This is a genomic window from Sorangium sp. So ce128 (assembly GCF_051525245.1).
Lineage (GTDB): Bacteria > Myxococcota_A > Polyangia > Polyangiales > Polyangiaceae > Sorangium > Sorangium cellulosum_B.
The window spans coordinates 5,797,672-5,913,014 of sequence record NZ_CP150313.1; the positions used below are offsets into that span (position 1 = coordinate 5,797,672).

Consider the following 115,343-nt stretch of genomic DNA (forward strand, 5'->3'; position numbering starts at 1 on the left):
TGAAGAAGGTCTCGACGGGCTTGTCGGCGTAGAGACGCGTGCCGGACAGCGGGGTGTCGTTGAACTTGACCCTGGCAGCGTAGGTGCCGGAGCGGAACTTCTGGGCATTGGTGATCACCTCGGCCTGCGAGGTGGTCGCCCCGGTGCCGCTCGTGCTCGCCTCGAGACGCATCAGCTTGTTCGTGGAGCTCTGCGGGTCAGCGACCAGCGAAACGTTGGACTCCAGCCACGCCGCGCCGCTCACCCCGGGCGCCCCCGACCAGCTCCGCAGCGACCACCAGCTCGTGAAGTCGGCGTCGCTGGTCCCGTTGTAGCTGAAATCGTCGAAGAACTCGGCCGTGACCGCGCTGCCGGCCCGGGTCGTCGCGCTCGCCTGATTGGAGGCGGCAGACGCGCCGCCCGCATTCAGGGCCGTGACTTTGTAATAGTAAGTGGTCGACGCAGCCAGGCCGGTGCTGTCATAGCTGGTAGAGGTCACGCCGCTGGCGATGTGGCTTCCCGTGCCAGGCGTGAAACCCGACGTTGTCGATCGGTAGACGTCATAGCTTGTCGCACCGCTGCTCGCCGCCCAGCTCAGGGAGATCGCGCTTGCGCTCGACGCCGTAGCCGTCAGGGAGATCGGCGCCGGAGGCGGCGACACACGGCCGCTCGGCGGCGTACCGCTGCGCAGGCCGCCCGTGGGCGCGGAGCCGGCGTCGTGCACGGTGATACGGCTAGAGTCGGAGAAGGTTGTCTGGTTTCCATACGAGTAATCGTCGGTCTCGACGACGTTCGTATTGAACTCGATCCCGAGGTCGATCGGCTGGGTCGTCGCCCCCGCAGCCAAGCTCCCGGCGGCGCTGATGAAGCCGATCTGCACGTAACGATCGGCGCCCGTAGAGGACACTGTCCCGGTTGTCAGCGTGATTCGGCTGCAGCCCGAGCGCCACCACCAGCACGCCGGGGCCACCGTCGTCGCGGCGTTCTTCGTGAACCAGTAGCGTATGACGATGCTGCTCAGCGGTATCGGGGCAGCCGTGTTGTTGCGAATTTTTATCCCGGCCTCGACGATGGTGTCGTTCGGCGCGGCGGCGTCATAGTTGCTGTACTGGACGGTAAAGTCGGTCGTCCCGGCGAAACTACCGCTCGAGTGACCGCAAGTCGAGAGCGCGACGAAGATGCTCAGGCACGCAAGGCGGAGGGCACGAGCCCGCAGGAGCTCGGCCATCCTTTCGAGGAGCGTCACACGTGTGCGCCGGCCAGTCCATCTCACCCGCTCGACAGCATGTAGATAGTTCGAGTTCATGATTGTCAATCGTGCTCCCTTCACGCCCACACCGCGCGACATCGCCGAGCCGCCTTCGAGCACGGCGCGTGCCAGCGCTGAGCAGCGCCGAATTGGGCTTCGAAGCGACAGGCTCAACGGATCATTGCCGGGAGTGCGTACGAGGGCGATCCCGGCGATCCTTTGGGTGCGATCGGCCTCACGTGACGTCGGCGCGGAGGCCTGCTGAGATGGCAGGCATGCCTCCGTTGAGCGACGATGATGCCGCCTCCACCGAACTCCTGCCCGGGCCGGTGCGCCCCGCTGCGGCCGCGGCCGAGAGCTTCGCCCTCTCCGTCATGGCGGGCCCGGACGAGGGCCGCCGGTTCACGGTGGCGCCGGGGCTGCCCTCGCGCGTGCTCGCCGGCACGAGCCCCGCCTGCGATATCCCCCTCACGGACCGGCTCGTTTCGCGCCGCCACGCCGCCTTCGAGCTCGCCGGCGCCCGGCTCCGCGTCACCGACCTCGGATCGACGAACGGCACCTTCGTCCAGGGGATCCGCGTCGGCGACGCGTACCTCCAGGGCAGCGAGCTCGTCCGGATCGGCGAGACAGTGCTCCGCGTCGAGGCGCTCGGCGTCACGCAGGCGGCCGAGCTGTCGCCCGCCGTGCAGTTCGGCGGACTCCTCGGCGCCAGCGAGGAGATGCGGCGGCTCTATCCGCTGTGCGAGCGCCTCGCGGCCTCGAGCGTCCCCGTCGTCATCGAGGGCGAGACGGGGACCGGCAAGGAGGTGCTCGCGGAGGCGCTCCACGAGCAGGGGCCGCGGGCGGCCGGGCCGTTCGTGGTCTTCGACTGCACCGCGGTGCCGCCGACGCTCGTGGAGTCGGCGCTCTTCGGGCACGAGCGCGGCGCCTTCACCGGCGCGAGCGAGGCACGCCGCGGCGTCTTCGAGGAGGCGCACGGCGGCACGCTGCTGCTCGACGAGATCGGCGATCTCGACCTCAGCCTGCAGGCCAAGCTGCTGCGCGCGATCCAGCGTTCGGAGGTGCAGCGCGTCGGCTCGAACCGCTGGATCCGCGTGGACATCCGGGTGCTCGCGGCGACGCGGCGCGATCTCGAGCGTGAGATCCAGGCTGGTCGGTTCCGGGACGATCTGTTTTTCCGGCTCGCGGTGGCCCGGATCGAGCTGCCGCCGCTGCGCAAGCGGCGGGGCGACGTCACGGTGCTCGCGCACCACTTCTTTCGGCAGCTCGCGGGCCGCGGCGCGCTCTTCCCACAGGGGTTCGGCGAGCGGCTGGAAGACTACGACTGGCCGGGCAACGTGCGCGAGCTCTACAACGCCGTGGCGCGGCGCGTGGCGCTCGGAGAGGCCGCGCCGATCGAGACCACCCGGGCCGGACTGGCCTCCCCGGGCGCGCCGGCCCCGGCCTCCACACCTGCAGGCGCGAGCGGAGGCACAGAGCCCGGGACGTCCGGCGACGTCATCGAGGAGATCCTCGCGCTCAACCTGCCCCTCCCGCGCGCGCGGGAGCGGATCGTCGAGCACTTCGAGCGGCGCTACGTGCAGCGCGTCCTCGCCCAGCACGGGGGCAATGTCCGGAGCGCGGCGGCCGCGTCGGGCATCGCGCGGCGGTACTTCCAGATCCTGCGCGCCCGGCGATCCACCTGACGTCCTGCGGCGCCGGCGTCCAGCTGGCGACAGGCACGCGGCAGGTCGCGGATGAGCTCCGGGCGGCCCGAGAGCTCCGGATCGCCGGGGGCGATCCGAGAATTCCCTTGCATGCGATCGCGGCGATCGCGCCGCGATCGCTCCGATCACCCCCCGCGCGCCCGGATCGCCGGGCGCGATCACGGCGCGTCGACCCTGGGTTCGCTCCAGGAAGAGCTCAGGATGGGCTGCCGCGGCTCCGTGCGCCGATCGTCGGGGCCATCGCCACGACTGGTACGTCGTTTGCTCTTCCGGCCTGCAGCAGCGAGCTACGACGACCTGGCCTCGCTCGGAACCACGATGGGCCTCATCCACGGAGGGTGATCGCGGTCGAGCCCCAGCGGTGAGTCACGGCCCCGCGGCGCCGGAGTGCAGCATGGCGAATGCTGCATCGGGCGAGGCAACCGTCGGCGATCGTTCGTCTCTAGTCAAAGGAAGGTTACCATGTCTCTTCATCTTACTTCCATTGCTCCTGAGCTGTCGCTTCTCCTCGTCGCCATCACCATGAGCGGGCTCGGATGCCTTGCTTCCGTATCGCCGGAGGGCGAGATCGACGCGGCTCAGAACGAATCTTCCGTGTGCGCAGACATTCCGGAGTGGCAGGAGGGTCAGTGGTATGACGCGGGGGCCATCGTGAATTACCAGGGGTCGGCCTACATCGCCGAGTACGACAATCCCGGCTACATCCCGACGGTCAGCACGTACTACTGGGAGCCGTATTCCGACTGCAGCGGCAGCACCGAGCCCACCGAGCCCACCGAGCCCACCGAGCCCACCGAGCCCACCGAGGGCTCGTGCGGCTATCCGCAATGGCAGGAGGGTGAGTGGTATGACGCGGGGGCCATCGTGAATTACCAGGGGTCGGCCTACATCGCCGAGTACGGCAATCCCGGCTACATCCCGACGGTCAGCACGTACTACTGGGAGCCGTACTCCGGCTGCAGCGGCAGCCCCGGCGATGGCGCCAGCCCCGGCGACGGCGCCAGCCCCGGCGATGGCGCCAGCCCCGGCGACGGCGGCAGCCCCGGCGATGGCGCCAGCCCCGGCGACGGCGCCAGCCCCGGCGATGGCGCCAGCCCCGGCGACGGCGCCAGCCCCGGCGACGGCGCCAGCCCCGACGACGGCGCCAGCCCCGGCGACGGCGGTGGGCTCCCCGCAAAGGTCGTCGCTGGCTACTACCCCAACTGGACGCCAGCGCCCGTCCGCATCCGGGACATCAACAGCAATTACAACGTGATCTATCTCTTCGCCGCGCAGCCCGAGGGAGGATCGCCCGGCACGACGGGCGCCGTCTACTGGACGCCGCCGGGTGATGGCAGGGGAGCGGCGACGAACCTGAACGCCGACATCCAGTACGCTCGGACGAACCAAGGTCGCAAGATCATCCTCTCCGTCGGCGGCGCCAACAATGGCATGAGCTTCCCGACGCGCGCGAAGTCGCAGACGTTCGTCGAGAGCGTGGTCGGGATCTACGACAGCCTGGGTGGGTTCGACGGCATCGACTGGAACACCTTCGAGGCCGATCAGGCCCCCGACACCTCCGAGATGATCTGGATCAGCAAGGAGCTGAAGCAGCGCTTCCCCGGCTTCATCATCACCGCGCCTCCGGCCCCCTGGAACGACCGCGACAAGACGTTTTGCAAAGAGATGGTGGACGCCGGCGCCATGGACTACGCGGCCCCGCAGTACTACGATGGCCGCGACTTGGACCAGCAGTCGTACATCGTGAACAGCGTGAACGAGTGGGTCTCGCTGCTCGGTCCGACGCACGTCGTCGTGGGGTTCGGGATCTGGGACCAGCCACACTACATGTCGATCGACGAGGCGATCCCCACGTGGAATGAAGTCGAGAGCAACCACCCGACGCTCCGCGGGGTGTTCGACTGGCAGATCCACATCGACGAGAGCCTCGGGTGGCAGTTCGCCGACGGCGTGGGACCTCTCGTCACGGACTGAAGCGGGATCGGGCGGAGCGCGCGGCGACTCCGCCCGCCGATCGCGGACAGCGGGCGCTCCCCTCGATCGAAGGAGGTCTGCGCCTATCGGTAGAAGGCGACGTCGTCGATCCAGATATCGAACGCCTGCTCCTTGTCGAAGAAGAACTCGATGGCCCAGAGCCGCTCCAGGGCGGGCGCCAACAGCTGGTTACCGTAGGGCTCCTGCTTGAGGCACTCCACCGGAATCTTGAAGTGCTTCCAGTCGCTCTCCAGCACGACGGGCTTGTGGAAGTGATTGTTGCATCCCCCCTCGGCCTCGTTGCAGATGCCCCCCAGGTGATAGGTCTGCTGATCGATGAACATCACTTTCATTCTCCTGGTGGAGCCCTCCTCGGCGCGGGCCCAGAACGTGAGGCCACGGTACTCGGACGCGTCGTAGTAGGCCTCGTCGTCCAGATGGAAGCCGACGCCGGCTCCCCAGAGGAGGAAGCCGTCATCGGCGCTCGTGTGCACGGCCTTGATGCTGACGCCGCGCGGAGGGTCAAGGGTGCTCACGAGGTCCGCGGGGTTCGCAGGATCCTGCCTTCCTTCCGGTGACTCGTCGTTGTCCTCGAACCAGAACCCTGCCCAGGGGTTCGCCCCGTTCCCTCCGGAGATCCGGGTATCTCCGTCTTCCATGTCGTCGATCATCGACAGGGCGAGGGTCTCCCCGGGCAGCACCGCGAGGATCTCGCATGGATCCCCCGCACCGCCGCCACCGCTCTCGGCCGCTGAGCCCGCTGCGCCACCGCCTCCGGAGCTCTGGTCCTCGGGCTCGTAGACCTTGTCGAAGCCGAAGAGCTGCGCACATCCGAGCCCGAGCAGCGCCATTGCACATCCGCCGGCGCACCGAACGAAAGCCAGCATCGTCTTCATTTTCATGTGAAATTTCAAGAGGTTTTGGCCGCGGAGGATATCAGGTTGGCCGCCGAAACGGAATGATGCCCCCATCAAGTCATACGGCTGTCACCGATCAGTCAGCGCGCGACCACCGGCCATTCCGCCGTGCGATGGCGCAGACCGACGGAGCGCGCCCTAGATCTTTACTGGAACACTGTAAACCGCGCTTCGATCCGTCAGTTCCTGAGTGCAGGCGTCGCGTACGCTGGTGTATAAGTTCGCCTGCTGGTGGAACCCATGTCGCTGAGTCTGGACGACGGGATGCTGTTTGCTGGCAGGTACCGCGTGGTGCGCGGAATCGCCAGCGGCGCGATGGGCGCGGTCTACGAGGTTCTGCACATCGAGACGGAGCGCCGGCGGGCGCTCAAAGTGATGCACTCGCACCTCGCCGGCAACCCCGATTTCCAGGCCCGGTTCAAGCTGGAGGCGCGGGTCGCCGCGCGCATCGAGAGCGACCACATCGTGGAGGTGTTCGACGCCGGGATCGACGCCGAGACCGGCAAGCCGTTCCTCGTGATGGAGCTGCTCCGCGGCACGCTGCTCGACGAGCGCCTCCGCCACGCCGGGCGCCTGCCGCCGGAAGAGGCCGTCGCCTTCCTGCGCCAGACCGCGATCGCCCTCGACAAGACACACGCCGCCGGGGTCGTCCACCGCGACCTCAAGCCCGCCAACCTCTTCCTGGCCGAGACCGACGACGGCGCGCCCCGGATCAAGGTGCTCGACTTCGGCATTGCCAAGCTCGTCGTCGAGACGGCGACGGACTCGGCGGCGACCGCGATCCTCGGCACGCCGCTCTACATGGCGCCCGAGCAATTCAGCGGCGAGTCGGTCTCGCGGGCTGCCGATATCTTCGCCCTCGGCATGATCGCGTACACGCTCCTCGTCGGCAAGGCGTACTGGCTGAACGACAGGCGGAAGTACGACAGTGCGCTCGCTTTCGCGGCGCTCGCCGTGAACGGCCCGCAGGAGCCCGCGTCCGCGCGCGCGGACGCCGAGGGGGTGAAGCTGCCTCCGGGCTTCGACGCGTGGTTCGCCAAGGTGACGGCCCGCGCCCCCGAGGCGCGCTTCGCCGCCGCTTCGGCCGCGGTCGAGGCGCTCGCCGAGGTCTTCGACCTGCCCGCCGCGCCGGTTCGATCGTCGCGCCTGCTCACCGCGGAGACGCCGAGTGGGCATGGCCCCCTGAGCTCCCGCTCCTTGTCGCTGCAGAGCGATGTCCAGCTCCCGACCGCGGCCGTGGTGACCGCGCTGCCCCCCACGAAGCAACGGAGCCGAGCCGCGATCACCGTCGCGGTGCTCGTCCTCCTCGGCGGCGGCGTCGGCGCCTTCGCCTCACTGAGCCGCGGCGCGCTCCCCGCCGGCGGGAGCGCGGAGACCGCGCAGACCGCGGAGCCCGCGCAGACCGCGGGGGACGCGCGCTCGCCCGCCTCCGCGCCCCCTGAAGTCCATCCGACGCCGCCTCTCCCCGACGCCTCGGCGGCAGCCACAGCGCCGGGCGTCGCGACGCCCGCTCCCGCGGCCTCCGTGCCGCTGGGCAAGGGCAGCCGCGCGCTCGCCCCCGCGACGGGGGCGGCGAGCGCGTCGCCGCCGCCAGCGCTCGGCTCACGGCGCAGGCTCGCGCCAGCCCCGTCGGCCGCAGAGCCGAGCCCTGAGTTGCTGTACAAGCCGGACTGAGCACGATGGCAGGGCGGACACCTCTTTGCCAGGAGCGAGCGGGAACGATGGTATTTGGCGGCTCACGCATGCGCTTCTCCTGGTTCCGGTCCATCTGCCTTGGCGTGCTGGGCGTCGCCGTCGCGGCGCCGGCCAGCGCGCAGGCGCTCGCCGTCGCGGAATCGCACTTCGACCGCGGGCTCGCCGACATGCTGGCAGGCCGGTACGAGACCGGCTGCCCTGCCCTCGCCGAAAGCCAGCGCCTCGATCCTCGCCCGGGGCGGCTATTCACGCTCGCCGAGTGCGAGGCAAAATGGGGGCGTATCGCGACCGCGGTCGCGCGCTACAACGACTATCTCGCGATGGTCGAGCGCATGAGTGAGGCCGAGCGGGTCAAGCAGTCGGTGCGACACAAGATCGCGCTCGGGCAGCGCAGCGCGCTCGCGCCGCTCGTGCCGCAGCTCACGCTGTCGCTGCCGCCGGGCGCGCCGGCGGGGACGCGCGTGCAGTGCGACGGCATCGCGCTGGAGCAACCCTCTCTCGGCGTCGCGCTCCCCGTCGATCCCGGAGAGCACGTCGTGACGACGCAGGCGCCGGGAGGGGCCGTGACCGAGACGCGATTCACGATCGACCGGTCGGAGTCGAGGGCGATCGTGCTCGAGGTGAAGCCCCCGGCGGGCGCCAAGCCGCCGCGCGCCGAACCGCCGGCGCCAGCACCGCCGCCGGCGCCGGATCATGGGCCCAGCGGTCTGCGGGTGGTCACCTATGTGGCGGGCGGGCTCGGCGTGGCCGGGCTGATCGTCGGATCGGTGACCGGGTGGATGGCGCTCGACGCGAGCGGCGTCGCGGCCGAGAACTGCAGGGACGTGAGCCCCGACCGGGCGCGATGCAAGCCCGACGGGCTCGACGCTGGCAACCGCGCGAAGCAGCTTGGGCTCGTGAGCACGGTCGGCTTCGGCGCCGGCGTGGCGCTCGCCGGCGCGTCGGCGCTGGTCTTCCTGCTGGAGCCCTCCCCGCGCCGCCAGGCGGCGTCCGAGGTGAGCTGGGAGCTGACGGCGGGCCAGGCCGGTGGCGGCGTCGTTGTGCGTAGCCGCTGGTGACGCGGCTCGCGCGCGCCGCCGCGAGCCCATGAGCCGCCCAGCACGCCACGGCCGGGATACTGGGTGATCGCTGCGTGGAGCTGTGTGCAAGGCTCGTTTGCGATTGTCATAAGTCCGGGTGCACCGTCGAGCCGCGCGGCGCGGTCAACTTCGATTTTGCCGTCGACCAGCTGAAGGCGGACGGCGACATGGCGCTCGAGGGCGCTACCCCGCACGGACAAGCACGAGGGCGTCGGACAGGATCCAGAGCCCGAGGCCGATCAAGACGAACGGCAGCGCCGCACGGCCGGAACGCCGGATGCGCGTGCCCAGGATCGGGTGGTTGACAAGGCGGTGCCCGAGCGCGCACCAGGCGCCGGTCATGACCGCGAACACGGCCGCATGAAGCGGGATGTGCGCAGGGGAGCTGGAGAACAGCGGTATATAAACGCCGAGGTTGTCCCCGCCGTTCGCGAGGGTCACGCTCGCCACGGCGATCACCTTGAAGCGCGACGCGCTGCCATGGGGCTCGCGCGCGCTGTCTGCTAGGTCCGCGCTGTCCGCCACGCCTGCTTCCCTGGCCCTGGAGCCCCGCCAGAGCGCCCAGAGGCCTCTCAGGCCGAGCGCGAGGGGAGCCAGGCCGAGCAGGCCGATCCATCCGTCCGGCACGCGGACCGCGAGCAGCGCACACGCCACGCTCGCGGTCACGAGCGCCGCGTTGCCGAGGAACTGGCCGGCCACCACCTGAGCGGGAGTAAAGCCTGGATCCGCGAAGAAGGCCGAGAGAAGGAGGATGTCATCGATGTTCGTGGACACGAACACGACCACGCTCACCCCGAGAATCGGAAGGATCTGCTCCATGGCGCGCCCGCGGACGTACCACCTCCCGCGGCTCGCGTCCGCTCGGCGGGGCGCAGGCGCCGCGGGCGCCGCTCCGAACCGGCCGACGCCGGAGCTCACCCGGGCCTGCCGGGGTAGACCGTAATCACCGGAGCGACGGCGCGTCTGCGCAGGCGACAGGAGACGAGCCACGAGCTCGTGTAAGGAGAAGCCATGGTGACGATTCCCCAGCCCGTGCAGCCGACCAGCGCGAAGGCCGCGCCCGCCGCGCAGGGCGCCCGGACGGAGCTTCCGGTGCAGGGCATGACCTGCGCGGCGTGCGTGCGCCGCGTCGAGAAGGCGCTGCGCGCCGCGCCCGGCGTCCAGGATGCGGCCGTGAACCTGGTGACCCGGCGCGCGACGATCACCTACGACGCGCAGGCGACAACGCCGGCCGCGCTCGCCAGCGCCATCGTGGAGGCGGGGTACGAGGTGCCCGAGGTCCCCCCGGCGGCCAGCGTCCCCGAAGCCGCGCCGATCACGGGCCTTCCCGCAGCCCCGCAGGCCGACGGCGTCCTCGCAAGCCCGACGAGCGCCGGCGTCCACGCGGCCTCCACGGCGCCCGAGCGCCCGGCGGCGACGGCGGACGCCCCGCCGCAGCGCCCGCAGTCGAGCGCGGCCGAGCGCGCCAGCGCCATGGACGCGGCCGAACAGAAGGAGCAGCGGACGCTCCGGCGCGACGTCGCGGTCGCCGCGCTGCTCACCGCGCCGCTGCTCGCCGTGGCCATGTCCCACGGCGCGATCCCGGCGCTCGAAGGCGCCTCCGCGCGCTGGCTCTCGCTCGCGCTCGCGACGATCGTGGTCTTCGGGCCGGGGCGCCGGTTCTTTCGCCTTGCCTGGAGCGCGCTCCGGCACCGCGCCGCGGACATGAACACCCTCGTGAGCCTCGGGACCGGCGCCGCCTGGCTCTACTCGACCGCCGCGGTCGCGGCCCCCGGCCTCTTCCCGCACGCCGAGCACGGCCACGCGCCGCCCGTCTACTTCGAGGCCGCGGCCGCGATCGTCACCTTCGTGCTGCTCGGCAAGCTCCTCGAGACGCGCGCACGGAAGCGGCTCGCCGACGCGGTGCGCGGGCTCGTGGCGCTCCAGCCGAAGACCGCGCGGCGCGTCCGCGGCGACGCCGAGGACGAGGTGCCCGCCTCGTCGCTCGCCCCGGGCGACCTCGTGCGGGTGCGGCCCGGCGAGCGCATCGCGACCGACGGCGAGGTGGTCGACGGCGCGTCCGCGGTCGACGAGGCGATGCTCACCGGCGAGAGCATGCCCGTCGACAAGACGGCGGGCTCGGCCGTGCTCGGCGGGACGCTCAACCAGAGCGGCGCCCTCGTCTTCCGCGTCACGAAGACCGGCGCGGACACCGCGCTCGCGCGCATCGTCGAGGCCGTCGAGCAGGCGCAGGGGTCGCGCGCGCCGATCGCGCGCCTCGCCGACGTGGTGAGCGGCGTCTTCGTGCCCGTCGTCCTCGGCGTCGCGTCGCTCGCCTTCGCCGCGTGGCTCGCGATCGACCCGACCGCCGCGGGGCTCGCCACGGCGGTCGAGCGGTTCGTCGCCGTGCTCGTGATCGCCTGCCCGTGCGCGCTCGGGCTGGCCACGCCGGCCGCCGTGGCCGTCGGGACAGGGCGCGGCGCGGAGCTCGGCGTCCTCGTCAAGGGCGGCGCGGCGCTCGAGGCCGCGAGCCGCGTCGACACGGTGCTGCTCGACAAGACCGGGACCCTGACCTCGGGTCGGCCCGAGCTCACGGACGTCGTGGACCTCGCGGGCCACGGCGAGGCGACGCTCCTCGGCCTCGTGGCGGCCGCCGAGCGCGAGAGCGAGCACCCGGTCGCGCGGGCGATCGTCGAGGGCGCCCGCGGCCGCGGGGTCGGCATGGCGCCGGCCTCGGCGTTCCGCGCGGAGATCGGCCACGGCATCGAGGCGCGCGTCTCGGGGCGCCTCGTCCGCATCGGGACCGCGGCGTGGCTCCAGCGGGCGGGCGTCGACACGGTCGCGCTGGAGGCCGATGCCGATCGCCTGGCCGCGCTGGGCCGCACGCCGTCGTTCGTGGCCGTCGACGGGCGGCTCGCAGGGCTCGTGGCGGTCGCCGACCGGCCCACCGAGGAGGCGCGCCGCGCCGTCGCGGCCATGGCCGAGCTCGGCGTCGCGGTGGCGATGGTGACCGGCGATCGGGCGGGCGCCGCGCGCGCCGTCGCCGAGGAGCTCGGCATCCGCGCCGTGTTTGCGGAGGTGAGACCCGAGGACAAGGCGAGGATCGTCCGCGAGCAGCGGGCCGCCGGCCGCAGGGTGGCCATGGTCGGCGACGGCATCAACGACGCGCCCGCGCTCGCCGGCGCGGACGTGGGCATCGCCCTCGGCAGCGGCACGGACATCGCCGTCGCGTCCGCGGACGTGGCGCTGATCCGCGGCGGGATCGCGAGCCTGCCCGTGGCGCTCGGGCTCGCCCGCGCCACCCTCCGGACGATCCGGCAGAACCTGTTCTGGGCGTTCATCTACAACGTGATCGGCATTCCGATCGCGGCGGGCCTCCTCTACCCGCTCACCGGATGGCTCCTGTCGCCCGTCCTCGCGAGCGCGGCGATGTCGCTGTCGAGCGTGTCGGTGCTCGCCAACTCCCTCCGGCTACGCGCGTTCGGCCGGACGTAGACCGGCACGCGCGGGCGCTGGCGGGCACAGCAGGAGCGGCGCGTCTCTGTCACCTTTGCGGCCCAGCGCGGTAAGCAAGAAGCCGACGAGCAGCGCGCTCATCGCGCTGATATCCCGAGCAGCCGGCTCTTCGCGCCAGCGAGGCGCTCGGCCCGGGTGCATCGCTCCACGCCACGGCCGCTCGCAGGGCGGCTACCCGGCGCCCGGCGAGTGAATGATCGGAGCCACGGATGCACCGAAGCATTCAAAATTACGGAGGATCCATGCGAGCTTACCGCCATCACATTGGCACAGCCATTGCCTTTGCCCTGTCCCTCTCGGCCCACGCGGCCGATGCCGCGGTCACCGTCGGGCTCATCGAGCCGACCAATGCGATCATCGAGGGCAGCATGATCTCGGTGCACGCAACGGCGTCGTCCCCCGAGGACATCTACTATGTCGAGGCGGAGCTCGAAGGGCTCACCATCGAGCTCACGCCGACGGAAGGGGGTCATTTCCAGGGAGCGTTCGACCTCGGCGAGCTCGCGGGCGAGCTCGCTTATGGGCCCCACGTCGTGACGGTCCACGCGTACAACACGTTTGGCGAGGTGGCGAGCGCGCAGGGCACCGTGCACCGGTACGCGCCTCTGACGCTCGGATGGAACGCGCTCGCGCACGACACCCTCACAGAGGGCTGGCGCTTCGCCGCGAAGTGCGTCCCGACGCCGCCGTACGCGTGCCAGAGCCTCCGGGCGACGTTCCGCAGCGCCGAAGGACAACAGGTCACCCTTTCGGCGGGCAACCCGCAGCCCGTACCGGGGCACCTCTACCTCAAGGAAGAGCAGGCCTGGTATGGCTACCAGATCCCGTCGGGCAGAGCGTACACGCTGACCCTCGAGGCCAGCGACGGCGTGGGCCCCACCGTCACGAAGACGATCGGCCCCATCTACGTCGAGCGGAACCCGAGGCTCACCGCCGTCCAGCGCGCGCCAGGCACCATCCTCGATTTCGACGCCGCGCGGATCCTCTTCCGGGACCCGTACCAGCGCCTCGGGATCTTCGACCGCGCCACGCAGCAGGTGACGTGGGTCGCGACCATCCCGCAAGGAGATCTGCCGATCAGCGAGGTCTACGGGGCGCTCACGCCGTCCGGGTCCGTGCACCAGTCGACGACGGGCCACATCCTCGCCTGGGTCAACGGCGCCCGGCGCACCATCACGAGCGCGGCGCGCCTCGACGCGGTGAACGGCGACAACATCGTGTGGACGACGAACAGCGACGACTGGGCCGTCGCTACCTCGCTGTCGGCGGGGACGAACAGGACCCTCTGGCGCGTCGACGGGAGCAGGTCGCCGTTCCAGGCCGACATCACGCCTTCCGGCGGCGTCTATTTCGGCACCTACGAGGATGCCGCCATCGTCGGGCCGAGCAGGGTGCGCCTCGGCGATCATGCGGGCAACCTGCAGCGGCCGATCACCGACGGGACGAACGTCGCCGGCCGGTGGTGGGACGGCATGACGAGCTCGAGCTACCTGTACACGGCGGAGGGAGAGGAGGTGTTCCTGGGCGACTCGATCACCGGCACCTCGGCCGGGCTGCTGGTTCACGCGGGCCACGCCGCCTTCCTGAAGAACGACGGCGCCGTCAACCAGGTCTGGCTGCGGACCCCCGACGGCGAGCAGCATCAGATCAGCGATTTCACGACGTCGAGCCAGTTCGATCAGGTGAAGCTCCGGGTCGGCCACGACGGCATCAGCGACACGGGCGAGGTCCTCTTCCTGAACGGCGGCAAGCGCTACCTCGGCCGGGCGGGGGGCGCGCCCGAGAGCATCGGCTCGTCCCTCGGGCACGGTCGCTGGCTCGACGGGAGCTGGTATGTGACCATCGGGAACACGATCCTCCAGGTCTCGAGCGCACAAGGCGCCGTCGCGCGCCTCGCCGCGCCGGGGAACGCGGAGTTCGCGCCGGAAGAGGGCCTGGGCGGCGAGCGCGAGGTGCTGTCCACCTCGTTCGCCGTGGACGAGGTGCTCGATGAGCCCATGTGGGCTCGCGATCTGCACGAGCCGGACGCGCTGCCGGCGTCGGCCGACGCGGACACGGACGGCAACATCGCGCCGGCCGCGGCCGGGTGCAGCGCCTCTGGCCCGGCGGGCTCCGCGGGCAGCGCCGCCGCGCTCGCGGCGGCGGTCGCGGGCCTCGTGCTCGGGCGACGGCGGCGCGCGCGGTCGTAGCGGCGCCGCGCTCCTCCACCCGGCCCGGTCGACCTCGATCGGGCCGGGGCGCCGCGCTCCTCTCGGGCCGGCCTCGCCGCGGCCCTGCCCTCGCGGCCGCCCCTCCCGTCATCCACCCATCACTCGGCGACGACGATCTGCCATCGCTGCTCCTCGCCGCCGCTGCCCCGCTGCTCGATCGCGGCGGCGTCCGCGGTGGAGCCCTGGTAGACCCCGATCAGCTTGCCGCTCTTCTTGTTCCTGATCTGGAAATCACCGCCGCCCAGATCGATGAACAGCCACGCCTGGTTGTCGCCGTCATGGTTCTCCCATTGCACCAGCGCGACCCCGTCGCTCGTCGACTCGTCAGGGACATCGAGCACCTTGCCGCTCTTGACGTTGGTCAGCCGGAAGTAGCCCGATCCATTGTAGTTGAAGCTCCACTTCTGGCTGTCTCCGCCCCTGTCCGCGTTCTGGACGACGTCCGCCCCGTCCTCGCCCGACGCGCCGACGACATCCATCACCTTGCCGCTCTTCTTGTTGACGAGCTTGAAATTGTTCGTCGCTCCGGCGACGGCGCCGGCCGACGTATCGATGGTCAGCGTGTTGTTCCAGCGCATGCTCATGGTGGTGTCCGACGGGAAGGAGATCGGCTGCCAGACGTACGTCGAGTTGTTGACCGGTCCGCTCCAGGCCCCTGCCCACCGGTCTCCCATGTACAGGTAGGCCGTCCCGGAGCTGCCCTGGACCGGCAGCACGTAGGTCGACTGGGAGTGGTAGGTCGTGCCGTCACCGACGTTGGTCATCGCCGACCAGCCCCTGTCGAGAGAGCGGGACGTCGCGTATTTCGCCTGGTTGGGCGACCAGCCCGTGGCGCCTGAGGTCAGCAGGAAATAGGTGCCGTTCCGCTTGAACAGCGCCGGCGCCTCCCGGTGCCCGCCGGGGAAGAGCGTGGCGGAGAGGCGGGCGATGGACAGGTAGTCGGGGGCCAGCTCGTAGAGGTTGAGATCGTAGTTCTCGTTCGTGGCGGAGATGAAATAGGCCTTGGCGTCGTCATCGACGAAGAGCCCGCAGTCGCGTGACATGTACCCGGGCTTGCCGTGATCGGTCACCCCGCTGCCGGCGAGCGGCCGGAAGCTGCCGTGATACGTGTAGTCGCCGTCCACGGTGCTCGAGCTCGCGACCGCGGCGCGGGCCTCGCCGTAGTTCACCCCGTTCTCCCAGTGCATCCACATCACGAATCTGTCCGTGGACGCGTTGTAGACCACCTTCGGGCGCTCGATGTTGGCCGGATCGAGGTCCTTGTCCGAGTCCATCGTCAAGACATGGTTCCTGAACTCCCAGCGCCGCAGATCGGTCGAGCGATAGCAGGAGACGGCATAGAACGTCCCGTCCGGGTTCCGGTTCTCTCCGAACCAGTAATAATGGTCGCCCACCCGGATCACCCCTCCCCCGTGCGCCTGGATGGGTTTGCCCGAGGTGTCGGCCCACTGGATCCCATTGACCAGGGGGCCGACCGCCGGCGGCAGCTCCGGTCCCCCACCCTCGCCAGGCGCCCCGCCGCCGCCGGACGCCGAGCCGACAGACACGCCGGAGGTGCCCGGCGCCCCGCCCCCCGAAGGGCTGGAGGTGCCGGGCGCCCCTCCGCCGCCGGACGACGAACCCACGGACGTGCCGGGCGCGCCGCCGCCGCCGGACGACGAGCCCACCGACGCGCCGACCCCGGAAGCGCCGCCGCCGCCCTCCGATGAGCCCCCAGGGAGCTCTTCCGAGCCGGAAGCGCAAGACGCGATGCCGAGCCCCACGACCAGCAGGCCCATCACCGGAGACAAGGAACCGAGACGCATGACGCCCTCCAGAAAGAGCCAGATCTCGGTGCCTTCAACCGGACGAGTCAAGTCCTTCTCGCGCGCAGCGGCCTGGGTGATTTGATCCGCTCCCGTGCGATCTGCCAGCCTGCGCGCCGGGGAGATCTCGGCCGCGCGCTCGTGGCCCGATCAGGCCCGCGCCGCGGGGATCGCCGCCGCTCCGCGAGGCGCGGCGATCTTGTACCTGTCGCGGGCCCAGGCGGCGATCTCGGCGACCTGCCGCTCGACGGGGGTCGCCGACCAGCCGAAGGCCTCGCGGAAGCGCGCGTCGTCGATGACATAGGGCACGTCCCACTGGTACGCCATCTCGGCTACCTCCCGCATGAAGGGCGAGAACAGGCCCACCGCGCGCAGCAGGACGCGCGGGAGTCGCGCCACCTCGACCTCGACGCCAAGGGCGCGCCCGAGGCGCCGCGCGAGCGCCCGCGTGCTCTCGGCAGGCGCCGTCGGCAGGTGCCAGACATGGCCCATGGCCGCCTCCCGCTCGCCCAGCGTCACGAGGCCCCGCGCCACGTCCTCCACGTAGGTATACGAGTGACGCATCTCGGGATCACCCATGCACTCCACGGCTTTTCCGGCGAGCGCGCGCGCGTAGAAACGGTCGCCCCAGGCAGACAGCGGCACGTCGGCGCCGAAGAAGTCGCTGGCGCGCCCGATGGCCACGCGCACGTCGCCGCGGCGCTGAGCCGCGAGGCGCAGCTCCTCGAGCTCGACGCGCAGCGCGCCCTTCTTGCTGCAGGGGCGGCGCGGCGAGTCCTCCCGCATGGCCCCGTCGGGCACGCCGTACATGTACAGGCAGTCGAGGGCCACGAGCTTCGCGCCCGCCTTGCTCGCGCCGTGCACCGCGCCGCGCGCGATGGGCAGGAGCTGCGTGGCCCAGAGGTGGTAGGGCGGGTTCATGCAATCGTAGACCACGCTCGCGCCGCGCGTGGCCTCCTCGGCAAAGGCGAGATCGGTGATGTCGCCGCACACCGACGTGAGCCCCGGCCGCTCCGGGGCCCGGCGGGTGCGCTGCACCAGGCGCACGCGATGGCCCTGCGCCAGCAAGAGAGCCGCGACCCGCGGGCCGATCTGGCCGGCGCCGAGCACGACGTGGAGGCGAGACGAGGGGCTGGGGGCGAGCGATGGGTTGTTCATGGGGGCCAAGATGGCCCTTGCAATCACGCAAGACAACGCCCAGAAACGCAACACTTCACGGCAAAAATGCAAGACCTACCCGGGACGCGGGCCGCGCGTTGTGCGCGACCCGGGGCTCCCTGGAGGAGGGTCCTCAGGGAGCCCGTGTGTGCCGAGCCGAGCTGGCTACGTCAGGCTGGGAAGCGCGCCGGTGCTGTACTGCGGGTCGCCGAAGGTCTTGTCGTCGGTCCCCATCGCGTTCGCGATCGTGACGAGAAGATCGTTGTGCTGGCGGGCAGAGCCGCCGTTCGCCAGATAGTCCACGAAGCGGCCGGTGCGGAAGACCCCGCCCGCGCTGCCGGCGAGCAAGAACGGGATGTTCGTGAGCGCGTGCTGCCTCGACTCGCCGATCTCGGTGACCCACAGGACGACGGTGTTGTCGAGGAGCGTGCGATCCCCTTCCGCGTACGAGTCGAGCTTACCGAGCAGGTAGGCGAGCTGCTCCGCGAACCACGTGTGGATCTTCATGTACTTCTCGTCGCCCGCCGCGTTCCACTCGTGGGAGATGGCATGGTGATTCTGCGTGAGACCGAGGAACGGGTAGAGGTGCTCGCTCTCGGCGTACGACCACTGGATCGTGGCGACCCGCGTGAGGTCGCACGCGAGCGCCGCGGCCATCATATCCATCTGGAGCTTGCCGATGGCGGGCATGTTGTCGTCCTTCGAGAGGTCGATGCGGTCGCCGAGCGCCGGGGCCTGGCAGCTCGTCGTCGGGGTGCCGCCGCCGCCGTTCGAGGAGCCGCCGCCGGCCAGGCGCGCCTCGATGTCCCGGATCGACTGCAGGTGCGAGTCGAGCTTGAGGCGATCTTCCTTGCCGATGCGAGGCCGCACGTCGGCGATGTCCTCGCGGAGGATATCGAACACGGTCCGCCGCTGCGCGCGGAGCCGATCCAGCGCGGTGGACCCGCCAGGGTCCTGGCCCTGGCCAGGCACCGTGGCCCCGAAGAGCTGCTGGAACGTGTCGTAAGGGTCCTCGCGGGGGGGGATGGGCTGGTCCGGCCCGGCGTAGCTGAGCCGACCGCGCACCTCCGCGTCACGGACCTGGACGCCGAGCTCCAGGGTCCGGAACAGCGTGCTCGGCTGCAGCTTGTTCGCGATGTGCTGATCGAGCGAGATCCCCGACGACCAGCCTGCGTTGGTGGACATGAAGCTCTTGAAGTTGCCCTTGAGCAGCGCCCGCCCCGTCAGCAGCCCCCCGATGCCCCGAGCGTGCTCGGAGCCGATGTTGGAGTTGACCACGACGTTCATGTTGACCCCGCGCAGCGGGATAATCTTCGACTTGAACGGCGAGAGCGGCTGGAGCAGCGGGCTCAGCGTGAAGTTGGTCTCGGTGCCCGTGGGCATCCATTTCGACTCCATGGTGCCGTTCGGCGTATAGAACACCACGAAGCGCTTGGGCGCGGTGGCCTCTTGCCCGCGGGCCAGCTCGGAGTTCAGCAGCGGAATCGTCGCCGTCGCCGCCAGCGCGCCCTGGAGCATCCGCCGTCGAGAGATCATTCGCGGTCTCATGTCACTCCTCCTCTGCGATCGCGCTGCGGTACTGGAACGCGTCGGTCTGCGTCGTCGCCACGATGAGCTCCACGAGGTCGCCCTCCGAACCGTGGAACCCTGCGCGCAGCCCGTCGAGCGAGCACTCGTCGTCGATGTTCTCGAAGCGGCCCGCCGTGTAGCGGAACCATTGCGTCGCGAGGCACTCGCGGACCTGCACGCTCCCGGCGAGCTTCTCCGCCAGCTGGCGAACGCCGACGAACGGGCCGTCCATGTCATCGGACAGGACCATCTCCCCGGAGACGTCGATGACCTGCCCGCCCTCCTCGGTGCGGTACGCGCCCACGGCGTCGAAGTTCTCGAACGCGAAGCCGATCGGATCCATCAGCTGATGGCAGCCGGCGCACCTGGCATTGGAGGCGTGCTGGTTGAACCGTTCACGCGCCGTGACGCCCTCCTCGCCGGTGGGCGGCGTGAGGTCGACGTCGTCAGGAGGAGGCGGCGGATCCTGGCACATGAACTTCGCGCGGATGGCCTTGCCGCGCAGCACCGGAGAGGTCTGATCGGGGTGCGCGTGGACGGCCAGGAACGCGGGCTGCGTGAGCACCCCCGCGCGCTGGTCCGGCGGGAGCTCCACGAGCTGGGGTGTGGTCGAGCCGGGCGGGACCGTCACGCCGTAGAGCTCGGCGACGGACTCGGTGGCAAAGCCGACGGGCAGCGTGAGCAGGCTCGAGAGCTTGTGGTCCCCGGACCACAGCACGTGCTCGACGAACGCGGGAGTCTCGGCGCGAATCCCCGCGACGAGCTCGTCGTCGTACCCGGGGAACAGGCTCTCCTCCTTGACGATGGTCTCGAGCTTCCCGAGGTTGAGCCATTGCTTGTAGAACTCCGTGATGGCCCGGCGCGCCCGCGGGTGCTCCAGCATCTGGCGGGTTCGCTCGGCGAGCTGCTCGCGGGTATCGAGCAGGCCCGCCTCGGCGGCATCGAGCAGCTCGTCGTCGGGGCCGGACGCCCAGACGAGGTACGACAGGCGCGACGCCATCTCGTACGGGTCGAGGCGCACCCGCGACGAGGAGGCATCGAGATCGTGACGCAGCTCCAGGCGGAACAGGAATTTCGGCGATTGCAGCGCGGCCCGGATGACGACCTCGATGCCCTCACGGAACGACCCGTCCGTGCGTCCCGCGGCGTAGGCGCGCATCAGCCGGTCGACGTCCGACGTCTCGAGCGGCCGACGGTACGCGCGACGGCCAAAGTCCTGGACGAATTGCCGCGCGCACGCCTCCTCCTGGGTGACTTGCCCCTCGACCGCGGCCGGATCACACGGCACGAGCTTCGACAGATCGCCCGCGACGGCCTCGGTCGCGAGCGCCTCGGCAGCCAGGAGGTACTTCTCCGCGTGCAGCGAAGACACGGTCAGCACCGTCGCGTTGTTGTTGAAACCGCCGGCGATCTCATCCGGGGGGAATTGATCGGCAGGCGTGAGGGACGTTCCGAGGAGATCTCGGACCGTGTTGTTGTATTCGAATCGCGTCAAACGCCGCTGCGGAGCGAGGATCCGCTCGGCGCCGCACACCGGGGGATCTCCTTGTCCGGACGTCGAGCCGTCCTCCCCGGAGCTGGAGCCGGAGCCAGAGCCGGAGCCCGCCGCTCCGATCTGCCCGTTACCGCACCCGGCTACGGCCGTCAGCGCGAGCGTCGCTATGAGCGCGTGACCGGCTCGCCAGCGACGATATCCTAAGTCAGCCATACCGTGACCTCCTACCGTCGGTCACAACCTACGGTGAAGTCTCGGCAGACGTCAAGCGCTGCTCCCACCAATTCACAGCGCAAGACGCCCACGTTCAATGGCCGGACAGCGGTCAACAACGGACCATCGGCTGGCGAAGTCTGATAGTGCCCGAAGACTCCACTCCCGTCATATTATGGATCGACTGGCCGTCACTTGACGCGACACGCGCCGCGTCAGCCCAGCAGAACCGGGCGCACTACGGCCTGGGCAGCGAGGCGAGAGCGCGACTCCGTCGCACCTCTCCAGGCCACCCACGCCGCGCACACGAGTAGTCATTGGAAGAATTCCCGCTCCGGCGCGTATTGATCACGAAGCGCCGAAAGCTCTCCAATTTCGACCAGCGACGTCACGCGCGCCGCGCCCAGAGGCGTCACGGCGCGGGGGAGAGTTCGCAGATCACCTGGGGCGCCTCGTGCCCGTAGACGACGCGCAGGCTCGGGTGGGCGCGGACGAGCTCGCGCAGGCGCTCCAGGCTCCGCTGTCCCACGGCCTCGTCGCTCGCCGAGGGGCCGCGCGGGCCGATGCCGCGCTCGAACGCCCAGGCGTAATGCGACGCATCGCCGATGAGCAGCACCGGGCCGGACTCGGCGTTGACCACGAACGAGACGTGACCGCGCGAGTGGCCAGGCGTCGGGAGCGCCCAGAGCGCGCCGTCGCCCCACACGTCGATGGCCCGGTCGAACGGCGGCATGGGGACGCCGCGCGCGAACGAGAGCTCCGAGAGCGTCGCTCCCTCGGCGAAGTGCCCGTAGCCCAGGTGCCCCGCGAGATCGTCGGCCTCGCCCTCGCCGGTCACGATCTCGACGTCGCGGGGGAGCTCGCCGAGGCCAGCGGTGTGATCGCCATGAACGTGGGTCAGGTAGACCTGGCGCGGGCGCGAGCCGAAGCGCGCGAGCTGAGCACCGAGCGAGCGCCCCGCAGGGAGCGTGAACCGCGTGCCCATCGCCCGGTGCAGCCAGCTCACCGGCGCGCGGATGTCGCCGAACGGCTCGCGCTCGAACGGGGCGGAGAGGCCGGCGTCGATCAGCACGTCGCCGCGCGCGGGATGGCGGACGAGGTGCGCGTAGATCGGCAGCGGTTCGTGCTCGCGGGCGCGATCGAACGCGACGTGGTCGCTGCGGAGCAACATCGAGCGCGCGCCGCCGACCTCGCCCGTCTCCAGGGTACACAGGCGCACGCGCTGGCCGCGCGCGAACACGTCCTCCCAGGCGGAGGCGCGCTGCGGGGGCACGGCGAGCTCCACGCGTGGGAGCTTCGATGGGCTGCCAAGGCCGGCCCAGATCACGAGCGCCGCTCCGAGCGCGACGACGGCGCCGAGCCCGGCGCCGATCCGGCGAAGCCACGGGCGGATGGACGCGGAGGGCCGGCGAGGCACGATCGGCGGCTCGGGCGGCGTCAGAGAAGGAGCTTCATCGAGCGGGACATCACGCATGCCTCGTTTGTACGGCGCGCGGTCGCACACGGGTCATGCTTCGGCGTGATGCCTGGTATGTCGTTCAGGATATGATCCGGCGATGCGGATCGAGGACGTCGACTTCAACGGGCTGCGCGCGCTCCACCACCTGCTCGAGACGCGGAGCGTGACCCAGGCGGCGCGGCGCCTCGGCACGACGCAGCCCAACATGAGCCGCTCGCTCGCGCGGCTCCGGGAGGTCTTCGGCGATCCCTTGTTCGTGTCCACCGGCCGCGCCCTCGAGCCGACGCCCATGGCGCTCGCGCTCCAGCCCGACGTGGAGCGCGCCCTGTCGGCGCTGCGCACGGTCTTCGATCCCATGGTCCGCCAGAAGCGCGAGGACGAGCCGTTTCCGCTGCGCGTGGCGACGTCGGACTACGGCACCCTGGTCGTGCTGAGGCCGTGGCTCGCGCAGCAAGCCAGGGCGCGGCGGATGACGACGCTGCGCGTCGTCCAGCCCTCGCTGGAGACGATCGGCGCTCTCGAGCGCGGGGAGGTCGACCTGGCGCTCGTCCCGCGGGTGGACATCGACGGGCTGGAGCAGTTCGTGTTCCGCCCCATCGTCGACGACGAACACGTGATCGTGACGCGGCGTGGGCACCCGCTCACCCGCGGGCGCGCGACGTTCGAGCGGTACCTCGCGTGCGGGCACGTCGTCGTGGGCACCTCGCTGCCGGGGCTCTCGCCGGTGCAGCGGGCGATCGCGCGGCTCGAACGATCGCGGGACGTGCAGGCGCGCGTGCCGTCGCTGCTGCTCGCGCTCTCGCTGGCAGCGGAGACCGATCTCGTCGCTACCCTGCCCGCGCGCATCGTCCGCGCCTCGGGGCTGCCGCTCACGACCCGACCGGTCCCCTTCGAGGTCGAGCCCTTCACGCTCCACATCGTGTTTCATCCACGCTGGACGACCGACCCGCGCCATCGCAGCATCCGGGAGAGCCTGATCTCCAGCTCCACCGCGAGAGGGCGCTCCAGGGCGTCCCCATGAGCCTCCAACGTTCGTGTGGATCGCGTTGCGGGTGCGATTCGACCGGAGCACGCGATAGCGCCGCTCAGGCACTCCACGGCCTCCGTGCAGGTTCGACTCCGATACTGCTATGCTGGCGCATGGGTCAACGCGTGGTCGCGGTGTTCGGCTGGCTTCTCGCCCTCCTGGTCGTTCCGTCCGGCTGCCATCCCCCGCCAACACAGGCTCCGGCCGCGCTGCCCGCGCGCGCGACTCCGAGCCATCACGCGACTCCGACCCCGCGCGATCCGTCGGCCGTGATTGACCCGGACGATGATGCCGGTATCGCCGCGGCGCTCGCCGGCCACGGGCTCGATGGATGGATGCACGGCGCGGCGCCTGCGTCCGGTCTCTTCGTATTCACCTACCGGCTCCCGCACGATTTCTTCCGTTACGCTGACTTTCCGATGATCCCGGGGTCGCCGGAGGTCGCGCGGGAGCTCGCCGGGCTCCAGCGGCATGACCGGCTGCGCGTGTTCGGCAGCCTCGAGAAGAAGGGCCCTCAGCGCCATGTCCGCGTGCGCCGCATCGAGGTGATCACGCGGTTCTCCTCCGGCGTGGACGCGCCGCCGTATGCACACGACACGACCACGCACGCAGCGCTGCTCGGGGGGCGCGAGCTCGTGGGTCGTGTGCACGGCGTCGACGCCGAGGGCAAGATCCTCGTGGTCGAGCTCGCAGACAAGGTGGTGCCGGTCTTCGTGACCCGCCCGGAGCACGTCCGAGACCTGTGGCGCAATGACAAGATCCGGTTGCATTACGTGATCGCCGAGCGCCCCGATCGACCGATCCACCTGCGGCTCGATCCGGCCGTCTCAAGGCCAATCGAGGTCCTGGAGCGCATGCAGGCCGGTCATGGCCGGCCGGTCGACTTGGAGGGCGATCTCGTGCTCTTCCCGAGGAGCCCGCAGATAAAATTCGACATCTGGGCGCTGCGCGTCGTCGACAGGGATCGGGTGGAGCGCGAGTATACGCTCGTCAATTTCAGCGATCCGGAGCTCTTCGAGGCGATCCGCGACAAACTCGCGCGGGGCTGGGAGGCGCACCCCGGCGCCCCGGTGGACGCGCGCAACAAGTTCATCAAACCAGGCCTGCGCGTGCGCGCGAGGGGCGTGCTCAACGTGATCTCGCCGGCGCAGGCCAATCCGCAGATCTTGCTGTCGTCGGAGGGGGCGGTCGAGGTGCTCGGAGCCCCGGGAGGGGGATCGCCGCCTCCTGTCGACCGATGAGGCGTCCCCGGGTCCCGCCGGTCCGTCCTGTGCATCATCCTGCGCATCATCCTGTGCATCAGCCTGGCCCGACCGCCTGACGGGCTCGACCACGGCGGTCGAAGGCAATCGCGCCTCCATTTTCTGCTTGCCCACGGTTTCCTAGGACCACACTATCTGCCGGGGGTGAGGCACCCGCACGCGCCGCCCCTCGGAGCGTCATCCTTTTGTATCTCGAGCGAGCGCCCCCTCCGGCTCGGGCCGCTCGCGGCGTTCGTCCGTCAGAGCCCAGGACGCTCCACGCGCCCGCTTCACTGCCCCGTGTCCCGACGGCCCTGCTCTCGATCGGAGGTGCGCCCTTGAAACCAGCGATCGTCCTACCGCTCGTCATCGTATCGTCGTGCCTCGCCTCCGCCGCTGCCGCCGCCGAGCAGGCGTGCGGGTACTCCAGCGCCGGCTGGAACGCGCCGAACGGCGCGGCCGTGTTCAGCGCCGGCTCGGGGCCGATCGGAGACGTCCTTAACGCCGTCGGCGAGTTCCGGACGCACTCGATGCTGTCGCATGGCCCCGGACGGTGGGTGACGCATGCCACCATGAAGCAGCCGCGCGAGAACTCCTGGCCCGAGGTGTGCAGCACGCCCATCGTATCGAACGATCTGCTCGATGGTTATCCCGGGCTCGCGCAGGTCAACCAGGGTGGGATCTACCGCTTCCTCTACGGGAGCGGCGGGATCGGCCCGGCCGCGCTGACGTATCAGGTCGGCGATCCCAAGCGGGCCGCGTCGATCGGCGAAACCATCTGGTGGGAGGTGCCCTACTACGCCGAGCGCTCGATCATCGACGGAGGGGTCGAGATCCCTCGGCTGAGCGTCCGCGGCGACCGGGTGCACTACTCGTTCTTCCAGTACCGCAACACCGAGGGCACGCCCACCGGCGGGCCGGCGTGGAACAACGGTATGGTCTGCTCGTCATTCCTGGCCTACGCGCACCATCTCGACGGCCAGGGCGCCATCCCCCCGTACACGTACAGCCACGCCAAGCTCGCCAGCGCGGCCAACGCCCTTCACGGCGGGGTGATGGACAGCTGCGAGAACAGCCTGGGGTTCTGGGGCTCGATCGGCACATCGATCGTCTGCCTCTCGGACGTCTGCGACAAGGCCGCCAATCAGGTCGCGAACTGCATGGCCTCGCACGCCTGCGACACCAGCAGCAGCAGCTTGTGGAGAGGAGTCCGAGACGACCCGAAGACCGTCGCCGTGTCCATCAGCCCCGACCGCATCGGCGGCTGGAGCGGGCACCCCTGGGGGACCCAGGCCGGCGCGACCGTCTGGTCCGCCGATACGAACCACAACGTCCAGTGGAACTCCGGAGGCAATGTGTACGGGTGCTGGTACTGACGATCGCTCGAGCACGCGGACATGAGGAGCTCAGGCCATGAGGACCAGGATCGGTGCGCGTCGGTCGAAGGCGCAGTGGGTCGGCGTGGCGGCGCTCGCCGCCGCGCTCTGGCTCTGGGTCTGGTCGGTCCGCCCTCCCGAGGCGCCCGAGCCCGCCCGGGCAGCGCCGAAGGCGAGCGCGCCGGAGGCCCCGCCGAGCGCGAGACGCGCGGCGAGCGTCGCCGCGGCGAGCGCCGCCGCGGCGAGCGCGCCCGCGGAAGACCCGGCGCCCCGCATCGACGAGATCGAGGTCGAGAAGCCGGAGGTGTGCGCCGGCGAGGAGAACCTCATCACCGTGCGCGCCCATACCTCGAACGGTACGGATGAATACCTCCACAGCGTCATTGGCACGCGAACCGGATCGCGGGTGCCGCTCCGCATCTGGCCCGACACGGACGGTTCGTACGAGATGCCGACCATCGCCGTGTTCGGGCAGAACAACGTGGTGAGTCAGAGCGAGGTCCCGAGATACAAGGTCAAGGCCTGCAAGCCGGAGCGGATCGTCGTCATCACCCACAGGCTCCTGCCGAGCACCCCCGGTGACTACGAGCTCACGGCGCGGATCGTCGACGTCGGGGTCAAGGACAACCCCGACGCGAGGCCGTTCAAGCCCGCGAGTTATGCCTGGGTGTTCGACGACGGCGGCTCGGAGAAGACGAAGGCGCCGTTCGTGACCCACAGCTACGAGCGCCGGCCGCAAACCGCGCTCGTCTCCGAGTTTTTGATCCGGGTGGAGGTCCAGAGCGAAGCGGGCGAGAAGCTCGCCGGCCGTACCCTGCTCCAGATCCCGAACATGATGTTTCAGGACCTCGCCGAGCGAGGCATCGTGACCATCGCGGCGACGCCGACGCCCCGATTTCCCAAGCAGGACGGCGACGGCGTGGTCCGGCAGGCCTTCCGCTTGTGGCATCACGGCGACGCGCCGGTCCGGATCGATACCGTCACGGCGGTGCGGTACTACGCGGGAGCCTCGGACGCCTCACCGCGCGAGAAGGCGTCGCTCGGCCTGGCCGAGATCCCACCGGGGCAAGGGGTCGATGTGGAGGTGAGGCTCGACACGGTGCGTGAACCGGATGTCTTCACCATCACGTACTTCATCGAGGGGGAGACGGCCGAAGGGAACGCTGCGCGCGGGACGTTCTCGCTGATGAAGCCGCCGCCCGCGCCGACCAAGGAGTCGAGCACACCGGTCATGGAGCCCGTCCTCCTCGCGAAGATCAAGCGGGCGCGAGAGCTCCTCGCGCAGGAGTTCGTCACCGACGAGGACATCTGGCGGCTGGAGCGAGAGGGAAAGATGGCGGATCTCGACGTCTCGCCGCCGCGGACGAAGGCGCCATAGCCCGATCCGAGCGCGACGCCATGCCCGCGTCGACCCCTCCGCTTCGGGGCTCGTGACCGGTCAGGCGCCGATATCGATCGTGCCCTCGAAGCTCCGATCAACGTGGCTCGGCCCGCCGCGCGCCGTCGGCCGCGGCGGCGTCGGCGCGGTTCATCCGCTGGATGCAGAGCTTGAGGCCGGCGCGGAGGTTGCCCATCGTGATGATCCCCGAGAGATCGACCCCGAGCGCGATCATCGTCTGCGCCACGTTCGAGCGGATACCCGTGATCACGCCCTCCGCGCCTAGGAGCCGGATCGCGCGGACCATCTCGATGAGGTAGCTCGCCGTCTTCGTGTCGACGGCGTCGACCCCGGTCAGATCGAGTATCGCGAAGCGCGCCCCCTTGGTCGAGATCGCGTCGAGGAGGCTGTCCATCACCTCGGAGGTCCTCACGCTGTCGACGACGCCGACCATCGGGAGCGTCAGCACGCGATCCCATACCTCGATGATGGGCGTCGACAGCGCGCGAATCACCTGCTGCTGGGCCTGGATCATGTCGAGCCTCGCCTGGAGCTCGACCTCCTTGCGCTTCATGTCCGTGATGTCGAACGTCACGGACACCGCGCCGTTCTGCGCGCCGCGCTCGTCGAAGATGGGGAGCAGCCAGGACCGCCAGGTGACGCCGTGGGCCTCGACCTGATTGTCCACGACCTCTCCCGCAAACACGCGCCGCATCCCGTCCACGGCATCCTGGTTGGCCCCGTAGAGGTCGAAGACGTTCTTGCCGATGAGCGCCCCGGGCTTCACGCCCGAGTTCTCGAGCCCCTTGCCGTCATGATGGGTGAACACCCCATCACGATCGTACTTGCACGCGGCGATCGGGACGTGATCGAGGATGGCGCGCAGGATGATCGAGTCGTCCCGCGACGCGTCCGCCAGGCGGCCGCGGTCGGTCACGTCCTGCCCGAGGAAGAGCCTGCGCACCACCTGGCCGTCGGCGCCGCGCATCGGCTCGTGCACCCACGCACACGCGACGACGCGCCCGTCCTTCCGCCGGTGCTCGGCGGAGAGCGGCGCGCCGCCCTCCCCGTCGCAGAGGCGTCGCCAGAGGTCGACGTCGGCGCTGCCCAGCGCCGTGTCCGCGAGGCGGCGGCCAATCACCTCTTCCCCGGTATAACCCAGCAGCCGCTCCGCCCCGGCGCTCCACGCGGCGATCTCGAGAGACCCGACGTCGCCCGTGCACTCCACGGCGATGAACGGTCCGGTGAGGACCGCGTTCATGTAGCTCGTCGCGATCTCGATCTCGTCCGGGCCGGCCACCTGGTCCATGCGCCGCACTGTACCGGGCACGTCCTCGGCATGTCGAGAAAAACGGCCGCGCCCGACGGTCAGCTCCCTCGCTTCATCGTGGCATCGATGAGCCCGTGCGGCTCGTCGACCGGCACGAAGATCTCGTTGTCGTTGGTGAGCCCGAAGGGTGCGAGATCGACGAGCAGGCAGTGCTTGTTGGGGAGCGAGAGGCTCACCTCGTCGATGGCAGGACAGGCGGCGAGCACCGCCTCCCCCAGGTCATGAATGGTGTGCTGCACCGAGAGGCTGTGTCGCTCTGCGAACGTCTCGATCAGGGCGCGGCGGGCGCGCTCCCACGTCGCCGTCGGCGCCGGGTCGCGGCCGGCCGTGCGCCAGCGAGCTACCATGAGCGTCGAGAGGATGCGGTCCCCGGTCTCCTTGAGCGTCGTGAACCCGTCGCGCGGGAAGCCCGAGAACGCCGAGCCGGTGGTCTTGAGGACGAGGAGGTCCGCGACGCCGGACGTGATCTCGACCGCGCCGGGAGCCGCGGAGATCTCCGCGGTCCGCCGCTCCCCAGCCGCGCGGAGGAAGGCGTGAGGGTGCGGCGCGCCGCCCGCGTCGACGCGAGACCAGACGTTCTCCGCGATAGCGACCCTCGCCCGCCGGGTGTGCGGCTTGCCGAGGAAGTGCTCGGCGAGCAGGACGCCGAAGTCCTCGATCGGATCGACCGGATGGCCCTTGGCGAGCGCGTACACGGTGTTCTTCATCGTGTCCGTGGGCAGCACCTTGCTGTTGTCACCCTTCGTGTAAGCGTCGTCGAACTCGCCCTCCAGCTGGACATCGACCTGGACGTCGGTGAGCTCGTGCCGCGCGCCCGCGCGGCGGACCTTCACGAGCCGCACCCTCGATTTGCCGTAGGCGTTCCGCACCAACGAGATTGACATCGTTCTTCAGCTCCCGCGCCGGGCGACGACGCTCTTTTGAGACGCGGGAGAGACGGTAGCTTGAAGCGCGACGCCGGCTCAAGCCTGGCGGGTCCCCTCGCCCTCGACCCGTGGCGCGCGACGACGCTCCGGCGGCGGCCGCCCGCCGGAACGTCGTCGGGCGGGCCCGTGCGATATCGCGCGTGCGGCGACGAGGGCGGGTCACCACATGCGCGGGCATGGTGACCACAGAGCATGACAGGGCGGCCGATGAGCTCGTCGCTCGCCGTGAATCGTTGAGGGACGCCGCGCTCGCCCGCCTCGAGGCCGCGTCCGTCGCGCCGCGCGCGTTCGGAGCGCGCGGCGAGCGCGAGGCGCTCTCGCGCTGCCACGTGGACCTCGCGGCGCACATCGACGCCCTCGCGGCGGCGCTCCGCGCGGCGGACGCCCGGCAGCTCTGCGAGTACTGCGCGTTCACGGCGGTGTTCCTCGAGGCGCTCGGGGTGCCCCGGCGCGCGCTCGGCGCCGCGCTCGACGCGCTGAGCGAGAGCATCGGCGAGCAGCTCGATCCGGCGCTCTCTTCGCTGGCGCAGGACGCGCTGGCGGCGGGCCGGGAGCGCCTCTGCGCCTCGCCCCTCGTGACGCCGGCCGCGCTGGCGGCCATCCCCGAGGCCCCGTTCGCCGCCAGCGAGGCCGGCTCGGCGGCGGAGGCCATCGAGCGCTCGGCGGCGCGCATCGCGCCGATGAGCGTCGCGCTCAGCTTCATGCGGCGCCCGGCGGACGCGCTCGCCGCCGGCGCGAAGCGCGCCCTCTGCCTCGACGACGCCAGGCGCCACGTCGCGCAGCTCGCCGCGGCGGTCGACCACGGGTCGCCGGAGCTGTTCAGCGCCTATGCGGAGTGGGCACAGACGCTGCTGGTGCAGCACGGCCTCGACCCCGCCGAGCTCGTGGGCTACCTCCGCGCGCTCGGCGACGTCCTCGCGCTCACGCTGCCGGAGCGCCTCGCCGAGGCGCCGCGGCGGTACCTGGCGGCGGCGCTCGAGCGGCTCACCTCGACGCACGCCGAGAATCCCACCTTCGTCCGCCCGGAGGCTCCGCTCGGCGCCGTCGCGTGCAGCTACCTCGACGCGCTGATCGCGCGGGACCGGAGGCGAGCGGTGCGGGCCATCCGGGAGGCGCTCGACGCTGGCGCGCCGATCAAGGACATCTATGCTCACGTGCTGGAGCCGTGCCAGTACGAGGTGGGCCGGCGCTGGCAGCTCCGTCAGCTCAGCATCGCCGGCGAGCACTACTGCACGGCGGTCACCCAGATGATCCTGAGCCAGCTCTATCCGCACGTCGTCAGCGCCGATCGCGCCGGCCGTCGCCTCGTGGCCACCGCCGTGGACGGGAACCTCCACGAGATCGGCGCGCGCTTCGTCGCCGATTACTTCGAGATGGCGGGGTGGGACACCTTCTATCTCGGGGCCAGCACGCCGGCCGAGCACGTCATCCAGGAGGTCGTCGACCGGAAGGCCGACGTCCTCGCGATCTCGGCCGCGCTCAGCGATCAGCTCTCGAGCGTCCGCCAGGTGATCACCGCGGTGCGCGGCGACGATCGGTGCAGGGGCGTCGTCGTCCTGGTCGGCGGCCAGCCGTTCCGCGTCGTCGACGACCTCTGGAGGCAGCTCGGGGCCGACGGCTCGGCGCCGAGCGCAGAGCGTGCCGTCCGCACGGCGGAGCAGCTCCTCGCGGCGCGGAGCGCATGACCCCGCTCCGCGCCTTCAAACGCCGGCCCCGCGGGGTGCGTTTCGCATAGCGAGCTCCGCGCCGGCCTGCCAAAGACAGATCGCCTCCGCCGCGAGCGAGGGAGAGGCTCGGATTCCGATGATTCCGATGGAACCGCGCAGGACGCAAAGCGCAGGAGAAAACGAGGGAGCGCCGCTCGTGGCCCCGCCGCCGGGACACGAGCTCGGCGGTCCGGTCGCAGAGCTCGCCGCCGCTTTCCTCATGGCCTCGACCGCGCTCGCGATTGGCGTGTTCGCGCCGGACGGCGCGCCGAGGCTCACCAACCACGGCATGCGCCGGCTGCTCGGGGGGGCGGGCGAGCCGGGTCGCGCCGAGGCTCGCCTCGTCAGCCCGAGCTTCGCGGAGCTCGCCGCGGCCGGGCGCGGCGGCGAGGAGCCGATCTACCGCGGTATGCTGCACTTCGGGGATCTCCGGTCGATCGCGCACAGCCTCCGGGGAGAGGTCTGGCGGCTCGGCCACGACCTGCTGCTCCTCGCCGAGTTCGACGTCATCGAGCTCGAGCGCGTCGTCGCCGAGGTGTCCGCGCTCAACTCGCGGATCACGAGCCTCCAGCGCCGGCTCGTGTCCGAGCAGAAGGAGCTCGAGCGGTCGCTCGAGCAGCTGCGCGCCACGCAATCGATGCTCGTCCACTCGGAGAAGATGAACGCGCTCGGCAAGCTCGCCGCCGGCGTGGCCCACGAGATCAACAACCCGCTCGCCTTCGTCCGCAGCAACGTGCACACCCTGAGAGAGTCGCTCGATCGGCTGTTCGCCGCCTACGAGGCGCTCGATCGGGCCGCCGTCGGCGCAGGCTCGGACGATGTGAAGGGCCTCGCCGAGGCGCTCCGCGCGGAGGTCGAGCCCGACTTTCTGCGCGAGGATACGGGGGATCTCGTGAAAGGCACGCTGGGCGGCCTCGCGCGCGTGCAGAAGATCGTCGAGGATCTCAGGACCTTCACGCGGATCGACCGGGCGGAGGAGGAGCGCTGCGACCTGAGGGAGTGCCTGGAGAGCACCCTCGCGATCGCGGGCCCGACGCTGAAGAACGGCGGCGTCCAGGTGACTGTCGAGTGGGCCGAGCTGCCAATGCTGCGCTGCAAGCCGGCGGAGCTCAGCCAGGTGTTCCTGAACCTCCTCATCAACGCGGCCCAAGCGGTCGAGTGCCGGGGCCGGGGGAACGGTCGCATCGTGATCCGCGGGCGCGACGAAGCGCGCCGGGTCGTCCTGCAGTTCGAGGACAACGGCGCCGGGATACCCCCTGACGTCCTCGGCCGGATCTTCGATCCGTTCTTCACGACCAAGCCTGTCGGGCAGGGCACGGGGCTCGGCCTCACCATCTCGCACAAGATCATCGTCGATCAGCACGGCGGCACGATCACCGTCGGATCGACCCCCGGGGTGGGCAGCACCTTCACGATCACGCTGCCGAAGGAGCCCGACCGATGACGCGCGCCTCCGGCGAGCGGCCCGTGCTGCTCATCGTCGACGACGAGCGCGAGACCTTGAAGGCGCTCCGCCGCGAGCTCCGGCGCGACTACGATGTCCTCATCGCGGAGAGCGCCGAGCAGGGCCACGCGATCTTGCGCGAGCGGCCCATCCCTGTCGTCCTCAGCGACCAGCGGATGCCAGGCACGACGGGCACGGAGTTCTACGCGAGGGTCAAGGCCGAATTCCCGGAGACCGTCCGCCTCCTCATGACCGCCTACGCGGACACGAGCGCCGCCATCCAGGCCATCAACGAGGGCGGCGTGTACCGGTTCATCTCCAAGCCATGGGATCCGCCGGAGCTCGCCGGCGTCGTGAGCGACGCGTTCGCGCAGCACGCGCGCATCAGCCGCTGCCAGCGGCTCCTGTCGAGCCTCAAGACGAGCGCCGACGCGCTCCACCTCGAGAACCGGCAGCTCGCCGAGGCGACTCAAAGGACCCATGAGCTCATGGGCATCGCCGCGCACGATCTGCGCAATCCGATCGCGGCGATCCAGTGGTTCTCGAAGATGCAGCTGGCCGGCGTCGGCGTGGGGCTCGAGGACACGCGGCGCTACGCCCTGAAGATCCAGGACAACGCCGAGTTCGCGCTGCAGCTGCTCGAGGACCTGCTCGACATCACGACGCTGGAGCACGGGAATGCCGCGCTTCGCCTGCAGGAGGCCGACCTGCGAGGCATCGTCGCGGCGGCGGTCTCCCTGAACGAGCACGGCGCCGGCCGGAAGGGGATCGCGGTGCACGTCGACGTGCCCGCGGATCTCCCGCTCGTCTGCTGCGACGTCGCGCGGATCGAGCAGGTCCTGAGCAACCTGCTCAGCAACGCGTTCAAGTTCTCTCATCCGGGTACGACGGTGACGGTGCGCGCGCGGAGGCTCGGTGAAGCGGTCGAGGTGATGATCGAGGATCAGGGCCTGGGAATTCGCCCGGACGAGATCAGCGGCCTGTTCCGCAAGTTCCGGAGGACGAGCACCCGGTCGACCGGCGGCGAGAAGAGCACGGGGCTCGGCCTGTCGATCTGCAAGAACCTCGTCGAGCGCCACGGCGGCGCGATCCGCGTGGAGAGCGAGCTCGGCCGGGGAACGCGGGTGTTCTTCACGCTCCCGATGAAGGCCGGGCGCGCCTGCGAGCCCGAGCGCCCCGCGGCGTAGGCTCGCCCGCGCGCCGCGCTTAGCTGACCACTCACCAGCTCACGGTGTCGTTGAGCGTGAGCGTCCCGCCGGACGCGGGCGTGCTCATCGCGCGATTGCCGCCGCCCGGGAGGTTCTCCCAGGTCACGGTGCCGTCGGCGTTCTTGCGATAGTACTTGTACTGGAGCGCGCTGCTGGCCGGCAGGTTGACGCGGTTCGTCCACACGGGGTAACTGCGCGGATCGACCGGGACGCCGAGATCGGTGTTCCAGCTGCCGAGCGCCGCGGTGTTGCCAGTGACGTACATGTGCTGGCCAACCACGGTGGTCGCGGTGACGTTGACCGTGACGCCTGCCTCGCCGGAGGCGGGCGGCACCACACACGCGTTGTAGCGGCCGCAGACCACCGAGGGGACATCGACGACCCTGCCCGCCCGGATCGACGCCACCAGGCTGATGTACTCTCCCATCGCCCAGTTCAAGGGGCTCATCGACCGCGTCGGGGTGCCCGCCGCGACGTTCGCCGGCTTCTGGACGGACCAGCCGGTGACGTCCGTCGTCTCGCTCCATACCTGCTCTGGGATGAAGCCCTGGGGCGTCGAGAACGCCTTCACCGCGGTCAGGTAAGGGTTGCCGTCGGCGCCGACCCCCGTGCTGGCGATCTTGAACATGCCGCGCTCGGCCGTGAAGATGGGCCACAGCCGGCCCCGGCCGCCGTTTCCGTCGAAGTTGCCGCCGTCGTTCTTCTCACCGTATCCATCGTAGTTGTAGCGGAACCACGCGTCCCCCTTGCCGGCGATGGTCCGCTTCAGGATGGCGTCGTACTCGGGCAGCGTCGCGACGATCGAGGGATCGTCGGCCCGCTTCACCCCCATCCGCACGAGCTCGAGGAACCCGCCGTCGACGATGTACCGCTGGTCGTGCGTGCCGCCGCCGTTGCCGATCGTGAAGCTGACCGCCGCGTCCGGCCCGGACACCGGGTTGTACACCTGCGGCCCGCTGCCCGTGTTGCCCCGCGCAGAGGGGTTGATGCGGAGGTAATACCGGCCGTCGCCGTGGTACCCCGTGGTCGTGAACGTCCAGCGGTCGACGCCCTGCTGCCAGGCGTCGGCGGCGGCCATGTAGCGCGCCGCGCTGGTGGTGTCGCCGTTCGCGCGGGCGATCGTCGCGGCGCAGACGAGGCCCGCGATCTCCGCCGCGATGGTCGACGGCGAGTACCCGGCGTTCTCCTCCCAGCGCTCCTGCTGGGTCCATGGGCCGGTGTTGACGATGTAGTCGGCGGTCCTCTTGATCTTCTTCCACAGCGGGTTGTAGACGGAAGGGCCGAGCCGCCACGCGAGGATGATCGGCATCGCCTGCTCATCCATCTGCGTGCCTTGCCAGTACTGCCAGCCGCTGACCCAGGCGTTCTGCGGGAAGCGGCCGACGCGGCTGTAGCCCTGCGGGCAGCCCGGCGCGTCGTACTCGGCGGCGCCGCAGTCGCTCGACTGCTGCAGGGTGTTGAACAGGTAGTTGACAACCGAGGTCCCGGTCGCGGTGTCGCCGGCCGTCACCAGCGCGCTGGCGAACTTGAACAGATCGCGCGCCCAGACCAGGTGGTAGCCGCCGTTGTTGCCGTCGCCGTTGGTCTCGCCCCAGGGCGTGCCCATCCCCGCGATCATGGCGCCGTTCGACTTGTCCTGGATCGCCTTGAGCGACATCGCCGCGAGGTAATACTGGTCGTCGGCGGTGGCGCTCTGGCTGCTGAGCCCGGCCGCGTAGGTCTTCCACCCGTTGTCGTAGGTGGTTTGCAGCGTGCTCAGGCTGCTGCCGAGCGTCGCGTTCGCGGTGGAGGCCGCCTCGGTCTCGGTCGCGCCGAAGCCGAGCACGACGTCGAACGAGACGCTGGTGACGGCGCTCGCGCCGAGGTCGATCCAGCCCATCTGCGCCACATTGCCGCCGCTCGCCAGATCGTTTCGCCAGGTCATCGTCCTGTCGACGTTCCCGCCGAGGAGGTCGGTCCAGCCGTCCGACTCGCCGACGAAGCCGCTCGACACCATCGGCGCGCCGCTCACCACCTTCCATGGGCGCGACGCGGCGAGCGCCGATGCGCGGCTGTTCTCCGAGGCGACGAGCAGCGTGCGCCCCCCTGCATCGACGGTCCTCGACGTGTCGCCGGCCCCGGAGTTGTCCATCGCCGGGTTGTGGAGCACGTAGAGGTTGAACTGGGTGACGTTCCTGCCGCCCAGGGCGTCGAACCGGACGCGCTGGATCAACGCGTGGCGCCCCGGATCGGTGAAGACGGTCTTGGTGATCCGCCAGTTGTGGGCGCTGTTCGTCGTCGTCGCCTGCCAGCGCATGGACCGCTTGTCCGGCTGGGTCACGGTGAAGCTCTGCTGCTTCTCCTCGTCGACGAAGGTCTTCGCCGTGTCCCCCACCAGGAACTGCAGATCGACGGTGTTCACGGTGTCGAGCACCGGATAGAACACCTCGGACACGACGCCGCGATGACCGGTGAAGTAGACCCTCGAGGCCGCGGTCGTCGAGGTGCCGAGGAAGGACTTCTCAGCAGGTCCCCACACAGAGGGTACCCCGACCCCCTTGGCGGCAATGGCGGCGCCGAGCGCCTTCAGGGCCTCTGCCTTCGACGGGGCCCTGCCGGCGGCGCCGAACGGGAACGGGACAGCGGACTCCCCGGCCATCGGCTCCTCTGCGTCCGTGTCGAGCGCGCAGCCCGCGAGCCCGAGTGCCAGGCAAACAATTGCAGTGTCACAAGAAATGCGCTTCAGCATCACGCCATTCCCCTTCCATCGGGTGGCCGTCGCGTGAAGACCGCTCCACGGCTACCGTAAGCCAGCGAGTTGGTTGATGTTTTTACGTGGAACTGGCGGATCGCGGCCCGGGCCCCCTGCGCTCACTTCGCTCCGGCTCCGCGTGGGACGCCAGCAATGCTGTAGCGTAGCACGCGATCTTCGCACGCTTGCGCGCACCTGCGCGCCGCCATGCCGAGCTCCTGGCAAGGACACAGCGACGCAGCGCTCTATGCGCCGTGTCGACGCGGATCCACCAGCACCGAAACCATCACGCGGTAGGGTGATCGACGCAAACAGCGCAGCTCGCGTCGCGGGCTCGACGGCGCGCGGCGTCGACCTCGCCGCCGCGAGCTCATCAGCTCACGCGCCAACCACCTTGCGCCTCGCCGCCGCGTAGCGCCTGACCACCTCGTCCGCGATGACGCCGATCAGGATGACGGCGCCGATGACCGCGAACTCGATCTGGGTCGGGACGCCCAGCATGTTGATGGCGTTGCGCAGCACCTGCATGAGGGCGGTGCCCAGGATGACGCCCAGCACCGCGCCCTCGCCGCCGCGCAAGCTGAAGCCGCCCAGCACGGCCGCGGCGATCGCATACAGCTCGTAGAAATTGCCGAAATCGACAGGCTGGGCCGAGTTGACCTCGAGCGCGAACAGCATGCCCCCGAAGCAGGCGAGCACCGAGCAGAGGACATACGCGAGGATCGTCATCCTGTCGGTATCGACCCCGCTGTAGCGGGCCGCCTGCTCGTTGCGGCCCAGCGCCATCAGATAGCGGCCGTAGACGGTGCGGTTCAGGAAGATCGACGCCGCCACCGCGATCGCGAGGAACAAGAGGAACGGCATCGGGATGTCGATCCACGTGATTGGCGCGAGCCGCGTCTTCACGCCGGTGAACGGGTGCACCGCGTAAGGGCTGAAGCGCCCCTCGGAGATCCACGAGAGGAACGGCACGGGGACCGAGAGCGGGCTGCCGACCGACAGGTAGCGCAGCGACTCGAACCCGACGCCGAACCCCTGCGTCTGATCGCCGGAGATCCCGCGCGCGGTGCCCCGGTAGAGCAGGAGCCCGCAGAGCGTCACCACGAACGGCTGGAGCCGGAGCTTCGTGATGAGCAGCCCGTGCGCGAGCCCGATGCAGAGGGAGATGCCGAGCAGCACGGGCACCGCCAGCGAGGCCGGCCAGTGCTGCACCGAGAGGAGCCACGGCAGCATGCAGCCGGCGAGCGCCACGACCGAGCCGATCGACAGGTCGATGCCGCCCGTGATGATCACGAAGCCCGCCCCGATGCTGAGGATGCCGAACAGCGCCGTCCTCCGGATCAGGTTCTCGAGGTTCTCCGCGAGGAGGAACCTCCCGTTCAGGAGCGCGGTGCCGAGCGACACCGCGAGGAGGAGCCAGAAGACGCCGAGCACCTTCCGCCGCGTGGTGGGCACGAGCAGCGCAGCCGGCGCGGCGCCGCGCGCCCCGAGGTCATGTGTCGTCGTCACAGACATGCTCTCTGGCCTCGATGGCTCCTGTCACGCCGCAGCGTCGCTGCCGGTCGCGAGCTGCATGATCGCCTCCTCGCTCAGCTCGGCGCGGCCGAGCTCGCCGGCGATGCGCCCCTCGTGCATCACCAGCGCACGGTCGGACATGCCTATCACCTCTTCCATGTCGCTGGAGACGAACAGGGTGGCCATGCCGCTCGCTGCCAATCGCTCCATCAGCTGGTATATCTCGTGCTTGGCGCCAACGTCAATGCCGCGGGTCGGCTCGTCCAGGAGCAGCACGCGCGGCGACATCGAGAGCCACTTTCCGATGACGACCTTCTGCTGGTTGCCGCCGGACAGGTGCTGCACCGGCTGCACGTCGCTCGGCGTCCGCACGCCGAGCTCCCGGATCGTCTGCGCCGACATCCGGCGCTCGCCCGCGCGGTCGAGGACGCCGTAGCGCTGCGCCGCGCGGAGGCTCGGGAGGCTCACGTTCGCCCGGATCGCCATCTCCAGGATGATGCCCTGTTGCTGGCGGTCCTCCGGGACCAGGCCTATCCCGGCGGCGATGGCGTCTCGCGGGGCGCGCGGCGTGATCGCCCGCCCGGCCACGCGGACGGCGCCTCCGGCCGCCGGCGTGACGCCGAACAGCGTCCGGAGCAGCGACGTGCGCCCCGCGCCGAGGAGCCCGGCCACGCCGACGATCTCCCCGCCGCGCACCGTGAAGGAGAGCGCTCGCTCGGGGTGCCTCGGCGTCCGGAGGCCGGAGACCTCGAGCACCGGCTCGCCGGGCGGGTTCGGGACGTGCGGATAGAACTGCGAGAGATCGCGGCCCACCATCAGCCTCACGATGCGCTCGTGGCTCATTTCCTCCCCGCGCGCGAGCTCGCCCGCGTTCTCGCCGTCGCGCAGCACGAGCACGCGATCGCAGAGCGCCCTCACCTCGCCGAGGCGGTGAGAGATGTACACGACGCTGATCCCGCCCGCGCGGAGCTCCCTCACCACCTGGAAGAGCGCCTCGGCCTCGTGCGGGCACAGGCACGACGTGGGCTCATCCATGATGAGCACCCGCGCGTTCGCGGAGAGCGCCTTCGCAATCTCGACCAGGTGCCGCTGCCCGAGCGACAGGCCGCCGACGAGCGCGCGCGGCGAGCACGCGAGGCCGACCCGCGCCATGATCGCCCGCGCCTCCCGCTCCATCCTGCCCTCGTCGATGAAGCCGCCCCGCCGCGGCTCCCGGCCGAGATAGATGTTGGCCGCGACATCGAGGTTGTCCGCCAGGTTGAGCTCCTGGTGGATGAGCGCGATGCCGCGGGAGAGCGCCTCCCTGACGGAGCCGAGCGCGACAGGCCGCCCGTCGAAGAGCATCTCGCCGGCGTCGGGCGCCTCGACGCCGGCGAGGATCTTCATGAGGGTGCTCTTGCCAGCGCCGTTCTCGCCGACGATGCCGAGCACCTCGCCTCGGCCGAGCGCGAGGCGCACGCCGCTGAGCGCGAGCACGCCGGGGAAGCGCTTGGTCAGGCCGCGCGCCTCGAGCAGCGGCGTCGCGTCCGGTTCAGGCGAGGAGGCTGTCATTCGCGTCAGCGCGTCGAGCGTCGCCGGCCCGGGGCGCGCGCCGCGCGGGCGCCGCGCTGCCCGACGCCGGGCTCACTGTTGTTTGCCCGCCTTCTGCTTCAGATCGGCCCAGAACTCGTCCAGGTTGCCCTTGCGGATCTGCCGGGCCGGCAGGGAGATGAACTTGTCCTGAGGCACGACGGAGTTATCCCCCCGCACGAGCGCCGCGAGCACGCGCACCGACTCCTTGCCGTACATGTACGGATTCTGCACCACCGTGCCGACCACCTCGCCGTCCTGGATCGCGCGCAGCGTCGCGTCCTGCTCGTCGAAGCCGACGACCTGGATCGAGCTCATCTTCCCCGCCTGCTTCACCGCCTCGAGCAGGGCGGGCGTGTGGTACGCGTTCAGGCCGATCAGGCCCACGAGGTCCGGGTGCGCCGACATCATGTCTTCGGCGTTGCTCTTCGCCTTGGCGGCGTCGATCTGGTCGGTCAGGGTCGCGACGATGGTGTATTTCGCCCCCTTCAGCTCCTGGTTGAGCGGGTCGTTCCCAGCGCTATTGTCCTGGCGATCGAGCAGCTCGTCGAGCACGCCTTGACGGCGCTTGCGGGCGTTGTCGCCCTCGAGCCGCCCGACCAGGATGGCCACCTTGCCGCCGCCGGGGATCGCCTCCTTCACGAGCTGCCCCGCCATCCGGCCAGCGACGTAGTTGTCGATGCCGATGTACACGATGCGATCGCTCTTCGGAGCGTCCGAGTCCTGCGTGATGAGCTTCGTCTTCGCGGCCGCCTTGTTGAGCAGCGGGACCTGGTTCTCCGCGTCGATCGGGCTGATCGCGATGCCGTCGACGCCGCGGATCAGGAGATCCTCGACCCGGTGCAGCTGGTCGTTCACGTCGCTCGGCATCACGACGCTCACCTCGACGTTGTGCTCCTTCGCGCCGTCGATGACGCCCTTCTCGGCGATGGTCCAGAACGGGGCGACGCCGTTCGTGATGTAGGCGAGCTTCGGCTTGCCCCCCGCCGCCGGCGCGCCGCCGTTGTCGCAGCCCAGGGTCGCGAGCCCCGCCGCCACGCACACCCCGACGATGAACCGACCGATGCTCTTCAACATGCGCTCTCCCCTCCACCCGTCCACCCGACACGAGCCGCCTCGCGCGACGGGCCCATACGCCTCGTGCCGCCGCACGGGCCACGACACAGCTGGAACCCCCGCTCAACTGGCCAGCTCATGATGCGCGATCCGCTCCAGACGTGTCTACACGATTCGACGCGCGGATCGCCACGCGCCTCTCGCCCCCCTAGCGCCGCGTGCCCAGCGCGCTCATGCCGCCCGATCGGCCGACGGCGTAGGCGATCCCGCCCTGCAACGTCCCGCGGATCACGATGCGGGACATGTCGATGTCGAGCCGGAGGAGCGCCTGCGCGACCTCGCCGCGGATGCCCGTCAGCACCGCCTGGACCCCGAGCAGCCGGAGGGCGTTCGCCGCCTTGAGCAGGGCGTTCGCCACGCGCTGATCGACCCCCTTGATCCCCGTGACATCGATGATGACGGTGCGGGTGCCGCTCCTCGTCGCGCCGTCGAGCAGGGTCTCGAGCACGTCGTGCGCGCGCTCCTCGTCCAGCGTGCCGATGAGCGGCATGACCATCACGTCGCTCGTGATGGGCACGAGCGGGGTCGACAGCTCGGAGATCTTCGCCCGCTGGAACCGGATCACCTCCTCTTGCAGCTCGGCCCGGGCCGCCTCGGCGCGCTCGCGCTCGCCGAGCTCGTGCAACAGGCGCACGTTGGCGTCCCGGAGCTCGGCGCTCTGGGCGGAGAGGCGCACGTTGGCCAGCGAGAGCTCCTCCGTCCGCTCCTTCACCTCCTGCTCCAGCCGCTCGTTGGCCTCACGGAGCTCGGCGCTCACGGCCGTGAGGTCCGCGTAGAGCAGCGCGTTCTCGACCGCCACCGCCGCCTGCGAGGACAGGAGCCGCAAGAGCTCGATGCGATCGGCGGTGAACGCGTGCTCCGCGAGGTGGTTCTCCAGGTACAGCACCCCGCTCAGCCGGCCCTGGTGCAGGAGCGGCAAGCCCAGGATCGATTTCGGCCGGCGCGCGATCACGTGCGGATCGCCGGCGAGGCGCGGGTCGTCGTCCGCGCGCCCGATCACGAGCGCCTCGCGCGAGCGCGCCACGTAATGCACGACCGAGCGGGCCAGATCGAGGCGCGCCTCCAGGGGCATCGAGAGGCCCAGGCTCACCGTGTCGGGGCCGACCGCGATCATCGCCTCGATCGTCAGCACCTCGCCGCGCGCGAGGATGAGGAACCCCCGGCTCGCCCCGGCGCTCTTGATCACGCTGCGCAAGACCTGCTCGATCACCTTGTCGAGCACGATCGCGCTCGAGATGGCCTGGGCGGTGCTGAGGACCGTGGCGAGATCGAAGCTCTCCCCCGCGACGAGGCCCTGGACCGCGGTGCCGGTCGGCGAGAGCGGAAGAGGCTGGCCCAGGGCCGAGGGGTCGGCCGGCGCGAGCTCCTCGCGCAGCGCCTTGGCCTTCTCGGTCGCCCCCCAGCGCTCGTACAGGTAAACCGCCCTGCGCAGGAAGATGTGCGCGAACTCGACCCTGCCCTGGGCGAGCCAGAACCTGCCGTAAAGCTCGTTGCCGAGCGCCTGGTTGTTGATGTAGTCGGCCTGCCGCGCGGCCTCGATGCCCCGCTCGTACAGGTCCATCGCCTCGGCCCTGCGCCCCTCGACGCGGGCCTGCTCGGCGAGCAGGAGCAGGTGCTTGTGAAGCACGTTGTCCGGCCCGGCGTCGGCCCAGCGCTTCATCCGCCCGAGGAGCCGCAGCAGGTGCTCCTCGTGCTCCCGCCGCCCCGCGCCCTCGGCGCTCTCCCACGCGGCGATCCGCATGAGGCCCGCGTAGAACGTCGCCTCGGGCACCTTGGCGTGCGTCGGCAAGGCGCCCTCGATCACGGCGAGCTTCGGCATCAGATCGGCAAAGCTCGCCCTGTCGCCGAACAGGTAGGCATTCCGGATCTTGGCGTAATACAGCCACCCCATGTGGTAGGGCGAGCCGCCGTGCTTCGCCACGTAGGACGCCTCGTCGAACCCGTCGTCGTCGAAGCTGAGCCGGCCCCTCGTCAGCCCTTGCAGGCACCTGAGGGGCTGGATCACGCCCGCGAGGAGGATATCGATGATGTCATGGCTGCGGGCGCGCTGCAGGAACGCGAGGTGCGTCTCGGTGAGCTGCGAGAGCTCCGCGAGGTTCATCCCGTAGGTGAGCCGGTCCGAGCCGCTCTGGCTGATCATGTACCCCATGGCCGTCCAGTCGCCGGCCTGGAGCCCGAGGTCGTAGACCCGGTCGTAATAGGGATCTGCCTTCCGCAGGGGCTGCGTCCAGCTGTGCACGTCCGCGGAGAAGATGTGGTAGGTCTTGGCCCGGAGCACGAGGTTGTCGAGCTGGTCTGCGAGGTCGACAGCCATCTTGCCGAACCGATACGCCGTCTCGTACTCGCCGAGCAACGGCCCGACCACCATGCCGTACGCGACGTATCCGAACGCGGACATATCGCTGTTTCCGTGCTGCAGCGAGAGCGTCACCATCTTCACGATGGCGAGGTTCGCGAGCGTCTGGTCGCTCGAGTTGTAGGCCCCGAAGAACAGGTTCACGAGCAGCTCCAGCGTCACGGGGTGCTCGGGGCTCGTCGTCCTCGGGGCGCGGGCGAGCTCCTCGATGCTGCGCGCGCCGAGGAGGACGGGCACCGCCTGGAGCTCCTGCTCGAGCAGCGCGGCGACCTCCTCCCGGGCCTCGGGGATCGGACAGCCGAGGAGCCGGAGGCCGGCCTTCTGGACCAGGGTCGCCTCGTGGTTGCGCCACTGGAGCAGGTACTGGTTCGCCTGGACGAGGAGGACAGCGACCTTGTCCATGGCCGTCCGGGCGCGCGCGAGCGCCGCGGTACAGAGCCGCTCGGCCTCCTCGAAGGCGCCGCACAGCGACTCGACCTCGGCGCGCTCCCTGTGGAGCGCGAGGGCGAGCTCGTAGTGGTCGTCGAAGCCGCCGTGGGGCAGAAACCCGAGCCCCGCGCGCAAATAGCCGGCCGCCGCCTCGTAGGCGGTGGCGGCCTTGGCCCTCCTGCCGGCGGCGAGGTTCAGCTCCGCGGCCGTGGCCTGCTCCGCGGGCGAGGTCACGATGGACGCCGCGATGTTGACGTGGTTGACGATGTCGAAGAGCGCCTCGTCCCGCGCGGCGCCCTCGCAGCTGGCGAGCATGAGCCGCGCGATCCTGAGGTGGATCTCGCGCTTGCGATCCTCGCTCATGAGCGAGTACGCCGCCTGCTGGACGCGGTCGTGCAGGAAGCGGTAGGTGACGCGCCAGTCGACGCCGGTCTGCACCTCGTCGTCGGTCGCGTGCGCGAGGCGGTAGTCGGCGTCCACGGGCGCGATCAGGCCCTCTTGCAGGATCTTCCACAGCGCGGACACGGTCTCGTGCGCCGGCCGCTCGCTGATGACAGCGAGGGTGCGCAGGTCGAACTCGTGCCCGATGCAGGCCGCGAGGCGGAGGACGCGGACGAGCTCGGGCTCGAGCTCCTCGATCTTGCGCGCCATGAAGTCGACGACGTTGTCGGTGACCGTGCGCCGCCGGATGCCGTCGAGATCCCACGTCCAGGCGCCCTTCTCGAAGCGGAGCAGGCCCTCCGCGTGGAGCGAGCCCAGGAACTGCCGAACGAAGAACGGGTTGCTCTGGGTCCGGTCGAACACCACGCGGGCGAGCGGCTCGACGTCTGCGCGGGCGGCGGAGAGCGCGTCCGAGAGCAGCGCGATCACGTCGGCGAGGGCGAGCGGCCTCAGCTTGAGCTCGCGGAGCGGCGCGCCCGCCTTCTCGATCTCGTCGAGCGCGACGCGGAGCGGGTGGGCCGCGTACACCTCGTTGTCGCGGAAGGCGCCGAGGAGGAGCAGGTGGCCGCGCTCTGGATCGGCGGCCAGGACCTGGAGCAGCTTGAGCGAGGCCGGGTCGGCCCACTGCAGGTCGTCCAGGAAGAGGACGAGGGGGTGCTCGGCGGTCGCGAAGACGCGGACGAACGCCTTGAAGATCGCGTGAAAGCGGCCCTGCGCCTCCGCCGGCGGCAGCTGCTGGACCGGGGGCTGCTGGCCGATGATCCACTCGAGCTCCGGGATGAGGTCGACGAGGAGCTGGCCGGTGCTCCCGACCGCGCGGCCGAGCGCCGCGCTCCAGCGCGCGAGCTGCTCCGGTCGCTCGGTGAGGATGTGCCGGAGGAGCTCCCGGAAGGCGCGCGCGAGCGAGGCGTACGGCGCACCGCGGTTCAGCTGCTCGAACTTGCCCGCGGTGAAGTAGCCGCCTCGCTGGGCGATGGCCCTGTGCATCTCGTTCACCAGGGCCGACTTGCCCATGCCCGAGTACCCCGACACGAGCAGGAGCTCGCCCTCCCCGCCGGCGGCGCGCTCGAAGGCGGCGAGCAGCGCGCGCTCCTCCTCGGCGCGGCCGTAGAGCTTCTGCGGGATGCGCAGCGTATCGGGGATGTCGCGCAGGCCGAGCGCGAAGGGCGCCACGGCGCCGGAGGTCGAGAGCTGGCGGAGGCACGCGTCGAGATCGGCGAAGAGCCCGAAGGCGCTCTGGTACCGGTCCTCCGCGTTCTTCTCGAGGAGCTTCATCACGATCCGGGACACCGCGTCGGGCACGCCCGGGACTCGCTCGGGCGGCGGCACCGGCGTCCGCGCGATGTGGCCATGGATGAGATCGAGCGGGTCGCTGCCGGTGAACGGCAGGACGCCGGTGAGCATCTGATAGAGGGTCACGCCGAACGAGTAGAGGTCGGTGCGGCGGTCGATCACGCGGTTCATCCGGCCGGTCTGCTCCGGCGACATGTACGCGAGCGTCCCCTCGAGCGCCTCGGGGCTTATCGCCTGCTGCGTCTCCTGCGGGAGGAGCGTCGCGATGCCGAAGCCGACGAAATGGACCTCGAGCGTGTCCGGGTCGACGAGGAGGTTGTGCGGCTTGATGTCCTTGTGAATCACCTTGCGGCGGTGGAACTCGTCGAGGACCCGGGCCGCCGAGCGGGCGATCGTCAACGCCGCCTTGAGCTCCAGCCGGCCGGCGCGCAGGATGTCGTGCAGCGTCGTCCTGCTCGGCCGCTCGAGCACGAGCGCGAGGCCGTTCCTGTGCTTCTCGAGCCCGTAGGCCTTGACGACGCCCTCGACGTCGAGCGCGCAGAGCACGTTGTACTCGTGCCGGAGCGCCGCGAGCTCACGCGCGCTCGGGAACTCGCTCTTCAGGACCTTGAAGACAGCAGGCTTGCGCTCGTCACCCCAGGTTCCTTCGAACACCTCGATGCTCGAGTCGACGTAGATCGGCTGGCTCACGGAACAGGTCGCGGAGAGCATCTCACCTCGCCGGGGCGCTGGGCTGGCCCGCCGCCGCTGCTGCTCGCGTCGAGCAGGCAGGACGGACGGTGTTCTCGCACAAGCGCACCATGGGCGGATTATGTCTAGATCGCTGCCCCCGAGTCACCACCGAAATCGGAAGATCGATTCGTCCAGGGTGATATTTTTCAGTGATTGTGTGCCAGACATCCAACTTGGACGGAGTCTGGCGTTCGCGCTCGTCACCGAGCGCGGCAGTGCGGCGCGCTAGCGCGGCGCTTCATGCGATGTGGGCTGGCTCTCGGAGGGCTGGAGGAGGTCGATCACGCGGCGCGCCGGGAGGGCGCGTCACAGGCGCAGGTCATTGCGGCACCTCGACGGTGGGACAACCGAACTCGACCCGGACGCTCTCCGCCCCCATGGACTTCACGTGCTCACACGTGGCGCCCTTGATCACGATGGTGGGCGGGGTCGTCGAATCGTCGTAGTCCCAGCCGTCCTCGCCCGGCTTCGGCAGCACCTCATCGTCGATGAAGACGTTCACCTTCGCGCGGTCCGGCGGCTCGGTCTCCAGTGAGAGCTCGCAGGTCCTCACGAGATCCCTCGTGATGCTGGTCAACGTATCGCCGAGGCTCGCCGCGTCCACCACCTCGAAATAACGGGGCGAGGTCTCCGACGTGGCCGTGTCGCCCTCGACGGCGAGCTGGTCCAGCACGTTGGCATAGGCCGTCGCGCCGGGGATGCCGACGACGAAGGTCTTGATACCGGCCGCGCGCAGGTCCTTCACCCGCTGCACCGTGCGCACGTCGTCCAGGCACGCGTCCGTCAAGCCGGCGACGCAGCAGTTCGGCACGCCTGAAGGGCAGTCCCCATCCATGTTCGTGGTGCAGGTCGCGGCCTCGCAGGTCGTGGCCGGATCCTGGTTGCAGTTGGGACCGCCGTCGGTCGCCAGGAGGACGTACCTGTCGCCTTCGAGGGCGCCGCCGGCTCCCACGGTGAGGTACCCGAGGGCGCGCGCGAGGGCGTCCGCGGTCGGCGTCGCGCCGCCGGGGTCAGTGCCCTCCAGGAGGGTCTTGATGGCGGGCACGGAGGTCGCGCCCGGCGCCACGGCCACGCTCAGGTCCTCCCCCGCCGGCATGCCGCAGTGCTCGTCGGAGGGAAAGAGCTGAAGCCCGACGGACATCCTGTCCTGGACCACGTCGAGCGCGGTGCCGAGGGCGCCCTTCATCATCGTCCAGCGGTCGCTCCCTTCCCAGTCCTTGGTCATGCTGTCGGAGCGATCGAGCACGATCACGAGGTGAACCTGCCGCGGCTGAGCTTCGACCTGCTGGCCGCCGCAGTCACCGCCGCCCTCCCCCCCGCCCGAGCTGGCGCCCGGCCCGGACGCGATGAAACCGCCACCGAGGGAGGGCTCCCCGCCCGTTCCACCGGAGTCCGTTCCACCGGCGCCGCCGTTTCCGGAGCCGCCGCTGCCCGCGCCCGTTCCGCCATCCGATACCGAACATCCCGCCGCGAGCGCCCAGCCCAGGCACCAGAGCGATGTCAGGAACAAGGAGCGGGCGTAGTTCCCGCGGTTCTTGCCGATCATAGCCATTCTCCTCGACACGAGTGAATCGACACGAGTCAACGCGCCAGCGCGCGGCGTCAGCCCGGAGGAATGCGGCAGATGCCGTTGTAACACTGCACGGTTCCGGCGTTGCAGCAGTCGGACGTCGCGCCGCAGAGCTGCCCGTACTCGGCGCATCGCGGCGGGGTGCCGCCCGCCCCGTCCGAGCCACCGCCGCCGCCTGCGCCGCCTGCGCCGCCCGTTCCGCCGGTCGCGCTCGAGCTCCCGGTCGCGCTCGAGCTCCCGGTCGCGCCTGTCGGGGAGTCCGGCGTCGTGCACGTGCCCGAAACGGAGCCCGGCTCGTACTCGCACGTCGTTCCGACGCAGCAGTCGCCGTTGTTCGTGCAGGGTCCGCCCGCCGTGACACACTGGGGCGTCGTCCCTCCGGGCGTGTCGTAACACTGGAGCTTCCCCGTTTCGCTATTCCGTACGCAGGGAGCGCCGTCGCAGCAGTCGTCGGCGGAGGCGCAGTCCTCGCCTGCCTGGCGGCAGGCCGTGAGCGCATTGCACCGAGGCACGCCGAGGGCGTCGAGGCGGCAGTTGCTGGCGTTCCCCAGGTAGCTGCAGCAGTTGTTGGGGGCGCTGGTGGACGTATCCGCGCAATAGCTGTCCTTGAAGTGACAGACGCCGCCCTGGGGCGTGCAGCCGTTCGGGTTGCGGCAGCGGCCGATCTCCCCGTCCGGATCCCCCGACTTGTCGCAGACGACGTTGCCCGCGCCCGGCAGAGCGGCGGTGGGATCGCCGCCGCAGCAGTCCTCGTTGCGCTGGCACAGGGCGCCGTTCACGCGGCAGCCGCTCGGCGGCTGGCAGACGGCGATCCCGGTGGGGCCGTAAGGCGCGCAGACGCGGCTGCAGCAGAAGCCGCAGCTGTCGCAGACAGCGCCGTCGATGCCGCCGCTGTTGCAGCGGCTCGACGTCGACGGCTCCGCGCCGCAGTAGCCCGCGGGGTCGGATGTGTTCCGCTTCACGCACACGCCGGTACAGCAGTCGCTGTCGCCCGTGCAGACGTCGTTGCGCTGAACACAGAACGAGGAGTAGAGGACGCAGCGGTTGTCTCGCCCGCAGAGCTGGGAGCAACACTGGCTGTCCTCGGTGCACGGGTTGCCGCCCGTCTGGCATGCGGTGGCGCCGTTGACGTCGCTGCACGTCCCGCCGGCGCACATGCCGCTGCAGCACGCGGCGCCGCCTGCCGTGCAGTCGGATCCGTCGGGGAGGCAGGCGGTCGCGCTGCACCTGCCCGAAGCGCAGTTGAGGCTACAGCACTCCGAGGATCCCTCGCAAGCGGCGCCTGTCCCGAGGCAGACGCTGAGCGGCGACGCGCAGGTGCTCGTCGCGCTGTCGCAGATGCCGGAACAGCAATCTCCGGAGCGCGCGCACGTGGACCCGTAAGGCGCGCAGGTCGGCACCTCGACCCCCGTGTCAGGGCCGCCCGCGCCGCCGACGCCGTCCGTACCGCCGGCGCCCGTACCGCTGGCGAGCGCGCCGCCCGCGCCGCCCGCACCCGCGCCACCAACACCTGTGCCCGCGCCCGCCCCGCCTTCTCCAGAGCTGGCCGTCGCGCTTGCGCCGCCCGTTCCGGTCGTCTCGCCACCGGCCGTTCCAGTCGTCCCGCCGCCGCCAGCGTTGGCCCCTCCGGAGCCACCGGCGGAGGAGCTGCCCCCGGCCGCGCCGCTGGAGGGCCCTGACGTGGTGGCGACGCCACCTTCGCCTCCCGAGCCGGTGCCCTCGGACGAGCCGCAGGCACCAGAGAGCCATACGATGCCGACAGCCGCGAAGATTCGAGATACGCGCATGTACTTTCCTCGCTTGATCGCTTGCCGCAACCGACGCAGTCGGAGAAAGGATACATTCGCGCAACTCCAGCTTGTCCGTATGGCTTTTGTTTCAGGGCATGCCCCTCTCCCTCCATTTTTGTCGGAGGTGGTGAGCCTCGTAAGCGCTGCGCGCACCTGTGCGCGCAGCGCAGAGCTCGCGTTCGCCTGGCCGTGATGAGCTCTGCCCAGAACGGTCAGCGAGACCGCAATACGCGCTTTGGTGAGGTTCGTCGCAAAGAGCCCTCGACGGAGGAAGCGACGCTGTACGCTGTACGGTCCTCGAGAGCAGAGGACATGCAGGCTGTTTGGAGAGGCACGTTCATGGGGGCAGCCCGGCGACGGCCGTCCGCTCCCTGCTCCCCCGCTCTACGCCGATGTCCTCGTCCCCTTCCAGAGCGCGCTCCAGAACCGCCCCGTCTTCACGGCGCCTTCCGGGACGGACTCTCGGGCGCTCTCCTCGGCGGGCTTCTCCTTGTGGGCCTGGCCCTCGAGGAAGGTGATCAGCCGCTCTCGGAGAGGATAGTACATCGGGTCCTCCAGCACCTCCTGACGGTCCCGCGGGTGCGGGAACGGGACGTCCAGGATCTCGCCGACCCGCGCCCCCGGGCCGTTCGTCATCATCGCGATGCGGTCCGACAGGAACAGGGCCTCGTCGACGTCGTGCGTGACCATCAGCGCCGTCTTCTGGTCCTCTGCCCAGAGGTTCATGAGCACCTCCTGGAGCTCGAACCGGGTGAGCGAGTCGAGCATGCCGAAGGGCTCGTCCAGGAGGAGCATCTTGGGCGACAGGGCGAAGGCGCGCGCCAGCCCGACCCGCTGCTGCATCCCCGACGACAGCTCGCGCGGCTTCTTGTGCATGGACTCCTCGAGCCCCACGAGCTCGAGGTAGTGCGTCGCGATCTCGATGCAGTCCTTCCTGCTCTTCTGCCGGTGGACCTGCTCGACCCCGAGCAGGACGTTCTCGAGCGCCGTCATCCAGTGCAGGAGGCACGGTGACTGGAACACGACCCCGCGGTCCGGGCCAGGACCGTGGATCTGCCTGCCCGCGAGGACGATACCGCCGCTCGTGATCTCGGAGAGACCCGCGACCATCGACAGCACGGTGGACTTCCCGCACCCGGAGTGGCCGATGAGGGACAGGAACTCTCCCTTCCTCAGGTTCAGATCGAAGTTCCGGACGACGACCGAGGGGCCCTTCGGCGTGGGAAAGGTCTTCGTGACATTCCAGATCTCGAGGTACTTCTTCATGCGACCGCCTCCGCGCTCCGCGCTGCATCGGGCGCGCTCTCGCCCGCCTTGGGCCCGGCGCCCGGGCCGAGCAGGTAGCTGATCACCGCGCCGCGGATCTCCTTGAAGCGCGGGTCGTGGTTGAGGGCCTTGCGATCCCGAGGGCGCTCGAGATCGACGGTGATCCCTGGCCCCAGCGTGGCCCGAGGGCCCTTGCTGAGCGGGAGGATCCGGTCGGCGAGGAGGATGCCCTCGTCGACGTCGTTCGTGATGAGGAGCACGGTCTTCCGGGTGGCGCGCCAGATCCGCGCGAGCTCGTCCTGGAGCGTCGCGCGCGTGAGCGCGTCCAGCGCGCCGAACGGCTCGTCCATCAAGAGGACCTCTGGATCCATGGCGAGCGCCCGCGCCACCGAGACCCGCTGGCGCATGCCGCCGGAGAGCTGCGCCGGCTTCTTCTCGCGGGCCTCGGTGAGCTTCACCATGGCGATGTAGCGCTCGGTGTGCTCCCGCTTCTTCTCCGTGGACCAGGAGCCGAAGATCTGGTCCACGGCCAGGTAGACGTTCTCGTAGACCGTGAGCCAGGGCAGGAGAGAATAGTTCTGGAAGATGACGCCGCGGTCGGGGCCCGGCCCCTGGACGACCTTCCCGTTCAGCTTCACCTCCCCGGTGTCCGGCCTGAGGAGCCCGGCGATGAGGGACATGAGCGTCGTCTTGCCGGCGCCAGAATAGCCGACGACGGCGACGAACTCGCCCTTCTCGATCTCCAGGTGGATGTCCCTGAGCACCTCGGTGCGGGTGGCCCCGCCACCATAGCTCTTCCCGACGTTGCAGAGCTCGACCAGCGGCATGGACGTCACGCTCCCGCCAGCTTGAGCCGGCGCTCGACGAGGCTCATCAGGGCGTCCAGGAGGAAGCCGACGACGCCGATGGTGATGATGCACAGGATGATGTGCTCGTAGATGAGGCTGTTGTACTCCTGCCAGAGGAAGCCGCCGACCCCGGGCGAGCCGGTCAGCATCTCCACGGCGACGATGACCAGCCAGGCGATGCCCAGGCTGAGCCGGAAGCCCGTGAACATGTACGGGAGCGCCGCGGGGAGCTGCACCTTGAACAGCGTCTTCATGCGCGACAGCCGGAGCACCCGGGCGACGTTCATGTAGTCCTGCGGGATCGATCGCACCCCGAGCGCGGTGTTCAGGACCGTCGGCCACATCGAGCACATCGCGATGGTGAAGACGCCGGCGGGGTCGGGCTTCTGGAAGAGCACGAGGCCGAGCGGGAGCCACGCGAGCGGCGAGACCGGGCGGAGGATCTGGATGATGGGATCGAAGCTCGACCTGAACAGCCTCGACGCGCCCAGGAAGAAGCCGATAGGTGTCCCGAGGAGGATCGCCAGCGTGTAGCCCTTGGCGACCCGCTGGAGCGAGTACCAGGTGAAGCGGAGGATGCCCTGGTCGAGCTCTCCCCGCTTCTCGAACGGCTCGAAGATGTAAGGCCTGCTCACCTCCCATGTCTTGAGCGGAGAGGGCAGCGCCTGGGTCCACAGGCTGCTCGCGGCGGCCCACAGCCCGATCACGCACGCCACCCCGAAGAAGGGGAGGATCATGTGGTCGACTCGAATCCTCGGAGAGATCGCCTTCGCCTCGCTCATGCAGCACTCCTCTTCTACTTCCGCTTCCGCTTCCGCCGCCGCGCCTCCCGCCGGCGCGGCGATGGCAATGTGGGTTCATCCCTTCAGGGCGTGGACCGGGAACGACGTCGCGTACTTCTCCGGGTCCTTCGGATCGAACGTCACGCCGTCGAACAGCGTCTCGGGCGCGTCGCTCCGGCCGCCGTGCGCGACCCCGAGCTCCTTCATCGCCTCCTCGTAGAGATCGGGACGCATGACCTGCTTGACGACGCCCTCGTAGTCCGGCTTCCCCTCCACCATGCCCCACCGGCGGAACTGGCTGAGCCACCAGAGCGCGTACTTGGGCTGCGGGTAGTTGCAGCCCCGCTCGCTGAAGATCATGTAGTCCTTGTCCTCTTTCGTGCGCCCGTCGCCGTAGTCGTAGCGCCCCTGCAGCCGGCCGAGGATGAGCTCCGGCGGACAGTTGATGTACGTGGGCCTCGACACGACGTCCGCCTGCTCGGGGCGGTTGTCGAGCTTGTCCAGCCAGACGCTCGCCTCGTGGAGCGCCTTGATCACCGCCTTCACCGCCTTCGGGTTCTTGTCGGCGAACTCCGCGGTGAACGCGCACACCTTCTCGGGGTGGTCCCTCCAGAGCTCCTGCGTGGTGACGGCCGTGTAGCCGATCTGGTCGGCGATCGCCCTGGCGTTCCACGGCTCGCCGACGCAGAAGCCGTCCATCTTGCCCACCTTCATGTTGGCGACCATCTGGGCGGGCGGGATGGTCACGAGCGCGACGTCCTTGTCCGGGTGGACGCCGCCCGCGCCCAGGTAATAACGGGTCCACATGGCGTGCGTTCCAGGCGGGAACGTCATCGCGAAGGTCATGGGCGCCCCCTTCTCCTTCGCCTCCTCGACGAACGGCTTGAGCGCCTTGGGATCTCCGGCCACCTTGCCCCGGAGGTCGCTCTTCATCGTGATCGCCTGGCCGTTGCGGTTGAGCAGCCACGGGATGACCATGGGCATCTTCGGCGATCCGAGGAGCCCCATCGTCGAGGCGAGGGGCATGCCGAAGAGCATGTGCGTCGCCTGGAGATCCCCGTTCGTGAGCGAGTCGCGGATCGCGGCCCAGCTCGCGCCCTTCACGATGGTCGCGTTGATGCCGTACTTCTTGAAGAACCCCTTCTCGTGGGCGATCACGAGAGGAGAGCAGTCGGTCAGCGCGATGATGCCGAAGCGCAGATCGGACACCTCGGGCCTGGCGGCGTCCGGGATGAGGGGCGCGGCGTTCGCCGCGGGCTTCGCCGACGCTTCGGACCGCGATTCGCAAGCGGGGAGGAGCGCGGCTCCCCCGAGCGCGAGCGCACCGCCGAGGAAACGCCGGCGGTGGAGGGGCGTGGCGCTCGGGGCCTCACTCGCAGGTTCTCGTCTCTTCATTCCAAAGATCCTTTGCTGGGATGACCGTGGAGCCTCGGGCGCATGGAGATGGACACGCCCGCCGGTCGGGGCAGACTGGACGGGCTGCGCTCCGGGGCGCCGTCCGTGAAATCGCCTGTTCGTTCGAGGATGAGCTAGGCCAGCTCCGCGGCGAGATTGGCAGGGTGAGCTCGCTCTCGCCGCGGGTGTGCGCCCTGGATGGCCTCAGCCATACACGGGCCCAGGATTTGCCAAGGACGATGCATGGGCGCCTGTTTCTATGAAGTTTCTGTAGGATATTTTTTCTTCATTCACTTCACGTTCGTTGCGTTCGTCATGTTCGTTGCGTTCGCCACGTCCGTCATGTCGGTCATGTCGGTCATGTTCGTTGCGTTCGCCACGCCGCCTTCGTCTTCCGTTTCAATGACTGCGGGGCAGCGGCGCGCCCGAGCGAGCGGTCGGGGAGCGTCGCGAACGGACCGGTTGCTTGCCAGGCCTGGGGTGAGGCTGTAGCGTCCGCGCGGCGCAGGAGGAGCGCCACGCCGATCCGGCGGGTGTGATGCGGCAGGCAGCAGGTCATGGGAGCGACGATGACGAGCGGGTCCGCGACGTGGGTGGGGGCGGCGGCGTGCCTTCTGGCGTGCCGGTGTACGTCCCTCGCCGGGCTCGATGGGCCCTATCACCTGGAGGCGGGCGGGGGCGCCGGCGGCCAAGACTGCGCCGAGGAGGCGAGCGAAGGGTGCGTCTATGACCGGTGCGGCGCCATCCCCGAGAGCGCCCCGAGCGGCGTCTACGCGCTCGATCCCGACGGGCCCGGCCCAGAGGAGCAGGCCGAGGTCTACTGCGGTGAGCCTGTGGACGGCGATCGCTGGGCGCTCGTCTACAACAGCGTCGGGTCAGCGGACGGCGCGACGCTCCCGTTCTGGAAGATCCTGTATGCCGATCGGCTCGCCACCAAGGGGACGCCGTCGCTCGGCGACAACCTTTACCAGCCGTCGCTGTACATCGCCGGCCGGGAATACCGCGACGAGATCGAGGACATCGCAGGGACCGTCGCCGAGGTGATGCGGGCGACCGCCGAGGGCATCGACACCGGGGACATGCACCTCCTCACGCCGATACGGGTCGGCGGCGATGAGCACCTCTTTTCGTGGCAATTCGCCACGGGGTGGTCGTCGCCGGATTTCGACGCAGACACCAAGGACGACGGCAATTGCGCGGGCGCCTATGCGGGCGTCACACAGCACTACGGGCACTGCTTCGTCTACAACCTCGGCGCGGACGACGATGAGCCGATCGAGGACGAGGGCTGGGGCCCGCACATGAGCACTCCGGACGCGACGTCGTACGGGCTCTCCGACGACGGGAGCGGTTATACGCGCTTGCAGCGGATCTCCCGCTGGACCCGCTGGTGATCGCGCCCCGCCCGGGCCGGATCGCTCGCCGCTGGGCCGGGCCGGGGCGTCGCCAACCCCCGCCGCTCGGCGCCCCCGAGGGCCATCGCGCGGCTGACACCCGGGCTGCCGCGGTGGCAGACTTCGACGGCGCATGAGCGACCGTTCGACCCCCGTTGACGTGCCGCCTCGCTTTCGCGTGATCACCGATCCGCGGGGCGAGGAGGTCGACGACCGCACCATCGTCCTCGGCCCGAGCCACGCGTTCGGCGACGGCCGGCACGAGAGCACGCGGATGTGCCTCCAGGCGCTCGCGTCGTTCGCGCCACGCAGCGGCTTTCGCCTCTTCGACGTGGGGAGCGGGACGGGGATCCTCTCGATCGGCGCCGCGAAGCTCGGCGGCGAGGCGATCGGCGTCGACATCGACGCCGCCGCGAACGCGATCGCGGCGGACAACGCGCGGCGGAGCGCGGTGGAAGCGCGCGTGAGCTTCTCGTCGACGTGGCCGGACGGGACGTTCGACATCGTCGTGGCCAACATCCTTCGGGACGTCCTCACGGCGCTCGCCCCTCGGATCGTGGCGCGCCTGGCTCCCCGCGGGACGTTGATCCTCTCGGGGCTCGTGTCCACCGACGTTCCGGAGATCGTGGCGCGTTATGCGCCGCTCCTGGCCGACCGTCGACCGGAGATCTTCGAGCGGGGCGCGTGGCGCGCGCTCGTGTGGCGCGACGCCGAGCCGCGCGCCGATGCCCGAGCCGCGACATGATCTCGGCGCGGCGGGCTCACCCGGACGACCGCATGACCGCATGACTCCATGACCGGAACCGGAGGAGGGGCATGAGGGAGCAGCGCCGTCGCGCCCTCCCGCAGCGCGGCCGTTGACCCGGGGCGCGAGGGCGCGCGAACATCCGGCGACCCCTTGCCGACCCTCCCCGCGACACGCCACCTCGCCGCGCTCCTCGCGCTCGCCGCGAGCGCCTGCTCCCGCGGCCCCACGGCCGGCGCGGACGCGGGGCCTGGCCCGGCCGGCAGCGCGAGCTCCTCGGCCAGCGGCGCGGGCGCTCCGGCCGCTCCCCTGCCTCCGTCCACGGCCACGCCGCTGCGCGCGCCGGTCCGGGAGGGCGGCGCCCTGTCCCGCGCCGCGCGCGGGGACGCGCTCTATGTGGCCGACGAGGACCACGGCGTCGTGCGCGTCGTGCCGCTGCCGCTCGACCCCGCCCGGCCCGGCGCAGGCGTCCCCGCGCCAGGCAGGCCCGCGCAGGTGCTCGCGCTCGGCGGGCGCGGCGAGCACGACGCACGCGTGCTCGCCACCGTCCGCGACCCGGGGCTGCTGCTGATCTTCCGGCCGGATCCTGCGGCCGGCCTCGTCGAGGTGGGCCGCGTGCCGCTGCCCGCCGACGCGTGGGGCATCGCGGTCACGCCCGACGAGAAGACCGCGATCGTGACCTCGGCGTGGACCCACAAGGTCTCGGCCGTCGACCTCGAGGCCAGGCAGACGCGGTGGACCGTCGACGTGGCGCGCGAGCCGCGGGGCGTGGCGGTGCTGCCCGACGGCAGCGCCGCGTACGTGAGCCACCTCGTCGGCGCCGATCTCACGAGGATCGACGATCTCGGCGGGGCGCCGAAGGTCCGGCGCGTCGCCCTGCCCGCCTCGCCGCTGCGCGCGCCGTCGGGCGAGCGGCTCGCCGCGTCGCTGGGTTATGCGCTCTCGCTCTCCGAGGACGGGCGGCGCCTGTTCGCGGCGCGGCACGCGCTCGGCGCCATGGGCCACGCCGCGTGGTTCGGCGCCGCGACGGTGGACGTGCTGATCACCGGCCGGGACGAGCCGCTCGCCCCGCCGCACCACGGCAACCTGCCGGTGCTCCGGTCGGCGTTCGCGGAGCAGGTGATCACCCCGGAGAGCGTGATCACCCTGCCCGGCGCGGGCGTCACGCCCGTCACCCAGCCGCGCGCCATGGCGTACCGCAAGCGCGCGCGCACGCTGCTCGTCGCGGGCGAGGGCGACGATCTCGTGCTCGAGGTGGACGCGACCGCGGTGGATCCGACGCTCGCGATCGTAAGGAGCTACCCGGTCGGCGGCCGCTACGATCCGCACATCCGCGTGGCCGGCACGTGCGGCGCGCCGACCGGCCTCGCGCTCTCCGCGGACGAGGCGACGGCGTGGGTCTTCTGCCGATCGACCAGCGACGTGGCGGCGCTCCGGCTGCACGATGCGGCGCCGGGCTCGACCGTCGCGCCCGCGGGAGCGGCGGGCCCGGCGGGCTCGGCCAGCCCCGCGCCGGCGTCAGCCGCCGCGGGCGCGGCGGAAGGGCCATCGGCGCTCGTGCACCTCGCCGATGATCCGCTCGGGCCGGAGGTCGCGAAGGGCCGCCGGCTCTTCTACAACGCGCTCGACGCCACGGTGAGCGGCAACCTCGGCTGCGCGGGATGCCACCCCGACGGGCGCGACGACGGGTACGTCTGGCGCGAGGCCACCTTCAGCACGGCCGACGGCGAGCACGCGAACTTCGTCGGGCGGCCGGAGAACATCCCCGAGGTCGCCAAGAAGCGAGGGGTTCCGCGGCGCACCCCGATGCTCGCCGGCAACGTGGGCGCCGCCGGGCCGTACGGCTGGCACGGCGAGAGCGAGGACCTCGTCAGCAGGCTCCGGACGGGCATGGGGCTGCACCGCTGGGGAGGGCTGCCGATCGACCATACGCCGACCAGCCTCGCGGCGCGGGCGACCTATCTCGCGATGTTCCTCCGCCGGGGCCTCGTCGCGCCGCCAAGCGCCGAAAGGGCGCCGGACGAGCGCGTGAAGCGCGGCCGGGAGATCTTCCACAGCGACGAGGCGAAGTGCTCCCGCTGCCACGTCCCCACGAGCGATTACACCGATCGCACGGCGTACCCGATGCCGAAGCGACCGCCGCCGCCGGGCTACGACGAGGATCCGCGCCCCGAGTACAAGACGCCGTCGCTGCGCTTTGTCGGAGGCCGGCCGCCCTATCTTCACGACGGGCGCGCCGGCACGCTGGCAGAGCTCATCGAGCAGAACGCCGACTGGATGGGCAAGACCAGCCACCTGTCGCCCGAGGACAGGGCGGCGCTCGTGGCGTTCCTGGAGACGTTATGAGGCCGCGCTCCGTGCTGCTCGCCTTGATGGGCGCTGGCGTGGCCTCCGTCCTGGCCGCGGCGTCGGGGGCGCCCGGCGCGCAGCCCGGCGGCGCGCCCAAGGCCGCGTCCAGCGCCACGGCCGGCGCCAACGCCGCGAAGGCCGCGGCCAGCGCCACGGCCGACGCCGGCGCCGCCAAGGCCGCGGCCAGCGCCACGGCCGACGCCGGCGCGAGGAACGCCACCGCGACCGATGCCGGCGCGACCGATGCCGGCGACGAGCTGCCCCTCGACGCCGCGCCCTTCCCGCCCGAGCCGTCCAAGCAGCCCACGGCCGCCGAGTGGAAGGCGGCGCCCCGCGTCCGCCTCTCCCGCGCCGGCCCCGCGGCCGCGGGCTGCCGCGCGTACAGGGCGAGGGAGTGGCTGCGCATCCGCTGCCCGGAGCTCACCGTCTCGGCCATCTCGCTGCTCGGCGGGAAATCCGAGGGCGTGGCCTTCTGGATCGATCCGCCCCGCGGCGGCAGCGAGCTCCCGCGCGGGGGCGAGGTGATGTTCCCGATCCGCCGCGGCGATCGGCGGGTGATCCAGATCCTGACCTTCGGCCCGGGCTACGACGGGCCGTTCACCTTGTTGCCGGCGATCGTCATCCAGGAGCAATGGCTGGAAGACGAGCCGGCGCCGACCGTGACCGCCTCCTGAGACACCATGCGATCCCACACCACCCTCCGCGCCATCTCCTCGCTGTTCCTGCTTGCCGCTGCGAGCGGCGTCCTCGTCGCCGCGTGCGGCGCCGCCCCCGCGGCCCCCGGCGGCCTGCCCGCCGATCAGGCGCCCCCTGCGCAGCCCACGGCCACGAGCCCCGCCCCGACCGGGGCGGCGCTCGCCCCGGCGTCGCCCCAGCCCGACCCGGCGGTGGCCTCGGCGCCGGCGAGCGCCGGGCAGGCCGGCGCCGAGCCGGCCACCGCCCCCGCCGACGCGGCGAAGCCCTCGGACGGCTGCCCCGACGGCATGGCCCGGGTGCCGGGCGGCAGCTTCGTGATGGGCCCGCTCAAGGTGAAGGCCACCGTGGGTGACCTCTGCGTCGATGTGACCGAGGTCACCGCCGAGGCCTTCGCGGCGTGTGTCAAGGCTGGCAAGTGCACGGATACATTGGCTAATTGCGCCAAAGAGGCGTCGACCTACGGCGTGGCCGGCAAGGAGAAGCAGCCGATGGTCTGCGTCGACTTCTCGCAGGCCCAGGCCTACTGCGCGGCGCAGGGCAAGCGGTTGCCGCGCGACGACGAGTGGGAGTGGGCGGCCCGCGGCGGCGAGGAGGCGCGGCCGTATCCGTGGGGCGAGGAGGCCCCGAAGGATCAGCTCTGCTGGTCCGGCGGCGGCACCGTCCGCAAGACCGCGTGCGACGTGGGCAGCTTCCCCGCTGGCGCGAGCCCGCAGGGCATCCAGGACCTGGCGGGCAACGTCTTCGAGTGGACCACCAACGCCAACGACGACAAGGGCAAGATGCGCATCGCCCGCGGCGGCAGCTGGCGCGACGGCATCGCGCCGCTCGTCAGGACCGCGCGGCCGGGCGGCTTCGAGGCGACGTACCGCTGCGGATTCCTCGGCATCCGCTGCGTCGTCGAGCCGGCGGCCCAGGCGACCAAGTAAGCCGCGCCGCGCCGGCCAGCGCCAGACGGGAACCGGCGGGAAATGCCATCCCTGACATCGGACGCGTCACTCAGGGGTTGCAGAGATCGCGCTCCGTCTTGCCAGTTCCTGGCACGGCGCGGCGGCGGTGTCACAGGCGTCCAGCGCGTCTTCGGCGTCGACGGTGATGACGTGATGGTCCGCTGCGCTGCACTCGCACTGCCACCCCAATGCCGGATCTTCCTGCTTGCAGCTGATGTTCAACGGCGTGTGCAACACGACATCCAGCCCTCCCAAGCTGGACGGCCGCTGGCAATCGAGCTCGGAGTAGCAGACGCCACGGCTCGCCGTTCGGTGAACCTGGCTGCAGGTGGCATCGCGAAAGACCGTCTCGGGATGAAGTGACTTGCATGGCTCTGCGAGGCTCGCGCAGATCCCCGAACCGGACGCATTGTTAAGAATCTCGAAATGCACGTTGTTCCAGTTGTCCCAGCACCCGCATCCCCAGGCGCTGCCTCCGGCATCTTTACCGCAGTTGATGATATAACCAGCTGCCGCGGTTTGCGTGACACCGTCCCCGAGGTCTGCCGAGTAAATGCACGACGTATCCATGAGGCAGGAATCCTCGGCTCGCGCCTGGTCGCTCGGCGCACAGCTCGGAGATTCGGTGAAGGGCGACGCGTCGTCTGCGGCGGCGCATACCGCGAGGGCTTGCTCGCAGCCCGCTTCCAGGTCGTTCTCCGCGAGGTGGTACGATGTGTAACCGATCGCGGTGGTACAGGTGCAGTCCATCCCACCATCGCTGCTGGCGGTGCAGTGAGATTGCTGATCGTCGTAGGTGAAAGCGTCGATCGCTCCCACCATCAGCGGGACCTCACACCTGCGGTCGGTCTGGCAATAGCCGTCAAAGACCTGCGTGTTCGGCTCGGCGCAAGCGGGCTCGCCGTGGACGATATTCCCCACCTTGAACGCCTCGAGGATCGAGCCACATACCCCGGGAGACAAGCTCGGAAGCGAGACGTCATACCCGCCAAAGCTGTCTTGACAGACACACCTGACAACCCCACCGATAGTCCTGCAGTTCGCCGTGATCGTGTTACCGGTGCACACCTGGCGCGCCGAACAAAAATCGTCACCCTCCTGCACCGTGGCGGGTGAACACGTCCCCGGGTCGTGCACTACCGTCGACGGGTCGGGTTGCAACGGCGCTATCGGGCCACCCTCCGTCTCTGTCGGACCATCCTCCATAGGACCGTCCTCCTCACTCTCCGTCTCCATCGGACCGCCCGCCTGACCCTCCGTATCTACCGGAGGCGAGTCAGCCTCATCCTTCGACTCGCTCGTATCTGTCTCATCCTTCTGTGGAGGGGTGGGAGCCGTCTCTCCCTCTGGAGCCCCATCTACGTCGGACTCGTAATGCCCGCCCACGAGGTCGGCGGCCTCGGTCCCAGGATGCCCACGTTCGATGAAACAGCCGGCGCAAAGGCTGGACGCGAGGATCCCGAGGCAGCGAAAAGGTAGGCGCATGTCGGGATCTAGAGAATCCAAGAGCGATCCGAGAGTCAAGCTCGTCGTAGCGGCCGTCCACCGTACAGACACGCTGCACACATTGGTTGATATAGAAATCCCTTACACGCTCGACCTTTCTCCTGAAAAATGGCGCCGTACCGCCATGGAGCGCAGGACGCGCTCGGAGGCTTCGGCGTGCTCGAGCAGCAGCGCCGCAAAACCGCGCTGAAGCTCGATCTTGCGGCGCATCCACGCCTCGAAGGCGCCGCGGTCGAAGCGCGCGAGGTCGTGGGGCGCGGCGGGCAAATCGCCCGCAGCCCGCATCGTCTCCGCGGCGCGGCCCGCCGCCTCGCCGATCTCGCGGTAGCCGGCGGCCACCCGGCGCATCGCGTCGTGTTCGAGGCGGGCCTCGGGCGTTGCGCTGCCCACCCAGCGCGCGTGGGCTTCCAGGTTGTCGGCCACGTGTCGGAACAGCTCCGCCAGCCGCTCGGGAACCACCGCGTCGTTCGCCAGATCGCGTCCACAGGGCTCGTCGTCCATCGGTACCTCCTGTCCATTCGCCCCAACGCGCGAGGCGTCAGGTCGTGACCGCAGGCCGCAGTCCAGGAGCGGGCGGCCGGGCGTGTGTTATCCATGGCGGCAGCAGTGTCGTCGTCCCCCGCGCCCGCCACGATGGGGGATTGCCGGCCCCGGAGCCCTGCCGATGACCGACGTCCACCACGCCGAAGCCGCCGCCTTCTTCGACGACTTCGTCGCCGCGTTCGCGCACTTCGACGGGCCGCTGATCGCCCGCCGCTACCACGTGCCGTACCTCGCGATGCACGCCGCCGACCTGCACGACCTGCTGACGAGCACGGAGGCCGTCGGGGCCTACTTCCAGCGCATCGTCGACCGGTACCGCGGCGGCGGCTGCACGGCCTGCCGCCACCGCGAGCTCCAGGTGGTCACGATGGGGGGCGAGGCGCTGCTCGCCACCGTGTCGTGGGACCTGCTGGACGCGTCAGGCGGCGTGCTGTCGACCTGGCGCGAGAGCTACAACCTGCTGCGCACGCCGCAGGGGCTGCGCATCTTCGCGTCGACGGACCACTGAAGGCGGCGCGCTCAGAACATGGCGCGGGGGTTCGGCGCGTCGGCCGGGATGTCCTGCAGCACGTCCCAGTGCTCGCAGAAGCGCCCGTCGGCGACGCGGAAGATGTCGACCACGGCGACTCCGCGCGGCCGCCGCGGGTTCACGAGCTTGTAGTGCACCACGGCGTACTCGGCGTCGGCGATCATGCGCTGGATCTCGACCTGCGCGCCGTGAAGCGGCGTCTCGCCGTCGCGGAAATAGGCGATGAAGGCCTCGCAGCCGTTCGTCCCTGGCGCGGCGCGCGCGTCGGGGTTGTGGTCGACGAAGTCGGCGGTCAACAGCGCGCGGACGGCGTCCCAGTGCCTGCCGACCACGGCGTCGTACAGCTCGAGCAGCATCTGCTTGTTGCGTTCGGGGTTCATACGTAAGGGGCGTGCCTTTCTGCACCGGGGGGCATGGTCGCTCGCCGGTGCATGCTCACCCTCGCAGCGGGGCGCGCGGCGGGCTTGAATCTGCGCGCCAATCGTCGGCCGCAGCGCGCGCGCACCGCGCCGTGGGCGCGTGCTAGCGCGTGCGCGCGACCGCGCGGTACGCGCTCGGCGGCATGCCCGACGCGGCGCGGAACTCGCGCGCCAGGTGGGCCGCGTCGCTGAACCCGTACGCGTGCGCGATCTCGGTGAGCGGCCGAAGCGAGCCGGCGATCGCGACGGTGGCGTCGCGCATGCGCACGCGGCGCGCGAGCGCCGAAGCAGTGGTGCCGTGTGCCGCGAGCCGGCGTTGCAGCGTGCGGACCGACTGGCGCGTGGCGTGCGCGAGGCCCTGCGGCGTCCACGGCGCGTGCGGCTCGCGCGCGATCGCCGCGAGCGTGGCGGCGACCGGGTCGTCCGCGGCGCTCGGTGGGTGCAACGTCTGGCGCGCGGACGGCGCCGGCGCGGTCCGGCGCGACCACGCGAGGCGGAGCGCGACCGGCGGCTCGGCAAGCGACGCGGGCCCGAGCCAATGGGCGTCGCAGGCGAGCTCGCGCCACGGTCCGCGCGCGGCGCGCGCCGCGACGACGAGCTCGCCGTGGCCCATCCGGCGCAGCAACGCGGCGAGCACCCCGGTGATCATCACGGTCTGGCTCGCGGGGGCAAGCGCGCCGGCGTACGGCTGCGCCGCGAGCTCTAGGGCGCCGGCGCCGTCGAGCGCGAACCACGTCTGGTGGCGCACGCCCCACGCGCGCTCGAGCGCGCTCCAGCGATGCGCGAGCTGCGCCACGCTCGCGGCGCTCTCGAGCAGGTAGAGCGTCGGCGAGAAGGTCAGCGCGTCGAGCCCGTCGCCCAGCGCGAAGACGGCGCCGAGCCCACCGACGCGTGCGCGCTCCGCGACGAGCGCCCGCAGCGGCGCCGCGGGGCTGAGGGCCTGCAGGGCGGGGTCGGGCGCGCGCGCGACGTGCGCGTCGCGCGCGCGGACGCGCTGCGCGAGGTGGAGCAGCTGCAGGCTGACATTCTGCGACACGGCGTGTGGGCACAGCGACAGGCGTGTGGCCGGCCGCGCGCGAGTGTGGCACCTGCGCGCGCGGGCCGCCACGGTCGCGCGCCCGCGAGGGCGAAGGGCGCGCGCGCTAACCTCTCCCTCCTGGGCGATCTCTCGCCGCCCGAGCGCGATATCGCCTTCGGCGCGCCCGCAGGCTGTGGAGTGAAGAATGGGGATCTGCACGTCCTCGCGGCGCTCAGCGGCACGGTGGACTTCGGAGGCGCCCTCGCCGCGAGCTCTGGTATCGCTGTCGCGAAGCTCGACTCCGGCGGACAGCACGTCTGGAGCAGGCAATTCGGCGACGGCATGAGCGTGGTCCATCACCAGATCGCGGTGGACGTTCAGGGCAACGCCGTGCTGACGGGCAGCTTCGACGGCACGCTCGACTTCGGCAACGGGCCTATCGGCAGCAGCGACGGCGCCGTGGAAGAGGCGTTCGTCGCCAAGCTCGACCCCACGGGGACGCGCTCTGGAGCCGATACTTCAGCGGCGCCGGAGCGCAGTTCGGATGGGATATCGACACAGATCCCGGGGGCAACGTCTTCGTTCTCGGCGGATTCGAGGGCACGGTCGATTTCGGAGACGGCCCGATCTCCGCCCAGATGCGCGATGTCTTCCTTCTGAAGCTCTCGCCCTGATCTGTGCCTTCACAAATAGGACACCCAAACAGGTACGCAGGAGGGTCGCGGGGGCTGCGCAGGAGCCACGCAATCGTACGATAGGACACCAAAGCACGTGCGCAGGAGGGTCGCGGGGGCTGCGCAGGAGGACGCCGAGGCCGCCCAGGAGGGCCGCCCGGGCCGCGCAGCAGCATCGCCGGGGCTGCCCAGGAGGGCGCCGAGGCCGCCCAGGTGTACGAGCGGAGCCCTGGTGACACTTCTGACCTGGAGCTGCGGTGACACTTCCTTGAGCCACGGGGCCCCTGCTCCGGGAGGACTGGAAACAGGGACCGGATCCTCGTCGACGCGACACGCTCGCCGCACTTTCTCGGACCGCCTGGATCTATAACACGAACCGCTCCCCGAGGTCGCGGTACACACGAGCCTCTCCTCATGCTCCGGCGTGAGTTCGCGCAGGTCACCGCGCTCTGGCCAGCTTCAGCTCCTTGTTCTCGAGGGTGACCTGCGCGAGCAGGATCGGGCCGTAGTACAGCTCCCAGACGTCATCGGCGATCGGAGTCAGCCCCACGGGCTCGCCGGCGAGCAGTGTGGAGACGTTGGTCTGCGCGCCCCCGAACAACATCCGTCCTTGCTCGTCCAGGCGTCGAACGGCCATCGTGTCCGGGTACTCCGGCGACGAGGGCTTGCTCGGCATCGAGCGGCGCGAGGGCGTGTAGCGCGAAGCCGGCGTCCTTTGGCCGAGCGCCTCGTGCGGACGCTGATCATTGTACTCGTGCCGAAACCGGTCGAAGACGCGCTGCTGCGCTGCCAAGTTGGCTTCTGGCGGCGATGTCGCCTCCGCCTTCAACGTCTTGTGCATTCGCTCGTGGCGGCCGTTCTGCTGCGGCTTACCGGGCTCGATCCGCTCGGGATGAATGCCGAGCTTGATCCAGCTGACCGAGAGCGCCGAGAGCCTACCGATGCCCATCGTGGCGAACGGCGGGCCGTTGTCCGAGCGGATGCGATGCGGCAGCCCGAACTCGCGGAAGCCCCCTGTCGCCACGTCACCCGTCGGCACGTGAGCCCGTCGCTCAGCTCCCGCGCCGTTACGGCCTTGGTTAGGTCCTCGCTGTCACGACCGACCGGCAGCACGCGCAGCGTCTCGCTGACACCCACGGCGTAGTCGAGCGCCCACGCCCGAAGCGTGGCGCAAATTTTGACCAAGAAATCAACGCAATGGTAGGAGCCCTCTCGGAGATATGGTAGCGTCGGGCGATGCTTAGGGTGCGTCGCTCGAGCGACGCGTACGATGTTGCGCCTCGAGGGGGGTATGCGCATGGGTTCATCAGCCGTTCAGCTCCAAGGAGGCGCCTTCCTGGCCGCCCCCAACAACGCCGCCTATGATTTCGGCACCGGCGATTTTACGCTCGAGGCCTGGATCAACACCCACGCCTCCGGGACCATCCTCTCGCGCAAGGGCTCTCAGGGCGGCGGCAGCAACCTCGGCGGATACCTGCTCGTATTGCAGCAGTCCGGTGCGCTCAAGTTCGCCACCGACAACGGCTTCGGATACTACGAGATCATCACCGGCGCCGCGGGCGTGCAAGACGACCAATGGCATCACGTCGCCGCCGTCCGCGCCGGCGCGACCCTGCAGATCTACGTCGACAGCCGGCTGGTGCCGGCAACGTCCGGCGGGAACGCGACGCCCCCGCTCAATGTCAACAACGACCAGCGGCAGGTCATCGGCGCCACCGACCAGCAGCAGGAGCCGTTCAATCGCTTCACCGGCCTCGTCGCGGAGGCCCGGGTCTGGAACGTCGCGCGGAGCCAGGGGGACCTGCTGCGAAACCTCTACGGTCCGCTCCGCGGCGACGAGCCCGGCCTCGTCGGTTATTGGCGGCTCGACGGCGACGGCGCCGACAGCTCCCCGACCCACAACCCCGCGACCGCGCAGGGCACGGTCCAGTACTCGAGCCCCGGCTCGCCGACCTCGACGTCCGCGCCGACATCGCTCTCGCTGGCCAGCCAGGGCTTCGCCGCCGTCCCTGCCAATGGCGCCTACAGCGTCGGCACCGGCGACTTCACCGTGCAGGCCTGGTTCAGGACCACCGGCACGGGCACCCTGATCTCGCGCAAGAGCACCGGCGGGGGCGGTAACGAGGGTGGCTTCCTGCTCGTGCTCAAGCCCCGCGGGGTGTTCAAGCTCGCCACCGACAACGGCTTCGGATACTTCGAGATCAACACCCCCGCCACGAGCGCGGCCGACGGCGCGTGGCACTTCGTTTCGGCGACCCGGCAGGGGGGCGGCTTTCAGGTCTACCTCGACGGCCAGCTCCTCGGCGGCACCACCGGCGGCAACGCCACCCCGCCGCTCAACATCAATAACGGCGAGCGCCTCCTGATCGGCGCGACCGACCAGGCCCAGGAGCCCTACCGCTACTTCACCGGCGAGCTCGGCCAGGTCCGCTTCTTCAACGCCGCGCGCAGCCAGACCCAGGTCATCGGCGACATGTACACCGCCCTCAACGCCCGCGAGCCCGGGCTGGTGGGCGCCTGGCCTTTCGCACAGGGCGACGCCGCCGACACCTCGTCGACGCGCAACCCCGCCAGCCTGAGCGGCGCGGCGACATTCGACAGCGTCGGCCCGGCGCTCCTGCTGCCGGCGTGGCCCGTCGCGCTGCTGACCCCCGGCAACGCTGCGGCCTCCAGCCGCGCCGTCCCCGTGAGCACAACGACGCTGTGGTCGGGCTCCGCCGGTGAGGTGCGCGGCGGGCCCGTCATCGACGCCAGGGGCAACATCTACGTCGGCGACGGGAACAGCAAGTTGTATTGCTTCACCCCGACCGGGGTGCTGCGCTGGACCTACGACGGCAGCTACCCCTTCTATCCGACGCAGTGCATCGGCCCCGACGGGACCATCTACGCCACTTCGGACCGCATCGAGGCGCTCACGCCGAACAAGTCCCTGCTGTGGACCTACCACCGCAACGACATCGGCATGATCATCGCCCAGCCGGCGAAGCTCAGCCGCAACGCCGACGCCCTGTACTTCCTCGCCAATAGCTCCACCGGCCAGGGCGACCGACTGATCGCCCTGCGCACCTCGGACGGCGGCTTCTTGTGGGAGAAGACCTTCACCAGCGGCCGCAGCGCGGCGACCCCCGGCGTCGGACTCGACGGCACCGTCTACATCGGCTCCGGGGAGTCGGTGCTCTACGCGCTCAACCCCAATGACGGCAGCGTCAAATGGCAGTACCAGGCCGTCGCCACGGGCGATCACAGCGGGATCAGCGGACCGACCGCCGTCGACGGCAGCGGTAACGTCTACTTCTGCCGCTACGGCAACCCGCCGGGCGACAACAAGGTCTTCTCCCTCACCTCCGCCGGCGCGCTCCGCTGGTCCTTCGGCACCGGACACTACCTGGCCAACCCGTGCTCCGTGACGGTCGGCCCGAACGGCGTGATCTACGCCGGCTTCTACGGGATGGTCGCCATCAATGCGCAGGGCCAGAAGCTGTGGGAGAGCGACACGTCCGGCAATGTCGGCATCTACCCTGGCCCTGCAGCCATCGACGCCAGCGGGGCCGTCGTCTTCGGCACCTCGAGCGGGCTCTACGCATACACGTCTCTGGGGACGAAGATCTGGCAGGTGACTCCCGCCGCCTCCAGCGCGGCGCCGACGCTGACCGCCGACGGCTACATTGTATATACGGGGGGGAGCGCCGCGCTCGTCGCCCTGCGCGGGCCGACGGGCATCACCCTGGCCCCGGTCCTCGGCCAGGTCACGTACGACGGCACCAACGTCCGCGCGTCCTGGTCGGCGGTGAGCCAGCCCGGCGTCACCGGATACCGCCTCGACGTCCTCGAGAACGGCGCCTCGATCGCCCACGCCGATACTTCCACCACCTCCGGCGAGATCGCCGTCTCCCTCGATCCCGCCAGGATCTACACCGTCGTCGTCCGCGCCACCGGCACCAACACCCAGGGACCTGCCAGCGCGCCCGTCCGCGTCATCGTCGCCGCCCCGGTCGGCCTCCGCCTGGTGTGGAACGGGACCGCCTTCGTCGCCACCTGGAGCGCCGTGGCCGAACCTCCGGTGAATGGATACACCGCAGAGCTCAGCAAGAACGGCGCGCCGCTGGAGACCCGACAGACCGCCTCGCTGTCCACGTCCTTCGCCGCGCCGCTCGCGTTCGGGGCGACGTACACGGTCGTCGTGCGCGCGCGAGGCGACGCCACCGTCGGCCCCTGGAGCGCGCCGGCGTCCGGGCCCGCGACGCGCTCGGTTGTCTACACCCACGACGACCTCGGCCGCCTCGAGACCGCGAGCGACACCAACACGACGACCTACACCTACGATGATTTGGGCAACATCACCGGTCGCACCACGAGCGCCGGCACCTGAGCGCCACGCCCCATCGACGATTGCCCGCCCTCTCGCCAGGAGCCTCCATGTCCACTCCGCCGGTCCCCACATTCACTCTGGCCTACCAGAGCACCCAGCTCCCGCCGACCCAGGTCTTCGCGTTCGACGGCGCCGCCTCCGTGACCCAGTCGGACATGACCAACTTCCCGACCGACGGCCTCACTCTCTCGTTTTGGGTGAACACGACCCAGAGCGACGCCAAGGCGGTGCTCTTCACGTATGACCAGGGGACCGACAACAGCCGGCGGCTCTACCTGCGCAATCCGACCTCGCTCGAGATCGGCTTCGGCGCCTCGTCGACCGGACCGACCGGCCTGGCGATCCACGACGGGCGATGGCACCAGGTCGCCATCACTGTCTCCCCCGCCGACCGCACGCACTACCGGGTGCGCGTCTACGTCGATGGCTTCCTCGGCTACCAGAGCCTGGGCGCCGTGTCGTTCGCCGCGGGTCAAGGGTTGGAGACCGGCGGCGCGCTGGTGCTGGGCCGAGGCGACGGCAGCAGCAACGAGGTGAACTTCGACGGCGCGATGAGCGAGCTGCGCCTATGGTCGGGGATCCGCAGCGCGGACCAGATCGTCACGCAGATGGAGGAGCGGCTCACGGGGAGCGAGCCCGGCCTGCTCCTCCACTGGGCCCTCGAGGACGCGCAGACGTCCGGCACGATCGTGGGCGGCGGCTTCGTGGCCTCCACCCTTCAATTCCGCCAGAACGCCCTGTTCGTCACCGTCACCGACTTCACCGCCGACGGCACTTACACCGCGCGCATTGAGCAGCTCGACGGCGAGCGCTCGGTCAGCACCACCAGTTTCTCCGAATCGCCGCACGCCATCGCGTCCCCGACCATCCACCGCGCGCTCTCCATTCGCCTCAAGGTCTCGGTGGCGGGCGAAGAGAGCGCCTACAGCCCCGCCCAGCAGCTCGTCGCGCTGAACCTGGGCCCCGCGTCGCCCCGCCCGTTCACCTATACGCAGTCGCCGGAGTCGCTGACCGCCGCATGGAGCGCGGTCGACCAGGCGCCGCAGTATCAGCTCACCCTGGTCCAGGACGGCACACCGCAGACACCGACGCAGCAGAGCGGGACGACCCTCGACATGACCGCCCAGCTCACCAGCAACAGCGTCTGGGGGCTCATCGTCCAGGGCCTCAGCGACGTCAACTTCGGCCCCGCGAACACCCCCGCGCCCCTGACCGCACCGGCGCTCGAGTTCGAGTTCGTCGGCGACGGCGGATCGAGCGGCACCCTCGACGCGTCCTGGGCCGCCGTCACCGGCGCCGAGGCCTACTACCTCGAGGTCTACAAGCGGACCGCCACCCAGCCCGAGACCTGGTCGAAGGTATATTCGACGTGGGTCACCTCGACCTCCGTCTCGATCACCGCGGCCGAGGTCCCCACCGCCGAGGGCGAGGTGTTCAAGGCCCGGGTCCGCCCGCTGGGCGGCGCCAGCGTCGGCGCGTGGAGCCCCGAGCAGCAGGTCACCATCGTCCAGCTCGCGCGACCGATCCTCGGCTGGCAATGGGACGGCGTCGCGCACACCCTTGCCGTCACCTGGGACGAGGTGTCGCCGGGAGCGACGTATCGCCTGCGCATCTTCCAGGACGGGGGCACCACCCCGATCGTCGATCAGTCCGGCCTGACCACGCGCAGCCGCGACGTCACCAGCTACCTGTCCCAGGCGCACGTCTACACCATCAAGGTCAACGCGACGAAGGACGGCTCCCAGGGGCCGGCCAACACTGTGGAGACGCCCCCGGCCCTGGCCCCCACCTTCATCTACGACAACGTCACGGGCCAGCTCGCCGCGCGCTGGACCTCGGCCCCGAACGTCTACCTCTCGGTGACGCAAGGGGCCGGGGCCGCCGACCAGCAATTCTTCGACGCCGCCACCACCACCTATTCGGTCCCCCCGCCCAATGGCGGCTTCGTCGAGGGCACGCAATACGACCTCGCGATCCGCGGCCTCGCCCAGGGCACCATCGCCGATCCGACCCAGACCTCGACCACCATCCACAACCTCGCCGCGCCCGTCGTCACCTTCGGCTACACCGAAAGCCCCGAAGCGCTCACCGCGTCGTGGGACGACATCCGCACCCAGGCCCAAAAAGACGCCGGCCTCGAGGTCACTTACCGCGTCGTCATCACCATCGGCGGCGCCGCGCAGGCGCCGGTCGAGCAATCGACGCGCACCTTCGACATGACGACCTGGCTGGCCATGAGCCAGAGCGCCGTCGTCACCATTCAGGTCACCGGCCTCGCCCAGGGCTCGTCGGGCCGGCCCAGCACGATCGTCCAGCCCGGCGACATCCCGCTCGCGCTGACCTATGACGACGACACCGGCGCCCTCACGGCCTCGTGGACAGCCGGCGTCCCCGTGTACCTGCAAGTCCACAAGCAGGGCGCCGAGACCCAGGTGGTGAAGCACTACGCCCCGGCTCGCGACACCAGCTACGTGGTCTCACCGCCGGGCGGCATCCAGGTCGGCGACGTGTGGATCTGCAAAGCGAAGTCCTTGCCCGAGGGCAGCATCAGCGCGCCCCAGCAGGCCCAGGCCACCGTGCTCGATCTCGCCGCGCCCACGCTCGCCTTCGACGACGCCGCCGGCCTCGCCGTCACGTGGGGCGACATTCGCACCCAGGCCCAGAAGGACGCCGGCCTCGCGGTCACGTACACCGCATTTCTCTATCGTGGCACCACGCTCATCGACACCACCCCCGACATCCCGAACACCGACGCGGGCCGCCGCTACGCCGTGAACGTCGATTGGAGCGCGAGCGAGACCTACACCGCGAAGGTGCGGGGCGTGGCCCAGGGCACGCTGGGGCGGACGAGCACGCCGCCTGCCGTCGGCGCGGCCACCGTCAGCGCGCCCACCTTCGCCGTCAGCACGAGCCAGGTCCACGCCAGTTGGTCGGCGGCAACCGGCGCCACCCTCTATCACCTCCGCCTCGTCAAGGTCAGCGGCAGCGCGGTGGTGCACGAGGAGACGCTGAGCGGCACCGACTCGACCTTCACCATCAGCGCCACCACCGGCGAGGAGCTCGCGGCGCAGGTGCGCTCGTTGGGCGGCGGCTTCATCACGACCCCCGCCGCCGGCGCCGCGACCTTGACCACGTACCCCAACATGGTCGCGCCGGTGCCCAACACCCCCGTCATCGACGTCGCCGGCGGCAGCGTGTCGATGAGCTGGAGCTTCGACGATTCGCTGTACCCGGCCGACAGCGTCACCTACCACGCGACGCTCTCCGGCGCCGCCACGGCGAGCCAGGACGTCTCCGCCAAGTCGGTCGCCTTCACCGGGCTCGACGTCACCGCTGGCGACGCCTTCACCGTCACCGTCCAGGCCCGCGCTCGCGGCTCCCAGGGCCCCACCGCCTCGGCCCAGGCCACCGCCAGCGCCCCGCCCAAGGTCACCGGCGTCAGCGCCTCGTCGGACACCTCCTCGGTGATCGACGTGCGCTGGAACTCGGTCGGCGTCGGCGGCGCGACCTACACCGTCCGGATCACCGGCCCGAGCAGCTACGACCGCAGCTTCTCCGGCGGCACCGGCACCTCGGTGTCCCTCTCCCAGAGCACGACCCGCGTCGAGGGCGGCAAGACCTACTCCGTCACCGTCGCGGCCACAGCGAACAACCTCACGGGCCCCGCCAGCGACGCCTCTTCGGTGACCGTCGGCCAGACCCAGCCCGTCGGCCCCGGCGGCCAGACCAACAACCCCTCGAGCGGCGACCCCATCAACCTCGCCACCGGCACCTTCTCCTACGACGACGTGGGCCTCGCCTTCGCCAGATCGAGCGCCCTGATCTTCCGCGTCTACTACAACACCTATACGCCCATCCACGCCGAGAACCCCTTCTACGACGGCAAGCCCATGGGCAACCGGTGGAACCACAGCCTCAACACCCGGCTGTCCATCGACACGACCAACAAGAAGCTCTACTTGCTGTGGGGGCACGGCCGGGTCGACGTCTTCACGATCCCCTCGAGCGTCACCGGCCCCTACACCATGGACGGCGTCTACAACGGCACCACCCTGTCGCTGGGCGCCGATCTCGTCTACACTGTCACCGAGCGCGACGGCACCCGCCACCTTTTCGACACCAGCGGGCAGCGCACGCGGACGATCTCGCTGATCGGCAACACGGTCTCGTACACGTACGCTGGCGGCCGCCTGCACCGGGCCACCGACGACGCCTCTGGCCGCTGGTTCGAGCTCTCCTACGACGGCGACGGGCGCGTGCAGGGCGTCACCGACAGCGCCGGCCGCAGCATCTCCTACCATTACACGAACGGCGACCTGACCAGCTCTGTCGACGCGCGGGGCTCGACCCGGCTCTACACCTACTGGACCGACCGGGGCCTCGGCGGGCTCTCGCTGCTGAAGACCGCGACCGACCAGAACAATCACGTCTTCCTCTACAACGAATACACCGCCTCCACGAGCGGCGACAAAACGATCTACCGGGTGACCTTCCAGCAGGACGCGAACGCCTGGGCGGCGGCGCCGGCCGGCTCGCCGGGCGCCTACGGCATCTCCATCGATTACCAGGAGCTCCGCGCGGACGGCCAGGATCTCGTTCAGGCCACCGTCGTCGACGGCATGGGCTTCCAGTCCGTCTACCGCAGCGTCAAGGCCAACGGCAACATGCTCACTGAGCTCACGACGCTGACCGGCGGCGCGATCCGCAAGGTCACCCACACCTACGACGCGTTCAACAGCCGCCTCACCGACACCGCGTACGAGGGCCCGGCCGACCTCGAGCCCACGCGCGTTGGCAATACCGTCACCAACACCTACGACAGCGACCTCAACCTGCTGACCGTCTCCTATCCCGCGCCGATCGGCCAGGTGCGGGCCTGCACGTACAACGACGCGAACCAGCTGCTCACGGACACCGATCACCTGGGCAACACCACCATCTACGCCTATTACGGCGACGGCACGCTGCACACGATCACCGATCCGCTCGGCCGGATCACCCGATTCACCTACTACCCTGGGCCCATCAAGGGGCTGGTGGAGACCGTCACCGGGCCCCTCGGCGAGGTGACCACGTACACGTATCAGGGTGATCTGGTGCACACCGTCACGGGCCCCGACAACAGCAAGATCACCTACGGGCACAACGACCTGACCCAGACGACCTCCGAGGAGCTCCGCGACGCCCAAGGCAACCTCGTGCGGACCCGGTCCTACGCATACAACGTCATGGACTTCCGCGAGCAGGCGGCCGTCATGTTCGCCGGTCAGCCCGCCGCGCAGGCCTACACCACGGTCGACACGCCGACGCCGCTCAACCAGCTGTCCTCGCGCACCGACGCCCGCGGGAACACGACCGGGTACACCTATTGGCCTGGCCTCCAGCTCCACACGATCACGTATCCGCTCGCCTCGGGCATTCAGTCGGTGACCACGTGCGGCTACGACAGGAACAACAACCTCGCGTCCGTGCGCCTCTCGCCCACCGTGGTCACCGGCTACACCTGGGACGCCGTCGGCCGGCAGGTCAGCCACACCGACCCCAACACGTCGACCTGGACCATCACCTACGGCATGCTGTTCAGCGGCGCCGCGCCCTATCCGACTACCGTCACCACCACCTGGCCGCCGCCGCGACAGGGCGACCCGACCGTCACCGAGGTCGTGGTCAAGGACGTGCTCGGTCGCGTCCTCGCCACGACGGACCGCGCCACGAAGACCACCACCCTGACCTGGACCACGCGGGCCGACCCGGCGACCGGCACGACGCAGCAGGTGCTGACGACCACGTTCCCCCAGGCCGATCCCGACGACCCCGCCACGCAGTACACGACCGAGCAGGTGTTCGACGCCCTGGGTCGACTGGTGTCGATCACCAACGAGGCTCGAAAGACCTCGACGATCACCTACGTCGACGACGCGCAGGCGCACCAGCAGGTGGTGACCTCGACCGACCCGCTCGGCCACAAGCTCATCCTCACCCTCGATCCCAGGCAGCGCGTCGTCAAGCAGGTGGTGGGCAAGGACAGACTCACCCGCGAGACTCGCTACCAATACGACCCGCTGGATCGCCTCACCCAGGTCGTGGAGGTGACGGCCAATGGCGACGTCCAGACCCTCTACACATTCAGCTACGACCCGAACAGTCAGCAAGTCCGCATGAGCATCACCGCGCCCGGCGCCGCCGCGGGGCACGTGCTGTCGTACGACGGCCTCGGGCACATCGTCGCCGACACCGATCCGGCCGGGCACGCGATCACCTACGGCTATCACCCGCGGGGTCTGCTGCACACGGTCACCCGCGCCAACGGCACCAGCCTGACCTACGACTTCGACGACGCGGGCCGCTTCCACAAGCTCACGTTCACCGACAACACGGTGCTCACCCAGGTGCTCGACGCCAACGGCAACCGCACCTCCACCACCCTCGCGGGGCAGACGGTACTCACCCGCACCTTCGACGCCTGGAACCGGCTGCGCACCCGCACCGACGCCCGTGGCGCGGTCGTCGGGAGCACGTGGACCGTGCTCGACGACCTCGACACGCTCACCTACCCCGACGGCGGTGCTGCCCCCAGGACCGTGCAGTACGTCCACGACAACCTGCGTCGGATCAAGCGCGTCACGGACTGGGCCACGCGGGTCACTCGTTACACATACACCCCGACCGGACAGCTATTCACCGCGCAATACCCCAACGGCTGCGCCACCACGTTCCACGTCGACGACGCCAACCGCTTCACGGGCCTGACGAACACCGGCCCCGTGCCTGGCGGCGGCACTCAGGTGCTGTCCGCGACTTCCTACATCCTGAACGCGCTGGGTCAGGTCGACGTGGCCGAAGAGCTGCTGCCGATCGCCCCCCAGACCGCGGCCAGCAGCACCTCCCTCACCTACAACGACTCGAGCGAGCTCGCCACGATCGATGGGCAATCGCTGACCTACGACGACGCCGGCAACACGACCTCGCTGCCTGGCGTCGCCGTCATCGAGCACGACGATTACAACCTGCTGACGCGTTACGGCGCCGACCAATACGGCTACGACGCCGACGCGCTGCGTGAGACGGCGACCGTCGGGGGCGTGACCACGCGGTACATCCAATTCCCCGGCGCCTACCAGGCCCCGTGGCTCGATCAGGCGGACCCGAGCCGCGCCATCCTCCGCGCGTCCACCATCCGCGACCTCGCCGGCACGCTCGGCCTGTCTCCCGCGTTCGCCGGTGACATCGAGCCCGTGCCATTCGCGCGCTCCCTGCCGCGGTTGCTGCAGACCACCGACGCGCAGGGACAGGCGCTCGCGCGCTTCATCCACGGCGTCGGCCTCCTCGCCCACGAGACCGCCGGCGGCGACTATCGCCTGTACCTCTTCGACCCCAATGGCAACACCGTGGCGCTGACCGACGCGCAGGGCCAGGTGATCGGGCGCTTCGCCTACACGCCGTTCGGCGAGCTCGCCGCCCAGGACGGCGAGGTCCCGCCATTCTTGTTCAACGGTCGAGACGGCGTGCTCACCGACGCCAACGGCCTGTGCGACATGCGAGCCCGCCGCTACCGCCCCGCCCAGCTCCGCTTTCTCGAGCGGGACTTCCTGCTCGGCGACCTCCATGTCCCGCAGAGCCTCAACCCGTACGCCTACGTCATCGGCGACCCGCTTCAGCTCGTCGACCCGCTCGGCCTCAACCACTCCACCGGCTGGTGGATCGGCGTCGGCATCGGCATCGGGGCGGGCGTTGGCGCCGTCGTCGGCGGCATCGTCGGCGGCATCTCCGGCGGGCTCTCCGGCGGCGTCGCGGGGGCCATCGGCGGCGCGCTTGGCGGGATCATCGGCGGCGCGATCGGGGGTGGCGTCGGCGGCGCTGTCGGCGGCGTCGTCGGCGGCACCGTCGGCGCCGGCGTCGGTGGAGGCCTGTCCGGTGGCCTCACCGCGACGAGGATCGGCAGCAGCGTCGCGCAGGGCCTGATCCGCGCGAGCCGGTTTTTCAACTCCCAACGCCTCTACAACGCCGGCTCCTTCCTCCGGGGCGTCCCCCGGGGCTACAACGCCGCCTCCAGCGTCGAGCTGTCCGCCAGCGAGGATCTGCCTTCGACCGCGATCGAGCTGGTCAATCTCTAGATGTCGTAGCTCCAGGCCCTCGATCCCGGATTACCCACACTTCTCCCGCGAGCATTGCGATGATCACCGCAGACCAGCTCACGAATGCCATCGATCGCTCCTCCGGGGGCGTGCGCTTCACCGTCGACCTCCTCGCCCGGCCCGAGCGGCGACCCACCGACATCCAACTCTTGCTCTCGTACAGCAGCGAGGTGTGGAAGACGGCCACGACCTGGAACCTGCGCGCCCCCACCGGTGCCGCCGGCCTGGGGTGGAGCCTCGCGCGCGCGGAGATCGTGCGGACCCCTCGTCACACCGCGTCCGCCGACGGCAGCCAGTGGACCCTGTCCTGCGGCGGCGCCGGCACCCCGCTGGTGCGCATCGGCAGCGACGGCGCGCTGTGGACATTCGCCGCCGTCGACTACCGCTTCTGGAAGATCACCTACGATCCCGGGCGCGAGCGCTGGGAGATCGTCCTCGAGGACGGCACCCGTCAGATCTTCGGCGACGAGACCAGCGGCCGCTCGACCGTGCAGTGGGGCGTGGCGTGGGACAACTGGCTCGGCGCGAGCGCCCTGGTCGCCGGGCAGTCGCAGATCGCCGTGCGGTGGAGCCTGTCTCAGGTCGTCGACCTGTGGGGCAACGCCACGACCTACAGCTACGACACCGACGACGTGCTCGTCGGGCCGGCCGGGACCGACGATTCGCAGCGCCCGCGCTTCACGCGCAGCAGCCGCCTGGTCCGCATCGACGGCGTCGGCGGAGAGTCCGCCGTCCTGATCTATCAACCCAAGGACCCCGCCGAGTACCAGGACCCCCACACCAATCCCCCACCCCCCAACGCCTGGCAAGATCGCTACGACACGCACTACCTCCAATCCGTCGAGCTGCGCGGTGTCGACGATTCGCTGCTGTTCACCCAGACCCTGCAATACGACGACGGCAGCGCAGGCACCGCGTTCCTCGGCAGCGGCGATCTCACCAAGCGACTGTTGACCGGCCTCCGCCGCACCTGGGCCAGCGGCCGCAGCCTCCCGGCGGTGCGCTTCGCCTATTACGCCGCCAGCGACGGCGTGAGCGCCACCACCCTCTACGACGCCACCCATCGCGCCCTCTACGGCGCGCTCAAGTCGGTCACGTTGGCCGAGGGCGGCCAGGTCACCTACGGCTACGGCGAGCAGCAGCTCGGCCTGAGCCAGCGCAGCGCCGCGGTGTCCGCCCCGAGCCAGCCCAACACCACCTACAGCCGCCCGCGCTTCGCCATCGCCGACGAGCACCTCGCCCTCGCCTGGTACGGCGCCGTCTCCGGCGGCGATCCGGTATTGCAGCTCAACGCCTGGCGCTGGAGCGGGCGCTGGTTGCCCGCCACCCTCGACGCGATCCCGGTCGCCGACACCGGCGCTTACGACAGCACCCCGATCCTCGCCCAGCAAGGCTACGTCGCCGTGGTGAGCGGCCAGCGGGTATACGTCTATCACCGAGACCCCAATCAGCCCGACACGTGGGTCGGCGCCCGCGACGGCGATCACACGTGGTTCACCACCACCCTCACGATCGGCGAGCCGGTGAGCCTCGTCGGCGGCGACCGCTTCGTCGCCGTTCTCGGGCTGACCAGCGGCAAGCTGTACCGCTATCGCTGGACCGGCTCGGCCTGGAGCGACGACGGCGTGCAGCAGCTCGGGCAAGGCGCGACCCGCTTCGCCGCCGCCGCCGACCTCGACGTCCTGCTGACCGCCGCCGGCTCGACCACCTCCGGCCTGCCAATCGCCCTGCGCGTGCAGCGGATCGACCCCCTCGGCGCGTGGACTTCGAGTGATTTCACCGTCGACCCGCGGACCTCGAGCCGCAGCGCCCTCTCGCTCGCCGCGGGCCTCGGCTTCGCGACCCTCACCGAGCAGGACGTCGTCGCCGGCAACACCATCACCCAGCTGCGGGCGCTCTGGTGGGATCGAAGCTACGTCCGCATGGACGAGGCCGACCTCGGGCAACGGAGCTACGCCTCGGGCCAGACCCCCAAGCCCGCCGTGCTCCGCGGCGCCATGGTCAGCGTCGGTCAGCAGGTGTACCGCTTCGACGGTCAGCGCTGGCTGGCCCGCAACCTCGGCGACATCGCCTTCCCCGCCGGCGCCACGCTGGTCGACACCCGCGAGGGCTTCGACCAGGTGCTGCGCGTGTTCCAAAACGGCAGCGCGGTCACCACCGACCTCGTCGCCTACGACCCCAACGCCTCGAGCTGGGCCGTGCCCGCCGGCATGAGCGCGAACGCGACGTCCACCGCCGTCGCCACCCGCGCCGCGCGGACCCGAGACACCGGCGCCGACTTCGTCCTCCTGAACGGCACCCTGTATCGCCAGCAGCCCGACTCGAGCTGGAGCTCGGTGCTCGTGCTGCCCGACACGCTCACCGGCGACGACCTCGCCAGCCTCCAGCTCCTCGACGAGCGCTACGTCGTCTACCAATTCGGCGGCGACACCAAGATCTTCCCCCTGCACGACGGCGGCGTCGCTCCCGGCGCACCGATCGTGCGCAGCGGAGAGAAGAGCCTAATCTCTGCCGGCGAGCCCCAGGCCCTGATCGGCCTCAGATCCTTCGTCACGTACACTGGCACTTACGGCGCCGCCGACTCCCGGCTCACGATCTACCGCGTCGAGAATCAGCGGATCACCGCGACCCAGGCCGGCTACGGCGTCCGCAGCGTCTCGGTGAACAATGGCTATCAGGTGATAGCGGCCAGCCTGGCCTACACAGTCGACAACGCCACGGTCGACGCGACCGGCGTGCGCCCGGCCTTCAACAAGGTCACCCTCGTCCCGGGCAGTGACGACCCGACCTCGACCCCGTACGGCGCCACCGAGCTCTATCTCTACAACGGCCTGAGCGCGCACGAGAACCCCGCGCGCCCGTACCCCTCCGGCTCCAACGCGGCGAGCTACGCCAGCCGCGTCGTCGGCTCGATCTACGCCACGCGCATCCTCAACGCCGGCGGCCTCGCCGGCGCCGCCGGCGAGGACACCTGGACCGTCACGCCGGTGAACCTCGCCGCCAACGCCCAGGGCCTCTACATACGCCTCACGCAGGCGGCCCCCGCCCTCGACGGCGTCACCGGCCTCGTGCGCCACACCTACAGCCCCGACACCGGGCTCGTCACCGAGACCCAGCGCCGGAACTATGACGCCAGCGGCGCCGAGCAGGCCATCATTCAGCGCTTCGAGTACTTCTGGGAGCACTACGATCCGTCGCGGGCGATGAACCTGCTTGCGCCGGTGATCCGCACCACCGCCGTCACCCGCGACGTCGCCACGAATATCGACACGATCACCGCCATCTTCGTGCAGACGTGGAAGCAGGATTGGGGGCACGGCCCCGGCACCTGGGCCCCCTGGCAGCACTTCGCCGCCCGCGACGCGAGCGCCACCTTCACCCGCTGGTCCGGCGGCGGCGAGTCCGACGCGAACTGGTTGCTCGTGTGCAGCGTCCTCTCGCGTAACGCGACGGGCGCGACCACCTCGCTCGCCGACGTCCTCGGCACGACCACGACCCAGCGCTTCGCCCAGAACGGCCGCTGGCCCACCGGCGGCGCCGTCAACGCCGGCCCGAGCGAGGTCGATTACGTGGGCTTCGAATCCTACGAGGACCTCGCCGGCTGGGCCTGGACCGATCCGGCCAGCAGCCTCGCCGCGAACATCACCGACATCGATCACCACGCCGGCGCGCGCTGCCTCGAGCTCCCGCCTCGCCCCGGCCAGCAGATCGGCCCGTTGCGCGTGTTCCTGCCGTCGAACCAGGCGCGCGCTTACGTCTTCTCTGCCTGGGTGAAGACCCAATCCGGCTTCGATCCGCAGAGCGGCGCCGCGAAATGGCAGCTCGCCGCCCATCGCAGCGACAACGACGATCCCGTCGGCGCGCCGATGACGATCGACATCCCCGACACCGGCGACGCCTGGCGGCTGGTCCAGCAGATCATCGACCTCCCCGGCCTGCGCCGCGCCGGCTCGGTGCCCGACACCGTCTCCGTCTACGTCGTGGTCCAGGCCTGGAATCAGAACAGCGCGCGCTACGCGCTGGTCGACGACGTGCGGCTCTCGCCGGTCGACGGCCTGTTCGCCGCCGCCGTCTACGACCGCAGCTCCGGCCTGCTCACCGCCACCCTCGGCAACAACCTCGAGACCGACCGCTTCGTCTACGACGCCGCGAGCCGCCGCGTCGCCCACGTCGGCCCCGGGGAGCGCGTCAAGGAGGTCGTCGCCCTGGCCCTGTCGCGCGAGCTCAGCCCCGCGAACGGCTTCCTGCCGAGCTTTCCGAACAGCGAGCTCGTCCTCCGTACCACCAGCGACAGCGCCTACTACGATTTCCACGACGGCAAGACCTCCGACTGGACCTTCGCCGGCGGCACCTGGACGATCACTGGCGGCGCCCTGCGCTACGCGCCGCCAAGCCCGGCGCCCACCGATCCGCTCGGGGGCACGGCCATCCTCAAGCTGTTCGCCTTCACCAACTTCGCCGTGCGCGTCGCCTGCACCATCGACCCCGCAGGGAACGCCGGCGTCGGCAACGGCGAGATGTTCGTGTACTGGGACGGCGCCCAGACCGAGTGGGTCCTGGCCCGCAAGGCCTCCGGCGGCACGCTGACGACCCTCGCGCGCAGCGACGCCGTGGGCTTCGGCGAGGACTGGGTGTTCGCCGTCATCGAGGGCTTCTTGATTTTCGCGGTCAACGGCGTCCAGGTCTTCGCCTACACCTACGTCGCCGACACCTCGGTCCCCGACGTCGGCAAGCCCGTGCTCACGCTGCGCCAGACCGGCAGCTTCGACGATCTGCTGGTCCTGAACGACCCTCAGGTGGGGCTCGGCTTTTTGGACGGGCTCGGCAACCGCATGCAGGACGTCAGCTACCAGGGCCGCGGCGCCGGCATGCCCACCTACCCCACGCGCGCCATCGGCGTGCTCCTCGATGCACTGGGCCGCCCCGCCTTCGAGCGCGACCCGCTGGGCCCGAACCTCCAGCTCGCTCCGCCCGGCGGCACCGACGGCGACGCGAGCCTGGTCGAGGGCGGCCAGTCCACCTATTTGATCGATCCCCAGGGCAACGCGCTGACCGTGCCGCAGTACCTCGCCGGTCAAGGCGGCGTCTACAGCTACACCACCCGGCGATACGAGCCCTCTCCGCTCTCACGCGTCGTCGCCACCGTCTTGCCGCGGGCGACCGGCGCCGTCGAGGCCGACTTCACCTCCACCTTCCAGTACCTCGCCACCGGCGACAGCGGCCCCGCCGCCGTGTTCAACGATCTCCTGCCGACCGGCTCCTCGGGCCGCTACTTCGTGCGCGCCGCCACCGATCCCGACGGCGTCCACCGCTACGCCCTCATCGATCAGCTCGGGCGCCTCCTCGCCCGGCGCACCGTCATGGACGACGGCAGCTACCACACCGATTCATCTCAGTACGACCTCGCCGGCCGGCTCGTCACCCTCAATTCCCCCAACGTCTTCACGCCCCCCGACGGCAGCCAGGCCACCGACTGGAAGCAGACCCAGACCTTCGACTTCCTCGGGCGCCTCACCTCACGCACGACTCCCAGCGCCGGTGCCACGAAAACCCGGTACGACGACGCCGGCCGCCTGCGCTTCCTGATGACCGCCGAGGGCGCCGCGCAGAGCCCCCAGCAGATCCGCTATGCCCGCTACGACCGCCTCGGGCGGGCCGTCGAGCGCGGCTACATTCAGGACGCGAACTACGCCTGGGACTCGGCGGCCCTGCTCGCGAAGCTCGACGACGACGCCTTCCCCGACGTCGAGAACAGCACCAGCGCCAACTACGCCCGCGGTCAGTGGAGCCGTCGCGCGAGCTTCGACTGGAACCCCGGCGCCCCGGGCATCCTCAATCTGCTGGGGCGGCCGGTACAGGGGCGCACGTGGAGCAGCAGCCCCGGCGTGCTCACCGAGACCCTCGCCTACGACGCCAACGGCAACGTCACCACGCACACCAGCGAACTCGCCGGCATCGACGCCGGCGCGTGGGTCACCGGCTATCAGTACAACAACCTCGACCAGCTCGCCGCGATCACCTACCCGCGGCAGCAGGGCGAGGACGCCGTGCAGGTCGGCTACTACTTCGACCGGCTCGGGCAGCTCGCCTCGGTCGGCGACACGCTCACCGGCAGCGAGGTCATCGACCCCGAGCACCCCGCCGACGCCGGCGAGAAGTACTACGCCGCCTACACCTACGATCCCCGCGGCGCCGTGTCCCTCGAGGCGCTCAACAACGGGCGCGGCAACCCCCCAGGGGTCGTCAATCCCAACAGCTTCACCCGCAGCTACAGCTATACGCCTCAGGGCTGGATCACCGCCCTCGCCGATCCCTACCTCGCCCAGGCCGTCGACTACTACGGCGATCCGACCCACGCGTATTACAACGGCAACATCGCCAGCCTCGCCTTCCGCTACGATCCCGAGCGCTGGCCCGGCGCGCCCGCCGATCAGTCCGTCACCTTCGCCTACGACAACCTCAACCGCCTGCGCAGCGCCGACGACGACCTCAACGCCGCGTGGAGCCTCGGCATCTCCGCCGCCGGCTACGACGCCAACGGCAACCTGCGCGCCCTCACCCGCGGCGCGACGACCACCACCTATCACTACGCCGCCGACGGCCACACGCCGACCAGCGATCGCGTCGACCACCTCACCAGCACCGCCTCGAGCTCGATCTCCTTCGATCGGCTCACCACCTCGCCGCCGTGCGCCAGCGGGTGGTGCTGGGGCGCCGACAACGACGGCCCCTCGAATTCCGCCGTCGTCCACGACCCCGAGCGCGGCGATGTGCTCAGCCTCGGCGGCGGCAGCCTGGGCCACACCGAGTCGCTGCGGCTCACCACCTGGCTCGACCCCGCCGGCACCTACACGCTCAGGTATCAGCTCAAGACGCCCGCCGACCTCGCGAGTGCGTCGGGCCGCGCCGCGTGGATGCTGCGGATCTACACCGTCGCCGGCGAGATCGTCACGACCACGATCGTCACCCTCGCCGCCACTGGCGGCGCCTGGTCGGCACAGAGCCACAGCGTCGATCTGTCCGCCGCGCTGAGCGCCCTCGGGCTCGGCGAGGCCCCGTCCTACGTCGCCCTCGAGTGCGTCAACGGGCTCCGGGCCGGCAGCGGCTCCGGGGCGGGGCCCGCCGTGCTCCTCGACGACGTCTCGGTGACCGCCGCCGCCACCGTCACCGCTGCGGCCTACGGCTACGACCGCGACGGCAATATCACCGCGGCCCCCAGCCGCGCGCTGACGTCGCTGACCTACGATCCCGTCACCGGGATCACCCGCGACGTGACCCTGAGCAGCGGCGAGCGCGTGCGCTACGCCTACGACGCCGGCGGCCGGCGCAGCCTCGCCCAGCGCCTGAGCGCCGGCGCGGCGGTTCAGTCCACCACTCGGATCTTCACCGACCTCCAGGGCCAGCTTCTGATGACGGTGACCACGCCCGCCAGCGGCACCCCGGTGGTGACGCGATACGTGCAGGGCCCCACGGGCGCGATCGCCATGACGCGCGGCGACGCCACCCACTATTTGCTCAAGGATCACCTCGGCTCCACCCGCGCGCTCGTCGACGGCAACACCGGCGCGGTGCTCGGCGGGATCGACTATCTCCCGTTCGGTGGCACCTCGCGCCGCGAGGGCCAGCTCGACATCCCGGTCCAGTACACCGGGCAACGCCTCGACCCCGACACCGGGCTCTACGACTACGGCGCCCGCCTCTACGACCCCGACCTGCGGCGATTCTACGCCACCGACCCCACCTGGGGCCCCGGCAGCCCCTACGCCTACGTCGGCAACAACCCCGTCGTCGCCGTCGACCCCGACGGGCGCGACGCGATCATCAAGGTGGACGGGCCGAATCGAAAGATCACCGTGAGCGCGGAAGTCGTCATCTACGGAGCGAAGGCCGACACTCCGGGGCTGGCCCAGCGCTGGCAGAACGACATCCTGAACCAGTGGAACAAAAATCAGAACAACGGTAACCGCCGCTTCGAGTACAACAGCCCGACGACCGCTTACGACGTGGAGTTCGACGTCACGGTGCGTCAGAACGACGTCGGATGGACGGACGTGTTGTCTCCGCTCGTGTGGAGCACCGGTTTCAACTACGTGAAGGTCCCCTCGCTCGGCAAGGGTCGTAGCAACGTCTTCATGGGATACTGGGGCACATGGGTCTCCGACCCTGGCGACTACGGCCTCTACCACAAAAATGTCGCCGCGCACGAGTTCGGACACATGCTCGGGCTGAAGGATCGCTACGTCGAGGGCGACCCCGACAATAGCTGGCTCGATTGGTTCAACTACAACATCAGGAGGTTCTTGGGTGTCTTCGCCGACCCGCGAGGGTACGAGACGAACCTGATGAACGAGCACTGGAGCGGGCATGTATACCAGGCCGACATCGACGCGATCGTGGGCCCGGCCGTCAACGCCTTCGAGCAGGGGAACGTCGCCCAGGCGACCACCTATCTCAGGCCGGACAGCGGCGCGCGGTACTTCTCCAGTGGCGCCTTCACCCTGATGGGGGGCTATTTCGTCTACGATCTGGGGCCGACCGTGTTGGCGGGGGCGCGTCGAGCCGTGGGCTGGGCGGCCAGCGGGCTGCTCGCCGGTCGCCGCCACCTGGGGCGCTTCGGCCGGCCGCGCTACCTCCGAGCGGGCGTGGGCGCACTGTTGCTCTTCTCGCTCGGGAGCATGCTGTGGCTCTACCGCCACCAATCCGATCAAGATCCCGGCTGATCGCACCCGCGAGGAGTCGATATGAGCGTCGTCTCGGAGACCATCGATGCCGTCGTCAACCTGTTCACCGGCGGCGCCTCCCTCGAGCTGCCGCTCCTCGCGCGGCAGGGCCGAAACGGCCTCGACCTCGCGCTGACGCTCTTCTACAGCGGGCAGGTGCGCGGGGTGGCGAGCACCTGGAACGTCGACGCCCCCACCGACGTCGCGGGCCTCGGCTGGACCCTCCCGCTCGAGACGATCACCCGCGCCCACCAGTTCACCGCCTCGACCGACGACGACGTCCTGTATCTCCTCGCCGGCGGGCGGAGCACCCGGCTCGTGCGCACCGGCACCGACAATCAAGGGCGCCGGATCTACGCCGCCGAGAGCTACCAGTTCAGCGACATCCGCTACGACCCGTCGCGCGAGCTGTGGACCATCCTTCGCGACAATGGTGATACCTACCTCTACGGCGACCGCAGCGCCGACCGCGGCGGCTTGCAGTGGGGCGTGGCCTGGGACAACTGGATCGGCGCCACCACCCTCGCCGCGCGCCAGCGCCAGGTCGTCACCGCCTGGAACCTCGTCGAGGTCCGCAACCGCTGGGGCGAGGCGCTCGCCTACACCTATACCAACACCGAATCGACCGTGCAGGCCCACGGCGCCGCCGCGCCGCCGCTCCGCTACACCCGAGTCTCCCGGCTCGCCCGCGTCGTCGGTGTCACCGGCGAGCGGATCGAGCTCCGCTACGGCGACAAGGCGCCCGTCGAGTACCAGGAGCGCCACACCGACCCCGCGCCGCCGAACCCGTGGCAGGACCGCCTCGACACCTGGTACCTCGAGAGCGCCGCGCTCTACTCGAGCGACGGCCAGCTCCTCGAGACCGCCCGACTGAGCTACCTCGACGACGCCGGACAGCTCGCCCTCCTCGGCTCCGGCGCGCTCTCGAAGCGCCTCCTGACCGCCGTCTCCGTCGAGTACCCCGACGGCTCCTCCTTCCCCGCGACGCGAATGCGCTATTGGGGACAGGACCCGGCGGCCGACAAGGTGAGCGCGGGCAATATCTACAGCGCGGACACCCGCGCCCTCTACGGCTCGCTGCGCGCGATCACCCGCGCCGAGGGCGCCACCACCACCCTGCATTACGCCCGCCAGGACCTGAGCCTCTGCCCGCGGGATATCACCCTAGCGCCGCCCACCCGCGCGGGCGTCACCTTCTCGCGGCCGCGCTTCGCCTTCGCCGACAATCATGTGATCACCACGTGGTTCGGCAATGACAACACCCTGAACGTCGTGGCCCACGCCTGGGAGGGGCGCTGGCTACGGGCCGATCTGGGCGCTGTCGCCGTCGCCGACGCCGACGCCTACGACGCCGCGCCGATCGCCACCGCCGAGGCCTGGTTCGCCGTCCAGGTCGGCCAGCAGGTCCATCTGTTTCACCGCAGCCCCGACCAGATCGGGGCATGGGTGCAGCCCAGCGTCGACAATGGCGGCAGCACCCAGACCTGGTTCACCACCGCGCTCGTCGGCGGCGAGGTCTCCGCGCTCGCCGTGGGGGACCGCTTCTTCGCCGTCGTCGGGCAGACCAGCGGCAAGCTGTACCGCTACCGCTGGACCGGCGCCGCGTGGGTCGCCGACCCGGAGGTCACGCTGACCGCCGAGGCGAACCCGGCGCTGTTCACCGCCTGCGCCAGCCAGAGCGTGCTCGTCATCGCCGGCAAGGCCGTGACGTCCAGCCTCGGCGTGATGCGCGTCTGGCTCTACGCCCTGCGCGAGGAGGGCGCCTGGACGAGCGCCACCTTCTGGCCCGCGCTGTCGAGCCCGAACACCCGCGGCTTCACCCTGCAGGCCGGCACCGGCTACGCCGTTTTGCAAGCGACGAGCCCCGTCGGCTCGGCCCTCGTGCAGTCGTCCGCCTACGCCCTGGTCTGGGACGCCGCCGCCACCGCCCTCCAGACGTCGCTCCTCGGGTCGAGCGTCGTCAGCTCCGCCGCCGCGGCCGCCCCCGTGCTGGCCGGCAGCTCCGTGACCGTCGGGCAAAACGCCCATCGCTTCGACGGCGAGCGGTGGATCTCGACCCCGCTCTCGACCCGGGGCGGCGGCGCGGGCAAGGCCCTCGTCGCCCTCTCGCGCTCAGCCGACCTCGCGCTGCGCGTCACCGGCTCCGGCTCCGATTATGCCTACGATCTCTTCCGCTACGATCCGAACACGCGCGACTGGCTCATCCCCACCGGCATGAGCGCGACGGGCTCGAGCGCCGACGTCGCCCTGGTCGCGCCGCGCGAGGGCGACAACCCCAGCGACTTCGTCGTCTTCGCCAACACGGTCCGCTACGCGCAGCCCGACGGCACCTACACGGCAGGCTTTCCACTGCCCTCCCCGCCCAGCGGCGCCGACCTCGAGACGTTGCAGCTCTTGGGCTCCCACTACCTCATCTACCAGAGCGGCGGCGACACCCTCGTCTACCTCCTCGCCAACGGCGCCGTGGTCAACGGCGCCGCCGTCATCCGCCTCACCGGCCAGAAGATCAAGGTCGCCGGGCGCGGCGCCGACGCGCTCGTCGGCCGCCACGCCTTCGTCACCTACGCCGGCACCTTCGACGGCGCCGGCTTCTCGCTGACCCTGCACCGCGTCGTCGACGGGGCCGTGCAGGGCGCCCAGACGAGCTACCCCGTCGCCGACGTGCAGGTCGACGACGGCGATCAGACCGTGCTCACCGGCATCGTCTGGGACGCCGCCACCGCCACCCTCGATGTCCGCGGGCTGAACGCCCGCTACAACAAGGTCACCACCCTCGCGGGGACCACCAACCCTGGCGCCGCCACCTACGGTCGCGTGGAGCGCTACAGCTTCAATGGCCTCGGCGCGAGCGAGCCGCCCGCGCTCCCTTACCCGACCGGCGCGAGCACCAACGCCGCCGACTACGGCGCCTGGACGATCGGCACCCTCTACGCCACGCGCACCCTCGACAGCGGCGGCAAACGGATCGCCGGGACCACCCTCGACTGGTGGGTGACCACCGTGACGCTCGGAGTCAACGCCCGCGGCGCGTACCTGCGGCAGACCCGAGAATTGGACGACCTCGACGGCGTCGAGACCCAGCGCGCCCTCACCTACTCGAACCTCACCGGCCTGGTCACGCGGATCGACACGCGCAACTACGACGCCGACGGCGCGGAGCAGCGCGTGTCGCAGGTCTTCCGCTACTGGTGGGAGGAGTATGATCAAACCCGGGAGAGCCATCTCCTCACCCCGGTCATTCAGACCACGCTGAGCACCACGGCCGTGGCGACGGGCGAGACCACGGTGACCGGCATCACCGCCACGCCGTGGCGCTCCGACTGGGGGCACGGCGCCGGGCAGTGGGCGCCGTGCGCCACCTACCGCGCGCTCTCGCCGTCGGCGGTGTTCTCGGCGTGGAGCGGCGGGACGCCGCCCGCGGATCAATGGCGAGCGACCTCTCGCGTCACGGACCGGGGCCCCGCGAGCCAGGTGATCGGCACCCTCGACGTCTCCGGGGTCGCCAGCTCGACCCTGCTCTCGGCCGACGGCGAGCTGGCCGTCGCGCGCTTCACCAACGCCGACCTGTCCGTCCAGGAGGGCAGCTATCAGGGCTTCGAGACCTACGAGTCCGACGGCGGCTGGGCCTGGAGCGACCCGAGCACCCCGCTCTCGGCGCACGTCGTGACCCGAGACAACCACACCGGCACGCGCTGCCTCGAGCTGCCGCCCACCCCTGGCCGCGAGGTCGGCCCCGTCAACAGCTTCGAGCCCGGGGACCAGCAGCGCGCCTACGTGTTCGCGTCGTGGGTCAAGTCGGAGCCGGGCTACGACCCGGCTCAGGGCGCCGCGGTCTGGCGATTGGAGGTCGTGCGGACCGACGACGGCAGCCGCGTCGGCGGCCCCTATACATTGACCATCCCCGCCACCGCGAACCAATGGCGACAGTTGCAGCAGATCCTCGACCTGGCGACCCTGCGCTCGGGCGTCCCCACGGGCGTGAAGCTGCGCATCGACGTCAAGGCGTTCAATCAAAACACCACGACCGCCTGCCTCGTCGACGACGTGCGCCTCAGTCCGGTCGACGCCCGCTTCGCCGCGAGCGTCTACGACGCGCGCACCCGCCGGCTCACCGCGACCCTGGGCAACAACGGCGAGACCACCCGGTTCGTCCACGACTCCTGCCAGCGGCAGATCGCCGAGGTCGGCCCGGAGGAGGCCGTGCGCTGGCTGATCGCCCCGGCCTTCTCGCGCGATCTGACCGCCGAGGACCGCTACCTCGCCGAATTCCCCAACACCACGCTGAGCCTGCGCACCACCAGCTACAGCCGGTATTACGACTTCCACGACGGCGACGTCTCGGACTGGACCTTCCAGGGCGGCACCTGGGCCATCACCGCTGGCGAGCTCACCTATGCACCGGGCGGGTCGAGCGACTTCCCGCTCGGCGGCACCGCGACGCTGCGCAACGTCGCCTTCACCAACTTCGCCGTGCGCATCACCGTGTCGACCGCCGCGACCGGCACCGCCGGCGTCGGCAACGGCGAGATCTACGTCTATTGGGACGGCCCGGCCGCGCAATGGCGGCTGGCCCGCAAGGACGCCCAGGGGACGCTGGTGACGCAGCTCTCCTCCGCCGCGCACGGCCTCGGCGCCACCTGGGTGTTCGCGATCGTCGAGGGCGTGGTCAGCTTCTACGCTGACGGCGTGCAGGTCTTCACGTGGACGTACACCCCGGCGACCGGCCTGACCGGCGTGGGGCAGCCGGTGTTCACATTGGCCCAGAGCGGCAGCTTCGACGACCTGTTCGTGCTCGACAACCCTGAGCTGAGCGTCACCCTCCAGGACGGCCTGGGCCGGCCCGCGCAGGGCCTGGCGTTCCGCGGGCGCCAGACGATCACCAGCGGCAACTACCCCAGCGACGGCCAGGGCGCCTTCGTCGATCCGCTCGGCCGCCCCGAGTACCTGCGACGCCCCCGCGTCGCGTCGCTTCAGGTCGCCAGCCCGCCGTCAAGCACGGCCGCGCTGCTCGACGGCCGACAATCCACCTATCTGGTGAGCCCGGACGGGCAGCGGCTCACCCGGCAACAATACCTCGACGGCAGCGTGAGCCAGGTGCTCGACTACACCACGCTGCAATACGAGCCGGCGCCCACCTCACGCGTCACCGCCCAGGTCGCGCCGCGGCCGGTCGGCTCGGACGCCGCCGAGTACACCACGTCCTACGGCTACCACGCCAACAGCGCCTCGGGCCCCGGCAGCGTGATGAACGACCTCCTGCCCTCGGGCTCGCAAGATCGCTATCACGTCACCCAATCCACCGACCCGAACGGCGTGACCACCTATATCATGACCAACCAGCTCGGCCGCACGGTCGCGCGGCGGGTGGCGCTCGAATCGGGGTACCAGACCGTCTTCCAGAAGTACGACCCAGCCGGGCGCCCAACGGTGACGCGCACGCCGAACTACTACGCGCCCCCCGACGGCTCCTCGGCCGAGAGCTGGGTGATCAGCCGCGCTTACGACTTCCTCGGCCTAGTGATCCAGGAGACCACGCCCAGCGCCGGCACCACGCGGCTCGCCCACGACAGCGCCGAGCGGCCGCGCTTCATCCTCGACGCCGACGGCGCGGCCCGGAACCCGCCGCGGATCCAGTACAACAAGTACGATCGCCTGGGGCGCCTGATCGAGACCGGGGTGCTGCAGGACGCCGCCTACGCCTGGGGCTCGACCGCGCTGCTCGCCAAGCTCGACGACGCGAGCTTCCCCGCCGTCTCCGGAGCGAACCCGCCGCAGCAAGGCGCGTGGAGCGAGCGCTACCACTACGACGTGGACGCATCCCGGCCCGCCGAGGCCGAGTTGCTCGGGCGCCTCGCCCGCGTCGAGATCAACAATGGCGCGTCGCCCGACGTCGAGACCTTCTCGTACGACGCGTCGGGGCAGGTCACGACCCACACCGCGGCGGTGCCCGGCTTCGACGCCAACACCTACGTCACCGACTACCGCTACGACAACCTCGGTCGCGTCGTCGGCGTCACCTACCCGCGCCCGAGCGGCCAGAACTCGCTGCAGGTCGGGTACTACTACAATCGCCTCGGCCAGCTCGCCGCCGTCGGCGACCTGCTCAGCGGGACCGAGGTCATCGACCCGCAGCACCCCGCCGACGCCGGCGAGAAGTACTACGCCGCCTTCACCTACTCGGCTTTGGGTCAAGTCACGACGGAGGGCCTGAACAACGGCCGCGGCAACCCGCCCGGCACCACCAACCCGATGGCCTTCACCCGCTCGTACACCTACACCGAGCAAGGCTGGCTCTCCGCGATCGACGATCCATATCTCACGCAAGAGCTGCTCTACCGCGGCGCCGGGGTCACGACGCCGCGCCACAACGGCCAGGCCGCGGCGCTGCGCTTCACCTACAAGCCGGAGAAGTGGACCGCGGCTCCCCCCAATGAGGGCACCCAGTACGCCTATGATCGTCTCGGGCGCGTCACGAGCGCGACGAGCGATCTCGACAATGCACATACCCTGGCCCTGACCTACGACGCCAATGGGAACATCTCGACGCGGCGCCGCGGCTTCTCGCTCCGCAGCCTGTCCTACCGCGCCGGCCCGACCACCCCGCCGGTGAGCGACCGGTTGTACTCCGTCACCGCGAGCACCTCCGCGTCGCTGGACCTCACCTCGCTGACCGCGTCGCCCCCGTGTAACAGCGGGTTCTGCTGGGGTGCGAGCAACGACGGCCCCTCGGGCTCGCGCGTGGCCGACGACGGCGTGAAGGGCAAGGTGCTCGAGCTCGTCGGCGGCAGCCTGGGCCACCAGGAGCAGCTCACCGCCGCCTCCTATCTCGATCCCGCCGGCACGTACACCCTGCGCTATAGCGTGAAGACGGCCCCCGAATTCAGCGGCGGCCTCGGCACCGCCGGATGGGTCCTGCGCGTCTTCGACACGACCGGCGAGATCGTCACGAAGCTGCTCGAGCCGCTGACCGACACCGCCGGCGCCTGGGTGGCTCGCACCCTGTCGCTGGACCTGCCGGCCGTATTGAATTCCCTCGGCCTGGGCCGCACACCGACCCGCGTGGCGCTGCAATGCGTCAACCCGCTCCGGTCCGCCAGCGGCGGCGCGGGGCCCTCGGTGTATCTGCACGCCGTGTCCCTTGTGAACGCCGCCGCCGTCCCGGTCACCGCGCTCACCTACGACAGCGACGGCGCCGTCACCAGCGCGAGCGCACGTGGCATTACGGCCCTCACCTATGCGCCGGTGTCCCGCCAGCCCGCGACCATGACGCTCGCCGACGCCACCGAGATCCGCTACGCCTACGACGGCCAGCGACGTCGGCGCCTCGATACCATCCTGCGCGACGGCCAGGAGTTCTCCGCCACGCTCACCCTGCGCGGCGTCGACGCCCGCCCGCTCGTCCGCCTGACGCGCGAGAACGGAGAGACCGCGACGACCCGCTATGTCCACGGGGCCACCGGCCTCATCGCCTTCGTCGACGCGAGCGGCGAGCGTTACGCGCTCAAGGACAACCTCGGCAGCGTGCGCGCGCTCGTCGACGGCGAGACCGGGCGCGTCGTCAGCAGCCTCGATTACATCCCCTACGGCGCCACCGTGGGCCAGCAGGGCGACCCGGGCCGGACGCGCTACGCCAGCCTCGCCCTCGACGCCCACAGCGGCCTGTACGACGCGGACACCCGGCTCTACGACCCCGACCTGGGGCGCTACTACAGCGTCGACCCCACCGGCGCCGCCGGGCCCTACACCTACTTCGGCGACGATCCCGTCAATCGCAGCGGAGCCGCGGGCCCGTGGGTCGCCCGGGCGTCCGCGAGCCCGCCGTCGCCGCAGAGCGCGGCCCGGGGCTCGCACCAGGGCCGGCTCCTGCCGCCGGCGGCCGCACCGGACCGCGGCGTCCCGACCGGTCGCGCCCCCGGGCTCACCCCCGACGTGATCAACGCCCTCTCCGCGCGCCGACAGGAGCTGCGGATCTCTGCGGCCGAGATCAAGCGCGGCTCCTACTTGGACGACATTCTTCGAAGCCGCGAGTACAACTACGACAATTACAAGGATCGCACCTTCACCGGGGTTACGGCCGACGGGCGACCGCTCGGCAAGGACGGACGGCCGCTCGCGCAGGGTTGGTATATGTATACCCTCGATACCAACCACGAGTTCCGGTACCTCAAGGGGATCTGGTCCGCCGAGGAGCACCAGGGCCGGGAGGGCTCGGGCAAGTACGGCTTCCGCCAGATCCGCAACCATTCCCAGCTCTCCGGGGGCGTGCCGATCTACGCCAGCGGGTGGTTCGAGATCGATCAGGACGGTCAGGTCGTCTCCATCGATTCGGCGTCCGGTCACTACAAGCCCCAGGGGATCAGCGCCCTCTACGCATTGGAGGTCCTGCGCGACGTCTACGGCCTGCGGATCTCGGCGACCCCACGCGAGGGCTACGCCGAGGTCGACGTCTACTCCTGGCGACCCGAGGACGACCAGACGCTCAAGCCCATCAACATCTACAAGGTCAGCGGCCAGCCGGAATGGCGCGAGGTGCTGTGGGACGAGCTCTGGAACCTCCCCGGCAAGGCGGGCGAGCTCACCAAGATCGCCGTACAGGCCGCGATCTATCGCCGCTATGCCGGCAGGAACAACCCCGTCGTCAATTTCTCCGGCACCCTGCTCTCCTGGCTGTTCCCCGTCCCGCTCGTCGGATCCCAGCTCAAGAAGACCATCAACGAAGGCGAGGTCTACCTGACCATGGCCAACGACCCGACCGAATACAACCCGTACTGAGTGCGACCGAGACGCTGCCGGTGATTCGAACGATCGCCGTCAGCCCCCGAGGTCGCGCGCGATCACCGTGCGAAGCACCTCGGCCGCGTCCGTCTCGACAACGTCGCCGTGCGACGGGATCAGCCGCCGCAGCGCCAAGGACCTTGTTGTCCATTTGCGGCGCGACACGGGTGTTCGCGAAGCGGAGCGAACGTTCGATCCTCTCTCGCTCTCTCACGCGGCCCAGCAGGCCGCCGAGCTCGCGGGCTACCGCTGCTCCGCCCGGCGCTCGTGCCTTGCCTTCCGGCCCGGCGCAGCGCACCTTCGCGCCCAGCGACCATGCCCAGCGACGACCCCTACGTGATGCCCGCCTACGTCAAGCTCCTCGTCGCCGACGCGGAGCGCTCCGCATCGTTCTACGAGCTCCTCGGCTTCACCCGCGTCCACCAGGATCCGGTGTTCATCCACCTGCGCTGGGCACGTTATGCCGATCTCTTCCTCGTCGCGACCCCGCCGGGGGTCGCGCTCGCCGGGCAGCGCGGCCTCGGCGTCATCGTCTGCTTCAGCGCCGCCGGCGACCGCGGCATCGAGACCATCGCCGCGCGCGCCGCGGCGGCCGGCGCCGCCGCCGACGGGCCGCGCGACCAGCCGTGGCACACGCGGGAGGTCGTCGTCACCGACCCCGACGGCTACCGCCTCTGCTTCGTCGAGCCGAGCACGCCCCTCCAGAGCTGAGGCCCACTGCCCGGGCCGGCGCCTCCCGGGCGGCGCCGCGCGCGCTCGTGTATCATCCCACCGGCATGTCGCCGGAGCCGTCGCAGCCCAGGCCCATCGGGCGGTATCTGCTGTACGGCCCGATCGCATCCGGCGGGATGGCGTCCGTGCACCTCGGCCGGCTCGTCGGCGACGCGGGCTTCTCGCGCACCGTGGCCATCAAGCGGCTGCACCCCGCGCTCGCCGAGGCGCCCGAGATCGCCGAGAGCCTGCGCGACGAGGCCCGCATCGTCGCGCGCATCCAGCACCCCAACGTCGTCGCCATGGTCGACCTCCTCCTCGCCGAGGACGAGGCGTTCCTGGTCATGGAGTACGTGCGGGGCGAGTCGCTCGCGCGGCTGCTCCGGGCGGCGCGCGCGCGCCGCGCGCCGGCGCCGGTCCCCATCGTCGCGAGCATCGCGTGCGGCGCGCTCCACGGCCTGCACGCGGCCCACGAGGCGCGCAGCGAGTCGGGCGAGCCGCTGGGCATCGTGCACCGCGACGTCTCGCCCGAGAACCTGCTCGTCGGCGTCGACGGGACGGCGCGGCTGCTCGACTTCGGCATCGCCAAGGCGCGCGGGCGGCTCAGCACCACCCGCGGCGGGCAGATCAAGGGCAAGCTCGCGTACATGGCGCCCGAGCAGCTCCTCTGCGCCGACGTGACCCGGCAGACCGACGTGTTCGCGGCGGGCGCGGTCCTCTGGGAGGCGCTCGCAGGCCGCCGGCTCTTCGACGGCGGCGACGAGGGCGCCCTCATCCGGGCCGTGCTCGAGGAGCCGATCCTGCCCCCGAGCTCGCTCGCGGCGCACGTGCCGTCCGCGCTCGACGCCGTCGTCCTCCGGGCCCTCGAGCGGAACGCGGCGGGCCGCTACCCGACCGCCCGCGAGCTCGCGGTCGCCATCGAGGATGCCGTCCCGCTCGCGTCGCCGCGCGCGGTGGGCGAGTGGGTGGAGGAGCTCGCCGGCGACGCGCTGGCGCGGCGGGCGGCGCGCGTCGCCGCCATCGAGAGCGCGTCGGCGGCGATCTCGAGCGGCCCGGCGACGGCCAGCTCGGGCGCGGCCGCGCGGGGCGGGCCGAGCGCGCCCGGCGATCGGGGAGAAGACGAAGGCGAGCCCACGCCGCCGAGCGGCCCGGCGCGGGGGCTGGCAGAGACCGCGCCCGCGATCCCGTCGAGGGCCCTGGATCAGGGGACGCTGGCGGCTGAGGCCCCGCCCGGATCGGTGACGTCCAGCGGGATCTCGCTGGGACTGCCTGCGACAGACGGCGCGCGGCGCGATGATCCGCCCCCCACGTCGAGGAAGCGCGCGCGCCCGCTGCTCGCGCTGCTCGGCGCGCTGCTCGTCGGCGGCGCGGCCGCGCTCGCGGCGCAGGCGTGGCGCCGCGCCCCTCCCAGCCCGGAGGACGGCGGGCGCGCGGTCCACGCGCCCGCGGGGCAGCCGGCCAGCGCCTCGGCGGCGAGCGCCATCCTGGCGAGCCCATCGAGCGCCGCCGCGGCTGACCCGGCGAGCGCCATCGCGGCGAGCCCGACGAGCACTGCCGCGGCTGACCCGGCGAGCGCCATCGCGGCGAGCCCGACGAGCGCCGCCGCGGCTGCACCGACGAGCGCCGCCGCGGTTGACCCGGCGAGCACCGCCTCGGCTGACCCGGCGAGCGCCGTCGCGCCAGCGCCTGCACAGCGCCCAGCGCGCCCTGCAGCCGGCGCGCGCTCGCCGGCTCCCGCGGCACGCACGCCCCGCGCCGACGCCCAGCGCTGCTCCCCGCCCTATACCGTCGACAAGGCCGGCATACGCCGGCTCAAGCCTGAGTGCCTGTGAACCGATGAACCCCGCGTGTCCCGCCCGCGCCCGGCTCGCGCTCTCCCTCGCCGCCGCGGCGGCGCTCTCGCTCATCGGCGCGCGCGCCGACGCCGCGCCCGACAAGCAGGCGTGCGCCGACGCCTACGAGCGCGCGCAGGGCCTCCGCCGCGACGGCCGGCTGATCGAGGCGCGCGCCGCGCTGGTCGTCTGCTCGCAGCCGACGTGCCCGGCGGCCGCCGTGGCCGACTGCGGGCCGTGGCTCGCCGAGGTCGAGCAGAGCCTGCCCTCCGTGGTCGTCGCCGCGAGGGACGCGCACGGGCGAGAGCGCCTCGACGTGCGCGTGCTCGTGGACGGGCGCCCCCTCGCGGCGGCGCTCGACGGCAAGGCGCTGCCGGTCGACCCGGGTCCGCACACCTTCCGCTTCGAGCCCGCGACGGGCCCCGCCGTCGAGGAGCGCGTGCTGATCCGCGAGGGCGAGAAGAACCGCCTGCTCACCGTGACCCTCGGCGCACCTTCGGCCGGCGCGCCAGCCTCGCCTCACCCGCTCGCCCCGCGCGCCGCGCCGCCCGCGGAGCCCTCGGTCCCGGGGCTCGTGTGGGCCTCCGGCGCCGTCGGCGTCGCTGGGCTCGCGGTGTTCGCCGTCGCCGGCGCCCTCTCGCTGAGCGCCGAGGCCGACCTGCGCGCCACGTGCGCCCCGCGCTGCGCGGAGGGCGAGGTGCGCGCCATCCGGGTCCAGCACGCCATCGCCGACGTCGGCCTCGGCGTGGGCGTCGTCGCGCTGGGCGCCGCGGGGTGGCTCTACATGACCCGGCCGGCCGCGGCGCAGCCCCCGAAGGCCGGCGCGACGGCGCTCTGGCCGTTCATCGCCGGCAACGCCGCGGGCGTCGCGGGGGCCTTCTGATGCGCGCGTCGGCCCGCGCCCGCGGCGGCGCCGCCGCCCTGGCGGCGGCCCTCCTCTCGGCGTGCTCGCTCGTGCGCCCGCTGCACGGCCTCACCTGCGAGCCCGGGGCCGGCAACGCCTCGTGCCTGTACGGCCAGCCCTGCGACGCCAGCGCCGACTGCACGACGGCCGCGTGCACCGAGGGCGTCTGCCAGTGCCCCGCCGGCATGGTGACGATCGAGAGCTCGTTCTGCATCGATCGGACCGAGATCTCGAACGCCGCCTACCGCGCCTTCCTCGCCACGCAGCCGGACGTCGCGGCGCAGGAGCCGTTCTGCTCGTTCAACAGCACCTTCGATTTCGACGACACCGGGCCCGACGCGCCCCCCGTGTGCACGATGCGCCGCAAGGAGGACGAGCACCCCGCCACCTGCGTCGACTGGTGCGACGCGCGCGCCTTCTGCAAGAGCCAGGGCAAGCGCCTCTGCGGCGAGCGCCACGGCGGCCCGCTGCCGTTCCGCGGTGACATGGCGCAGGGCGAGTGGTTCGACGCGTGCAGCAAGCACGGCGCGCTCGCTCACTCCACCGGCGAGTTCGACGCTCTCCAGTGCAACGGCGACAGCACCGAGACGGCGCCGGTCGGCGACGACACCAGCCTGGCGTGCGAGGGCGGCTATCTCGGCCTGCAGCACATGAGCGGAAACGTCCGCGAGTGGGAAGACGCGTGCTCCGACGACGTCGGCTCGGGCGACCTCTGCAGGACCCGGGGCGGGGCGTTCGACAGCGAGGGAACGCTCGAAGAGCTCCGGTGCGACGCGCGCGACGAGCGCGAGCGCGCCGACACCGATCATACGATCGGGTTCCGCTGCTGCAGCGGGTAGCGCCGCGACGACGCCGGCGGCCGCGGGCTCTCCCGAGATCGCTCGCGCGCGGTGGTTGCATACCGAAGCGCCCCGGAAGGCCTCCGACAAAGCGCTGTTGGCAGGCAGCAGGCTTCGGGCGCCGCCGCTCACTTCACGCAGGTGCGTTTGTCCTGGTAATCACAGCTCGGCACGCCGGCATTCACCACCGTCTCGGTGAAGCCAGGGTAGCAGATCGGGTCGCACGTCGCGTAAGCCCCACTCGGGTACGGCACCGCGCCACACGAGATCCGATCGTAGATCCCGGCGCAGTAGCTCGGCCCGCTCTGCGAGCTGCTCACGTACCAGCCGGGCGGACAGGCGACGGAGGCGCCGCAATGCGCGAAGGACGCCCGCGTGGCCCAGGGGATGAGCTCGCAGCGGTAGGCCTCACCATTCGCGCAGCCGAGCGCGCTGCCCTGGCTCAGCGACACGGAGTGCGTGTATTCACCGCTGACGCACGCCGCGCACTGCCACCCGGTCAGCGCTTGCGCCCCCGTCGCGCTCGGCTCGGCCAGCGCTGCGTCCTCCCCGTCGGCCGCGCCGAGACAGCCGGCGGCTCCCGTCAGGGCCATGACCAGCCCGAGCCCAGACACCCCCATCGTCCACCGCGAGAAGCTCTCCATGCTCGTCCTCCGATGCGATCCCCCGCCACCAACGACGTGATCCATGGAGAGGACACCGCAAGAGCGTAAGGGACGCAAGGGAAAGCGATATCCACCTGCTGGAGGCGAGCTGGAGAGCTTACGAGATTTCGCTGCGATGATCCCTCGGCGACATCTTCCCTGACGTAGAGGGAGAACCCCGGAGGCGACCAAGGAACTTCCCCTGCCAGGAAGACTCCCATTGGCCACTCGCGGGCGAGGCACCAAAGCGGCACGAAGTCTGCTCCGACGGGGACGATGCCCCGCTCCTCGCCTCTTCGAAGTCTCCGGAAAAGCTCTGGGATCGCGCTGGCCCTCGGCCTCGGCCGAGGAGAGTGTCGACTTCGCGACCGGCAGCCCGAACGGTCTGACGCACGTCGCCGTCAATACGAAAGGCGGCGTTTGGGTCAGCGGGGCGTGGGAAACGGCCTTCGATTTTTCAGGAAAGAGCTACCTCCGCCGACCGATGGCGGACAGTTCGTCCTTCGGAAGAAGGGATTCTAGACGAACGCGCGCGTCGCGTCTCTCCTCGCGCAGGCGGTCACCATGTCCACCACCTTCGCGCTGGTCCGCTTGCTCGTGCACCACCTCGGTCAGAAACAGGAGCGTCCTTGGGCCATGTTGCGCTGGACAGCATTGGGGCCTTGCGCCGCAGAGCCGATCCATGAGACTCTCGGTGGGGGGAGGTCACAAAAGGCGACGGGCTAGACAGACCTGATCCGGCGGCTCCGGTGTACCAATCGACTGATGGTTGGGCGGAAATCACGCTGGAGGACGATATGGGTTCAAGCGGCACAGGAGGCGAGTCGATGGCGGCACAGGAGCAATTCCCGGCCGCGACTTTCAAGGGCTTTCGTGACGTCACGCCTACCACCGAAGTCCCCGGCTCCACACCGAAGGGTGTTATCCAATGGACGGAAAGCGGCGGCGCGCAGATCGTCCAGACCTTGGACGGCCGGGTGCTTTCATGGGAACCCGTTTGTCGCTCTGGGCTCGAATAGCATCCTCCTCGTGCGCCTGCCGCTCTGAAACGGGCGGCTCTCCCCGAGCGTCATTCGCCCCCTCCGCCTCCTCTCCTCCGGCCGCGGGAGGGAGCGCGCGAATCGCTTTAAGAGAAGATTAAGAAGCGGCTCCGCGGCGGGAACGTAACCTGTTCGGCGGAGGTCACGTCATGCGCAACATCGCTTCTGCTCTGCTGATCCTCGCCCCTGCCATCACCCTCGCCGGATGCGGTGAGATCCGTGAGATCGAGCCCGCCATGGCTTCGAGCGGCGCCTCAGGCGCCGTGGATCCCCCTGGCACCATGCCCGGGGACGGCGTGGGCGGGTGGACGGACCCCGGGGAGGATCCGCGGGCGGGCGGCACCGGCGGCGGCAGCGCAGGCAGCGGTGACACCGGCGGCGGTGGCAGCGGCAGCGGTGCCGCCGGTGGCGGTGGCACAGGCGGCAGTGCCACCGCGGCGTGCTCCGGCCCCCTCGAGTTCATCGACCCGGCGCTCGAGGCGGTGGTGCGCAGTAAAGTGGCGAAGCCGGAGGGCCCGCTCCTTCCGACCGACGTTGCGTCGCTCGACGACCTCTACGCCGCCGATCGCGAGATCCATTCCCTCTCCGGCATCGAGTGCATCCGCTCTCTCACGCAGCTCAACGTCAGCAGCAATCGTCTGGCAGATCTCTCGCCGCTGCGCTCGCTCACGGAGCTGCGCTCCCTGACCGCAGCGCGCAACCCGATCACGAATGTCGCGCCGCTGCGCTCGCTCATCCGGCTGGAGAACCTGGACTTGAGCGACAGCTCCATCTCGGACGTCACGGCCCTCGGCTCGCTGACGAACCTGTCGACCCTGTCACTCCACGACACCCCGGTCAGCGACATCGAACCGCTCCGCTCGCTGATCCGGCTCAATACGCTCACGCTCGACCGTTGCCCCATCGCAACGCTCGCGCCGCTGTCAGGCCTCCGGGCGCTGGTCGAGCTCACGGTGTACGACGCCGAGATCAGCGACGCCTCGCCCCTGTCGACGCTGACCGAGCTGAGGCTGCTGTTCCTCGGGCGCAACCGCATCTCCGACCTCTCTCCGCTCGCGAGCCTTCCTTCCCTGTCCATCTTTGACATCTCGGAGAACTTGGTGTCCGATCTGACACCCCTCGTGGCCAACCCGGATTTCGGCCAAAGCGGCATGGTGGGCCTGGTCAAAAACCCGATCGACTGCGCAGCTCAGGCGAGCAACCTCGCAGCGCTCAGGGCGCGCAGAGCACGCGTCCTTTCGGACTGCCCGTGACGCCCCGCTCCCGGGGATGCACGAAGGCGCTCCGCGTCCCAGCCGACGGCGAGCGCTGCGGCGAACAGGACGTTCGAGTCAGGGCTGTAGCGGTAGGAGAGGACGAGCGTGGGCATGCGCTCGGATGTACCACGGTGCCCCGCAGGCTGTGGCGTGAAAGCGGCTCCCTAGATGCATGGATAAGTTGCTGATACAGCATCGCTTTTCCAGGAGGGATGCGGCTCGCGGAAGGTTCTCTATGTCAACCAGCGCGCGCAGCGTAGCCGTACGGTGGGACCGGTGATGCCGCGAGCCCTTCACCGCGGGCGACGCAGCGGCGGAGGGCGCCCCGTTGGGCCACACCGGAGCCGCCCTCGGCGGGGAGACAGGCGGAAACCATGAAAATCGCTGCCGTTTCCGGCGACGGCTCGTTATTGACCGGTGTTTCTGGCGGGATTTCCGACACGCGGAACCAGGCAGCCCGCGCATGAGCCGGACGATCCACGTCGCCATCATCCGGCGTGTCCGGAAGGAGCACGCCGAGGCGTTCGAGCGAGACCTGGCCGAGTTCGCGCGCCGGCTCGCGACCGGCGACTCCACCAGCATCCCCCCTCGCCGAAGCGCGCCGGCTCCCGGGCGCGGCGCCCATGCGCGCTCCCCGCGGCTCACCGCCTGATGTCGTACTTGTCCAGCTTGTAGAGCAGCGCGCGCCGCGAGATGCCGAGTCGCTTCGCCGCGCGCGTCTGGTTGTTCCCCTCGGCGGCGAGCGCGTCTTCGATGCTCCGCTTCTCCAGCTCGGCGAGGCGCGCCGGCATCGTCCCGCCGTCGGCGGACGGCGGCGGCGCGCCCGCGCTCGCGGGGGGCGCGGCGCCCTCGGCGCGCTCCACCACGGAGGCCGGAAGGTGCTCGACCTCGATGACGCCGCCCTCGGCCAGCACGACGGCGTGCTCCACCGCGTTGCGCAGCTCGCGCAGGTTGCCGGGCCACGCGTGCGCCTCGAGCGCCTGCATCGCCGCGGGCGCGAAGCGCGGCGCCCGCTCCCCCATGCGCCCGGCGACCTGCTGCGCGAAGCGGTGCGCGAGCAGCGCGATCTCGGCGCGCCGCTCGCGCAGCGGCGGGACGCGGAGGACGAACGTGCTGATGCGATAGTAGAGATCCTGCCGGAACCTCCCGGCCGCCACCTCGGCCTGGAGGTCCCTGTGCGTCGCGCACACGACGCGCACGTCGAGCTCGATCTCCTGCGTGCCGCCGATCCGGGCCACGCGCCGGCTCTCGAGCACGCGCAGCAGCTTGGCCTGCATGGCGAGGGGCAGCTCGCCGATCTCGTCGAGCAGCAGCGTCCCGCCCTGCGCCGCCTCGAAGTAGCCGATCTTGCGGCGATCCGCCCCGGTGAAGGCGGCCTTCTCGTGCCCGAAGAGCTCGCTCTCGAGCAGCGCCTCGGGCAGCGCCGCGCAGCTGAGCCTCACGAACGGGCCCCCGGCGCGCGGGCTGGCGCGGTGGAGCTGCTCGGAGACGACCTCTTTCCCCGAACCCGTCTCGCCGAGCACGAGCACCGTCGTCTGCGCGCGCGCGAGGCGCTGCACCACCTGGAAGACCTTCACCATGGCCTCGTCCGCGACGACGAACCCGGCGCCGGCGCCCGAGGGCGGGCCCTCCAGCGCCTCCGGCGCGGCCCCCGGCGGCGCCGCCTCGACGGGCGCCGGCGCCGCGATCGCGACGACGATCTCGGCCGGGCCGATGCGGATCACGTCGCCGCCGGCGAGGGCCCGCTCCACCCCGCGCACGACGGCGCCGTTCACCGACGTGCCATTGCGGCTCCCGAGGTCGACGAGCGCGACGGTCTGGCCCCGCCGCGCGACGCGCGCATGGTTGCGCGAGACGCGGGCGTCGTCGACGCAGACCGTGGACTCCGGCGCACGGCCGATCGCGACCACATCGCCGTCGGTGAGATCGATCACCCGCGCCGCGCCATCACCGGCGCGGACGATCAGGGAGGCCTGCCCCTGCGGCGTCCGCTCGCTGGGCGCGCTCTCCGCGGCGTCGAGCTCGGTCGCGACCTCGGCCGCGGTAGGCGACGGCTCCGCGCTCGGCGGAGAGGCTGCCTGTCGACGAGGGTCTCGCTCCGCCATGCCGTTCGAGGGTTGCGCAAGTGTACGACGCTTGCGCAACCCTCGGCAACGGCAGCGCGCGCCGCCGCGCGGAAGACGCGGTTCGCGCGCTGGTCCCCGCCTTGCAGTGCCTCTGCGGCGCGCACGGACCAGCGCCTCTCTGGCGCGCGGAGACGCTGCGGGAGCCGCGATCGCCGGGAGCCATCGCGGGGACGGGAGCGTCTGGAGGCGCGTCGCGCCGACGTGCGCCTGGCTTCACGAACGACCAACACGACAGGAGACGAGCATGACTTATCCCATTCGACCGGCGTCCTCTCTCGCGATCTGCGGCGCCCTGCGCCATGCCCTCGTGAGCCTGGCCGCGACGCTCGCCGCCGTCGGGTGCGGCGCGGATCCGGGCTCCGACGCCGAGATCGCCTCGGCGGCGAGCGGCGACGCGGTCACCGGCGCCCTCACGATGACCTGCTCCAGGCTGACGGTGAGCCGGGGCAGCATCGGCGCCGGACAGACGGCCGCCGCGCTCGCGACGGCGGATCTCACGGGCGAGCAGGACGTGTGGAAGAAGTACGTCGAGTTCGCGCCCGGCACGAGCGCGACGTGCGAGTACGCGCTCCCCTCGGGCACCTCGGCGGCGCAGCTCGCGTCCCTCGCGCTGGGCGTGAATTACCGCGGCCCCGCGAGATCGGCCATGCGCTGGACCTTCGAGGCGTGGGACGCGGCCGCCCGCGCCTGGGTCCCGGTCGGCGACAACACGTTCGCGCGCAACTGGTCCTGGACGAGCGCGAGCCTGAGCCTGCCGGGATCGCTCGGGCGGTTCGTGGCGGGTGGTACCCTCAAGATCCGGTACGCGACGAGCAGCTCCGCCGACAGCTCGATGCTCGACAAGCTCGTCCTCACGGGCACGACCAGCGACGGCTCCAATGGCTCCGGCGGCACCGGCGGCACCGGCGGCGCTGGCGGCACCGGCGGCGCTGGCGGCACCGGCGGCACCGGCGGCAGCGGCGGCAGCGGCGGCACCGGCGGCTCCACCGGCACCGGCGGCTCAGGCGCTGGCGGCTCCGGCGCCGGAGGCTCCACCGGCACCGGCGGCTCCACCGGTACCGGCATCTGGGTCCCCGCGCCGGGGACGACGTGGCAATGGCAGCTCACGGGCACCATCGACACCAGCCTCGATGTCGCCATGTACGATATCGATCTCTTCGACGCCCCGCAGGCGAAGATCGACACGCTGCGCGCGGCCGGGAAGAAGGTGATCTGCTACTTCAGCGCAGGGAGCAGCGAGGACTGGCGCGACGACGCGTCGAAGTTCCCCGCCGCGGCGCTCGGCAACCCGCTCGACGGCTGGCCGGGCGAGCGGTGGCTCGACACCCGCAACGCCGGCGTGCGCGACGTCATGAAGGCTCGGCTGGATCTGGCGGTGCAGAGGCGCTGCGACGGCGTGGAGCCCGACAACGTCGACGGCTACACCAACAGCCCCGGCTTCCCGCTGACGGCGGCGACGCAGCTCGATTACAACCGCTTCCTCGCCTCCGAGGCGCACGCGCGCGGGCTGTCCATCGGGCTGAAGAACGATCTCGATCAGGTGAAAGACCTGGTGGGGAGCTTCGACTGGGCCCTGAACGAGGAGTGCCACGAATACGACGAGTGCGACATGCTCACCCCGTTCATCCGCGCCGGAAAGGCGGTGTTCCACGCGGAGTACGTCGACGCCTCGAAGGCGAACGCCGTCTGCGCCGCCACGAAGCCGCTCGGGCTCTCGACCTTGATCAAGAAGCTCGACCTCGACGCCTGGCGCGTCGCCTGCCCCTGATCCACGCGCCAGCGCCCCGCCTGCGCAGGGGCGCTGGCCGCGCATCCGCGGTCAGCGCCCTCGCCCGCTCAGCCCTTCACTCCCCCGCCACCTCGAAGGTCTGCGCTCCGGAGAAGCTCTGCTGTTCCGGCTGGTAGTACGGGTGCGCCTCGGCGCCGCCGTCCTCCGCCCTGACAGGCATGGTCGCTTGCAGCCGGTAAGCGAAGGTGGCCGCGCGGCCCGCAGGGATCTCCTTCACATAGAGGATCAGCTGCTTGCCCGTGATCTCGAACTTCGAGAGCTGACCCGCCAAGATGTACTCCTGGAGATCCTCGGTCAGGAGCTGGAAGCCGGGCGGCAGCCCCACGGTCACGAGGACCATGCTCTGCACCGAGTCCGTCTTGTTCTGGACGCTCAGCGACGCCGTCACGATGTCGTCCACGTACAGCTGGGTCTTGTCGTACGTCACGCTGACCGCGAGCGGGCCTCCCGCGTCGTTCGGGACCGCGCTCCACGGCAGGTTGTGGCGGCTCACCAGGTTGTAGCTGAGCTTCCCCTCCCCCGAGAACGAGAGCGTGACGTCGTGCGCGCCCGCGGTCGCGAGGTGCGTGAGGTCGACCGTCGTCATGACGTCGGCCTGGTCCGCGCGCAGGGAGACCGTGCCCGCCGCCGCGCCGTCGACCGCGACGGTCACCGTCCCCGTGGCGCCCTCCGTCCCCCTGCTCGCGGCGAGGAGCAGGGTGCGCAGGCTCCAGATCGTCGCCTGGGTGGAGCCGAAGTTGCCGTTCGGGTCCTTCGACTGGGTCAGGAACTTCACGCCGCCGTCGGCGCTCGACCGGTGGGCGCCCGCGGAGAGCAGCGCGTGGGCCGCGAGCGCGGTGGTCGTGACCCTGGCGTCGTTCCCGGACTCGTAGAACGAGGTCTGCGTGCCGCCGTCATCCCAGTAAAATGCGTCTCCTTCCGCGGTCTTGCGCTGGTCCAGCGCGTCGAGCACGCTGTCGGTCAGCGCGCCGGAGGGGTCGGCCACGGCGAGCGCGTTGGCCGCGATCGCCAGCGTGTACAGGTCGTCGGTCGCCGGCTTCAGCGAGCGGCCCAGGTAGGCGAGCCCCGTCCCGATCTCGGGCCCCGTGTACCCCGCGCTCGCGAGCGCCCAGAGCACGAAGGCGCTGTTGCGGAGCGTGCCCGTGTGGAAGCTGAAGAACTCGGTCTGGTCGCCTTCCCACGTGCCGTCCGCCTTCTGCTGCCCGGCGAGCCAGTTGACGGTCCGGGCGAGCATCGCCTCGTCCACGGTGTGGACCTTGATCATGTCGGCGAACTCCATGACGCCGAACGCGGTGACCGACAGGTACGGATGCCCGTCCTGCTCGCCGAACCACGAGAAGCCGCCGCCCGAGTGCTCGAACGTGAGCAATCGCTGGTACCCGGCCGAGATCAGCGACTCGGCCTTCATCTGGATCTCCGGGGTGATCTGGCCTGTCTGCTTCATGTACTGCGTGACGAGCACGTTGGGCCAGGTCGTCGAGGTGGTCTGCTCGAAGCAGCCATTCGGGACCTGGAGCATGCTGTCCATGCCGCTCACGACCTGCGACAGGAACGCGGGGTAGATCTCGAGATAGAGCTGGTTCGAGCCGGGGACAGCGTCCGCGGGGAACGACAGCGCGTGATCGGCGCTGCCCGCCGCGAGCATGCCAGACTCGCTCTCCGCGAAGGGCTTCCCGTCCGGGACCACACGCACGGTGCGGGCCACGGCGTCGGCGCCCGCGCTGCCCCGCGCGGTGACCGTGAGCGAGTTGACGCCCACCGTGTTCACCTTCACCGGGAACCGGACGCCGCGCACCTCGCCCGCCGCGAGGGACACCTGCTTCGACGTCACGTCGAGCGGCGTGTACCAGCTCCCCGGCTCGAGGGTGAGATCGACCGTCTGCGGCGTCTCCAGGTAGTTGTAGACGGCGATCGGGAACTCGACCTCATCGCCGCGCGTGAGCGTCGCCGGGAAGCTCACGTCGACGAAGAAGTCCTGGAACACCTTGAAGCCGCTCTGGATGCCGCCGAGCTTGCCGTCCGTGGAGTTCGCCAGCGCCGAGAGCCGCCACTCGGTGATGCTGTCCGCGAGCGGGATGCTCAGGGTGGCCGTGCCGTCGGGGCTCGTGATCACGCTCGGGTTGACGTAGAGGGTCTCCGGGAACTCGCGCCGGACGCGCGGCCCGCCCCCGTTGTCGCCGCCGGGCTCCGCGGTGGGATCCCCGGCCGAGCCGCCGCCCGCTCCGGTCCCGGCCCCGGTTCCGCTCGCGGCGCCATTGGCCCAGCCGCCGTCCGCGTCGGGGATGCCCCCTTCATCCCACCCTTGCGGGGGCACCTGGACCCCGAGATCGCTGAACGTGAACGCGAACGTCGCGTCGTCCTGGCTCTGCTCCACCTCGTCGGGCCCCGACGATTGCAGCGTGAGCCCGCTCCAGCTGGAGGCCACCCGGTACGCGTTGCCCCACACGTCGAAGGCGCGCAGGCGCTCGGCGACCCGGCTCCCGAGCAGCTCGACGTACACGCCCTGCCCGTTGCAGCTGAACTGGGTGCTGTCGCAGCCGAGCGCCTTCAGCTCCTGCGCGGCGGCCGCGGTGGCCTCCGCGAGCCAGGGCTTCATCACGCCCTTCTGGCGCTCGTTGAACTGGGCGAGCTCCTCCGGCACCTTCGCCAGCACGGCGGGCCACGTGCGCGCCTGGAGGCCGGTGAGCGACGTGCCCGCGAGCGCGGCGAGCGAGGCCTGGGTCTTCACCTGCGCGGCCTCGGCCTGCTCGGGGTCCTCGCTCGCGGTCGCGTTGAACAGCAGATCCTGGAGGTTCGCCGCGGGGCCGTGGATCTCGTAGCTCGGCTTCGCGAACTCGTCCTCCAGCTCGAAGTAGGTGCGGAGCAGCCCGGGCTGGGCGTCGACCAGCGCGAAGACGGCCTGATCGACCACCTGGACGCCGAGCGCGGCGACCTTCGGGTTGCCCGCGTCGTCCTTGACCGACAGCCGCAGCGTCGCCGTCTCCCCCGGCGCATACAGGGGCTTGTCGGCCTCGACCTCGACGCTCAGCGCGGAGTCGCCCCGCGCGAACACGGTGCGGCCGGAGCGGACCAGATTGCCATCGTCGTCGACCAGGTAGGCCTCGACCCGGTTGCTGCCGAGCAGGCCGGCGTCGACGGGCATGCTGAAATGGGCGCGCCCACCCTCGAGCTCGAGAGAGCGCATGTCGACGGCCTGACCGTCGTTCAGCCAGTCGACGTAGACGCTGCCAGCCTCCTCGCTGGACTCGATGGTGACCTCGACCGTCTCGCCGGTCTCGTAGACGGCCCGGTCGGTGCGCACGAGCAGGTGCTCGCCGCCCGTCTGCGTGCCGAACGAGAACTTCCGCGTGACCGCCCGCTCCCCCACCGTCGCCCGCACCTCGAACGCGCCGTCCGCCGTGGCGACCGGCGGGGTGAAGCTCACCACGGCCTGGCCGAAGGCGTCGGTGCGCGCGGTGAGCTGCGTGCGGTCCGGCGCTGTGATGACCGCCTCCGTGTCGGGGAGCGGCGCCCCGAGCGGGTCGGTGACGAAGAGAAGAAGGGTGTTGGGGATCCCCGGGACGAGCTCGCGCGCCTCGGGCACGAGCACGATCGAGGCCGCGTCGGCGGCGACCTTGACCGGGATCGCCTTCGTGACCTCCTGCCCCGCCGTGTCCGCGACGGTGACGGTGAGCGTCACGGCCGCGTCGCCCTGCTCCAGCGGCAGGCCCGCGAGGCTCGGCGGAAGCGTCAGGCTGAACCCGTAATGGCCCTCGGCGTCGAGCTCGCCGACGATGCGCTGGAACGTCGTCTGACCGACGTCCAGCGACGCCGCCTCGATGGTCACGCTGCCGCCGGCGACGTTCTTGCCGAAGAAATAGCGCGCGTCGATGGTGCCGGTCAGCGTGTCGCCCGCGGTGTACCACGGCCTGTCGGTCCTCACGGCGACCTCGAACTTGGGCAGCGCGTACTGCCCCACGGTCACGACCTTCTCCGTCGTGGTCTCCCCGCTCACGAGGCGCACCTTGAACTCGCCGGTGTTCACGATGGAGCCGATCCGGAACGTCGTCGCGGCGACGCCGTAGGCGTCGGTCTGGATGGGCTTCTTGAAGATCTTGTTGCCCTTGCCGTCCTCCACCTCGAACGTGATCGCCTCGCGGACGAGCGGCGCGTTGTTCCCCCGCTCGAGCGCGAGCGCGCGCAGGTGGATCGTCTGGCCGGGCTTGTAGAGCGGCTTGTCGGTGGTGAGGAGCAGCTTCGGGCCGGGGCCCTCGACGGTGATGTTCGCGGTGAGGGCCGCGTTGACGCCGAAGCCGAGCGCCTGCGCGGAGACGGGGTGCGCGCCGAGCGCGCCGGGCTCCACCTCGAACACCGCGGCGCCGAGCGCGTCGGTCGTCCCGCGGAGCGGCCGCGCCCCCTCGCCCACCGCCAGCTCGACGTCCACGTTGGGCACCGGCTGATGGGAGAAAGCGTCGGTCGCGCGCACGCGGTAGCTCGCGGTGCGCCCGCGCACCACGCGCGCCGGCCCCTCGAGCTGCACGTCGTAGGGCGGGATGACGCGCAGGAGGCTCCGCGTGACGAGCAGCCCCTCCTCCGACCCGTCGTCGACGCGGACGAGGTACCGCGCGAGGCCCGGCTGCGCGCTCACGGCCGGCGCCGGAAGGCGCGCCTCCGCGGTCGTCGCCGTCCCGCCCGCGATCTCCAGGTCGACCTCGGTCGTGCCTTGTTCCCTGTCCGCGTCGAGATCGACGAGCGTGACGCGCAGGTGGCCGCTCGTCGCGCCGGCGGTCAGGTTGCGCACCGGGATCTGGAGGCGCAGATCGCTCCCGTCGATCACGCCCAGCAGCCTCGCTTCGTCGACCTCGAGCGTGCCGTTCCGCGGTTGATCCGGGCGACCAAGCGTCGTTGGCGGGGCCTCATCGGAGGAGCACCCCGCCGCGAACGCGCTCGCCAGCGCCAGCGCGGCGAGCAGGTGGGGAGAGCTCCAGCGTCGGCGGAGAGCATCGAAGCGTACACGCATAAGTCCAAATCCTCCCGAGCGGCGCTGGCACATCCCCAGCGGCCGGCGCGTAGATTGCATCCGCCGTACCAAGATGAACCACCGCCATCGAGCAGCAAATCCGCGGGAATAGACGCGGACCGCGCGCGGAATATGCGCCACCTTGTGCCAAGGCTCTGGCCCATCCGCGCCTCCACCACGTGCGGGTATCCGTTCACATGGGGAGTCGCGACGCCTCTGTGACTCGATGACTCGATGGCTCGATGATTCGATGAGCCGAGGACCGCCGACCCCCCGCGATGGCGAGGCCGCGCGGCGTGCCCGGCCCATGGGATGGGGTCGACCGGTCACGAGGTCCGCGCCGTGCTCCCCTGGACATCGGGATCCGACCGTCTCAGGTTCTCGCCCGAGCGCAAGGCGTTTCGCCGCCGAGGAGGGGATCATGCAGATCGACTTCGAGATGCCCGTGATGGCCGACGGCGGCCTCGATGCGGGCGTGCTCGACCGCGTCCTGGTCGACCGGGAGCGGGGCGTGCTGACCCACGTGGTGCTCCGTTCTCCGCTGGCGAGCGAGGAGCTGCTGATCTCGATGGATCTCGTGCAGGGCACGGCGGACGGGCACCTCCGCTTACGGCCCGGCCGGGACGAGCTCCTGGCGCTGCCTCGGTACTACGAAGGGCGGACGACGGCGCAGCCGCCGGGGCGCGTCGACACCTCGCTCGTGCCGCAGCCGCCCGAGCGGAGGCAGGAGCTGGAGGAGGCGCTCGGGGTCACGGACGATACGGTCGAGCTCGGCCCCGACACGCGGGTGATGACCGCCGACGAGGCCGAGGCGCAGCTCGTGGGCATCGGCGCGAACGATCCCGGAAACGACATCTCGCGGATCCGCGTGCGCGGCCCCGCGGGCGCCGAGGCCGACTTCCCCGCATCCTGGATCGACGTGATGCGCGAGGACGTGGTGGCGCTGAAGGTGACCCGGGACGATATCTTGCGCTCTCGTCCGGCGCCCAGACGCCGGGACGGAAACCTCGCGAGCCTCGAGGGGCTCTCGGGCATGGGCGGACGCGACGGCGACACGCCCGAGGAGGTGTTCGGAGCGAATTTCGTCGACGAGCTGCGCGGCAAGGGCGGTATGCTCCTCCGCGTGCCCGGCGCCGGCAGCCCCGCCGAGGCCGAGAGCAACCGCGTGGCGGCGCCCGTGGTGGAAGCGGGCCCGGAGCGGCGGTCCTCCTCGCGATGAGCTCGTGAGCCAGGCACGGCCGCTCTCCGGAGGGCTGGAGTTTCGGCCCCTGCCCGCTCTCTTCCTCAGGCCCGGCAGGAACCATGGTTAGGATGGGGCACGCCGCGCGTCCAGCGCGGCGCGATACCGCCCTGCCGACAACTCCATGCCACGAAGCACCCGAGTCACCGATCGCGCATCGCGCCGGCGGGGAGCGGGAAGCAGAAGGAACCAGAAGGAACCAGAAGGGAACAGAAGGAATCAGAAGGAATCAGAAGTAACCAGAGTGGGAGTAGGAGCGGGCAGAGTCGAGCGTGTTGCCCCGACGGAAACTTGACACCGATGCTCGCGCGTGCTCGTCTCCGCCCCCAGGATGGACCCTCACCACATTCCGCCGAGCCCGGGCACGCGCACGGCCAGCGTCCTCGATCCGACCGCGGTGGCGGAGACGTTCCGCAGCGAGATCCGGGCGGAGCTCGCGGCGCTGCCCGAGCCGCTGGTCCTGGTCGGTGTGCTCGCGGCGGATCACGGGCCGTCGTACACGTACGCGGAGTACACGCGCAAGGCGTGCGAGGACGTGGGGGTCCGCTTCGAGATCCGCCACGCGACGCGGCTCGACGCCGAGGATGCCATCCGCGCGGCGAACGAGGACGCGCGCGTGCATGGGATGATGGTGTATTACCCGATCTTCGGCACGGAGCAGGACGTGTACTTGCGGGACAGCGTCGATCCCGCGAAGGACATCGAGGGGCTCCACACGTTCTGGGCACGTTGCCTGTACCAGAACCAGCGCTTCCTGGACGAGGCGAAGACAAGGAAGGCGATCCTGCCGTGCACGCCGCTGGCCATCCTCAAGCTTGTCGAGGCGGCCGGCTTCTTCGGCGAGGGGGAGCGGCCGCTCGAGGGCAGGCGCGTGTGCATCTTCAACCGGAGCGAGGTCGTCGGGAGGCCGCTCGCGAGCATGATGGCGCACGACGGAGCCCACGTGACCTCGTTCGACATCGATGGTCCGTTGCTCTTCGTGCCCAGCTCCTCGGGCGACATGCACGAGGTGCGCGAGACGACCGTGGACCGGGCGACCGCGCTGCGGCAGGCCGACATCGTGGTCACCGGCGTGCCTTCGCGGAGCTTCCCGGTCGTGCAGGGCGCCGAGATCCGCGAGGGCGCCCTCTGCATCAACTTCTCCACCTTCAAGAACTTCAGCGACGATATCCAGAGCAAGGCGAGCGTGTTCGTGCCCCGCGTCGGCCCCATGACGGTGACGATGGCGATCCGAAACAGCCTGCGGCTCTACAAGAACACCCACCCGGGCGGGTGAGCTCGCTCGCAGCGGCGCGCGCGAGCGCACGGGCTCCTCGCTGCGCGGCGGCTGTCACATGTGGTCGGTGGGGTCGTCCCGAGGGGTCCGGGGCCTCGGGGGCAGCGGCGCCCGTTTTCTGGCGGACGACGACGGCGCCGGCGGCGCGCGCACGGGCGCGGGCGCGCTGGTCTGCGCCTCGGAGACCGAAGGCGCGCCCGGCGCGGCCGGCGCGCTGTGGGAGGGCGGCGGCGGAGGCTCCGTTGACGCGGTAGACGGCGCGGCGGCAGACAGCGCGGACGCGGCGGCAGGCGAGACCGCCGGGTCGGGCTGCGACGTCGGTTCGCCGCCCGGCGCGGGGGTGCGAAGGACCGCATAGGTGACGAGCCCCAGGGCGAGCGCGCCAGCGCCCAGGGCCAGCGAGATCCTGGCGCGGCGACCGTCGGCGTTCGTCGGGGCGAGGGTATTTCCGGCCGACGTCAACGTACTGATGGACCCCTGGAACGCCGGCGCAGCGCCCTCCGAGGCGCCACGGCCCGGAGAGCCGTGGAAGGGGGGCCCTGCTTCGTTTCGCAGCGTGGGCAAGGACGCGCTGGAGACGGCGCCCATCGTGCCGGGGCTCGGTCCCATCATTCCAGGGCTCGCCGCATCTGGACGCGTCTCTATCGCATCTGGACGCCCCCCTATCGCATCTGGACGCGCCCCTATCGCATCTGGACGCGTCTCTATCGCATCTGGACGCGCCCCTATCGCATCTGGACGCGCCCCTATCGCATCTGGACGCGCCCCTATCGCATCTGGGCTCGCGGCCATCGTGCCGCCGCGGACGACGAGCAGCGGAGACGCCCCCTCCGCGGGAACCGACGGCTGGAGAGGTCGGGGCTCCGAGCCCGCCGCGGAGGCCGCCGCGCCGAACGCCTCGGCGAGCTCGCTCGCGCCCTGGAACCGATGCGCCGGGTCGCGCGCGAGCGCCCGCGAGAAGAACCCATCCACTGCGGGCCCGAGCTCCGGCACGACGCTGGATGCGAGGGGGACGTCCTCCGTGCAGATCGCCACGAACACCTCGCCGATCTCCTCACCCGGGAACGGGAGACGGCCGGTGAGGCAGCGATAGGCGATCACGCCGACGGACCAGAGATCGCTGCGCCAGTCGAGCGTCTTGCTGCGGCGCACCTGCTCGGGGCTCATGTAGTAGGGCGAGCCGACGAGCGTGCCTGTCTTCGTCTCGTTGCCGGCCAGCAGCGTGCCCTGGGCCTTGGCGATCCCGAAGTCGAGGACCTTCACGAGCTCGTCCTCGTCCTGCCGCGAGAGAAAGAGGTTCGCGGGCTTGAGGTCGCGGTGGACGATCCCCATCTCGTGCGCGCGACGCAGGGCCTTGCACACCTGCGTGACGATGCCGAGCGTGGCCGCCGTGGAGAGGCGCCCCTCCCGCGCGAGCCGCGTCTCGAGATCCTCGCCGTCGAGGAGCTCCATCACGAGGAAAGGCGTGTCGCCCTCGAGCCCGTAATCGTGCACGTGCACGACGTTCGGTATCTTGAGCTGCGCCGCGGCCCTCGCCTCGCGCTCGAAGCGCGCCCGCGCGGTGGACGAGGCAGCGTACTCGGGCGTCATGAGCTTGACCGCGACCGTGGCGTCGAGCTGGAGGTGCCGGGCCACCCAGATCGACCCCATCCCGCCCCGCGCGAGCATGCGCTCGAGGCGGTATCTTCCGGCGACGATGCTGCCTTCTGCGAGCGAATTCATGAGCCTCGGCCTCTCGCTGGGAACGCGCACCCGAGGGGCTCAGGGTCGAGCAGCCGGGGCGCCTCGCGCCCAACGAAGCAAACGAACGAGCCCACCGCAACAGGATCCGACCCGGACCGCGCGCCGCGCCCTCGCGCCTCGACCGGATCGCCGCGCTCGCGGCGCCGCGCGCCGCCTACTTGCGCCTCGGCCGTGCCGCCGAGCTCGCGGCGTCGCGCGCCGCCGCCGCGGGGGCGCCTCGCCCGGCGGCCTGGGGCGCGCGCAGATCGCTCGCGCGCGCCCGCCGCGCGGGAGGGCTGCCCTGCGACGTCAGCGCCTCCAGGGCGGCGCGCAGCTCGCCGCGCACGTGCGGGCCGAGGAGCTTCTCCGCCATGGCGCTCAGGCGTCCCGCGAACGCGGCCATGATGCAGCCCGCGCGCTGGTCGTCGCGCTCCGGGGCCCCCGAGCGCCGGTAGTGCCGCGCGTAGTCGCCCGTGATCGCCCCGAGATCGCCGCCGACGTGGACCGCCTGCCTCATGAAGAGCCGCGCCGCGCGCTCGTTGGTGATCGACGGCATCTGCGCCAGGGTCAGGGCCACCTCGGTCCTGCCCACGGCGAGCAGCATGGAGACCACCCGCTGGCGTGCGAGCTCGACGAGCCTCGGCGCGAGGGTGTGCTCGTCGAAGACGTGGACG

The 115,343-nt window shown here is 70.7% G+C and carries 64 protein-coding genes and 1 pseudogene (2 of these 65 only partly in view); 34 read left to right on the forward strand and 31 right to left on the reverse strand.

Annotated features, from left to right (window positions below):
• Positions 1-1,207: the 5' portion of a cellulose binding domain-containing protein gene (locus WME82_RS22085; RefSeq protein WP_438044397.1), read on the reverse strand. It extends 452 nt beyond the left edge of the window; only the first 1,207 of its 1,659 coding nucleotides appear in the window; the start codon lies at positions 1,205-1,207; its stop codon lies off the left edge, out of view.
• 296 nt (positions 1,208-1,503) lie between these two features.
• On the opposite strand from WME82_RS22085, the gene WME82_RS22090 reads away from it, so the two are divergent.
• On the forward strand, positions 1,504-2,913 hold the full coding sequence (locus tag WME82_RS22090; RefSeq protein ID WP_437917013.1) for a sigma 54-interacting transcriptional regulator: 1,410 nt from the start codon (positions 1,504-1,506) through the stop codon (positions 2,911-2,913).
• 483 nt (positions 2,914-3,396) lie between these two features.
• The gene (locus WME82_RS22095; RefSeq protein WP_438044398.1) at positions 3,397-4,908 is read left to right on the forward strand and encodes a glycosyl hydrolase family 18 protein; all 1,512 of its coding nucleotides are present in this window, start codon (positions 3,397-3,399) and stop codon (positions 4,906-4,908) included.
• 83 nt (positions 4,909-4,991) lie between these two features.
• On the opposite strand, the gene WME82_RS22100 is transcribed toward WME82_RS22095, so the two are convergent.
• Positions 4,992-5,810 (reverse strand): hypothetical protein, encoded by an 819-nt coding sequence (locus WME82_RS22100; RefSeq protein ID WP_438044399.1) that lies wholly within the window; start codon positions 5,808-5,810, stop codon positions 4,992-4,994.
• A gap of 255 nt (positions 5,811-6,065) precedes the next feature.
• On the opposite strand from WME82_RS22100, the gene WME82_RS22105 reads away from it, so the two are divergent.
• A complete protein-coding gene (locus WME82_RS22105) occupies positions 6,066-7,499 on the forward strand; it encodes a protein kinase domain-containing protein (protein ID WP_438044400.1) in 1,434 nt (477 codons plus the stop codon).
• Positions 7,500-7,567: 68 nt separating this feature from the next.
• The gene (locus tag WME82_RS22110) at positions 7,568-8,578 is read left to right on the forward strand and encodes a hypothetical protein (RefSeq protein ID WP_438044401.1); all 1,011 of its coding nucleotides are present in this window, start codon (positions 7,568-7,570) and stop codon (positions 8,576-8,578) included.
• Between the two features lie 204 nt (positions 8,579-8,782).
• Here the strand turns inward: WME82_RS22110 and WME82_RS22115 are convergent, their stop codons facing one another.
• The gene (locus WME82_RS22115; protein WP_438044402.1) at positions 8,783-9,418 is read right to left on the reverse strand and encodes a cadmium resistance transporter; all 636 of its coding nucleotides are present in this window, start codon (positions 9,416-9,418) and stop codon (positions 8,783-8,785) included.
• A 192-nt stretch (positions 9,419-9,610) separates the two neighbouring features.
• Here WME82_RS22115 and WME82_RS22120 point away from each other — a divergent pair, with 192 nt between their 5' ends.
• Positions 9,611-12,073: a heavy metal translocating P-type ATPase gene (locus WME82_RS22120; protein WP_438044403.1), complete on the forward strand. Its 2,463-nt coding sequence runs from the start codon at positions 9,611-9,613 to the stop codon at positions 12,071-12,073.
• 263 nt (positions 12,074-12,336) lie between these two features.
• Complete coding sequence (locus WME82_RS22125) at positions 12,337-14,283, forward strand: MYXO-CTERM sorting domain-containing protein (RefSeq protein ID WP_438044404.1); 1,947 nt, start codon at positions 12,337-12,339, stop codon at positions 14,281-14,283.
• A 119-nt stretch (positions 14,284-14,402) separates the two neighbouring features.
• Here the strand turns inward: WME82_RS22125 and WME82_RS22130 are convergent, their stop codons facing one another.
• The 5 genes from WME82_RS22130 to WME82_RS22150 form a co-directional block, all read right to left on the reverse strand.
• Positions 14,403-16,109, reverse strand: a complete 1,707-nt coding sequence (locus WME82_RS22130; protein ID WP_438044405.1) for an RICIN domain-containing protein — start codon at positions 16,107-16,109, stop codon at positions 14,403-14,405.
• A gap of 150 nt (positions 16,110-16,259) precedes the next feature.
• Positions 16,260-17,267 carry an NAD-dependent epimerase/dehydratase family protein gene (locus WME82_RS22135; RefSeq protein WP_438044406.1) on the reverse strand — a complete coding sequence of 336 codons (1,008 nt, stop codon included), beginning with the start codon at positions 17,265-17,267 and terminating at the stop codon, positions 16,260-16,262.
• Positions 17,268-17,432: 165 nt separating this feature from the next.
• Complete coding sequence (locus WME82_RS22140) at positions 17,433-18,815, reverse strand: DUF1552 domain-containing protein (protein WP_438044407.1); 1,383 nt, start codon at positions 18,813-18,815, stop codon at positions 17,433-17,435.
• Between the two features lies 1 nt (position 18,816).
• On the reverse strand, positions 18,817-20,331 hold the full coding sequence (locus WME82_RS22145) for a DUF1592 domain-containing protein (protein WP_438044408.1): 1,515 nt from the start codon (positions 20,329-20,331) through the stop codon (positions 18,817-18,819).
• 625 nt (positions 20,332-20,956) lie between these two features.
• Positions 20,957-22,018, reverse strand: coding sequence for an MBL fold metallo-hydrolase (locus WME82_RS22150; RefSeq protein WP_438044409.1), 1,062 nt, complete (start codon positions 22,016-22,018; stop codon positions 20,957-20,959).
• Positions 22,019-22,100: 82 nt separating this feature from the next.
• On the opposite strand from WME82_RS22150, the gene WME82_RS22155 reads away from it, so the two are divergent.
• The 4 genes from WME82_RS22155 to WME82_RS22170 all read left to right on the forward strand — a co-directional run bounded on the left by WME82_RS22155 (position 22,101) and on the right by WME82_RS22170 (position 27,025).
• Positions 22,101-23,024, forward strand: coding sequence for a LysR family transcriptional regulator (locus tag WME82_RS22155; protein ID WP_438044410.1), 924 nt, complete (start codon positions 22,101-22,103; stop codon positions 23,022-23,024).
• A 275-nt stretch (positions 23,025-23,299) separates the two neighbouring features.
• Positions 23,300-24,271: a hypothetical protein gene (locus WME82_RS22160; RefSeq protein ID WP_438044411.1), complete on the forward strand. Its 972-nt coding sequence runs from the start codon at positions 23,300-23,302 to the stop codon at positions 24,269-24,271.
• A 338-nt stretch (positions 24,272-24,609) separates the two neighbouring features.
• Complete coding sequence (locus tag WME82_RS22165; protein WP_438044412.1) at positions 24,610-25,647, forward strand: hypothetical protein; 1,038 nt, start codon at positions 24,610-24,612, stop codon at positions 25,645-25,647.
• Between the two features lie 37 nt (positions 25,648-25,684).
• Positions 25,685-27,025 (forward strand): hypothetical protein, encoded by a 1,341-nt coding sequence (locus tag WME82_RS22170; protein WP_438044413.1) that lies wholly within the window; start codon positions 25,685-25,687, stop codon positions 27,023-27,025.
• Between the two features lie 97 nt (positions 27,026-27,122).
• Here the strand turns inward: WME82_RS22170 and WME82_RS22175 are convergent, their stop codons facing one another.
• On the reverse strand, positions 27,123-28,334 hold the full coding sequence (locus WME82_RS22175; protein ID WP_438044414.1) for a PAS domain S-box protein: 1,212 nt from the start codon (positions 28,332-28,334) through the stop codon (positions 27,123-27,125).
• A 59-nt stretch (positions 28,335-28,393) separates the two neighbouring features.
• A complete protein-coding gene (gene pucL, locus WME82_RS22180; protein WP_438044415.1) occupies positions 28,394-29,239 on the reverse strand; it encodes a factor-independent urate hydroxylase in 846 nt (281 codons plus the stop codon).
• 218 nt (positions 29,240-29,457) lie between these two features.
• Between pucL and WME82_RS22185 the strand changes: the two genes are divergently transcribed.
• The 3 genes from WME82_RS22185 to WME82_RS22195 all read left to right on the forward strand — a co-directional run bounded on the left by WME82_RS22185 (position 29,458) and on the right by WME82_RS22195 (position 33,618).
• Positions 29,458-30,966: a cobalamin B12-binding domain-containing protein gene (locus WME82_RS22185; RefSeq protein WP_438044416.1), complete on the forward strand. Its 1,509-nt coding sequence runs from the start codon at positions 29,458-29,460 to the stop codon at positions 30,964-30,966.
• Between the two features lie 127 nt (positions 30,967-31,093).
• A complete protein-coding gene (locus tag WME82_RS22190; RefSeq protein ID WP_438044417.1) occupies positions 31,094-32,431 on the forward strand; it encodes a sensor histidine kinase in 1,338 nt (445 codons plus the stop codon).
• Positions 32,428-33,618: an ATP-binding protein gene (locus WME82_RS22195; protein WP_438044418.1), complete on the forward strand. Its 1,191-nt coding sequence runs from the start codon at positions 32,428-32,430 to the stop codon at positions 33,616-33,618. The genes WME82_RS22190 and WME82_RS22195 overlap by 4 nt, the downstream gene beginning before the upstream one ends.
• A 31-nt stretch (positions 33,619-33,649) precedes the next feature.
• Here the strand turns inward: WME82_RS22195 and WME82_RS22200 are convergent, their stop codons facing one another.
• From WME82_RS22200 to WME82_RS22250, 11 genes are all read right to left on the reverse strand, one after another.
• On the reverse strand, positions 33,650-36,277 hold the full coding sequence (locus WME82_RS22200) for a glycoside hydrolase family 15 protein (RefSeq protein ID WP_438044419.1): 2,628 nt from the start codon (positions 36,275-36,277) through the stop codon (positions 33,650-33,652).
• Between the two features lie 471 nt (positions 36,278-36,748).
• Complete coding sequence (locus tag WME82_RS22205; RefSeq protein WP_438044420.1) at positions 36,749-37,885, reverse strand: ABC transporter permease; 1,137 nt, start codon at positions 37,883-37,885, stop codon at positions 36,749-36,751.
• A gap of 24 nt (positions 37,886-37,909) precedes the next feature.
• Entirely contained in the window at positions 37,910-39,436 is a 1,527-nt protein-coding gene (locus tag WME82_RS22210) for a sugar ABC transporter ATP-binding protein (RefSeq protein WP_438044421.1), read from the reverse strand.
• A 72-nt stretch (positions 39,437-39,508) separates the two neighbouring features.
• Positions 39,509-40,531, reverse strand: coding sequence for a sugar-binding protein (locus WME82_RS22215; RefSeq protein ID WP_437747472.1), 1,023 nt, complete (start codon positions 40,529-40,531; stop codon positions 39,509-39,511).
• A 187-nt stretch (positions 40,532-40,718) separates the two neighbouring features.
• Positions 40,719-45,800 (reverse strand): AAA family ATPase, encoded by a 5,082-nt coding sequence (locus WME82_RS22220; protein WP_438044422.1) that lies wholly within the window; start codon positions 45,798-45,800, stop codon positions 40,719-40,721.
• A gap of 340 nt (positions 45,801-46,140) precedes the next feature.
• A complete protein-coding gene (locus WME82_RS22225; protein WP_438044423.1) occupies positions 46,141-47,367 on the reverse strand; it encodes a vWA domain-containing protein in 1,227 nt (408 codons plus the stop codon).
• Positions 47,368-47,423: 56 nt separating this feature from the next.
• A complete protein-coding gene (locus WME82_RS22230; protein ID WP_438044424.1) occupies positions 47,424-49,178 on the reverse strand; it encodes a hypothetical protein in 1,755 nt (584 codons plus the stop codon).
• A gap of 387 nt (positions 49,179-49,565) precedes the next feature.
• The gene (locus WME82_RS22235; RefSeq protein WP_438044425.1) at positions 49,566-50,447 is read right to left on the reverse strand and encodes an ABC transporter ATP-binding protein; all 882 of its coding nucleotides are present in this window, start codon (positions 50,445-50,447) and stop codon (positions 49,566-49,568) included.
• Positions 50,444-51,274 carry an ABC transporter ATP-binding protein gene (locus tag WME82_RS22240; RefSeq protein WP_438044920.1) on the reverse strand — a complete coding sequence of 277 codons (831 nt, stop codon included), beginning with the start codon at positions 51,272-51,274 and terminating at the stop codon, positions 50,444-50,446. The genes WME82_RS22235 and WME82_RS22240 overlap by 4 nt, the downstream gene beginning before the upstream one ends.
• A gap of 5 nt (positions 51,275-51,279) precedes the next feature.
• Complete coding sequence (gene ntrB, locus WME82_RS22245; RefSeq protein ID WP_437767261.1) at positions 51,280-52,077, reverse strand: nitrate ABC transporter permease; 798 nt, start codon at positions 52,075-52,077, stop codon at positions 51,280-51,282.
• A 75-nt stretch (positions 52,078-52,152) separates the two neighbouring features.
• Entirely contained in the window at positions 52,153-53,472 is a 1,320-nt protein-coding gene (locus WME82_RS22250; protein WP_438044426.1) for a CmpA/NrtA family ABC transporter substrate-binding protein, read from the reverse strand.
• A 569-nt stretch (positions 53,473-54,041) separates the two neighbouring features.
• Here WME82_RS22250 and WME82_RS22255 point away from each other — a divergent pair.
• The 5 genes from WME82_RS22255 to WME82_RS22275 all read left to right on the forward strand — a co-directional run bounded on the left by WME82_RS22255 (position 54,042) and on the right by WME82_RS22275 (position 59,582).
• Entirely contained in the window at positions 54,042-54,866 is an 825-nt protein-coding gene (locus WME82_RS22255) for a fibrinogen-like YCDxxxxGGGW domain-containing protein (RefSeq protein WP_438044427.1), read from the forward strand.
• Positions 54,867-54,999: 133 nt separating this feature from the next.
• Entirely contained in the window at positions 55,000-55,611 is a 612-nt protein-coding gene (locus WME82_RS22260; RefSeq protein ID WP_438044428.1) for a 50S ribosomal protein L11 methyltransferase, read from the forward strand.
• Positions 55,612-55,764: 153 nt separating this feature from the next.
• The gene (locus WME82_RS22265; protein WP_438044429.1) at positions 55,765-57,957 is read left to right on the forward strand and encodes a hypothetical protein; all 2,193 of its coding nucleotides are present in this window, start codon (positions 55,765-55,767) and stop codon (positions 57,955-57,957) included.
• A gap of 11 nt (positions 57,958-57,968) precedes the next feature.
• Entirely contained in the window at positions 57,969-58,634 is a 666-nt protein-coding gene (locus WME82_RS22270) for a hypothetical protein (protein ID WP_438044430.1), read from the forward strand.
• Between the two features lie 6 nt (positions 58,635-58,640).
• A complete protein-coding gene (locus tag WME82_RS22275) occupies positions 58,641-59,582 on the forward strand; it encodes a formylglycine-generating enzyme family protein (protein WP_438044431.1) in 942 nt (313 codons plus the stop codon).
• A gap of 66 nt (positions 59,583-59,648) precedes the next feature.
• On the opposite strand, the gene WME82_RS22280 is transcribed toward WME82_RS22275, so the two are convergent.
• Both WME82_RS22280 and WME82_RS22285 read right to left on the reverse strand, forming a co-directional pair.
• Positions 59,649-60,524, reverse strand: coding sequence for a hypothetical protein (locus WME82_RS22280; protein ID WP_438044432.1), 876 nt, complete (start codon positions 60,522-60,524; stop codon positions 59,649-59,651).
• A 666-nt stretch (positions 60,525-61,190) separates the two neighbouring features.
• Positions 61,191-61,610: a hypothetical protein gene (locus WME82_RS22285; RefSeq protein ID WP_438044433.1), complete on the reverse strand. Its 420-nt coding sequence runs from the start codon at positions 61,608-61,610 to the stop codon at positions 61,191-61,193.
• A gap of 163 nt (positions 61,611-61,773) precedes the next feature.
• Between WME82_RS22285 and WME82_RS22290 the strand changes: the two genes are divergently transcribed.
• A complete protein-coding gene (locus tag WME82_RS22290) occupies positions 61,774-62,160 on the forward strand; it encodes a hypothetical protein (protein WP_438044434.1) in 387 nt (128 codons plus the stop codon).
• Between the two features lie 11 nt (positions 62,161-62,171).
• On the opposite strand, the gene WME82_RS22295 is transcribed toward WME82_RS22290, so the two are convergent.
• Together WME82_RS22295 and WME82_RS22300 are read right to left on the reverse strand one after the other, a co-directional pair.
• Positions 62,172-62,561, reverse strand: a complete 390-nt coding sequence (locus tag WME82_RS22295) for a nuclear transport factor 2 family protein (protein ID WP_437336910.1) — start codon at positions 62,559-62,561, stop codon at positions 62,172-62,174.
• Between the two features lie 142 nt (positions 62,562-62,703).
• Positions 62,704-63,837: a helix-turn-helix transcriptional regulator gene (locus WME82_RS22300; RefSeq protein WP_438044435.1), complete on the reverse strand. Its 1,134-nt coding sequence runs from the start codon at positions 63,835-63,837 to the stop codon at positions 62,704-62,706.
• Between WME82_RS22300 and WME82_RS22305 the strand changes: the two genes are divergently transcribed.
• On the forward strand, positions 63,817-64,278 hold the full coding sequence (locus tag WME82_RS22305; RefSeq protein WP_438044436.1) for a hypothetical protein: 462 nt from the start codon (positions 63,817-63,819) through the stop codon (positions 64,276-64,278). The genes WME82_RS22300 and WME82_RS22305 overlap by 21 nt on opposite strands.
• A 453-nt stretch (positions 64,279-64,731) precedes the next feature.
• Here the strand turns inward: WME82_RS22305 and WME82_RS22310 are convergent.
• Positions 64,732-65,301 (reverse strand): annotated as a pseudogene (locus tag WME82_RS22310) (integrase core domain-containing protein); the annotation flags it as partial.
• 288 nt (positions 65,302-65,589) lie between these two features.
• Here WME82_RS22310 and WME82_RS22315 point away from each other — a divergent pair.
• The 8 genes from WME82_RS22315 (at position 65,590) to WME82_RS22350 (ending at position 98,577) form a co-directional block, all read left to right on the forward strand.
• Entirely contained in the window at positions 65,590-68,661 is a 3,072-nt protein-coding gene (locus tag WME82_RS22315; protein WP_438044437.1) for a LamG-like jellyroll fold domain-containing protein, read from the forward strand.
• 47 nt (positions 68,662-68,708) lie between these two features.
• Positions 68,709-76,775, forward strand: a complete 8,067-nt coding sequence (locus tag WME82_RS22320) for a LamG-like jellyroll fold domain-containing protein (protein WP_438044438.1) — start codon at positions 68,709-68,711, stop codon at positions 76,773-76,775.
• Between the two features lie 59 nt (positions 76,776-76,834).
• Positions 76,835-85,516, forward strand: coding sequence for an RHS repeat-associated core domain-containing protein (locus WME82_RS22325; protein ID WP_438044439.1), 8,682 nt, complete (start codon positions 76,835-76,837; stop codon positions 85,514-85,516).
• A 21-nt stretch (positions 85,517-85,537) separates the two neighbouring features.
• Positions 85,538-94,288, forward strand: a complete 8,751-nt coding sequence (locus WME82_RS22330; protein WP_438044440.1) for an RHS repeat-associated core domain-containing protein — start codon at positions 85,538-85,540, stop codon at positions 94,286-94,288.
• A gap of 318 nt (positions 94,289-94,606) precedes the next feature.
• Positions 94,607-95,002 (forward strand): VOC family protein, encoded by a 396-nt coding sequence (locus tag WME82_RS22335; protein WP_438044441.1) that lies wholly within the window; start codon positions 94,607-94,609, stop codon positions 95,000-95,002.
• 65 nt (positions 95,003-95,067) lie between these two features.
• Positions 95,068-96,834, forward strand: a complete 1,767-nt coding sequence (locus WME82_RS22340) for a serine/threonine-protein kinase (protein ID WP_438044442.1) — start codon at positions 95,068-95,070, stop codon at positions 96,832-96,834.
• A 4-nt stretch (positions 96,835-96,838) separates the two neighbouring features.
• Positions 96,839-97,717, forward strand: coding sequence for a hypothetical protein (locus tag WME82_RS22345; protein ID WP_438044443.1), 879 nt, complete (start codon positions 96,839-96,841; stop codon positions 97,715-97,717).
• Positions 97,717-98,577 carry a formylglycine-generating enzyme family protein gene (locus tag WME82_RS22350; protein WP_438044444.1) on the forward strand — a complete coding sequence of 287 codons (861 nt, stop codon included), beginning with the start codon at positions 97,717-97,719 and terminating at the stop codon, positions 98,575-98,577. The genes WME82_RS22345 and WME82_RS22350 overlap by 1 nt, the downstream gene beginning before the upstream one ends.
• Positions 98,578-98,705: 128 nt before the next feature.
• Here WME82_RS22350 and WME82_RS22355 read toward each other — a convergent pair whose 3' ends face one another.
• Positions 98,706-99,221 carry a hypothetical protein gene (locus tag WME82_RS22355; RefSeq protein ID WP_438044445.1) on the reverse strand — a complete coding sequence of 172 codons (516 nt, stop codon included), beginning with the start codon at positions 99,219-99,221 and terminating at the stop codon, positions 98,706-98,708.
• A 749-nt stretch (positions 99,222-99,970) separates the two neighbouring features.
• Between WME82_RS22355 and WME82_RS22360 the strand changes: the two genes are divergently transcribed.
• The 3 genes from WME82_RS22360 (at position 99,971) to WME82_RS22370 (ending at position 102,169) form a co-directional block, all read left to right on the forward strand.
• Positions 99,971-100,240, forward strand: coding sequence for a hypothetical protein (locus WME82_RS22360; RefSeq protein ID WP_438044446.1), 270 nt, complete (start codon positions 99,971-99,973; stop codon positions 100,238-100,240).
• 170 nt (positions 100,241-100,410) lie between these two features.
• Positions 100,411-101,514: a leucine-rich repeat domain-containing protein gene (locus WME82_RS22365; protein WP_438044447.1), complete on the forward strand. Its 1,104-nt coding sequence runs from the start codon at positions 100,411-100,413 to the stop codon at positions 101,512-101,514.
• A gap of 466 nt (positions 101,515-101,980) precedes the next feature.
• Entirely contained in the window at positions 101,981-102,169 is a 189-nt protein-coding gene (locus WME82_RS22370; protein ID WP_438044448.1) for a hypothetical protein, read from the forward strand.
• Here WME82_RS22370 and WME82_RS22375 read toward each other — a convergent pair.
• A complete protein-coding gene (locus WME82_RS22375; RefSeq protein ID WP_438044449.1) occupies positions 102,159-103,622 on the reverse strand; it encodes a sigma 54-interacting transcriptional regulator in 1,464 nt (487 codons plus the stop codon). The genes WME82_RS22370 and WME82_RS22375 overlap by 11 nt on opposite strands.
• A 265-nt stretch (positions 103,623-103,887) precedes the next feature.
• Here WME82_RS22375 and WME82_RS22380 point away from each other — a divergent pair, with 265 nt between their 5' ends.
• Complete coding sequence (locus WME82_RS22380) at positions 103,888-105,411, forward strand: endo alpha-1,4 polygalactosaminidase (RefSeq protein ID WP_438044450.1); 1,524 nt, start codon at positions 103,888-103,890, stop codon at positions 105,409-105,411.
• A gap of 76 nt (positions 105,412-105,487) precedes the next feature.
• Here the strand turns inward: WME82_RS22380 and WME82_RS22385 are convergent, their stop codons facing one another.
• Positions 105,488-110,431 carry an MG2 domain-containing protein gene (locus tag WME82_RS22385; RefSeq protein WP_438044451.1) on the reverse strand — a complete coding sequence of 1,648 codons (4,944 nt, stop codon included), beginning with the start codon at positions 110,429-110,431 and terminating at the stop codon, positions 105,488-105,490.
• Positions 110,432-110,852: 421 nt separating this feature from the next.
• On the opposite strand from WME82_RS22385, the gene WME82_RS22390 reads away from it, so the two are divergent.
• Complete coding sequence (locus WME82_RS22390; protein ID WP_438044452.1) at positions 110,853-111,650, forward strand: hypothetical protein; 798 nt, start codon at positions 110,853-110,855, stop codon at positions 111,648-111,650.
• Positions 111,651-111,981: 331 nt separating this feature from the next.
• Entirely contained in the window at positions 111,982-112,947 is a 966-nt protein-coding gene (locus tag WME82_RS22395) for a bifunctional methylenetetrahydrofolate dehydrogenase/methenyltetrahydrofolate cyclohydrolase (protein ID WP_438044453.1), read from the forward strand.
• 54 nt (positions 112,948-113,001) lie between these two features.
• Here WME82_RS22395 and WME82_RS22400 read toward each other — a convergent pair whose 3' ends face one another.
• Positions 113,002-114,669, reverse strand: a complete 1,668-nt coding sequence (locus tag WME82_RS22400) for a serine/threonine-protein kinase (RefSeq protein ID WP_438044454.1) — start codon at positions 114,667-114,669, stop codon at positions 113,002-113,004.
• Positions 114,670-114,844: 175 nt separating this feature from the next.
• Positions 114,845-115,343 carry the 3' portion of a hypothetical protein gene (locus tag WME82_RS22405; RefSeq protein WP_438044455.1) on the reverse strand. The gene runs 317 nt beyond the window's last position, so the window shows 499 of its 816 coding nt (coding positions 318-816); its start codon lies beyond the right edge, outside the window; the stop codon is at positions 114,845-114,847.

Bases quoted from the DNA above. Each gene is read 5' to 3' on its own strand.
- WME82_RS22250 (WP_438044426.1), bottom strand. From the start codon at position 53,472: ATGAAGAGACGAGAACCTGCGAGTGAGGCCCCGAGCGCCACGCCCCTC.
- WME82_RS22330 (WP_438044440.1), top strand. From the start codon at position 85,538: ATGAGCGTCGTCTCGGAGACCATCGATGCCGTCGTCAACCTGTTCACC.
- WME82_RS22155 (WP_438044410.1), top strand. From the start codon at position 22,101: ATGCGGATCGAGGACGTCGACTTCAACGGGCTGCGCGCGCTCCACCAC.
- WME82_RS22220 (WP_438044422.1), bottom strand. From the start codon at position 45,800: ATGCTCTCCGCGACCTGTTCCGTGAGCCAGCCGATCTACGTCGACTCG.
- WME82_RS22205 (WP_438044420.1), bottom strand. From the start codon at position 37,885: ATGTCTGTGACGACGACACATGACCTCGGGGCGCGCGGCGCCGCGCCG.
- WME82_RS22390 (WP_438044452.1), top strand. From the start codon at position 110,853: ATGCAGATCGACTTCGAGATGCCCGTGATGGCCGACGGCGGCCTCGAT.
- WME82_RS22140 (WP_438044407.1), bottom strand. From the start codon at position 18,815: ATGAGACCGCGAATGATCTCTCGACGGCGGATGCTCCAGGGCGCGCTG.
- WME82_RS22325 (WP_438044439.1), top strand. From the start codon at position 76,835: ATGATCACCGCAGACCAGCTCACGAATGCCATCGATCGCTCCTCCGGG.
- WME82_RS22095 (WP_438044398.1), top strand. From the start codon at position 3,397: ATGTCTCTTCATCTTACTTCCATTGCTCCTGAGCTGTCGCTTCTCCTC.
- WME82_RS22115 (WP_438044402.1), bottom strand. From the start codon at position 9,418: ATGGAGCAGATCCTTCCGATTCTCGGGGTGAGCGTGGTCGTGTTCGTG.
- WME82_RS22320 (WP_438044438.1), top strand. From the start codon at position 68,709: ATGTCCACTCCGCCGGTCCCCACATTCACTCTGGCCTACCAGAGCACC.
- WME82_RS22230 (WP_438044424.1), bottom strand. From the start codon at position 49,178: ATGCGCGTATCTCGAATCTTCGCGGCTGTCGGCATCGTATGGCTCTCT.
- WME82_RS22345 (WP_438044443.1), top strand. From the start codon at position 96,839: ATGAACCCCGCGTGTCCCGCCCGCGCCCGGCTCGCGCTCTCCCTCGCC.
- WME82_RS22400 (WP_438044454.1), bottom strand. From the start codon at position 114,669: ATGAATTCGCTCGCAGAAGGCAGCATCGTCGCCGGAAGATACCGCCTC.
- WME82_RS22335 (WP_438044441.1), top strand. From the start codon at position 94,607: ATGCCCAGCGACGACCCCTACGTGATGCCCGCCTACGTCAAGCTCCTC.
- WME82_RS22255 (WP_438044427.1), top strand. From the start codon at position 54,042: ATGACGAGCGGGTCCGCGACGTGGGTGGGGGCGGCGGCGTGCCTTCTG.
- WME82_RS22340 (WP_438044442.1), top strand. From the start codon at position 95,068: ATGTCGCCGGAGCCGTCGCAGCCCAGGCCCATCGGGCGGTATCTGCTG.
- WME82_RS22295 (WP_437336910.1), bottom strand. From the start codon at position 62,561: ATGAACCCCGAACGCAACAAGCAGATGCTGCTCGAGCTGTACGACGCC.
- pucL (WP_438044415.1), bottom strand. From the start codon at position 29,239: ATGTCAATCTCGTTGGTGCGGAACGCCTACGGCAAATCGAGGGTGCGG.
- WME82_RS22365 (WP_438044447.1), top strand. From the start codon at position 100,411: ATGCGCAACATCGCTTCTGCTCTGCTGATCCTCGCCCCTGCCATCACC.
- WME82_RS22290 (WP_438044434.1), top strand. From the start codon at position 61,774: ATGACCGACGTCCACCACGCCGAAGCCGCCGCCTTCTTCGACGACTTC.
- WME82_RS22185 (WP_438044416.1), top strand. From the start codon at position 29,458: ATGGTGACCACAGAGCATGACAGGGCGGCCGATGAGCTCGTCGCTCGC.
- WME82_RS22240 (WP_438044920.1), bottom strand. From the start codon at position 51,274: ATGCCGCTGGTCGAGCTCTGCAACGTCGGGAAGAGCTATGGTGGCGGG.
- WME82_RS22355 (WP_438044445.1), bottom strand. From the start codon at position 99,221: ATGGAGAGCTTCTCGCGGTGGACGATGGGGGTGTCTGGGCTCGGGCTG.
- WME82_RS22195 (WP_438044418.1), top strand. From the start codon at position 32,428: ATGACGCGCGCCTCCGGCGAGCGGCCCGTGCTGCTCATCGTCGACGAC.
- ntrB (WP_437767261.1), bottom strand. From the start codon at position 52,077: ATGAGCGAGGCGAAGGCGATCTCTCCGAGGATTCGAGTCGACCACATG.
- WME82_RS22235 (WP_438044425.1), bottom strand. From the start codon at position 50,447: ATGAAGAAGTACCTCGAGATCTGGAATGTCACGAAGACCTTTCCCACG.
- WME82_RS22190 (WP_438044417.1), top strand. From the start codon at position 31,094: ATGGAACCGCGCAGGACGCAAAGCGCAGGAGAAAACGAGGGAGCGCCG.
- WME82_RS22105 (WP_438044400.1), top strand. From the start codon at position 6,066: ATGTCGCTGAGTCTGGACGACGGGATGCTGTTTGCTGGCAGGTACCGC.
- WME82_RS22375 (WP_438044449.1), bottom strand. From the start codon at position 103,622: ATGGCGGAGCGAGACCCTCGTCGACAGGCAGCCTCTCCGCCGAGCGCG.
- WME82_RS22120 (WP_438044403.1), top strand. From the start codon at position 9,611: ATGGTGACGATTCCCCAGCCCGTGCAGCCGACCAGCGCGAAGGCCGCG.
- WME82_RS22215 (WP_437747472.1), bottom strand. From the start codon at position 40,531: ATGTTGAAGAGCATCGGTCGGTTCATCGTCGGGGTGTGCGTGGCGGCG.
- WME82_RS22100 (WP_438044399.1), bottom strand. From the start codon at position 5,810: ATGAAAATGAAGACGATGCTGGCTTTCGTTCGGTGCGCCGGCGGATGT.
- WME82_RS22175 (WP_438044414.1), bottom strand. From the start codon at position 28,334: ATGGACCAGGTGGCCGGCCCGGACGAGATCGAGATCGCGACGAGCTAC.
- WME82_RS22275 (WP_438044431.1), top strand. From the start codon at position 58,641: ATGCGATCCCACACCACCCTCCGCGCCATCTCCTCGCTGTTCCTGCTT.
- WME82_RS22210 (WP_438044421.1), bottom strand. From the start codon at position 39,436: ATGACAGCCTCCTCGCCTGAACCGGACGCGACGCCGCTGCTCGAGGCG.
- WME82_RS22135 (WP_438044406.1), bottom strand. From the start codon at position 17,267: ATGAACAACCCATCGCTCGCCCCCAGCCCCTCGTCTCGCCTCCACGTC.
- WME82_RS22285 (WP_438044433.1), bottom strand. From the start codon at position 61,610: ATGGACGACGAGCCCTGTGGACGCGATCTGGCGAACGACGCGGTGGTT.
- WME82_RS22170 (WP_438044413.1), top strand. From the start codon at position 25,685: ATGAGGACCAGGATCGGTGCGCGTCGGTCGAAGGCGCAGTGGGTCGGC.
- WME82_RS22150 (WP_438044409.1), bottom strand. From the start codon at position 22,018: ATGCGTGATGTCCCGCTCGATGAAGCTCCTTCTCTGACGCCGCCCGAG.
- WME82_RS22200 (WP_438044419.1), bottom strand. From the start codon at position 36,277: ATGGCCGGGGAGTCCGCTGTCCCGTTCCCGTTCGGCGCCGCCGGCAGG.
- WME82_RS22315 (WP_438044437.1), top strand. From the start codon at position 65,590: ATGGGTTCATCAGCCGTTCAGCTCCAAGGAGGCGCCTTCCTGGCCGCC.
- WME82_RS22125 (WP_438044404.1), top strand. From the start codon at position 12,337: ATGCGAGCTTACCGCCATCACATTGGCACAGCCATTGCCTTTGCCCTG.
- WME82_RS22385 (WP_438044451.1), bottom strand. From the start codon at position 110,431: ATGCGTGTACGCTTCGATGCTCTCCGCCGACGCTGGAGCTCTCCCCAC.
- WME82_RS22370 (WP_438044448.1), top strand. From the start codon at position 101,981: ATGAGCCGGACGATCCACGTCGCCATCATCCGGCGTGTCCGGAAGGAG.
- WME82_RS22130 (WP_438044405.1), bottom strand. From the start codon at position 16,109: ATGCGTCTCGGTTCCTTGTCTCCGGTGATGGGCCTGCTGGTCGTGGGG.
- WME82_RS22225 (WP_438044423.1), bottom strand. From the start codon at position 47,367: ATGATCGGCAAGAACCGCGGGAACTACGCCCGCTCCTTGTTCCTGACA.
- WME82_RS22260 (WP_438044428.1), top strand. From the start codon at position 55,000: ATGAGCGACCGTTCGACCCCCGTTGACGTGCCGCCTCGCTTTCGCGTG.
- WME82_RS22090 (WP_437917013.1), top strand. From the start codon at position 1,504: ATGCCTCCGTTGAGCGACGATGATGCCGCCTCCACCGAACTCCTGCCC.
- WME82_RS22380 (WP_438044450.1), top strand. From the start codon at position 103,888: ATGACTTATCCCATTCGACCGGCGTCCTCTCTCGCGATCTGCGGCGCC.
- WME82_RS22350 (WP_438044444.1), top strand. From the start codon at position 97,717: ATGCGCGCGTCGGCCCGCGCCCGCGGCGGCGCCGCCGCCCTGGCGGCG.
- WME82_RS22110 (WP_438044401.1), top strand. From the start codon at position 7,568: ATGCGCTTCTCCTGGTTCCGGTCCATCTGCCTTGGCGTGCTGGGCGTC.